An 84,829-nucleotide genomic window follows, 5' to 3' on the forward strand; every position below is an offset into this window, starting at 1 on the left:
TTTTCAAGCCATCATCCGGAACCAAGAGAGAGACACAGGTCCATTCAGAATTAGGTATACGTCGCGCCTGCCGGAGGCGCCTGTCAGCCCGCAAGTGAAGCTCCGCCAGTTCTTTTCTCCGCCAGCCGGAATCTTGCATTTGCCTGCGATTGGACCGTCCGGTCCATCCAACCGCACTTCAACCACAGCATCCTCCGTGGCGGCTGCCCGCAGCTCGACCGCGGAGATCCCTGCGCCGAGTTCCGCATCATGGTATGCTAGCCAGCCCTTATCGCCATTTACGGCTGCGGCGCTTCCGCCTTCGATGCATTCACCGAGATGAATGCCCTGATACGCATCGTAGTTTACGGCCCGCGTCACTCTCTGAAGATCACGCGGCGGAATCGTCTCCCCGGCGACTGTAAGGCGGCCTTCAAGCCGCAAATCGGCGGAAGAAGCGCCGAGCATGATTGTATACGTTCCGCTTTCCAGGCAGAATCGGTCGCGCGTTACATCCCAAATAGCCAGCGATTCGAGCTGCAGTTGGAACGTCACTTCCGCAGACTCTCCCGGAGACAAGGCGATGCGTTTGAAGTCCGCCAGTTGAAGGCGCGGGCGCTTGACTCGGGATTTATCTGCACGTGCATAGAGCTGCACGACCTCTTCCCCCTCACGTTCGCTTATGTTCGTCACACGGCAGGAAACCTGGACTGCCATGTCTGTCCCAGCCTCAGCGCTGCTGGGCGACAACTGCAAGGCTTCGTAACGGAAGTCGCTGTACGAAAGGCCGTGTCCGAACGGATACAGCGGTTCGCCTTCAAAATATTGATACGTTCGGCAGCCACGGATGATGTCGTAGTCCATGAATGGCGGAAGTTGATCGACGGACTTGTACCACGTCATGTTCACTCGGCCTGCGGGATTGACATCGCCGAACAGAACGTCCGCAACAGCACGGCCGAGTTCCTGACCCGCATGGGAGGTGTAGATGATCGCCTTCGCCTTCTCCTGTATAGCGTTCAAGGCGAACGGGTAACCGCCGACGACCACTACAATCGTGTTGGGGTTCTCCTCAATTACCGCAAGCGCCAGCTTTTCCTGCGATTCCGCCAGCGTGATATCGGGCCGATCCATCGTCTCCTTGCCGTTGATGAGCGGGTGATTGCCGACAAACACGATCGCCGCATCGGCGCCGCGAGCCGATTCGACAGCCGCGTCCAAGCCGCTCGACACGCATTCAAACTCGAACGTGTCGGCTTGCGTTCCAACAACTAAACCTCCAACCTCCGCAACGCCTCCGACGTTAATATCGTTCGCCATCTCAGCCGCTTGACCGTCACCGACGAGCAGGACACCTGACTCATCGTCAACCGTTACGGGCGTTCCGTTCCAGGTCGAGACTGTAATTAGCGAACTGTCCTCGTCTACAGGCCGGATCTGGAGCACTTCCTTCGTAAACCACTCCCAAATCCGATGAGCCGACGCTTGCAAATTCTTGTCGTCCGTTGTGACAAAGAGGCTATTGCGCAGCGCAATTAATGTATGGCTGCCCCAGCCCCAGTCCGATATTTCGAAAATGTCGCCTTCTTCGGGCCTCTCCGCGCGAGCAGCGAGAGATGCCTTTGAATCTTCGCTGAGCCGGACATACCGTCCGCTGCGTACAGCCTTCAGGCGCACGCGATCGGTGCCGGCGGTGTATGACGCTTCGGCGCCTTTCCCCTCCGCTGCCAGCCTCTCGCGGATTCCCTGAAGCGGGGTAACCGAATATGGCAAGGAACCGCTGTACCAGTCACTATAAACAACATCGGCAAGCGGGCCGATGACGGCAACCTTGCTTAGCTTGTCAGCCTGCAGCGGCAGCGTCTTCCCGTCGTTCTTGAGCAGTACAACGGCTTTCTGCACGGCCTCCCTCGCGAGCTCCGCGTGCTCTGGACGGAGGATCGCCGATTCGTCGATCGCCGCATACGGATTTCGATCCGACGGGTCGAACTCCCCGAGCCGGAAACGAACGCGAAACGTGTTCCGAAGAGCGGTATCCAGATCATTTTCCGTCAAAAGCCCGTCCTTTAACGCTTCGCGGATCGCCTCCGTTACTACTGCCGCTTCGTCCGTAATACTGTCGATTCCGCCTTCCCGGATCGACCGGGCCACCGCTTCCTTCAGCGTCTGTACGTAGTGATGATCCCGCATCGTGCCCGTTACGTCGAAAGCATCGCTAACGACAAAGCCGTTCATTCCCCATTCGCGCTTAACGATGCCGATCACGAGCTCGCTAAGATTTGCCGGCACTCCGTTGACCGCATTGTATGCCGTCATCATCGACTGGGCTCCGCCTTCTTTGAACGGGATCTCGAATACCTTCAAGTAATATTCGCGCAGGTTGCGTGGATCAAGGCTGACAGATGTATCGCCTCTTCCCGCTTCATTGTTGTTGCCGATAAAATGTTTTAGCGTGGCAACGGCCTTCAAGTAAAAAGGATGGTCTCCCTGAATGCCTTGCGTGAGCGCAGCGGCTAGTTTGCCGGCCAGAACCGGATCCTCGCCATACGCTTCTTCCGTCCGACCCCACCGAGGGTCCCGCTCCAAATCAACCGTCGGCGCCCACAGCGTCAAGCCGTTAAAATTCGGATTCTGCCGATAAAAGCCGCGAGCTTCGTCTCCAATCGCGCTGCCGATTCTCTTTAGCAACCCGCTATCCCATGTACAAGCGAGACCGATCGGCTGAGGATAACTCGTCGCTTCTCCGAGCCAAGCCATGCCGTGTGCGGCCTCCGTGCCATGCTTGTACGCTTGTATCCCTAGACGCTCTATTGCGATCTGGTACTGCGGCATAAGCTCAATCTTCTCATCCAGAGTCAGTTGGGCAATCAAGTCGTTCACGCGGTCCTCGAGAGGCGCATTGAAATCCCAATAAAGGTAGTTCTTTTCGATTGTCATTTTCTCACGCTCCTCGGAAATAATATAAATATCTCTCACATCACCATCAGCGACCCTTGGCTACAGCTTTAAAGGAGCAGTTGATGGCGGTTGATTGTCATCTAGCATTCTAGTTCAAAAATGACAAGCAAACCTCGATTTTTTGGTCTTTTACTAGCATAATATAGACATTGAACAGGCCTTAACGAACCAAGTCTGGATCACCCTACTTGCTCAAGCCGGTGAAGCTGGAATCGAAGGAAGAATTAAGCTTCCATATTAATAATTCCTGTTTAAATAGAAAGCAAGTTTTTCAAGAAAAAAAATAGTAACATTAGAAGGCGGATCCCTATTTTCAAGATAGCTAGACACCCTTTTGAAGGTAATTTTCAAATAAATACAGCCCCGGGGACTGAAATGTGACCCGTAAGATAGACACTTTGAAAAAAGTGTCCGTCTTACGGGTTTTTGTGTTTTAATCAGAGTAACAGCAAGGGAGCGAATAGTATCGATGTACTCACCATTGAGCCATTCTTGAACCCGAAACGGCTGCTCAGTAAAAGTCTATCGTGTACAGCGATGATCTGGAGTCAGGCGCTAACAAGCGGACAAGCGTAAAGCAAGCTTGACAGGCCGCTATGCGGACAAAAAACAGGATGGAATCAACCGATTCCACCCTGTTTTTCTTTAAGATAACTTATTCATAAATACGCATTTCAATCACTTCGGCACGTTCACTGCCGTTTGTTTCCTTTACGACCGTCCGTATGCGGTCTGTACGCACCGGCTTATCCAGGGTATGGATTTTTTTGCGAGTACGGTTCTCGTTATCTCTTGCGACCGTAATCCACTCGCCGTTTGCCCATGCCTGAACGTCATACGACTTTACCAGTTCAGGCATGACGAGGAACGGAGTCTCATGGTGATGGAGGTTGATGAGGTCCTCATTCACATCATCGTTAAACGTAAGATGTATTTCCTTCACGTTCGCAGGACGGTCTAAGGCAACCTCCACCCACTCCTCATGGCCATCCGTAAGCGGCTCGGATACCCAAAGATGAGGTCCGCCATATGGACGGGTATAACCGTCAATTATTTTTTCAGGCGCAAAAGCTTTTGTGCCGACTGCAAAGCAGAAAGGTCTGCGCACAAGCATCGACCATTCAATGACCGGTTGATCCGGCTGATGATCCTCCAGATCCGGGTTCACGATTGGTTTGGCTCGCCGTTGAAAGGCCAGTACGCCCGTCGCAGGAACAGCGGACGTATACAGGCTGGCTGCTTCATTCTTGCGAACAATGACAAATACATTGCACGGCTCGCTGCCAAAGAGCTCGCTGTCCGCAGGAATATCCAGCCATTGCTTCTCTCCGGCCTTAACCTGAATGCTCAAGGCTTGCTTAAGATTGGCAGGCACGTAATTCTCAGCCCTACCGGTATCCCACAGTTCAACGGTCAAGCTTGTTGCTTCGGAAGCAGACACCAGCAGCGTTAAACCTTCGATACTGCCTTCGTTCGGGAACAGTAAGCCGACATCGGAAGCAAGCCGGCATTGCGCTGCAGGTCGATCGAGCAGAATTTTTTTCCTTGTGCTTGAAGCCGTTACGGTTCCCTTTCTTGCAAGATCAGCCGGGTCTTCATTCCGAAGGCCAATAATGGACGCGTCGGTACGCAGCATGATTTGCTGAAGCTCGGTCAGATGCTGCTCACGGAGCTCTCGCGGGGTAACGCCCTTGATCACCGACAAGGCAGCGCCGACGCCGGCCGCTTCCCCCATTACGGCGCACGTAGCCATTACTCGGGTTGTTCCGAAGGCTACATGCGATGCGCTGATATTGCGTCCCGCAAACAGAAGATTGCTGACATTGCGGGAGTACAAGCTGCCGAAAGGAATATGGTAAATACCGTCGGCATGCAAATGCTTGGAACCGCTTTCGGACGCATACATGCCTTGTGGAGGATGCAGGTCAATCGACCAGCCGCCGAAGGCGATCCGGTCCTCAAACGGCCGCTGAGAAATTACGTCATTCTGCGTCAGAATCGTATCGCCGAGGAACCGCCGGTATTCGCGTTTTCCCGGAATCGAGCCCACCCATTCGAGCGTCATGTTGTCCGCTTCAAACTTGCCCGAGTTTTTAATATAATCCCAAATGCCGTAAATAACCGACCATAACTCGTCGCGGATCCGCTCGTTCTCGTGAACCGTATCGAGCTCGCCGCCCCACTCGATCCACCAGTAATGGCAGCCCGAATCGCCGCTGCGGATGACGCGCTTAAGCGGAATGGACGTTGTCGTAATATCCTTGGCAAAAGAAGGGGCAACAAAGCGCACAGGCTTGCCGGTATCCTTCGTGTAAAACAGCAGCGTACTGCCAAGCGTAATATCGTCGGCCACTTCCGGTGCCCAGTCTTCCCCGAATTCATGACGGGCTTCGCGTCCGATCCGATAGGCGGCTCCAGCCAGAAAGCCAACAAGACCATCCCCGGTGCAATCAAGAAACACCTCGCTCTCAAACGTAATCTCGCGCTCCGAGCCCATCATCCAGCCGGTCACGTTACGAATGATGCGGTCATCCAGCTCGCCGTCCGCTTCCACTTCCCGCACGTCGGTGTTCAGAAACAACGCAAGATTCGGCTCGGCCCTAACGGCCTCAAGCAGCGTTACATCCCACAGATAAGGATTGCCTTCCGGATTGCGGTACTGATTCTGAATAAAGAGTTCTCCCATGATGCCGGTCTCGCGGGCATAGCGGTGCACGCCATGGCCGGTTGCTCCGCATACCCATACCCGCACCTCGGAGCTGGAGTTTCCGCCAAGCACCGGCCGGTTATGAACCAGCGCTACCTTTTGCCCGAGTCTAGCGGCTGCAATCGCCGCGCAAAGGCCTGACAACCCTCCGCCAACAACGGTCACATCGGATCTTACTGTCTCGTGTCGCATGAAATGAGCCTCCTGTACTTGACTTCGTTTACAACTAATTTCATTATATATTTACCAGCCCGCTCATAAAATTCACTTATATTCAATCGAGCATATACTTTATTTCAGTGAAAAGGAGCTATAACATGTTTTCGCCTATCCGAGTGCTTTTCCACAAATATTGGCTGCGCAGAGATCGCTTTTTATTAAACTCGGATTCCTACCCTTTATGGACGATATTCGCTGTTGAGAGAGGGATATTTATATATCGAATCGGTGAATTTAAAGGCGAAGCGACTACCGGGGATTTAGTGATATGTCCTCCAAACACCACCTTTGAGAGAAAGATCATAGACGATTTGACCTTTCATTTCATTCAAATTGCTCCGTTCGAGGGAGATCAGAGCATGCTGGATCACTCCCATCCATTTATAAACGAAGCAAAATTAAGCGTCCCTCCCCATAACCGTGAACGGATGAGGAGCACCTTTCAACTCATGGAGCGCGCAGCCAGACTAAATTTTGATCAGGCGAACCTGGCGGTCCAGCAGCATCTGATCAATGATCTATGGCTTCTAGCCTCGGACTGGGATATCGATATTGAAAACGGGCTTCGCTCTCGTAAAGCCGTTCTGGATAAAACAATGAAAACAGCCAAAGAAGCCCTGTTGCAAAAAGCATTCGACAATATTCCTATCAGCCAATTGGCGGCGGAGCTAGGCTTGACCTCCGTTCAGCTCACTCGCCGTTTTCGCGCCGCTTTTGGGATAACGCCTATCGAGTACGTCACGCAGGCTCGTATGGAGAAAGCGTGCAAACTGTTGGAGGAAACGTCGCTTACATTGGACCAAATCGCTCCTGTCTGCGGTTATGAAAACGGATTTTATTTAAGCAGAACCTTCCACTCTAAAATAGGGGTAACTCCATCCGAATATCGATCGTCGCATCGAGTATAAGTAACCCCGCTTTACAACCGGATTCGATACGATCATCAGCTTACGCTAATTTGGTTTGGTCAAAGAAATAACCCCCATTGATCTGGGGGTTATTTCTTGCGGCGTTTTGCAGTGATTAATTCAAAAATTCGATTCAATTCAACGCCTCATCGTCTGTTACGCTTCTTTGTCCGCTTGCCACCGCAGGGGCAAGCAGAATTTCGGGCACAAGCTCCCCGGCCGCCACCATTCGCTTCAGCAGCCGGTTCCTCATTGCGTTAGCTACGCCTGCATGAGATTCATAACCAATCAGGTTTGTTAACTCGTACGGATCGGACTGCAAGTCATATAAATACGCCTCCTCATACCGATCCGAATGCGAGTCGGTATACGGATTTTTATCCCTTGCAACAACACCGTATTTCCAGCGTCTTGTCCGAACCGCTCTTCCTACCTCGGACTCGCTGATCTGAATAAATACCTCTTCCGGCCAAGCGGTATGATTTCCGTTGATCAAAGGCTTAATGGAACGGCCTTGCATATGCTCCGGCACCGGAATACCCGCGGCGTCCAGCAGCGTTGGCGGCAAATCGACCAGGCTGACCAGCTCCTGCACCTGCCGTCCCCCCATAAAGCCTGGTCCCGTAATGAGAGTAGGCACGCGAATCGAAGCATCGTGGACTGACCGCTTGTATTCGCCGTTCCGAGTCTTGAAGTGGCAGCCATGATCCGCCGTAAACAGGACAATGGTCTTTTCCTTAAGACCAAGCGACTTTAACGCATCCATCAGCCTGCCGAACGCTTCGTCCAGACGCTTCACCATTCCGTAGTAGCCCGGCAGGTGATAAGGCGCGCTGCCGCCAAGCGCAGCCAAGTCAGGCGGCGTCCATGCGCCCGTGTACTGCTCGCGGTAGCCGTCCGGCGCCGGGTAATTATCCTCGTGGTTCTGATGATGCGGCTCCAAATAGGACAGGAATAGGAAGAACGGATTATCCTGATGATCGTCGATATAGCGGATAGCGGCATCCGTAATCGCATCTACCCTGTAACCCGGCAGCTTGACCGCATTGTTGCCGTTATCGTACATAACGGCGTTATAAGCATCGGATGAGAACTCGAGCACGTTAGCGGCAAGCCAGTAGTCGTAGCCGCCTCGATAACGCTCGCTTACCGGCTCTTCCGGCGCCAAATGCCATTTTCCTATATATCCCGTATCGTAGCCCGACGCTTTGAATGATTTTGCGATCGTCGGCGCATCCTCCGGCATATGAATTCCGTTCACGAAGCAGCCGGTTTTTGTTGCGTATTGCCCCATTTGCAGGCAGGATCTTGCCGGACCGCATACCGGTTGGCAGGTGAAGGAATGCGTAAGATGCGTGCCCAGCAGTGCCTCACGGTCAAAGTTTGGCATAAGCCTCATCGGATTGCCATGCAGGCCGGACGTATCCCAGCGCTGCTGGTCGGTGAAAAAAACGATAACGTTAGGTTGTTTGGACATGAATGAGCCCCCCCTTATTCTTTCACTCCGCCTGCCGTCAGCCCTTCGACCATATACCGCTGCAGGAACAGGAAGCCGATCAAGAGCGGTACCGTAGCCGTTACCGCTGCCGCTGTAGCTCCGGACCAGTTGTACGAGAATTCGCCTAGGAACGTTAGCGACAGACCCGGACTAAGCGTCCTTTTGTCCAAATCGGTCACTAGCGTAAGCCCGAACAGGAAATCGTCCCAGGCAATCAGGAATGTATAGATGGCGATCGCCATGATTCCCGGCTTCGACAACGGCACGATAACTCCGAACAGAATACGGAATCTGCCTGCTCCATCGATTTCGGCCGCTTCCTCCAGCTCCCGCGAAATCCCGTTAAAGAAGGTGCGCATCAGCATGACGCTGAACGGCAGCGCCGTTGACGTAGCGGCAAGCACAAGCACAAAAAGCGTATTCAGCAGATGCATCTTCTGGTATTGCGAATACAAGCCGATAACAAGCGTGACCGTCGGGAACATCTGCGCCGACAGAAGCAGCAGCGTAATGAGGCTGCTCCCCTTGAACCGGAATCGGGACAGCGCGTACCCGGAGAGAATCGATACGAGAATACACAGGATCGTAGCCCCTAATGCTACAAGCAAGGTGTTTTTATAGAAAGTAAGGAACAGATCAGAGCTCAAGATGTCGGCATAGCTGCTGAAATCGAGACGAACGGGCAGCCATTTGGGAGGCAGCTTCATCAAATCGCTGTTATTTTGAATAGAGGTGACGAGCATCCAGTAGACGGGAAACAAAAATAAGATAAGCAAAATGCCAAGCAAAATATAGGTTAAGCCTTCTTTTCGAAAGAGAAACGATTGGATGGTTTTCATAAGGACCGCGCTCCTAATGGTCTGTATTTCGGTTCATGAAGCGTGTAAACAAGATGGAGAAGACAAACAGCAAGAGCAGCCAGATCACGCCGATTGCGGAGCCTTTCGCAAGCTCGTACTTCGAGAATGCCGTCTCATAGGTCAAAATGGCTAGCGACGTCGTCGATCCTGCAGGCCCTCCGCCTGTCAGCGTGAAAAACAGGGTGAACATCTGAAAGTTGTTTACGATCATGATCAGCGTAACGCTGGCAATGACTGGCTTGAGCAGCGGGAGCGTGACGTTATAGAACAGTCTCCAGCCGCTGGCTCCGTCGATCTTGGCAGCCTCGTACAAGCTGGCCGAAATATTTTGCAATCCCGCAAGCAGCATGACGCATACAAGCGGAGTCTGCCTAAACACCGCCACAACCGTAATCGCCGGCAAGGCCCAGTCCATGCTTTGCAGCCAGCTTACGTTCTCTTTCATCAAACCAAGCCTGGTCGCAATATAATTGAGCACTCCGTAATCCGGCTGATAGATCCACAAGAAAATCAGCGCGGTTACGATGGTGGGAATAGCCCAAGGGATCATAATGACGCTGCGCAGGAAACGGCGCATCCGGATATTCCGGTTAAGTAATACCGCTAATAATAAACCAAGCAATAAATCAATGATGACGGTGGCCGCTACGTAGGTAACGGTAATTCTAAGCGAATGATAGAAATCGGACGAGCCCAGAAGCTCTTTGTAGTTCGCGAAATTGTTCCATTCGTGAACTTGATTCATTAGGGAGTAATCGGTGAAGCTCAATGAGATGGCACTAACGAGCGGTGATATGATCGTAAGCACCATAATGATAACGACGGGCAGCAGCAGAATCGCGGCGAAGCAGATATTTTTTTGCGCTCTGCTTAATTGAAATGGCATTGGTATTCCCTCCATCCGGTCTAGACAAATTCGATAATGAAGGGGCAGCTTTCGCGGCCGCCCCCATTGCAACCATGGTGATTATTGACCGTACAGCTCTTTGATCTTCGGCATCACGACAGACATGGCTTCCTCGACGCTCTTATTGCCGTCGGTCGTCAAGACGATCATATCGGAAGATGTCTTCATGGCGTTATCGAATTTCGGATTGGAAGCCGGCAGCGGAGAAGCGGTTTTCATTTGCTCGTTGAACACTTTCGCATAATCGTCCTCGTTCATTTCCGGAAGCGAGGAAACTGATTTAAGCGAAGACATAACGCCGTTTGTCTGATGATAAATAAGCATCGCGTCCTTCGATACCAGGTACTCTACAAGCTTCGCTGCAGCTTCCTTGTGCTTGCTGCCTTCCGTAATAAGCAGCTGATGCTCGGTAAATACCGTTTCGCTCCTGCCGGTTACGCCTGCCGGAATGGTTGCTACGCCCCACTCTTTATCAAAGGCTTCGCCCTTGCCGCTCATTTGGCGGAAGTTCGTCCGGCCGAAGTCCCCGTCGATCAGCATGCCCAGCGTGCCGTTTGCGAACATGCCGCGAAGCGTCTTCATGTCCGAGCCTTTAGGTGAAATTTTGTTATTCACGATGTCCTTCATGTAACTAAGCGCATTCTTAAGCGCATCGCCCTGATCCCATACGATCTTGCCGCCGGCGTCGCTGAATTGGCCGCCGTAAACAAGCGTGCTTCTCAGAAGCATGTTGCCCGTATAAGAATCGGTTGCCCCGGATTCGCCGATGCCATAAATGGGGTTGCCGCTGTCATCCTTGCCAAGCGCCGCGATTTTCTTCGCGTCTTCAATCATTTCGTCCCATGTTGCCGGCGGCTTCTCCGGATCAAGTCCGGCTTTCTGGAATAGCGTCTTGTTCCAGAACAAAGCGTTTGGATGCGGCGCCCAAGGCATCGCCATCACTTTGCCGTCATACGTAACCCCGGATTTACTGCCATCAACGATATCGTTGATCAGATCCGCGCCTACCAGATCTTGCATGGGAGCAGCGATTTTAGCGCCGACAAACGCGGCGGTGAAATTCTGGTTCGCCATGGTCACGTCCGGCGGATTGCCGCCCGAGGAATTGACGAGCACCTGATCCTTGAATTGGGCGAACGGAATGCCCAGCGATTTGACCTTAATGTCCGGGTTTTTCGCTTCGAAATCGGCAATCAGCTTGTTGTACGCATCCTTCGTCGCCTCCTCCACCGAAATCCAGTTGGCAAACGTAATTTCCACCTGTTCCTTCTTGGGAGCGTTTGTTGCATCGCCGGCTGCTCCGGCATTCGTACCGGTATTGCTTCCCGCATTGTTCCCATTTGATCCGCATGCCGCCAGCATAGCCATAAGGCTGACAGCGGAGAGGCCTAAAGCAAGTTTTTTGATTTTCATGGGGCGACCACCTCTTAGTTTTTTATAAGGGACAGGTCATCTGTCTTGTTCTCAGTATAAAATCATCCTTTCTTCGGCAATTTTCTTTTCTTCGGGTCATTTGGCGCTATTTTCGTTTCTTGTATTCCACGGGGGTCATCCCCGTCATCTTCTTGAATACTTTCGTAAAGTAGCTGGCGTTCGGATAACCGACTTGCTCAGCCAGCGTTCCCATGCGGTTTTCTCCCGCTGCCATCAATTCCTTGGCTCTCTCGATTCGGATTTGCGTCAAATAATCGTTAATGCTTAAGCTTGTCTCCTTTTTGAATAATTCGCAGAGATAGGTTTTATTCAAATGGACGTATTCGGCAATTTGCTGCAGGGATATATCGTTAGGGTAATAAAGCTCCAGAAAGCGAAGGGCGCTGCGTACCGGTTCGCTGTAAGGCGGGCGCAGCCGGGCAACCTCTCCGAGCAAGCCGGAGACCGTGCGAAGCAGCCAGTCCTTCGTCTCCTCATAGGTTTTCAGTATGCCAAGCTGCTCATGCAAAGACTCCGAACGGTAACGGTCCAGCTGGTCCGTCGTCTGCTCGATCTTCCGCACGGTATGCAGGACGGCAAATATCAGCTCCAGGCAAAACGCTTTGAAATGGCTTTCCGGGAGAGCCTTCAGCCGATTATCTTCGGCCATAAATACGGTCAAAGCCTGAATAGCGCTCTTGTAAGCGCCCATCTCGATATGGCCGGATATTTCGCCGGCCACGTTCTGCATATTTTTTCGAATATCGCTTGTCAGCACCGGCATGGTATCGGAGGCCCACACGATGTTACGCTTTCCGTAAAAGCGTCTCTGCCGCAGCGCATCCAGCGCCTCTTTCAGCTGGCGGGGAAGAGCGCTTAAATCATAATGGGGCTCGCTTATACCGACCGAAGCCGATACATGCAGGTAGTCCCGCAGGTTGTCCGACAGCCGGAAGGCATCGCGAATCGCTTTCTCCCGGACGGTTTTTCCGCCGAAACCCTCCGCGTTGCACAGGATAACAAACAGATTCTCCTGGTAGGCGAAAGCGCAGCCCGTTCCGGTCTCTTTCGCTATCGTCTCGTCCAAAATATTAAGAATCGCTTTCTCCAGCAATCCCGGGTCAGCGATTTTTGGCGCGGCAGTCTCGGAACGGTCGTCCAGACTGACGGCCATCAGCATCACGTGCTTATCGGCAAGCTTGGTCCGGTACAAGTCCATGGTGCGGCGAAAATCGCGCCGCGCCGCTTGGTCGCCGCGAAGCAGATTATTGAAATAGCTGGCCCTCATCGCATATTGATTCTCGTTCAGCCTGCTCTTCAACTGATGGACCTCGTTTGTCCGTTGCTTCTCCGCGTCCATGCGGCTCTTAGCCTTATTGACGGTTTCGCGAAGCGACTCGGAGGTGACTTCCGCTTTAAGGATATAATCGTCCGCTCCTAATTTTAGAGCTTCTGATGCGTATTTGAATTCGTCGTAAGAGCTCAGAATCAATGTCCGCACGGGGCTATTCTCCTCCTTTAGGCTCCTGATCAGCTCCAATCCGTCCATGATCGGCATCCGGATATCCGTTATGACAAGTTCTACCGGGTGCACCCTGCAAAATTCGAGCGCCTCCGCCCCGTTGCCGCATGTGCCCAGCACCTGCAGCTCCAGTCCCGTTTTCGCAAGCAATGCCTCCATCCATCGGCGGATTTGCGCTTCATCGTCAACAATTAATACCTTCATGGCGTCTCCTCCGATCTGTCGGCTGCCGGCAAATGCAGCACTACTTCCATCCCGCCCGACCGACGCGAAATAATGCGCATGCCGGCATCCTTGCCGTAATGCAGCAGCAGCCGGTCCCGAATATTGCGAAGCCCCTTGCCCGAGCTTTCGCCAAGGACCGTTTCCGTCACATCCGCATCCTTTTCCCCGAATGCACGGTTTTTAAATCCGACTCCATCATCCTGAATCTGAAATATAATGGCGCCGTCCTCAGACCGGTAGCCCCGTATCAAGATGGTTCCCGGCTCTAATTTGGGTTCGATGCCGTGAAAAATGGCGTTTTCCACAATCGGCTGCAGCAGGAATTTCAGCATTTTCTCATGAACGATTTGCTCGTCGATGTTGAACAGGACGCGAAGATGATCAGCTTGGCGGGCTTGCTGGATCTTGACGTAGTTGCTTAGATTGTCCACTTCTTCCGCCACCGGAATATACTCGCCTTCTTCGGACAGGGTTCGCTTCAGCAGCTTAACGAGAGCCACGATGACCGAATCGACTTTTTCCGGCTTATCGATCATGAGCATAGAGCGGATAGAGGCAAGGGTGTTATACAGAAAATGCGTATTAATCTGCGACTGCAAAGCCCTGATCTCCGTCTTTCGCTTCATCTCTTCCTCCACGCGGACCCGGTCTCTCAGACGTTCGATCCTGGCAACCATGCTGTTAAACTTGCGGGCGAGCTCTCCGATCTCGTCTTTGCGGTCAATGGCCGAGCGCTCGCTTAAATCGCCCATTTCAACGATCTTCATGCTTCGGGCAAGCCGCTGGATCGGCACGGACAGCCTGCGGGCGATAAAATACGATACGATGATGGATACGGCCACTATCAGAATCAGAATGACAAGCGTCAGCCTTTCCAGCTTGGTAATGTCGGCATAGAGCGATTGAATAGGCGTATACGAGATAATTTTCCAGCCTGTTTTGCCGACGGAATTGTACGTCATCAGCACATCCTGCCCGCTGAGGCGCGCTGTAAAATTACCGCTGTCCGCCGACAGGCTTGTGTTCCCTTGTACATAATCATGAAAACTGCGGCCAATCTGGTTCTTGTCGGGAGCCGAGAGGATGATGCCGTCCTGATCGACAAGCAGCGCCTGTTCATCCCGTTGCAGCCTGTCGCGGTATTGATCGTACAAAAAGCTTTCGCCAACGCTGATGAACACCAAGCCCAGCATCTCGCCGGATTCGAAATCCTTCAGCTCGCGGATCGCCGATACATAGTAATCATCATCCACGGTGGACTTCAGCTTGCTCGATGGATTGGTTACCCAGACGATATTTCCGTTTGACGCTAGGACATCGTTGTACCAGGGCTCGCTTTCGACCGAATGGATGCCGATTTTCTTCCCTTCATAGAGCGTGTGGAGCTCAAAGCCGTTTATACCGAATATCGATGTATTGTAGTCCAGCCAGGTATAGGCGTATTTGTAATTAATCATCGTTTTAACGAAGAAGCTGCGTTTGGTGCTCTCCTCGTAGCCGCCGATTCCGCTTGGCGTCTTGAGCAAATCGGTCAGGCTGCTGTTGGAGAAATACAACGTGGAGATGGACGACAAGTCCGAAGCCATAATATTGAGCTTGTCCGCGATGAGACCAAGTCTCGCGAGACTTCCGGAAATCGCGCGCTCGCGTATCGTCTGTTTCGATATGGACAGGGAGGCATAACTGAACAAGCTGAGCGGAAAGAGAATAAAGCATAAAAAAGAAAGCACGATTTTCCGCTGTACGCTGCTTCTGCTGTTGAACAGGTTGGTCAGCATCATTACACCTCTTTTTATCGCTTCCTTATTTGGGGTTGCCTACGGAGGAATGCACTTGTAAAAGTTCAACAATCCAATAACTTCCGCAAAATTATATTAGCGAATTATTTTTATCTATTATGTTCATTAATTCGGCTTTTTTAGCAATTTCATAAGGATTTGCAAAGATGAAAAACCACTTTTCCCGTTGTATTGAAAATCAAAAAAATACCCTTGTCGAATTTTGGCTAGGAATACCGGCGATTGCACGATAAAGATAGTTTAAATTAGAACAAGAACTAATCAATGAACACATTTTTAGAAGTGTTGATCGCTTTTGGGGCGATGACAACCAACTTTCGGCTCAATCATGGCTGGCCCGTTTAAATCCGAAATGCTTTACGGTAATTAGACGGGGAGACGGCCATTTTCTGCTTGAATATACGGCTGAAATAGTATTCGTTCTCGTAACCGCAGCGGGAAGCGATTGCCGACATCGGCAGGGAAGTTTCCTTGAGCAGTTTTTGCGCTTGCTGCAAACGAAGCTCCGTGACGTAGTCCATCGGATTTTTTCCGAATTGCTTCGTGAACTTTTGCGTGAATTGAGAGGGGCTTAACCGCAGCTCGTCCGCGACCGTTTTCAAGCTGAACTTGCCCAAAGCTTGCTGCATGATACGCCGCAGGCTCTCATTCATAAGCGGATCGCGGCTGTTGGGCAGCATTTCGGATTCGCCGGACCAATAGGTCAGCCAGATGTCTTTAAACATATGGTTCCTTCTAGCGACCGACAGCGGATCCGGCTTCTCGGAGACCGCTCGGAGCTGCGCTAGCGTGGAATGGAGCCGCGAAGCATCATAAACCTGAAATTTTCCTCTCGGAATCCGGCTGAACGCTTCTTTCTCCTCCTCGGCCGAATTCAACCAATCGAAAATGAAGAAGTGGAAGGATAGCGGCGTCAATACTTTCCGGTAAATATTCGTTAGGCGAGGAAAAAGAACTAATTCGCCGGCTGCGGCCGTCCCCTTCGTTCCGTCAAATTCAAATTCGAAACTGCCATCCTCGACAATAAATAACACCCATTCTTCATAACGGGAATGCTCTAGCAAGAAGCGCTCGGCATGATCCTTGAAGAAATGATGATGAACCTGCGCGGCGAGCTCCCACGGCTCTATCATAACAATCACCACACTCATAAATTTTGTATAAGAAATCTTATAATATTGTGTATTTCAAGAAAAAAATAAATTCATATAATTAAATATTGTATAAATCATCTTGCAAGTCAATCAAAAATCAACTGTAGGAGGTATGTATGATCGTGAATCAGATGGATCTTACAGCGTATGCAAAGCAATTTGAACAGGACGGTTATTTACTGTTACGGGACGTTTTGCCGCAGGAGCGAGTGGAGCGTATAAACCGGGCGGTGGATGAGCTGCTGGCTAAGGAGCCTGACGCGCTGGCCTATAACCTGTATAACAGCGTCGAACGTCATGACGAGATTGCCGCGCTGATGGATGAGCCCTCGATACTCCCTCTAATCGTTCGATTGCTCGGCCACAATATTCAGCTGCATATCTCGCACTTAACGATCCGCAAACCGAATCCCTTGGATTTGGATACGGCGACGCAGAGCTTTATTAATTGGCATCAGGACGGACCTCACCCGCAGTTCCCTTCTTTAGGCGGAGTGACCGGGCTCTATTACGTGAAGGCTTGCTATATTCTAAGCGATATGTCGGAGCCTGACCGGGGCAACACAAAAGTAGTGCCGGGATCTCACAACCGGCCTTATCAGCCGGAGTTTCCGGATACCAGACAAAAGCTTGAGGGGGAAGTTCAGATTTGCGGCAAGCCGGGAGATGTTTTTATTTTCGCCCAGAACCTGTGGCATTCGGCTGCGCCTAACCATTCCCCGTATACAAGACGCCAGCTCTTCATGGGTTACAGCCCTATCTGGATGCGTCCGATCGATTATCATACGGCTTCTCCGCGTTTGCTTGAGAAGGCGACGCCGTATCAAAAACAGCTGCTTGGCGTTATTGATTCGAACCCCTTTAAATATTACGTGCCAGACATCTCCATGCTTCCTTTAAGCGAGTTAGTCCAGCGAAAAGGATAATATCTTTTCATAAGCTTGGACATATTTAGGAGGATAATATGAAATCTATTCAACAAGAGTTTGACGTTGTCGTTTGCGGCGGAGGTCTCGCTGGTTTTTGCGCCGCTGTGGCATCGGCAAGAAGCGGCGCTAAAACCTGCCTTATTCAAGACAGGCCTGTTTTTGGAGGCAACAGCTCCTCTGAAATACGAGTAACGCCGCACGGTGCTGCCAACTTTCATGCTTACGGAAGAGAAACGGGTATTATTTCGGAGCTTCTTATTGAAGAACGTGCCGTCAATCACGAGAAAATCCGCGAAAACGGTTGGACGAACAGCGTATGGGATATGGTGATGTACGACATGGCGGTAAAAACGCCAAATCTAAGCTTCCATTTGAATACGTCCGTAAACAGCGTTCAAGTGAAGGACGGTAAACTCGCTTCCATTAAGGCAACGATTGCTAACGCGGAAACCGAGCTTGAAATCACCGGACATATCTTCATCGACTGTACGGGCGACGGGGTAGTCGCTGACATGGCAGGCTGCGAATGGCGTTGGGGCTCCGAAGGGCGGGATGAGTTCAACGAGCCTCATGCTCCTCTCGCTGCCAGTTCCGATACGATGGGTAACTCCATCCATTTCCGCGCCAAAGACATGGGACGTCCGGTACCTTTCAAAGCACCTGACTGGGCTGTCCATCACGAGGATGCCGACTTCTTTTACAAGCAGGGACGCACATTCTACGATACCGAATCCGGTTATTGGTGGATTGAAATCGGCGTTCCTTACAACACGGTGTATGATAACGAAAACATTCGCCACGAGCTGACCCGACATACCCTCGGCATATGGGATTGGATGAAAAATCGCGATCCGCTGCTAAAAGAAAAAACGGCAAACCTTGCCCTTGATTGGATTGGTCAAGTGCCGGGCAAGCGGGAAAGCCGCCGTATTATCGGCCGCTACTTCATGAACGAGCACGACATTCAGAATCGTACCGTATTCGAGGACGAAATCGCCTATGGCGGTTGGTTCGTCGATCTTCACACCCCTGGAGGCCTTCTGGCTCCGACAGCGGAGCCTGCTAGTGCCGAAGGTTATAACGAAACTAGCGAATATGCGCAAAAAAGCTACTGCGGGCCTTACGGTATTCCATTCCGCATCATGGTCAGCAAAGATATCAGCAACTTGATGATGGCTGGTCGTAATGTGAGCGTTACCCACGCGGCTCTAGGAACTGTCCGCGTTATGTCAACTACGGCTCTGATGGGGCAAGCCGCAGGCACAGGCGCCGCTTATGCGTTGAAAAACCGGTTGGACCTGTCCGACATGTCTGGCGAGCATATCGTGAATTTGCAGCAAACGCTCCTTCGCGATGGATGCTTCCTTCCTAACTACAAGAATGAAGATGCGATGGATCTTGCCAAGCAAGCCGTGATCAGCGCCAGCAGTACGGCATCCATACATGGCGTCGGACCGGACAGCCGCGATTTCACATTCGGATTCCGTTCCAAAGCTGAACAGGAAGCCAGAAAGAAAAAGGCTGAACCGCTTACCTTCAAACGCGGTCAATGGATTGCAATCGAGAAAGGCAGCATTGAGACGATCTCTGTCTGCTTGAGCAATAACTCGGATCGTCCCCAGCAGATAGCAGCTAAAATAATTCCGGTAGATCACATTTGGGACTATCGCACGGACACGGGAGCCGTTTACGCCGAAACGACTTTGACCGTTCCCGTTGGAAAATACGTTTGGGTGGAATGGCCGCTGAATTGGTTCGATCCTACGGTTGGCAGCCATTTCATTCAGCTTCAGCTGGGCGTTAATCCGTTGGTAGAGTGGCATTCCGCTAATACGATCCTGCCAGGTCATGTTTCTGCTTACGATATGGGCAATGGAAAAATGCGCCGTTATCTAAATGACGGAGGCACGCTCAGTTACCGCATTGCGCCGGCTCAACAGTGTTATGGCGCAGCCAACGTCACAAGCGGGGTAACCCGCCCGCAACAATACACGAATATGTGGATGTCCGATCCAACTCACCCGCTGGAGCAATACGTGCAGCTGCAATGGGAACAACCGCAATCCATTCGGGAAATTCATGCGACTTTCCCCGGGCACTTGCTTCAGGAATATCACCGCTATGAGCCGTTTTATCGGGATCCGCAATGTCCTAAAAACTATACGATTGAGGCGTATACGGATGGTCAATGGATGACAATCATTAGCGTTGAAGGGAACTACCAGCGTCTCGTAAAGCATACATTGGATCAGGCCATTCAGACCGATCGCATTCGCTTGACGGTTTCTGCCACGAACGGAGATCAGTCAGCGGCTGTTTATGAAATCCGTTGTTATAGTTAAAAAGTAGAATGTAGACAAACCTATTGATCCTTTTCAAAAAGGCATAGGTTTGTCTTTTCTTTTTTCAAAATAAAAATGGAGGACGGCCATTTAAGGCCCCTCCATTTTTTTTGAACAAAATTACTAGTCCTTTTTCCGAGTCAACTCAACGATCTTTAATAGAAGCGTGAGCAAGGCAATAATCTCCAGGAAGCTCATGCTATCTCCTCCGATCCTGATACGATGACTCTTCATCCGGACCTCCCTCTCCCATGAGGAGTATTCTGTTCCAATTAGCTATTCGGGCTTATCTGATCTTAGAATAGCCCTTACGTCCCGATGCACGACGAAAGCGCAGCTTATAACGACTGCCTGTTTAACGATTGCGGAATTCCGTGTACTAACTAGCAAAAGCCAAAAAGGAGAGATGTACCATGTCCCGTAATTCGACAGCTAGACGCATTGAAGGAAAAGTAGCCCTCATTACCGGTGCCGGTTCCGGTATCGGACGGGCAGCCGCGATCCGGTTCGCGGAAGAAGGAGCGAATCTCGTGCTTCTAGACCGCAATCGGCAGACGCTTGCCGTTGTCTGCCGCGAGGCCGAAGCGTTTGGAGCCAAATCCATCGCCGTCGAAGCCGATATTTCCGACGACCATTCCATGGCGGAAGCTTACGAAAAGGCGATCTCCGCTTTTGGGCAGCTGGATATCGTTTTTGCCAACGCAGGCATTAACGGCACAATATCCCCCATCGAGCACATGAGCAAGGATGAATGGGAGGCTACGATCAACGTCAATCTGACCGGGACGTTCCTGACCGTCAAGCACGCGGTCCCGCTTCTGAAGGAAAAAGGCGGCAGCATCATTATAACGAGCTCCATCAACGGCAATCGCGTGTTCTCGAATTTCGGCTTCAGCGCCTACAGCAGCTCGAAGGCCGGCCAGACCGCTTTTACGCGTATGGCAGCTCTGGAGCTGGCGGAATACGGGATCCGCGTCAATGCTATTTGTCCGGGGGCCATCTCGACAAACATTGATCAATCCACCAAGCCCAAGCCGGAGCTCGAGGAAATTCGGATCCCGGTTGAATTCCCGGAAGGCGGCCAGCCGCTTGAGGATGGGCCCGGGCAGCCCGCGCAGGTTGCGAATCTCGTGCTGTTTCTCGCTTCCGACGAAGCAAGTCACATTACGGGGACTTCGGTCTATATCGACGGGGCAGAATCGCTGCTGCGCGGCTAAACCAGGTTGAATGGAGCTATAGAGAAAAGGAGATGACCCGTTTTGCAAAGAGAAAGCATCTATCATTCCCCCAGCCACAGATGGTCGTATGCCTACGATCCGGAAACGTTCCATCTGCGCATCAAAACCAAACGTAACGATGTCGAGCGGGTTGTCGCCATTGCGGGAGATAAATATGACTGGGACCATCATTGCCAGGAAGTCGAAATGGATCTCATCGCGGCGGATGGCCTTCATGATTATTGGGAGGCCGTTATCCGGCCTGAATTCAAACGATTCAGCTATGGCTTCCGGCTTCATAGCGGAGAGGAAACGATCTGGCTGACCGAGGACGGCTTCTCGGAGGAGGAGCCTGCGCCCGCAGGCGGTTATTTCGAAGCGCATTACATTCATCCCATCGATCTGTTTGAAGCTCCGGAATGGGCCAAGGAAGCGGTCTTTTATCAGATCCTGCCCGATCGCTTCGAGAATGGGGACACGACGAACGACCCGGAAGGTACAATCCCTTGGGGAGAACAGCCGGAAGGCCAATCCTTTTTCGGAGGGGATCTGCAGGGAATTATAAACCGCATCGGGCATTTGAACGAGCTGGGCGTTAACGCCGTTTATTTGACTCCGGTTTTCCGTTCGCCTTCCAATCATAAATACGATACCACCGATTACCGGCAGGTGGATCCCCACTTTGGGGACAAGGAGCTCCTGAAGAAGCTTGTTCAGGTTTGTCACGACCATGGCATTCGCGTGGTGCTGGACGCCGTGTTTAACCATGCGAGCGAACAGTTTCCGCCTTTCCAGGATGTGCTGGAGAAGGGAGAGCGTTCTGAATACAAAGACTGGTTTCATCTGAACGGCTTCCCCGTAGAGGTTCGGGACGGCATACCGAACTATGATACCTTCGGCTTCTACGGCAATATGCCAAAGCTGAATACGGCCAATCCGGATGTGAAAAGGTATCTGATCGAAACCGCCGTGCACTGGATGAAAGAAACGGAAATCGACGGGTGGCGGCTGGATGTGGCGAACGAAATCGACCATCACTTCTGGCGTGATTTCCGCGCAGCCATTAAGGAAGCTAATAAGGAAGCGTTTATTATCGGGGAAGTATGGAGCGATTCGCTGCGCTGGCTCCTGGGCGACCAGTTCGATTCCGTCATGAACTATCCGTTTACGGAGCTGGTGCTTAGCTTTTTCGCCGACCGTTCCATCTCGCCGGCCCGATTCGCGGAAAACATGAACCGGCTGCTCATGCGGTATCCGCAGCAGACGAACGAGACCTTGTTCAACCTGCTGTCGAGCCACGATATTCCGCGCGTTATGACGCGTTGCGGCGGTGATACGAGCCGGGTTAAGCAAGCGGTTGTTTATATGATGACCTCCATGGGTCTGCCCTGCGTCTATTACGGCGATGAATTTGGCATGGAGGGTGGAGAGGATCCGGATTGCCGCAGATGCATGGCGTGGAACGAAGAGGATCAGAACCGGGAGCTGTTTGATTTCTACAAGCTGCTCATCTCGCTTAGGAAGGAGCGCGCCGCCCTTCGCAGCGGCCGTTTCCGCGTTCTATTAGCCGATGAAGACAGCGGCTCGCTTATTTACGAGCGGCTGGACGGCAAGGAGCATTTTACGATTTGGATGAACCGGTCGGACGAGCCGGCCGAGCTGTCTCATCCGATGAACGAGGGCGGATGGCGCGATGCCTTAACCGATGAGCCGATTGACAACCCTGACGGCAAGCTTGTTATCGGGCTCGAGCCTAACGGCTACCGGATTGTTTGGCGTAAAATCGAATAAATGCAAAGGGGTGCCGGATTCGTCCGGCACCCCTTTTTAGTCATGGCAAAAGCGTTTCATACAGCTCCTTATATTGCTGCGCCGAACGGCTCCAGCTGTAATCGCCCCGCAAAGCGCGGGTCAGCAGCTTTTCGCGAATCTCCTGGTCCTTCCAGAGCCCTAAGGCCCTTCGCACCGTATAGAGCATGTCCCAGCTGTTATAGGGGGCAAAAGAAAAGCCGTTACCCTCCCCGGTGTATTCATTATAGCTGTGCACCGTATCGCGCAAGCCACCAGTCTCGCGGACAATAGGCAGGCTGCCGTAACGCAAAGCAAGCAGCTGGCTGATTCCGCAAGGCTCGAATTGCGACGGCATGAGAAACAAATCCGAACCGGCATAGATCCGGCGGGCGAGACCGTCGTCAAAGCCAATGTAGGAGACGACCCTTCCTTTGTGACGCAACTCGGCTTCGCGGAACAGATGCTCCATATGCGGATCGCCCGTTCCAAGCAGGGCAAGCTGGACGTTCTCGCTGTGCATCAGCTCGTCCAGCTGCTCCAGCACCAGCGGAAGCCCCTTCTGGTCCGTCAGCCGGCCCACCATGCCGATAAGCGGAACTTCAACATCCTCGCGCAGGCCAAGCTCCCACTGGAGAGCGGTTTTGCAGACCAGCTTGGCCTCCGGGGAATCCGCCGAATAACGGGCCTGCAGCTGCGAATCGGATGCCGGATTGTACAAAACGTCGTCAATTCCGTTTACGATGCCAACCAGGCTGTCCCCCCGGCTTCGCAGCGTGCCTTCCATGCCGCAGCCGTATTCCGGCGTCGTAATCTCCCAAGCGTATGACGGGCTTACGGTCGTAACCCGGTCGGACAGCTGAATGCCGGCCTTCATAAAGCTGACCGCTCCGTAAAACTCCACATGGTCATACGTCAAATAATGCGGCGGCAGACCAAACAAATCGCCCAATGCATGAGGCGGATAATTGCCCTGGTATTGCAGGTTATGAATGGTGAATACGGTCTTAATGCCCGCGTATTCCCGGCGCCAGCTGTAGTGATGGCGCAGCAGCGCCGGGATCATCCCGGTGTGCCAGTCATGGCCGTGGATGAGATCCGGCCAGTACCCGATTGCGGGAAGGGCCTCCAGCGCGGCCCGGCAAAGGAAGGCGAATCGCTCCCCGTCGTCGTCATGCCCGTAAGCGGAGCCTCTTTTGAAATACTGCTCATTGTCGAAAAAATAATAAATAATGCCGTCATGCTCCAGCTCTCTAATTCCGCAATACGCATACCGCCAGCCGACCGATACCCGAATCTCCGCAATGGTCTTCATCCGCGAGCGGTAACGCTCCGGAATGGAGGTATAAAGCGGCAGCATGACGCGCGCTTCCGCTCCTAACGGTTTAAGTGCGGCCGGCAGCGCGCCAAGCACATCGCCTAGCCCGCCAGTCTTCAGAAACGGGGCGCATTCCGCCCCCACGAACAATACCTTCAAGCTCCCTCTCCCCTTTGGCTCTTGACTCTTATACCTTTGCAATCCGTTCCCTCTGCCGGCTTCTGCGCTTGCTGCCCGGTACCGGGAGAGCAAGCTCCTTATGCAGGGTTTGCGGCTCATGCTCCATGCGCACGGCGGCCCGCGATTCCTTCTCGCGCTTCAATACGACGACTGAAAGCGGCGGAAGCGGAAGCTCGATGCTATGCTTGCGCCCATGCCAGACAATCGGCTCCGAGCGGACGACCGTTCCTTCGGCGGCGGCAAGCTCCATGAATGCGGAGCCGCCGTAAGCGGCGCTGTCGCTGTTCAGCAATATTTTATAGCCTCCTTGGCTCGGAACGCCTATCCGGTACCGCGCATGGGCATGCGAATGAAAGTTGCAGAGGATGATCAGCGACTCCCCGTTTGCCCTGCCTTTTCGCCTGTATACGATGACGCTTTGCCCCTCATCCTGAAAATCGATCCACTCGAAGCCTTTCGGCGAGGAATCCAGCTGCCACAATGAACGCTGCTCTATATACAAACGGTTTAATGTGCGGACAAAATCCTGCAGCTTGCGGTGCTGCTCATATTCGAGGAGCAGCCAGTCCAGCTCCGCCTCGTCGCGCCATTCGATAAACTGGCCGAATTCGCCGCCCATAAACAGCAGCTTCTTCCCGGGGTGGGTCATCATGTAACCAAGCAGCAGCCGCAGACCCGAGAACTTCTCCTCGTAGCTGCCCGGCATTTTATCCAGCAGGGACTTCTTCCCGTGCACCACCTCATCATGGGACAGCGGCAGCGTATATCTCTCGTCGAAGGCATACCAGATCGGGAACGTCAGCAGGCCATGATGTTTGCCTCTTTCTTCGGGCGGATGCGCAAAATACTTCAGCGTATCGTTCATCCAGCCCATATTCCATTTATGGGTAAAGCCAAGCCCGCCTTGCTCCGGAGGAACCGTTACGCCCGGATAAGCATGCGACTCCTCCGCCATCATAAGCGCATGAGGAAAATGCGCCCTCACCACCGTATTGAGCTTCCGCAAAAAGGCTGCCGCCTCCAAGTCCTCCTTGCCGCCATGCCGGTTGGGCCGCCAACGCCCGTCCGGACGATCGAAGTTACGGAGCAGCATGCTTGTAATCGCGTCTACCCGAAAACCGTCGATATGGTAAACGTCCAGCCAGAACAACGCGTTCGAGATCAGGAATCCGCATACCTCCGGCTTCTCGTAATCAAAGGCAAGGGTTCCCCACTGCTCCTTCTCGGCAATCAGCGGATCCGCATTCTCGAATAGCGGGCTGCCGTCAAAAAGACGCAGTCCATGCGCATCCTTCGCGAAATGCCCGGGTACCCAATCCAAAATAACGCCAAGCCCCAGGCTGTGGCACCGGTCTACGAAAGCCATCAGCTTCTGCGGTTCCCCGTACCGGCTTGTAGCGGCAAAATAGCCCGTGCCCTGGTATCCCCAGGAACGGTCGTACGGATGCTCGGCCAAGGGCATCAGCTCGATATGGGTGTATCCCATCTCCGCCGCATAGGCGGGCAGCTCCTCCGCCAGCTCTTCATACGTATACAGCCGGCCATCCTGATGCTGCCGCCATGTACCGGCATGCACCTCGTAAATATTTAACGGCTGGCCAAACAGCGGCTTGCGTCCGCGAAGCCAGCTCTTATCCTGCCATTCATAACCTTCCAATGAACAGATGACCGAGGCTGTGCGGGGCCTCACTTCAGCCTTGAACGCATACGGATCGGCCTTCAGCTGTCTGCCTCCCGCTTTCGTCTCTATATCGTATTTATACAAATTTCCATCGCCAAAGCCCTCGATAAACCCGCTCCATATACCGGAATCCCCGATTCTCTCCAGCTCATAGCCGGCTTCCCTGAACCCGTCCCAGCTATTTCGGTCCGAAGCGACGGCAAGACGATTTGCGTTTGGTGCCCATACCGTGAACCGAACGCCGCTGCGCCCTTTTTCCACCGTTAAGTGCGCGCCCATCTTCCGATAGCTGTTCAGCCATGTTCCTTCGTGAAATTGATAAATATCGTCTGCGCTTAGCTTGATGCTTCGTTTCAATATTTCCAACCTCCTAAAAAGAATTGACGCATGCTTCTGGCGGCAATTCTTGCTTCGTAAGGATTTGCTTAAAGAATTGACGCATGCTTCTGGCGGCAATTCTTGCTTCGTAAGCCAAAAAACACATTCCAGAAAGTTTAATACCCGCTAATAGCTTTATAGAAACAGCTGTTTCAAAGACGGAAGTTCCGGTGTAAGCAGATGTTACAAGGACACTTTCGATTATACCATCCTAATACGAGAAAGCTTGGAGGAATATAGAATGAAACAGATGAATTGTATGGCGATGTTATTGGCAGGCGGCGAAGGCAAACGGCTTGCACCACTTACAACGGCGCTGGCCAAGCCTGTTGTCCCCTTCGGGGATCAGTACCGGATGATTGATTTCCCGCTTAGCAATTGCATGAATTCGGGTATTCGGCGGATTGGCGTGCTGACCCAATTTTGCGCGGACACCGTTCACCGTCATATCGGAGGAGGAGAGGCATGGCTGAACGGCGTTCAGCCCAAGCATCTGGGCGAGATTGCGCTCTTGCCCGCTTCCGCTGCATCTCCGAACGGATGTTATACAGGGACAGCTGATGCCATCTATCGCAATCTAAGCTATATCGAGCAGCATGATCCGGAGCATGTTCTCATTCTCTCCGGCGACCATATCTATCAAATGGATTACCGGCCGATGCTGGAGGAGCATGTCAAAAGCGGAGCTGCCGCTACCATTGCGGTAAAACGCGTCCCTTGGCATGAAGCAAGCCGCTTTGGCATTTTGAACACGAACGAGGATTACGGCGTAGTTGAATTCGAGGAGAAGCCTTCCCGTCCAAGGAGCAACCTGGCATCCATGGGCATTTATATGTTCCGTACCGACAAGCTGAAGGAGGTGCTGCTGAAAGACGCCGGCAATCCTGCTTCCAGCCATGACTTCGGCAAAGATATTATTCCTATGCTGCTGCAGGACGGTGCGAGCCTGACGGCTTATCCTTACGAAGGCTACTGGCGGGATGTCGGCACGGTCGACAGCTTGTGGGAAGCGCATATGGAGCTGATCGACGGCACGCTGCGCCTTTCCGAGCCGCATTGGCCTCTCTATGGCAGCAGCCAAAAGCGCCCAAGCTCATTGCGTCCTCATCTCCGAAACCGGTCCGTGCAGCGGGACAGCATTGTTCATGACAATTGCCGGATGGAAGGTATTGCGCAGCGATCCGTTATCAGCGACGGTGCCGATGTTGGCAAAGGCAGCCTTATATACGAGAGCATCATTATGCCGGGTGCACGGATCGGTCGCAATGTCCGTATTCATAAGGCGATTATCGGGGAAAACGCCGTTATCGAGGACGGAGCGGTTATCGGTGCCCCTCAGGCGGAGCAAGTCGCCGTCGTTGGCCCGGGCGAACGGGTTGCCTCCGGACGCAAGACCGCCGCTTCCTCAAGCCGCGAGACTTTTGCCGCTTTGTTGGCCGGGCGCGAGCTATACAAAGATAATGCCCTTAGTTATTAATCCGAAGGATGTACAGCAACAAAAAGACCTTGGGAACGGAAATCCAATCCCCAAGGTCTTTTTGCTGTACGAAGGCTTATTGCCCTGCTGCCCACTCCGCTTCGCGTTTCGCGGCAGCGGCAAGCTGCTTCTTGTATACCGTTCCGGATAGCAGCACGCTTATCTCATAAAGAATGATGAGAGGGATCGCAACCAAGCTGTCGGATACGAAATCCGGCGGTGTCACGACTACCCCTATTAAGATCATTAAGAAATAGGCAATCCGTCTCATCTTGCGGAGCCTTACCGGATTAAGAATCCGGATTGCGGTCAGAAACATAATAACCAAGGGCAGCTCGAACAATAGTGAAATCGGTATCAAAATATTAAACATAAAGGAAAAATATTGCGTAATCCCAATCGTTTCTTCCAGATTAAGATTCGCCGAAATTTTTCGCGTGAAATGAAAGGCCAACGGGAACACGACAAAATACGAGAACGCCAGTCCCACCAGGAACATCAAAAGCGCAAACGGTATGTATTTAATCGTTGCCCGTTGTTCGTTTGGCTTAAGCGCGGGCTTCACGAAAGCCCAGAGCTGATAGGCGGTGAACGGAATAGCAAGCAATAGGGCGATAACAAAGGCAAATTTCATATAAATGCCGATGCCGTCCCACAAGGAGAACGCGTGCAGCTGCAAGCCTTTGGCCGGCTCCTGCTCCATGAGGAAGTTATAGGCCGGTTCAGCAATAACGAGTCCGATAATAAGGCCTGCAACGATGACGATCAGCGTATAAATAATCCGCTTCCGCAGCTCGCCAAGATGTTCAAACAGCGGCATCAAGCCCTCTTCGCGAATTCGGGCCCGGTCAAAGCTCTGTCCGGAAGCATTGTTTTGTGATGTACTCATCTTTTTAGCCCCCTTTCAGCAAAAAAGCGGGCCCGGTTAGTCCGGAAGCCGCTTATTATCCACTTCGATATTTTCCGTACGGTTCACTTCAACCCGTTTGTTATCCTTCTCATCGTCCATAATATCTCTTGCGCCCGCTTTAAACTCCTTCAGCGTGCGTCCAAATGCGCGTCCCAGCTCAGGCAGCTTGTTTGGTCCAAACAGCAGCAAAGCGACAATTGCAAGCAAAATAAATCCTGTTGCGCCAATTCCCGACATCCTCGATCTTCCTCCTCATCGTTATACGCTTATGTACTACACTAACCGTTGTTCAAACCGCCATATCCCATACGGACAATGTCTTCTCTCACGATAGTCTGACCAGCTAATATACGAGGCAGCAGTACATCGAAGGAAGTATACGGATCATGCATGACGCAGCCCGGCAATCCCAAAATCGGCACGCCGTTCAAATAACCCATAAGCAGCATCGAGCCCGGCAGCATCGGCGTGCCGTAGCTGACAATATCCGCCCCGGACGCTTTAATCGCGCCTGGTGTCCGGTCATCAGGATCAACCGACATTCCGCCGGTCACTAGTATCATATCATAACGTTGCTCTAGCAAATAGTGTATTTCCTTGACAATTATTTGTCGGTCGTCCGGAGCGAAACGCTGCTCGGCCACTTCCGAGCCAAACGCTTCCAGCTTGGAACGGACGGCCGGACCAAACTTATCCTGAATACGGCCGGAAAACACTTCTCCGCCGGTCGTCAGAAGTCCCGCGCGCAGCTTGCGGAAAGGAATAACCCGAAGAGGGGCCTCTCCTTGATTGGCGGCTGTATATTCCGCTGCCAGTCTTTCCACCTCTCGAACCTTTGCTTTAGGCACGGTAAGAGGAATCGCTCTGGTCGCAGCGAGAGCCCGCCCTTCCTGTACGACGCTATTGGTCTTCACGGTCGCCAAGGCGATCTCTCCGAGCTCATTAATCGCTTCCACAAGAGTCTGGTCTACTACCGCAAGACCTTGCGCGGAGGCCTTCAAGCTGACTTTGCCTTCATGAGGATCGGACAGCGCAATTCCTTCTCCGGCAAGCGCCTTCGCCATCCGCATGGCGGCGTCATCCTCATGAAGCTCGCTCTCGCCCAGCTCCATAATATAAATATGCTCCTTGCCGATGTCCAGCAGGCTTGGAATATCCGCTGCCGTGATGACATGGCCTTTCTTGAACAAACGTCCTTTGAACTGTCCGGGAATGATCTGCGTAAGATCATGGGCAAGCCTGAGGCCTACCGCATCCCGAACCGGAACTTCCTTCAGTATCGTTTCCGTTCCGCTCATTCGTGATCACCGTGAGTTCCGGAAATAATCTCAAGTGCATGGGGCAGCTGGTCCATAATGGCCATCAAGCTCTCGTGCACGCCTTTTGGACTGCCCGGCAGGTTGATAATAAGGGATTGTCCGCGAATACCGCATACTCCGCGGGACAGCATAGCCCGTCGGGTCTTTTGCAGCGCTCCAATCCGCATTGCTTCCGCAATACCCGGCACAAGACGGTCAACCACCTTAAGAGTTGCCTCCGGAGTGACATCCCTTGGGGCGAGCCCCGTTCCGCCAGTCGTTAACACCAGATCCGCCTGATAATATTCCGTCATCTCAATAATTGCCGCGATAATCTCGTCCTGCTCGTCAGGCACGATCCGGTAATCGACAATCTCTCCGCCCAATTCCTCTTCTACCAGCTCGCGGATCACCTGTGCGCTTGTATCTTCGCGTTCCCCGCGCGAGCCTTTGTCACTTGCCGTCAATATCGCTACTTTCCACCGCATCTATTATTCCTCCCATCCCTTATCCGTTCATGGGTTGTCAAATTCGATAGTCTCCGTTTTTGCCCCCGGTCTTCTCAAGCAGGTACGTGGGACCGATGACCATATCCTTCTGCAGCGCCTTGCACATATCATACACGGTAAGCGCGGCGGCAGAAACAGCTGTTAGAGCTTCCATCTCCACGCCTGTCTTACCGGTTGTCTTGACCGTTGCTTCAATGTACAGCTCATCTTGTCCGTTATCCCCGAAGGTAACGTTTACGCCTGTAAGAGGAAGCGGATGGCACATCGGAATCCAATCCGATGTTTTCTTCGCGGCCATAATCGCAGCTACCTGCGACACGGCCAGCACATCCCCTTTGCCGATGCTGCCTTCCTTAATGCGGGCCAGGGTACCCGGGTTCATCTTCACCTGCGTACGCGCGGTTGCCGTTCTCGCCGTTACTTCCTTATCGCTGACGTCAACCATCCGCGCCCGGCCTTGCTCGTTAAAATGCGTTAATTCCATTAACCGTCACCCCAAACTCTTGCTGAAAGCTCCGTTACAATTCCGTCCATTCGCCTGTCATGGGCCTGCATTGGAATATCGTCTACCAGCTGATCCTCGAACGCGATGCCAAGCCAAGCCACATCCGCCCGATCACGACCCAGTCGCTCCGCATAACGGTCGTAATATCCGCCACCGTAGCCGAGACGCCCGCCTTTTCGGTCAAAAGCGATTCCCGGCGCAGCGACGAGTCCGGGAACATAGGAATCCGGCAGAGCCGGACACCTATCCGGGTCAGGCTCCAGAATGCCGTAGGCTCCCGCCTTAAGACTGCTCCAACTGTCAAGTTTATGCAAAGTCATTGACCGGTTCGCCGGATCACATTTCGGAACAATAACCTCCGCTCCTGTCTTCCAGCCCCACTCAATCAACGAACGGGTATTCAGTTCGGAACGGAATGGCACATAACACATAAAGCTTGTCACTCCATGTTCCGTCATCCAAGCCGCTAAATGCCGGCATGCCGCCTCCGAACGGATGATACGCTCTTCAAGGGGAATCCCGTCACGCAGCATTGTGATTGCCTTTCGCAGCGCCGCTTTATCTAGCGGCATCCCGTTTGACTGTTCATTCATCGCTTCCCGATTCAGCCTTCCCACACATGCTGTTTGTTTAAATGTAGTTTACCATTGTTATGCAACTTTCGCCAATGGCGACTGGTAATATATAATGGAACGGAAAAGCCTGTCATTATTTGTTGGAGGTATTATTCATGCTGCTTCAATTATCCAATATCAGTAAAAATTATGGCATAGACGTCATCTTATCCGATATATCGATGCAAGTGCTGGAGCGCGAACGGGTAGGGCTTGTAGGCGTTAACGGCGCCGGCAAATCGACATTGCTCAAGATTATTGCCGGGGAGCTTTCTTACGACTCCGGCGCCATTCATAAAGCCAAGGAAACACGGATCGGCTATCTCGCCCAGAACAGCGGCCTTCAATCGAACCGCACGATTATAGAGGAAATGCGCGCCGTTTTCTCCCATCTGATCGAAGCCGAACAAGAGCTTCGCGAGCTGGAGCGGCAAATCGCCGATCCGGCTCTTCACGACGATTCGAAGCGTTACGAGGATGTCCTCAACCGTTATTCCCGCAAGTCCGACTGGTTCCGCGAGCAAGGCGGCTTCGAGATCAACACCCGCATTAACAGCGTCCTTCACGGAATGGGCTTCGGCAGCTTTCCGCCGGACACGCTGATCAGTACTTTAAGCGGCGGTCAGAAGACCCGTCTTGCGCTTGCCCGCATTCTGCTGCAGGCACCGGATCTTCTCATGCTCGACGAGCCCACCAACTATCTGGACATTCCTACGCTGACTTGGCTCGAGGGTTATCTCCGCAGCTATTCCGGCGCCATTCTGGTTGTCTCCCATGACCGTTACTTCCTTGATGCGCTTGTTACAACCATCGTCGAGATCGAACGGCATGCAGCCAGACGCTACACGGGCAACTACAGCCGGTACATAGAGCTGAAGGCTGCCGAATACGAGGCCGACATGAAGCAGTACGAGAAGCAGCAGGAAGAAATCGCCAAGATGGAGCAGTTCATTCAGCGCAATATCGTCCGTGCTTCCACAACCAAGCGGGCACAAAGCCGGCGTAAAGCGCTCGAGAAAATGGATGTGCTCGACAAGCCGCTTGGCGACTTGAAGAAAGCCCGCTTTACCTTCGAGATCGAGCGCCAGACGGGCAAGGACGTTCTGGACGTGGCCGACCTGTCCGTCAAGTTCCCGGAGAAGGACCGCCAGCTGTTCCAACATGTATCCTTTAAGCTGTCCCGCAGTGAAACGGTTGCCCTGATCGGACCAAACGGGATTGGCAAGTCAACGCTGTTAAAAGTTCTGGTTGGACAAAGACAGCCTCAGACAGGCACCGTCCGTTGGGGCTCCAACGTCAAGCTTGGGTACTATGACCAGGAGCAGACCGGGCTGACTCCGTCCAATACGGTGCTCGAAGAAGTATGGGGCACTTATCCGCATATGGAGGAAGCCCGCGTTCGTACCGTGCTTGGCAATTTCCTGTTTAGCGGCGAGGATGTCCTGAAGCGTATTTCCTCCCTCAGCGGCGGCGAAAAAGCGCGCGTCTCTCTTGCCAAATTGATGCTCGAGCAGGCAAACGTCCTTATCCTGGACGAACCTACCAACCATCTGGACCTGTTCAGCAAAGAGGTGCTTGAATCCGCGCTGCTCGATTACGAAGGGACCTTGCTCTTTATCTCCCATGACCGTTATTTCCTTAACAAAATGGCGGAACGCATTGTCGAACTGACTCCGACAGGAACCGAGCATTTCCTAGGAAATTATGATGACATGATCGAGAAGAAAGCCGAGCAAGAGGAAGCCCGACTTGAAGCAGCGGCAAAGCTGGCCAGCAAATCCAATCAGCCTGCTGCCGAAGCTCCGACTTCCTACGAGATGGATAAGCAAGCCAAACGGGAAGAACGGAGCCGCCTTCGCAAGCTGGAGCAGCTGGAGCAGGATATCGCCTCGCTGGAGGAACAAATTGCCGAGTTCGAGGTCCAACTGACCGATCCGGCTATCTTTAACGACTATATGGCCATTCAAGAGATTCAAGCTAAAACGGAAGAAAAACGCACGGCGCTTAATGCTGCTTATGAGCAGTGGGAGCAATTAAGCGAATAAGCGCCAAATTACCTCCCCGCGCATCCTTCGCGATGACGCCCGGGAGGTTTTATTTCTTTTTACTCCCCAAATACGTATCCGTTACCGCGTATACGAATCCTGCCAGCCCAAACAGAATAAGGGCGCTATTCACGTTAAGCCCATACCCCTTTACGTAGTACTCGTCGCCCAAATCATAAAATTGATCGAACACCCATATTCCGACTATCCCTCCGGCAATGGAATATAGGATGATTCTTGCCGGCAATAGCTTTACGAACCTCGTAAGCAGCAGCGTTAACGGCAGGAAAGTAACCACGTACAGGGCAATGCTGCTGAGCAAGCAGAACATCACGAAGATGCTGCCCATGTTACGCAGCCCGTAATATTCCGTGGTTGTTATCTTGTTTCCTTCCAGGATCTCCAGACCGATAGCAGCCGCCGTAAAAAGGAAAATATAGACCGCCCATAACCATATATATTTCATTTCTCTGCCTCCACCCCACGCTCGTCCGTATGCTGCAAACCTATAGATACCATTATACTTTGTTTTATTAGAATTGGGTTTTGCCAAAAAAAGATGCTTACGCCATATAGGCGTAAGCATTGAGAGGGAAACCAAAAGTTAGGGTGGTCTTACATAGACAAATCATTGGGGATACGATTCTGCGGCTTCCGCGGCAGCTATCCCATATAAGAAGACTTTCACGTTCACCGGCGGTGAACGCAAGAAGCCGGGGTAAGCGTCAATTAGGTTAAAAATTGCTCCATCCGAATAAGTCCAAGCCGCTTGGCTTCTACAATCGCTTCCGATCTTGAACGCACGCTCAGCTTTTCGAATATGCGGGTTAAGTTGTACTCTACCGTCCGCTGGCTCATATGAAGCTTGGCAGCGATATCCTTATTGCTGCTGCCGTTAGCAACTTCCTGCAAAATATCCTGGTCCCGTTCGTTAATCGAGACCTCTTCGATCGCTTTTTCCGCGCGGGTAATCTTCACTTCATTACGACGCAGCTGCTTCAGCAGGGTTATCGGAATAACCGCTTCCCCACGCATCGCGCAGCGGATGTTGTTATGAAGCTGCTCCCGGGACACCGTCTTGGAAATAAACCCGGAAACTCCGCATTCAATCAACAGGTTGTAATGGGTGCTGATCTCGTAGCCGGTATAGATAAGAACCCGGCGGTCGGGATCTTGCTGAATAAGCCGTTTCGTAAGCTCTAGACCGCTGATTCCCGGCATATTCAAATCGCACAATATAATATCAAAGGGGTCATGATTAACGGCATCGAGCGCTTCCATTGCGGATAGCACGACGGTTACCTTCATCTCAGGATCCTGTTCGATCATGGTTTTGGTTCCTTCGCCAACGGAAGGATGATCATCAACTAATAAGATACGAATCACGCAATAATCCCCTTTCCGAACGACCGGTCGTCATTGTCTCCGGCAAGTTGATTACAACCTCCAGCCCGCTGCCGCGCTTCGACCGGAACGTAATCTCTCCTTCAAGGCTCGCTACCCGCTCTTTAATGCCGGACAGCCCCATATGCTCAAAGGAGGCTTTCATATAGTCAACATCCATTCCGATGCCGTCATCCTTGTAGCGGAAGTAGATTCTTCCTTTCCGCTGCTCAAGCTCCAGGGTAACCCGGTTCGCCTGCGCATGCTTGGCAGCGTTCCTGAGCAATTCCTGCACGATCCGGTAAATGGCTGTAATTTGTTCTTCGTTAAGCGGATGGGCGAACGGCTTCGGCCTGAAATCAACCGCGAAATTATCGCGCATCTGCGAGTGCTCGACTATGGATTCAACGGCTTCGATAACGCCCATCTCTTTCAGGAGCGGCGGCCGCAGTTCATTGCAGGTCTCCCGGATCTGGTGAATGACATCCAGCAGTCCTTCCTTGATCTCGTTCAGCTCATCGCTAAGATTGTCCGAAATGGGGTAATCATTCATTAGCCCCTCGAGCTTGCGGTACCAGATCAACTGATCCTGCAGCGCGGAATCGTGAAGATCGGCCGCCAGCTTTCTTCGTTCATTCTCCGACAGACAGAACAACAACCGCAGAACCCAAGGCGCGGTAGTCTGCTCCTTGCGCACTTCCGATTCCAGGTCCTCAATCAGACCTTCGATCAGGTACAGATTCTCGAAGACTATGCTGGAATAATTCGCGAGCGTCTTTAACCAGCGCAGCTCGTCCGAGTTGAACCGGGTATGGTTCGTCTTCGAGCCGATCCAAACGACATGGTATTTGGATCGCTGGCGTCCGATGACAAGACCGATGCCATGCGGCAGCTCTACCATTTCGCCAACTTGCAGCGATTCCGCAACCTGAAGCAGGAACAAGGACGTGCCTTTCTCCTCGTCGGATTCGCCCAGCTTGTGCACGGAACCGTCGGCCTGATCGACAAGAACGAAATCGATCCGGTTAACCGGAAGCAGGTCGCTGATCTCTTGCTTCAGCACGGCCTCCAAATCCGCTCTTTTCATCACGGTTGCAACCTTGCGCGAGAATCGGTCCAAGCTGTCCTGATAGCTGTACATGGCTTTGAACAGCTTCGGACGGAACTTATGATCGATCTGCTCCTTCACATACAAGAAGAGAGTCATCACCACGTAAGAGGACAGGAAAATTTGAATGTAACCGATCCAGGATACGTCTGCCTTTCCTTTCAGCACTCCGATAATCGCAAGAGTCAGCAAGAGAGCCGGCAGGGCGGACAGAAGCGTGTAATATTTAAACCTTGTCAGGATGAAGTCGATGTCAAAGAGCTGATTGGATGTTAGCAGATAGAAATAAACGATCGGCAGCACAAACAAAAACAACGAAGTAAAGGCAGCCGGTAAAATCTGTCCTCCGCCGATAAAGAGCGGCAGCAGGTTCATCGCCGTAAACGGTGTAAACGCAACGATATGCGAAACCAGCGTAATCTTGAAAAGCGAATTGAACTTCGTCTTGCGGTACTGCAGAAACTTTCGGACAAGCTGATAGATGCAGATGAAATTCCCGATAATCAAGGTGCCGTAATACAACATCCGTACGTACACAAACGCGCCGTTCGACAGCAGATCCGTCCAGACATACAGCAGCATGCCGAGTTCGACTGCGCCAAACGTGCTCAGCATTCCGATTAATCCCGCTTTGCTGATGAAGACCACGTTATACCGCTTCATGTACTGATTCATAAACTGCAGGAAAATGATCGGCACTGACGGGAGCACTAAATAGATAATCGAGAATCCGACTGGATCGCTCCGATAGGAGGCCGCCGAAGAGTAGTAGCAGAGCCCGATCGTGGCAAAAAACAGCATAAGCATCAATGCTGCGCTGTCATTTTTCCTTTTCGAATACAGAAAAGAAGAAAACCCTGCGAACAGGATGAGCGAAATAAGCGGTATGTACAGCTGAATGAACAGTTCCCAACTGGAATGATCCCCGTACCAGCCCCGGTTAAACTCTATTAACTGTTGATCCTTATTACTGTGCTCGACCAGCACGGAATTTGATTTTTCAATGGAAAAAAATTTCTTTACGTTACTATATTGACCTGCCGGCGCGCCGTTCACGGAGAGGATTTTATCGCCAACCAAGATGCCTTTGCTAATCGCTTGTCCGGCAGGCTCGAGAGCTTTCACGAAATAATCTCCCTTTGAACCTTGCACTAGCTCGACGCCTATAAAAGGCTCCTTGATGATCGTAAGGGTCAAATAGAGCAAAATGACGAGAAATGTAATCAGGAAGAGAGGTGCTGAAATTCTTAGAGTTGGTTTAAACATCGTCTAATCTCCTCCTGCACTCGCATGAAGTCGTTTTATGACTATATTAGCCCCAAACCGCCAGCGTGTAATTGCCTTTTTTCTCGTCTTGATTCTTCAGCGCATCTTGGAGTGCTTTGTGCTCGGCTGCGGATACGCCAGCGAGTTGCAGCTGTCCACCCATCACCATCGACATTTTCTCTTTGCTTGCAGCAAGCGAACGAATAGCATCTTTCAACATTTAAAATTCCTCCTCTGCTATAGTAGAATCAGATTCTGATTCTACTATAGCAGGAAATCTTTCGACAGCAAACGCCAACATGCCCCGTATTTCCCGCAATCCTCATTGCGGTCTATGAAGAAAGGCTCTAGCCGGAGAAAATCTCTAGGAGCTTGTCCTTAGCCGAAGCAGCCTCCGGCACCTGGTCGAGCAGTTCCTGGAACCGATTAAAATGCATCCTCATGCGCACCGAGCCGTATAATGCCGCTCCCGTCCGGTCGCATGCTTCTTCCAGCATTTGCTGCCTGTCCGCGACATCTTCCGACTGCAGCCTGCCTTCGAAATAGTCCAAAATCCACCGGTCTTCCTCCGGTAATTCCTCCAAAAGGAACAAAGTAAGAAGGGTCTTTTTGCGCAAAATAAAATCGTTCTTGTCATCCCAGCGGAGCAGGTCTTTAATATCATTTTTAATTTGGGCCGCCATTCCTACCTCTTCGGCATATTCCGCTACGACCGGATGCCATTCCCGGCCCGCAAGCATGACTCCGGCCATGCAGGCGAATACGATAAGCGCCGCGGATTTAAGCTGAACCATGGCGAGATAGGATTCCTCGTCTATCACCGCGTTCATCAAATCCAGCATCTGCCCGTTTGCCGCCTTCAGCAATTGGCCGTTCATCATCCGGACCACCCGGAGCAGCAAGCCCTGATCGAACTCCAGCTCCAGCAGCGCCTGCTGCGAAAGCACCATGAAGGAGGCAGCCGTCTGCATCGCGGCCGCCGGCGGTACCCGGGACCAAGCCTGATGAGGGGCGTCCCCGTCCTGCAAATCATCCAGAATATCGGATGCCAGAATAAACAATTCAACGGCCGCGGCCGCTTGAAGGATCTGCCCGGACTCTCCTCCGAACATCCGGTAATGAAGCACGGTCAAAAGGCCGAATCTCATCGATTCGGCCTGCTTTTCCCGTATAAAAGCACGGGCGTATCCGCGAAGCGGCTCCGTAGTGAAATACTTATCGGAAACCCGCAGCATTTCCCGCCCGATCATAGGCACTAGTTCTTCCATCCTCTGACCTCCGTCATGGTAGTGTCATCCTTATCTTATACGATGGAAGAATATGCCGCCAACTATTTGCATCAGCTTGTCGTTATTTCGCCCCTTCCGCTTTTGAGATTGTGGTTTGGTTTTGGATTGTTGGACGATCTCCTCCCCATTTAATTTATCGAGCAGCACGGCAATCATCTCCATGCGCTTCTCTATCACCTGGCTTCGATGAACGGACGGACTTTCGTTGGTGTCGTTTCTGGGATTCATATGTACAAAAGTCCTCCTTCAAACTAGGCCGGATCGCTAAGCAAGGTTACATCTCCGCGTAAGCGAAATGAACGTATACGCCCTCCATAGAAAAACAGCCCTCTGGAATTTGGGAGATGAGCTGCTGCGGAGAATCGCATCTGACGATATCCCCTTTGCGCAGCACCGCAATGCGATCGCAATTTCTCTGCATTTCCCCCATGTCGTGGGATGCCATAACGATCGTTTTGCCCCGGCTCTTCAGCTTCATAAGCAGAGCCCAGTAATCCGCCCTCGCCTGCTTATCGAGCCCGGTTGTCGGCTCATCCAAGAATATAATTTCAGGATCGTTCACCAGCGCGAAAGCAAGCGCGATGCGTTGCTGCCAACCGCCGGACAGCCGTTTCACCGGCTTGTTCACGTACGGCTCCAGCTCCAGATCCGCAATAATCCGATCGATATCGTTTTGTTTGATGTAAAACGACTGGAACAGTTCCAGCGCTTCACGGACCGTTAGATTGTCAACGAGCGAGTTGCTGTACATATGCATGCCGATATATTCCTTCAGCTGCTTGGCTTCCATAATGGCATCCATGCCAAGTACTTCTATCGTTCCCTGATCAGGCCTGCGAAGTCCCATAAGCATCTCCAGCAGGGTTGTCTTGCCTGCCCCGCTTGTCCCGATAATGCCGAACAACTCGCCTCTGTTTACTTCAAAAGAGACTTCGTTTAACGCGTTGTACGGACCATAGCATTTGCATATCGAGCTTACTTGAATGACCGTCTCTAAGTTCACTGCAGCTCTCCTCCATTCAGGCCGGAATACCTACTCGCCGGAACGTGATCTAGTAATTTAACCTTACCTGAATCTGAAAGTGTTTTCACCGAAAACCGTGCTGCAGTTTCACGCAATTTTTTTGCGGAGTGGTTTGCGGGGCGCAACCGCAAAAAAAGCCCCGAAAGCACAAAAGTCGTGCTTTCGGGGTAAATGTCCACCTTTTCCACAGGTTTATCCACAATAATAGGTGAATTGTTAGTTAATTCTGTCGATAACAAAGCGTGATTTGTAAAGGTTAATGTCACTAATTACTTACAAAAGCTTCCTTGACCAAATCTTTATCCACGTTATGCACATTATCCACAGGCAGGCTGTGCAAAAACTATCCACGACTTGCACGCATTTTTATACACAGGGAAAAGGCTGACATTATCCGTTTTTTTTCGCTTATGCACAACGTCTGCGGTTTTGTGGATAACTATTCCAGTTAACCGACATTTTCTTCAATGGCCTGTTTTCTGCTTGTCATAACCGCCTGGTTGCAAGCCGCGACGTACGCTTGTGCAGCCGCGTAAATGATATCCTTATGGATCGAAGTCCCGCGGAAGCGCTCGCCTTCGATAATAATGCTCACTACCGCTTCGCCATGGGCATCCTCGCCCGTCGACAACGAATGCAGCTCCAAATCCTCGAATTGAGCGGCTACGGGAATCGCTTGCTGGATACAGTGGATAACGGCCTCCAATGGTCCTTCACCCATTCCGGAGTAGGAACGTTCTCTTCCATCCTCGCCGTCCCGGATAGTAACCGAAGCGATGCGGGACTTCTGGCTGCCGGCCAATACCTGCAGATCAATCAGCTTGTATGGATCCGGCTGTGTCTCGGTCGCTTCGCCTGCGATGCGGATCAGCTCGTCATCGGTGACGATCTTTTTCTCGTCGGCCACTTGTTTGAATTTGATATACACGTCGTTCAATTCGTTGTCCGCCACCGCAATGCCGTATTCCGACAAACGGTGCTTGATGGCATGGCGTCCGGAATGGCGGCCCAGAATAATCATGCTGCGGGAAATCCCCATTGCTTCCGGATCCATGATTTCATAGGTGCTGCGGTCCTTCAGCAGGCCGTCCTGGTGAATGCCGGATTCATGCTGGAAGGCGTTGCGGCCAACAATCGGTTTGTTGTAGGCGATCGGATAATGCATCGCGCGGCTGACCATGTGCGAGGTTGTGTAAATCTCCCCTTGCTCGATATTGGTCTCGATCTGCAGAGCCGATTTGCGCGTCTCGATCAGCATCGCCAGCTCCTCCAGCGAGCAGTTGCCCGCCCGTTCGCCAACCCCGTTTACGGTAACCTCGACTTGCGTTGCCCCCGCTTGCACAGCCGCCAGGCTGTTCGCGACCGCCATGCCGAGATCGTTATGGTTATGCGTGCTGTAGCGAACCTTGTCTCCGCCCCGTGCCTGACGGCGTACCGACGTGAACAGATCGACCATTTCGTTAGGCAGGGCATAGCCCAAGGTGTCCGGCAGATTAATGATGGTTGCCCCGGATTCAATTGCCGCTTCTACCAGCTCGATGACAAAATCACGGTCCGAACGGGTGGAGTCCATTGCGGCAAACTGAATCTCGTCAACGAATTGCTTCGCATAAGAAATCATATCCTTCGCAATCTGAATGACTTCCGACCGCGTCTTGCGGATCTGGTGGCTCAGATGAATATCCGAGGAAGAGATGAACAGATGCAGGCGCCGCTTGGCCGCATCCTGCGTCGCTTTGACGGCGGCATCGATGTCGACCTTCACCGCGCGCGCAAAGCCGCAGATTTCAACGTTTTGCAGCTCGCGGGAGATTTGCTGGATAGCCGCGAATTCGCCTGGGCTCGAGATCGCAAAGCCCGGCTCGATGATATCGACGCCCAGCTTCGCCAGCTGGCGGGCGATAATGATTTTGCGTTCAGGCTCAATCGATGCTCCGGGCGATTGCTCGCCATCGCGTAAAGTTGTATCGAAGATTTGAATTTTTTTCATGAGAAAACCCTCCGTTATGTTTTTTGGGATGCAAAAAAGCCTGCCGTCTCTGTGTAAGAGACGACAGGCTGCCGTGGTACCACTCTCATTGGCCGGAACCTTCGTGAAGCAGCCAGCCATGCCGGCTAAGCCTTAAGCTTCATGCGGTTCCGACCCGCTTGAACACCCGATGACGGAGGTTTACCGTAACGATGTACTCGCCATAGCTTAACTGCAGTTTTAAGCAGCCGGCCGGCCTCCATCATTCCGCTCCCAGGCGAGTTCAAGCTTAAGCTTCGACTGCGTCGCACCACCCCGCAGCTCTCTGCAGCAACGATTTTTCCGTTCAGGCTCCGCCTGACTGTTCAATCGCGCCGTGTACCCGCTCAATTGCTTTACTAATCCTGTTCCCAGCGTTTTGTATATGAATTTGCGTATGTTCATTGGTCTTCCGCGAATGCGTGAATCTTGCCAAACCTAGTTCAAAAAACACCAAAAAGCCTGTCGCCTCTTGAAATCAAGAGACGACAGGCTATCCTAAACCTGCGCGGTACCACCCTTGTTGACATCAACCGCCGCAAAGTTAAACGGCTTCGAATGTCCACCTTAGGCGCATTGCCAACTCCGGATGTTGACGAATGCGCACCCTGTTACGGGGGTTATCCGTAGCAACGTACTTGCGGGCTATCCATGGCCAACCTCGCTATCCGTTGCTCCGCTCCCAGGCGAGTTTCTGGCATCCTTCGACTGCGTTGCACCTTCCCGCAGCTCTCTAAACCCGGATTAGCCTTACTACTCCTGTTCTCAGCGTTTGCACAGTATGATGTTTGAACTATTGGTACCCATTATATTCCCCAAGAAATATTCTGTCAATTCAAATAAAAAATATTTGCTAAGAGACGGACGGCTTGGCCCAGCCCTCCAGCGAGAAATTAGGCTCCGCCTTCATCTCCAGCGAAGTGAATTCGCCCTTCTGCCATTTCAAAAAGGCCGCGGCGCCAATCATGGCCGCATTGTCCGTGCACAGCTTGTGCGGCGGGACCAGAAGCGGCACGCCTTCTTTGTCGCAGCGCGATGCAAGCGCCTCGCGCAAGCCTTTATTCGCCGCTACGCCGCCGCATAAGAGAAGCTGCTTGGCGCCAAAGGCGCGGACGGCGCGAAGCGCTTTTTCGACGAGCACCTCGATGACCGACTCCTGGAATCCGCGGGCGAGAGCACCGGCATCCAGCGTTTCGCCCTTCATATTCGTCTGATTGATAACGGCAAGGACGGCAGACTTCAACCCGCTGAAGCTGAAATCGTAAGAATCAGGCTCCAGCCATGCGCGCGGCAGCTCAATGACAGCCTCCGCCTCCGAAGCAAGCCGGTCGATATGAGGCCCTCCGGGATACGGGAACTTCAAAGCTCTTGCTACTTTGTCGTAAGCCTCCCCGACCGCATCGTCGCGGGTACGCCCAATCATGCGGAAGCTGCCTTCGCTTTCGAGCAGCACAAGCTCCGTATGCCCGCCGGAAACGACAAGCGCCATGCACGGGTATTCCAGTTCGTGAACAAGCTGATTGGCATAAATATGACCCGCGATGTGATGCGTCCCAATAAAAGGCACATCCAGCGCCATCGCGAGGCTTTTGGCAGCAACGATTCCAACCAGCAAAGCCCCTACAAGCCCCGGACCCTGCGTGACGGCTACCGCTGAAATATCCTGCAGCGTAAGACCGGACTCCTCTATTGCCTGCTCAATCATAAGCGTAATGACTTCGACGTGCTTGCGCGATGCGATCTCCGGGACGACACCGCCGAATTGTTTATGAATCTCGATCTGGCTCGAGATGACATTGGATAATATATGTTTACCGCCGCGTACGACGGCGACCGAGGTTTCGTCACAGCTTGTTTCGATCGCCAGAATTACGGCATCCTGATTCGATGTATTCACCATTCTTGCTCCTCTGCCGCAGGCTGATAGAAGTTCAGGTCCGCCCACATGATTAACGCGTCCTCGTTATTGTCGGAATAATAAGCCGGACGGATGCCGGAAGGCTTGAAGCCCAGCTTCCGGTATAAGCCTTGCGCAACCTCGTTGGAGACGCGAACCTCCAGCGTCATTTTGTTCGCGCCGAAAAAAGCCGCCGTCCGTTGCAGCTCGGTTAACAGCCGTTCGCCAAGCCCTTGGCCTCTATGATCCGCGCGTACGGCAATGTTCGTGACATGAGCCTCGTCTACAATGACCCACATCCCGCCGTAGCCAATAATTTGGCCGTCATGCTCCATCACCATGTAACGCGCAAACATGTTGCTCGTCAGCTCGTTTTTGAACGCTTCCGGCGTCCACGGCGTCGCAAACGCCTCATGCTCAATCGCAACGATAAACGGAATATCCGCTATCGTCATGGAACGAAAAACAAGATCGGAAGGCATCAGGACTTCGCCTCCCCCTGCTGCTTGGCGCGAAGATTTACTTCCGCCTCTGCCAGCTGGGTATAGTTAGGCGTCAATCCGTGCGTGTCCGCGATCTCGCCTCTAAGCAGACGCTCGCGGCCAAGCCAGGCTACCGCGCGGCCTTCCAGCTCATAGGGCAGCAGATGCACTTCCGCTACGGACTCATTGTCCCCGCATATTGCCTGAAGCCTTTCCGCTTGTTCACGGTGCTGCGCCAGATCGCCGACAACCCAAATGCGTTTTAAATGTCCACGCTCCCGTGCCGCGTCTCCCGCAATCCGGTCCACCCAGTCCTGCATGAGTCTTACGCCGTCTGTCGCAAAGCAACTCCACTCGCCGCCTGCCGACATCGCATAGCCGCCCGTATAGACTTGTCCGCGCCGGGCATCCATAATCGGGAGAACCCAGTCCTCGCCTTCGCCGGCCCGGGAATAGGGATCCGCGCCAAGCTCGACGCCAGCTGCATGATGCCAGCCACCGTAGGCGATCGCCTCAAGACTGGAGACGCCGACCAGAGGCTTGCCCCACACCCAGGCAAGCGTCTTTGCTGCCGCCACCGCAATCCGCATTCCCGTATAGGACCCCGGACCGCTGCCAACCGCAATGGCGCCCACGTCCTTGGACGTTACGCCGCATTGCTCCATCAGCTGCTTGATATGGGTAATGACGTGCACGGAATGGTTTCTTTCCGCCATCGACTGCATGTCCCCGAGAATACGGCCTTTATCCAAGATCGCTGCCGCAAAAGCAGCGGTAGAAGTATCAAACGCTAACACCGGTCCTACATTACGTTCAGTCATCGTTATTCCCTGCTCCCATCTCATTCAACAAAACCTCGCACCAAGCGGCATAAGGTTCGCCGATTCCGGAGATCCGGAACCGGCGCTCCTCGCCGCCTTCATGCGCAATATACATTTCCAGGCGTTCCGGCGGCAGCAGCTCTTCAATCAGGCTTGCCCATTCCACAATCGTAACCCCTTCGCCGAAGAAATAATCGTCCAGCCCCAGCTCGTCGGCTTCTTCCAGGGACAGGCGGTACACGTCCATATGATAAAAGGGCATGGAGGCCCCCTCGTATTCTTTGATAATCGTAAAGGTCGGACTGTTTACAATATCCGTCACGCCAATGGCTTTCGCGAATTTTTGCGAAAAGGTTGTCTTGCCGGCTCCAAGATCTCCGTCTAGTGCAAGCACGGTGCCCGGCTTGACTAGCCCGGCAATCCGCAGCGCAAGCAAGGCCGTTTCCCGCTCGCTGCGGACGTTAAGGACTACTTGTCCTTCAATGGTCATCTTCTTCACCTGCTTATTACTCAAAATGATTATAACCCCGTTTAGCCAAGGGCTGCCGCAGCTCGCCTCTGTCCGTCATACGGATTAATTCGACCGTCGGCGTTCCTGCCGACGTTTCCCCAATGATATAAAAGGGCAGCCCTTCCGCGTGGAAAGCCGCCTGCATGGCTGCCGCGTCGCCGTGCTCCATCGTCCCGAGCAGCACATAATCCTCGCCGCCGTACAGCATCCACTCTAGAGGATCGATGCCAGCCGCACCCGCATAAGCGGCCATGCTGCCGCTGCGAGGCAGCTGCCGGTCGAATAAAGAGACGGCGAGCCCCGACGCTTCAGCGATCTCCCAGGCCTCGCTGGCAAGACCGTCGCTAACGTCGTTAAGCGAATGGCAGGTTCCCCGCGCAAGCAGAAGGCGTCCCGCCCGTACCGAAGGCGACGGGCGGCGGTGCGCCTGCACAAGCTGCGCGGCCGCGCGTTCCCCCGCCAGCGCATCGGCGCCGCGTTCCCGCTGCGCGAGCAGTGAATGCAGCCCGGCCGCCGACTTGCCGACGGGGCCGGTCAATACAACCGCGTCGCCGGGCTTCGCCCCGGACCGGCGCAGCGCCTTGCCCGCTTCGACGGCACCTGTCACCGTCACCGCGACAACAAGATGCTGCGGCGACGAGGTGGTATCGCCGCCAATCACCGCTACGCCGTATTGCTCGGCGCAGGCGTACAGTCCATCATAGAGCCGGCGCATGGGCTCCGGCCCCAGCTGCCTCGGCACGCTTACCGAAACAAGCGCCTGCAGCGGCACGCCGCCCATGGCGGCTATGTCGCTCACGTTGGCCGCGAGCGCCTTATAGCCGATATCCTCGTAGGTCATCGTCACTTCGTTGAAATGCACCGTCTCTACCATCGTATCCATCGCCATGATGAATTCATACGGCGAAGCTACTCCGGCAATCGGAGCGGCAGGGTCAACAAGCGCCGCATCGTCGCCTATGCCAAGCCGGACCCCGCGTTCCCGCTGCCAGCTTTCGCTTTGCCGCCCCGAAGTCCAATGGCGGATGCTTGCAAATTCGTCCACTGCCTTTTTCTCCTAACTATGCTATTAGTGAATATCCCGCTTTTTGAATCTGCCGCCCTTTACATCGTGAATGTTGCCAACCGCAAGAAAAGCCGAAGGATCCAGCTCTTGCACGATGGATTTCATCTTCGCTTCCTCCAGACGGGTTATGACGCAGAAGATAATCCGTTTCTGCCCGCCGGAAAAACCGCCTTCCCCGTGCAGATACGTCACGCCGCGCCCAAGCCGGTCCATGATAGCCAAGCCAATTTCTTTGGCCTCATCGCTGATGATCCAGACCGATTTCGATTCTTCGAAGCCCTCCATCGTAATATCAATCATCTTGTAGGCAATGTAGTAGGCGACGAGCGAATACATCGCACGGTCCCAGCCGAACACAAAGCCCGCGCTTCCGAGAATAAACAAATTGAAAAACATCACAATCTCGCCAACCGAGAAAGGCAGACGCTTGTTAAACAAAATGGCGATAATCTCCGTACCGTCCAAAGATCCGCCGAACCGGATAACGATACCGACACCAATGCCCAGAATCACGCCGCCAAATATGGAAGCCAGAAAATACTCTTCCGTCAATGGCGGAACGGGATGAAGCAGGAAGGTGCCAAGCGACATCACGCTTACCCCGTACAGGGTCGACATCGCGAAGGTTTTGCCGATCTGCTTGTAGCCAAGCACCAGAAACGGCAGGTTAAGAAGGAAAAGGAATATACCCAGGGGCAGTCCCGTCAGATGGGATACGATAATCGATATCCCGACGATTCCGCCGTCAATGATGTGATTGGGGACCAAAAAAATCTCCAATCCTACTGAAACCAGGGCCGCTCCCAGCGTAATAAATAATATCCTGCGAAGCAGTTCCAGCTTAGGCAGCTTTAAGTGCTGTGCATGTCCCGTCATATGTAGCTTGTTCCTCCCCCCGAACTCGCTAATTACGATTATTTTACCTTAATAAAGAAGATATTCAAAGACCAGGCTGCGCAGAATATAGCAATCCGCCGCGAAACTTGTCCCATAGGATGTCAGGTTAATGAGCAAACTACGCATTTGAACGTTCTTCCGATCGCCATTGCTCGGGGATTCCTTTGAATGAATATGTTAAAAGTAGGAATCCCCTCTCGAAAGCGACCGCTAACGCTTCTCCAGAATCATTCAAAATGCTCCGTTTGTCATTAACCTAGTAAAAATAAAAAAAGTGGCTGTGCACGTTAGAATTAGCACAGTCACTTTGAATCTAGTTTTTTAAATCAGCCAATAACGGCAAACGTCTCTACGCCGGATGGAATCGTTCTTGTCCGGAACAACGCTCCGTCGGCGCTCCGGAAGATTCGAAGCGTAAACGTTGCTGTCGTAAGTGTCGTAATATTATTGAAGCGAACTACGCCGAAACGGTCGAAATTCGCCGTGGAAACAATCGTGTTCCCTCTTGATAATCTAGCAAAAAAACCGGTTGTGTTAAACGGGATGCCTTCCTCGTTTACCCAAACGATCGTCAATCTGCTAAAAATCGGCCCTGATTGCTGCGGTGCTAATTGGGCAGCTCTTTTAATCGCCTTGCCTTTGCCTTTGGAAGGACTTTTCAAAGTCGGTCTTATTCTGGCAGCCATATGGTCACCCTCCCTCCTAATTCGTTATTAGGATATTCAGAGAGTGATAGCTTGGTATGGATAGAGTCCTATGCCCGTCCGTCCAAAGTTACAATTCCTTGACGATTGTCAGATGCAGCTCGTCCTTCAATTCCAGGTCGTACGGCGAAGCCGGTTCCCGGCCGTCCGCTTCCCGGATAATCCGAACCCTTGGCCGATGCAGGGCTAGTTCGCTGTTAAGGGATACTACCCCAACCTGGCCGGAACTCAGCAAAACGGTGGTCGAAACCGGATATATCGAAATATGCTTGCAGAACAGTTTAATTAAATCGAAATCGAAGTAGGTATTGCCTGCGGCAAACAGAAACTCGATCGCCTCGGATGGCGTATACCGCTTGCGGTGCGGCCTCGGAGAGGTAAGCGCGTCGTAGACATCGGCAATCCCTACAATCTGCGCGTACATATGAATCTCGTCCCGCTTCAGCCTCCGCGGATAACCGGAGCCGTCATAGCGTTCATGATGCTGAAGCGCGCAATGCGCCGATACGACGGAAATATCGTGATATTTGCGCAAAATATCGAAACCTTCCTTCGTATGGCTCTCCATAATAACCCGCTCTTCGGCCGTCAAAGGCCCTACCTTCTCAATCAGCTTCTGCGGGATCTTGGTCATTCCGATATCGAACAGAAGGGCGCCGATGCCAAGCTCCTCCAGCTGGTTGCGGTTATAACCCTTGGCAATGCCCATCACTCCGGCAAGCATCGCCACGTTTACCGAATGATGAAACAAATAAGCGTCAGCGACATGAATATTCGTCAAGTTCACCATCATGTTTGGTCTTGACGTCAAATCCGTCATAATCTGCCCAAACACATTGCGAAAGGTCCGTCCCAGATCCGGAGCGATAGCCCGGCCCTTCATAACCACCGACTGGTCCTTAAAGGTATTCATCGTTTTGTAGATCGCTTCTACCGCCTGCCGGCGAGTCTCGTCCCGGAGCGTATCCTCGGGAATGAGATCCTCTGTCATGCCGTCTTCAATGTAAACAATATCAACGCCTAAATTTTGAAGCCGATTTATATAACGATCATTTAGCTCTACACCCTCACCAAGCAGAACCCGTCCATTATCTTGAAATATCGGTTTTGCAAGCTTGTCCCCAGGTTTGACCGATCCAATTTGCACTTTTCTCATCGCCCATACCTCTTTCGATCCATACTCAATCAACAGTACGAAGCTATTTTATCAGATATATGTTGGGCTGACTATCATGGAAGGATATCTATCATTTATTCATAAAAAAACTCGGCATACCAGGTTAGTTTCCCTTAGTTTGCCGAGTCTGTCATCAAGCCAGCTTACGCTTGACGATACGGTTGCGACCGCTGTATTTCGCTTCGTATAATGCTGCGTCAGCCTGGGCAAGCAATTCTCTCAGGAAAGCCTTCGGATCGTCCAAAGCCCGCTCGTCGAACTGCTCTACCGAAACCACGCCCATGCTGATCGTTACTCGAACCGATTGACTGCCAAGGCCGGTTCTTACGACATTGTGCTCTACCGTTTCCTTAACCATGTCGGCAATAATATCCGCTTGGTCCCGGGTCGTATGAGGCAGATAGACCGTAAATTCCTCACCGCCGTACCTGGCGAGAATATCGGCGGAACGCAGCGTGTTTTTCACGGCTTCGACCGTCGAACAGATTACTTCGTCTCCTACGAGATGGCCATATTGATCGTTAATCGCCTTGAACAAATCGATATCGAAGAGGAAGATCGAAAAAGGAATGCCGTACTGCACATTTACCGCAAGCTCATGCTCCAGCTGCTGCAGCAAATACCTCCTGTTATAGCAGCCGGTTAATCCGTCCGTGATCGCCATATGCTCCAGCTTCTTGTTGGCCTGGAACAGCTCGTCCTGCATGACCAGCAGCTCGCGGTTCCGGTCCTGAAGCAGCTCGTTCTGCGTATTTGTCTCATCCACCAGAAGGCGCAGCTCCGTTACGTCGTGGAAGGTCAGAAGCCGCCCGAGCAGCTCCTTCTTCTTCTGGCTCAGGATGGGCGCGGACTGCACGACGATATAACGGTAATGGCCGTTATTATGCAGCGAAATCTCCAGCTCCTGCCGTTCCGTCGGCCGAAGCTTCTGCTCCTCCAGGAACTGGTTGAACTGCTTGCGGATCGGCTTCGGAAGACGAACCGCAAGCGCCTCGGGAGAAAACCGCTCGCCGATCTTCAGCTTTAAGATCGGCTTCATCGCCTTGTTAAACTCAAGCACGCCCCCGCTCTCATCCAAGACGATAATGCCTGTCGAGATCGTGTTCATCACGTCGCGCTGTACGATTTGAATGATGTCGAAAACCCGGTGTCTCGTAATCGCGTGCACGAGATACACCGCGGACAAGGTAATCCCTACCGAGAAGATCGAGAAGTAGGAGGAAAAATAGTTAATAAGGAGAATATTGACCAGGAAATCGCCTAATCCAAACAGGACAAGCACGAATACCCCGTTCATGGCCGTACGGACAAGCATTTGCTGCCGGACGGACACGCCTCGGCGGATCGTATAGCCCATGACGATCAGGGAAACGAGAATATACGAGAACAGCTGAACGATCATATACCAGTATAACGGTCCGCTTTGAAGCTGCTTGTCCGCCAACTGTTCGTTAATAGAGAGAAACAGCTGGTCCGGATTTACGACGACTAACCCAACGGAGATCAGCGCGGGGATTGACAGCATGATAAGCCTTCGCGTGCGTATCAATTGGGCTTGTCCCGTCATAAAGACTACAAAGATAAACCAACCTACGCCTACCAAGGACAAGCCGGCGTAAGAAGCCAAAAGATAAAAAAGCCTGTATGGAGAACCAGGCATCGTTTGAGCAATAAATTGAGTAAGCGGCCAAACCATCAACACCAGATGCAGCGCGAAATAAATTTTGTGCAGCACGGTAATGGTACCAACAGCAAACACGTAGAAAAACAAACCGAGCAGTACGAGGAACATGCTAAAATCCAGCCACATCATCGATTCCAATACGGTTCACCCATCCATTGTCTATCCATCTATTACCATTGTAGCAAATGTTATTTCAGTCGACAATTCTTTCCATAGGTCTTCCTGCGTATTATTTTTTCGAACGGGTAGGCCAAAGGTCCGCAAGCATATGTTCCAAAGAAGGGGAAATATGCAGGAAGCTGCGGAATTGCTCGTACTGCTCCCACTTTTCCGCCGACCCTTTCTGTCCGCTGCGGACAGCGCGAATCAACAGGTTTTTAGGCGTATGCTCCGGATCGACAAACTCCAGCATCTGTACTTTGTAGCCAAGCACCTCCAGCAAGGTGCCCCTCGCTGCGTCCGTGGCAAGAGCGGAGAAGCGCTCCTTCAGAAGCCCCTGCGACAAAATCGGCGACAACACGTCGCTCTCAACCTGCCTGAACAACTCATGCTGGCAGCAAGGCACGGACATGATGACCGAAGCCCCCCATTTGACGGCTTTGGCAAGCGCGGCATCCGTTGCCGTATCGCAGGCATGCAGGGTTACGACCATGTCGGCCTCGTTTAACTCTTCGTAATCCGCGATGTCCCCCACCAGGAACTTCAGCTTGTCGTAACGGAGCTTGTCCGCCAGCTCTTGGCAAAAAGCGATCACGTCCGCCTTCAAGTCCAGGCCGATAATCGAAATCTCCCGCTTCTGCTCAACAGCCAGCAGGTGGTACAAGGCAAAGGTCAAATACGATTTGCCGCAGCCGAAATCAACAATCGTAAGCGGCTTGTCCGCCGGAAGGCTGGGCAGCACATCCGTCACCATCTCCAGGAAACGGTTGATCTGTCTGTACTTGTCCTGTTTCTTTGCGTGCACGGCTCCGTCCTTCGACATAATGCCCAGCTCCACCAGAAAAGGCGCGGCGGTTCCTTCCGCCAATATCCGGTTTTTCTGGCGGTTATGCTGCAGCTCTGACGAAGCCTTTGCGGTTGCGGTCGGGGGCTTGCTAAGAATCGTTGCCTTTCCCTTCTTGCTGAATAGCAGCTGTAGATCCTCCGTTGGCGTCTTGAACAGCGCCTGCTTGTAATCGCCCTCGAGCAGCTCGACAATTCTTGCGCCGGCCAGCTCAGGCTTTACGTTATCATGGGTCACTTTATTGCTGTAATGGTATTCGAATTGCAGATGAAGCCCGTTCTTCAGTTGAACCGGCCGCACCACTGTTTTGGGGGCAGCCGCTCCATCCTTGCGGCGCAGCTGGCTTAACGTTCCCTGCAGCAGTTCTCCTTCATCAACGATTCCTTGTATTAACTGCTGCCAATCCTGTGTCATATCGAAAAGTCACTCCCATAGATCTTTGCTTTTATTTATTCGATGCTAACGATTCAAGTCCGTATTGGACCTCCTCGCGCGGCAGCCCGCCGGCTTCCAGCTTCTCGTCATCGTAATACAACAAGCGGCGGTAGAAGGCTTCGACCTCTTCGCCAGTGACCGCTCCATCCTCCATAAGCTCGTAAAGGACATTTTCCGCTCCTGCGAATTGGCCTTCGCCTTCCAGCCATTCCGCTTGCAGCTGTTTGGTATGGTTAGGCAGCTCGTAAGCTTTGAACTGCTCCAGCAGCTGCCCGGCCTCCTTCGAAGGGTTCGCAAGCGTAGGCTCGGCGTCAACGAGCGACAGCCTCATAAAGAGCTGCAGCGCCTTCAAGCCGGACGCAAAGCTGGCATCTTCGTTGCCAAGCTCGGCATGCAGCTCCGACTCCTGCTTCAGGGTTACGGCGATCGCCTGTATTTTGTCCGTCTCCATAACGCCGTTTGTCGTGAGCACCGCCATCAAATCCTTATCGGACAACGAACGGATCAGCTTGCCGCTAAGCCCAAACCGTTTATCCAGCAGCTCGTCGATAACGAGAAGGGCCTCCTGATGCTTAAGCTCCCGCTTCAGCTGCAGAATTTGCCCGACGGCTTCCGTCATCTGTTCGATCATGTTCATTAAGTAGTCGCGACGAAACAACCCGATCCCTCCCCTAATAGCTAATTAAGCTTGTTTATGAACCGCAGCACGGCTTCCGCAAAAGCCTCAGGCTGCTCCACCATGCCCATATGGCCGGCATCCGCAAGCAGTTCGCGGGTAACGTTAGACCCGTCGACAACAAACGTGCGTTCCGCCGGAATAATTTGATCCTGCTCGCCCGCAAGGAGCAGGACCGGCAGCATAGTCCGCTTCAGCGCCTCCGTACGGTCGGGCCGCTCCTTCATCCCTTTGGCTGCGCCAATCGCGCCGGCCGCGCTTGTCCCTCTGCCAATGGCAATGGAACGCTCTACCTGATCTTGCATCGCCGATTTATTGTCCGGGGAATAAAGCTTCGGCACAAGTCCCTCTACAAAAGCGCCTACACCGTCCTTCTTGATCGCGGCTACGGCATTATCCCGGTTTTCCTTCGCCGCGTCGCTGTCGGGCAATGGCGTTGAATGAACCAGCCCAAACGCAGACAGCTTCGCTTCAAAGCGCTCGGCAAACGCCAGCGTAATATATCCTCCCAGCGAATGGCCAAGCACGCATGCCTTGGGAACGTTCAATTGATCCAGCATGGCGGCCAGATCATCCGCATACAATTCCATTGCATTCGTCTCCTCCGGTCCGGTTTCCCCGGAAGAGCTTCCATGTCCGCGCAGATCGGGCGCTATAATGCGGGCATGGCGGGCAAGCGGCTCTGCGACCCGCTCCCAATAGGCGGAGCTCCCGCAATAGCCGTGCAGCAGCACTACAACCGGTTTGTGATCCGTCTCGGAATCGTAATAAGCTAACGAGTTTCCGCTTGGCAGCGTAATCGCGTGATTGGCTATGGTAAGTTGAGTCATTCGTTTACTCCCTCTCAAATAGAATTGTCGCAAGCGCTAACTTTGTTATTTATCCGTCAACCCGGAGACTTGCTTCCAGACCTGGTCCACCAGCTCCGCAACCGTCTCGGCCATTTGCATGACGGTATACAGCGAGGTCGTTTGAAGCGTCATATAAGGCTTATGACTGGCGGCATTCACAACTCCCGCGATGCTGTAATCGCCGACGGCCGGCAGCCTGGCCCCCGTTGCTTGACCGGGCGTAAGCGGTCCCTGCGTGGCAATATACGTTCCGACGGACGATGGTTTGCCGAGGCAGGCGTCAACCGCAATGAACACGGCATGCTCCAGCCCGGCCGATTGCTCCAGCGCTTCTGCGAACCGCTTTGCGTCACAGGGCTGCTTTAGGGTTCCGAAGACATGCGGCCATCCCCGTTCTTCCAGCTTGGTGCCTACCAGCGGGCCAAAGCTGTCTCCGGTGGAGCGGTCCGTGCCGATACATAGGAATACGACCCGGCTCCGGTCAGGATGCCTCCCTGCGATTTGGGCCAGAAATGTCCGAAGACTCGCCACCCCGTTATCCGCCTGATCAGCTTGATCGATTGTCTTCCCTGACATGAAATACACCTGCTTTGTGTGTTCGTACAAATGGTAGTTTCTTTCATTGTACCCGAATTACACGGCATGGTTCAATTTGCGGGCATGGGATGCGTGAAATATGGTACAATGGCGAGAATAATGACAAGTAGCATGGAGAGGGGACTAATCATGGTGAATCTGGAAGAACAAACCCAGCAAAACGTCGAGTTTATGATCGAGGCCATCAAAACAAAGCTAAGAATGGCGACGGCAGCAGCAATGCAGGCTTCCCACTTCAGCATTGATCAATACGAGGATATCCGCGAATTGTATGAAGTTGTTGCTTCAAAGGAGAAATTCAGCATCAGCGAGGTTGAAGCTCTTGTATCGGAGCTTGGCAAGCTGCGCGGAAAATAGCGTCAATCAAGAAAGCACCGGCAGCGTTGGAACCTGCCGGTGCTATTTTGTACCTCCGCCGGACTTCGGGACGAAGCCTTCCGTCCTAGCTTTATGTTAGCCGTACTCAGAAAGTAACATTTTTTATTACAATCTTTACCACTAACAGCCATTAACTAGAATTTTTTAGACAGATGTTCAATAACGGCGGACGCATGAAAAAAAGGGGAGCTCCTATCCCAATCAGAGCTCCCCTTCCGCTGTCTTATTCGTTTGTTTCTTCGGCTTCCATGGAAGCCCCTGCCTCAGCCGATTCGATGGTCAAGCTGATTTGGACCGGCTTCTGCTCCCCCTTCAGGAAGAACGCCAGACGTTCCAGCTTTTCCGCCAGCTCCGAGCCTGTAAGCGTTGTATTCAACTGATAATTGAAATGGTCTGCCGGCTGTTCATCCTGCTGGCCATAAGTGCTGCGGCCTCTCCAGGCGCGTTCCTTGGATCCGCCCTGTTGAACCAGCAGCTGGTCCTGCATCGGGTAAAACTTATCGGATTTATTCACCACACGCTCGTAAATCCGCAGCTTCTTAAGCAGCATATAATATTGCGCCGAATGTTTGAAATTCCAAGCTTCCCGAATATCCTTAAGCGTATAGTCCATCTTCCAGCGCTTCAGCTTCTCGATCTGCTCCTCGGCATTCAGCTGCAAGAAATCATCTAAAGGCATAATTGCTTCCGGCATCTTGACCCCTCCGTTAACCTGAAATAAAAGCTCCAGATAAGCGTTGACTTTCCCCTTTATCAAAAAAAGAACACGTATCTTTCATTCCCGCAACAGAAAGCATAAGCTTTTCAACTGTCGAAAACTTATTTTCTGATTGGTGATAAAAATTGCCGCTGAAACGCGGCCGCTCATCTTCGAAGAGCTTCGATAAAAGTTTTTCTCAAAAATATAACAATGCGAATAGTTTATATTTTCATATAAAAAATACCATAATTTTTTTCGATTTACAAATTAATTTCTTTACAGATTTTAATTATTGCACATTCCTCATATGAAAAAACCGTCGTATATGCCTCAAAGGCAATACGACGGCTTTAGACCTATGCGATTAAGCTTGCTTCAGGCCGAATGCAGCCAGGAAACGCTGGAATGCGGCAAGGCCTTCTTCGGTTTGCTTGAACACGCCCGCATCCTTCAATACCTCGGAGAACTGGGCGCCTGTCTCGCCTTCCACAATAGCTTGCGCCTGTTCGTCCGTATTGGAAGCGCCATAGCGGGCTACCAGCGATTCAATCCATTCCGCGTGAAGACGAAGCGGATGATCCGGACTATGCAGCTCGTTATGGAGCGCTTCCGTCTTGCCGGTCAGGTAACCGGCAATCTGCTCAAGCTCAGCCTTCAAGCGGCCGGGAAGCACGGCTAGTCCCATAACCTCAATCAGACCGATATTTTCTTTCTTGATATGATGCAAATGCTGATGCGGGTGGAAAATCCCCATCGGATGCTCTTCGCTGGTCCGGTTGTTGCGAAGCACGAGATCAATCTCGTAAGCCCCGTCATCAAGCAGTCTTGCAATCGGGGTAATCGTGTTATGCGGCGTAAGCGAACCGTCGCCGTTTGCCGTGAAAGCATGCACGTCAACCGATTCGTCGCTGTAGCCGCGCCACGTGTCGAGCATCCGGCAGGCTGCCTGCAGGACATCGTCCTTCGATGCGCCATTAACGCGGACAACCGACATCGGCCAGTTCACGATGCTGAAACGAACGCCCGGCAAGGAAGGATCCGTAAACGAAGCCACCGGCTTAGCCTTCTCCATCGGGAAGGTGTGGCGTCCTGCCTGGAAGTGGTCATGGCTTAGGATCGAGCCGCCAACGATCGGCAGATCGGCATTGGAGCCGATGAAATAATGCGGGAACTGCTCCACGAAGTCCAGCAGGCGCTTGAAGGTGCCGTGCGAGATCACCATAGGCTCATGGGCGCCTTTGAATACGATGCTATGCTCGTTATAGTACACGTACGGCGAGTATTGGAAGTACCACTGCTGGTTATCCAGCGTCAGGGGCAATACGCGCAGGTTTTGGCGCGCCGGATGATCCGCGCGGCCGGCGTAGCCTACGTTCTGCTCGCAGAGCAGGCATTTCGGGTAATGAGCCTGCGGCAGGGTTTTGAGCAGCGCAATTTCCTTGGGATCCTTCTCGGGCTTCGACAAGTTGATCGTAATTTCCAGCTCGCCGTACTCGGTTTCGTGCAGCCAATATTTATTTTTCCGGATGCGATCCATCCGGATGTAGTTGGAATCGATGCTCAGCTTGTAAAAAGCGTCCGTTGCCGCCTTGATGCCGGCTTCGGCCGTTGTCTTGCGGAACGCAGCCGCAGCTTCGGATGGACGCGGCATAAGCAGCCCCATGATGCGGGCATCCAGCAAATCGCGGTATGTCAGAATGTTGTCTTCGATCAGGCCGATGGAATAACCGTAATCGAGCAAGGGCTCCAGCAGCGATACCGGGCTGTCCAGCTCTTCCTCCGGAATCTCGCCTTCATGCGGCTCCGTGAACTTGAACAGATCCAGCAGCGCATTACGCGAATAATTAACGTCAAGCGGCTCAATCATCCCTTGGCGAAGGGCAAATTGGACAAGCCTGTCGATCAGGACAAGCGCTTCCGCTGCGGTAACGGTCGTATTTTCTTTGACTGTCATGATGTAAAAAGCTCCTTTCCGTTCCTAGGCGGCTGCTTAGTTGCTGTAGCCGTTAGGGTGATTGACGTGCCAGTTCCAGGCGCTGCGAATAATGTCCTCAAGATTTGCTCGGGATGGGTTCCAGCCCAGCTCCTTGCGGGCGCGTGCCGATGATGCAACCAGCGTAGCCGGGTCGCCTGCGCGGCGAGGCTCGATAACCGCTTTGATCTCGCGTTCCGTTACCTTGCGGGCAATCTCGATCACTTCTTTGACGGAGAAGCCTTGGCCGTTGCCGAGGTTGTAAATCGCGCTGTCCGAGCCTTTACGAAGCTTATCTACGGCAAGGACATGGGCATCAGCCAGATCGCTGACATGGATGTAGTCGCGGATGCAAGTGCCGTCCGGCGTTGCGTAATCATCGCCGAATACCGAGATATGCGGGCGTTGGCCAAGCGCTGCCTGGAGCACGATCGGAATCAGATGGGTTTCAGGGCTGTGATCTTCGCCGATTTTGCCGCTTGCGTGAGCGCCTGCTGCGTTAAAGTAACGAAGCGATACGTATTTGAGGCCATGAGCGACATCGAACCACTTCATCATTTTCTCCATCGCCAGCTTCGTTTCGCCGTAAGTGTTCGTTGGAAGCGTACGGTCGAATTCGTCGATAGGCACGTTCTCGGGCTCGCCGTAAGTGGCCGCCGTCGAAGAGAAGACGATCTTCTTTACGTCATGTTCGATCATTTTTTCCAGCAGGCAGAGCGTGCCGTACACATTGTTATGATAATATTTCGCAGGGTTTGTCATGCTCTCGCCAACCAGCGAGTTTGCTGCGAAGTGAATAACTGCGTCAATCTTGTTTTCTTTAAATACCGTATCCATAAATGCTGCATCGCGAAGGTCGCCTACGTACAGCTTGCCTCCAACAACCGCCTCGCGGTGACCTTGCTGCAGATTATCGACTACTACGATTTCTTCTCCGCGTTCTGCAAGAGCAGCCACGGCGTGCGAACCGATATAGCCCGCTCCTCCGGTTACCAATACTGCCATACTCCTCATCCCACTTTCTATATGTTTTATATGATTAAAGCTGTTCTACACCATTGCCGATGCTGCAAACGTAGAAGTCGGGAGCAAGTCCCGTTGCTTCCGTATATTTGCGTCCTACTTCTTCCTTGAAGCGTTCGATGCTGTCTTCGTGAACAAGCGATACGGTACAGCCGCCAAAGCCTGCGCCCGTCATACGAGAGCCAAGCACACCCGGAACCTGGCGTGCGGCAGCAACCATCGCGTCGAGCTCAGGACCCGTTACTTCATAAAAATCGCGGAGCGAGTCGTGCGAGCCGTTCATGTATTGGCCAAACGCTTCGAGATCATTTGCTTTCAGGGCATCCATCGAACGAAGAACGCGGTCGATCTCTTCGACTACGTGCTGCGCGCGGTTGCGGACAACTTCATCCTTGATCAGATGTTTGTTTGCGTTGAACTGCTCCAGGTTGATCTGGCCCAAAAGCTTCAGCTCGGGGAATGCCGCCTGCAGGTCAACAACGGCCTGCTCGCATTGTGAGCGGCGTTCGTTGTACGCGGAGTCTACAAGGCCGCGGCGTTTGTTCGTGTTGCCGATGACAAGCTTGTAAGCGCCGGATTGGAACGGAACAAGCTCGTATTCAAGCGTATCGCACATCAGCAGAATCGCGTGGTCCTTCTTGCCGTTAGCCACCGCGAACTGGTCCATGATGCCGCATTGCACGCCGTTGAATTCGTTCTCCGATTTCTGGGACAGTAGCGCAATTTGAACCGTGTCCGTAGGCTGGCCTTCCATCGTAAGCAAAGCGTAAGCCGTTACGACTTCAATCGATGCGGAAGAGGACAAGCCCGCGCCGTTCGGAATTTCACCGTGGAAGAGCAGATCGTAACCGTTGCTGAATTTGATACCCTTTTGCTCCAGTTCGTAAACGATGCCTTTCGGGTAGTTCATCCAGTCATCCGCTTCGTCGTACGCGATGTTGTCGATATCAAGCGATTTGGAGGAAGGAAAATTGGTTGTCGCGAGGCCAAGCTGGCGGTCATCGCGCTTGCGGATAAGCAAAGTTGTGCCGAACGTAAGTGCTGCCGGAAATACGTAACCGCCGTTATAGTCGGTATGCTCGCCGATCAGATTGACGCGTCCGGGTGCGTGAAAAGCTTTGATTCCCTCGGCTTCTCCGCCGAATTGCTGTATAAATTGTTGTGTAAGCTGTTGGATAGATGCCATATGCTTGCAACAGTCCTTTTTTGTATAATTTTTGAAGCCTTTGTTCTTTTTCAGTATAACGCAAGCCATTGTCCGAGCAAAATGGCGCAAAGTGCTTTTCACATGGATTTATGTGACTTTTAGCAAGGTGCTTGGCGTGATAATATGGGATTATTATAAATTCCATACCAGAAGGCAGGTGCCGTCAACTATGAGGCAAGATACTTATAAGGTAGCTTCCAATCCCGTCATTACGTACAACGAACACATGAATGTATTGTTTGCAGGCGAGAGCCAAACCAAACCGTCTCATCAGCGGGGACCTAAAGTATATGATTTTTATCTCATGCATACGGTGCTTGAAGGGAAAGGGGAATTCACCTGCGGGGGAAAAAGCTATACTCTGCAAGCAGGGGATACCTTCCTGATCGAGCCGGAGGCGCTTGTCAGCTACGTATCCGACGCGGACGAGCCTTGGTTGTACCGCTGGGTAGCGTTTAACGGCCCGCAGGCAGCCGAGCTTGCGCTGGCAGCGGGCTTCTCGGTGGCCAATCCCGTTGTCGAGACGTCGCGCATCAGGCGCGTTGGCGTTCTCTACAACCATATATTCGGCGTTTTCCGCAAGAACGACCCCGCTGCCCATCTGAAGGCGGCCGGTTATTTACAGCTGCTGCTGGCCGAATTTTGCGCGGTTCGTCAGCTTTCGGAAGATAATGCCGCTATGACCGCCATGGACGACACCGATAAACTGATTCAGCAGATGATTCATTATTTATCAACCCAATACGCCCAGCCCGTGTCTATCGAGCAAATGGCCGAATCCTTCGGCTACAATCGGGCTTACCTTTCCCGGGTATTCAAACGTTATACAGGCGAATCGCCGATTACGTTCCTCCTCAAGCTTCGGATCGACAAAGCCCGCCAAATGATCCGGGAACGCGAAGGTCTTACGATCGAACAGATTGCGGCCTCTGTCGGGCTCCAGGACTCCTTGTACTTCTCCAAGCAGTTCCGCCGCTTTTATGGCTTATCCCCTTCCGCCTACCGCGAATCCATGCGTCAATTGAAGACGTAGCGGGTATTCAAGATTAACCCATAATTGGGCATATTAACGGGCGAGGTGATCTTTATGAAGGAGCTGCACAGCGGCCGGCTGTTCTGGCCGACTACCGAGGAGCAATATAAGGAATACTCCGCTCTATCGGAAGACATACAAGTGCAGGTGGCCATTATCGGGGGCGGAATGTCGGGATCCATGTGTGCCTATGCGTTGCAACATATCGGTATCAACGTCGCAATTTTGGAGAGAGAAACGATTGCGGGCGGAAGTACCTCCGCCAATACGGGATTATTGCAGTTTTCCAATGATATTATGCTAAGCGAATTGATCGGGCAGATCGGAAGGCGGGCTGCCGTAAGCTTCTATGCTGCCTGCAAGGACGCCGTTGCGCAAATTGGCAAGGTATCAGGCAAGCTGGCAGCCAATTCCCACTTTGTGCCGCGAAGCAGCCTTTATTACGCCAGCTCGGAGCAGGATCTTCCGAAGCTTCGGAAGGAATACGAAACCTTGAAGCAGAACGGCTTTGACGTCGGCTTTTGGGAAGCGGACGCCATCTCCAAGCATTTCCCTTTCCGCCGCTCGGGGGCTATTATAACGAACGGCGATGCCCAAATTAACCCGTTCCGGTTCGTTCACGGAATGGCTGAAGCCGCAACGGCAAACGGCGCGCGCATATTCGAGCACACGGATGTGGTATCTCATGAGAGTACCGCAGACGGCAAGCATCAACTTGCAACCGCCAGCGGGCATGCCGTATTAGCGGACAAGGTCATATACGCCGTCGGTTATGAACCCGAAGAGCTTCGGGGACAGTTAATCAAGCCGGTGATGAACCGTTCCTTTGCCGCTGTAACCGCCGTACAAGACAAGAACAAGCTGCTTCATTGGCATAAACAGATGCTGATCTGGGAAACGGACCGACCTTACTTATATATGAGAACGACTATGGACGGACGCGTGATCATAGGAGGGCTCGATGAACCAACCGAGCATCCCATTGACGGCGAGAAAGAACGCAGCAAACGAATAGACAGACTCTATGACAAGCTGACCGCGCATTTTCCGATGCTTGACGCCCCGTTCGAGTACGAATGGAGCGCGACCTTTGGAGAATCCGTCGACAATCTGCCTTTTATCGGAGAGGATCCGGGTATGCCCGGCGTTTATTATTGCCTGGGATACGGCGGCAACGGCACGGTGTACAGCATGATGGCCTCCAATATACTCCTTGGTCTCATCAAAGAAGGGCATCATCCGCTCGTCGATATCGTTGGGCTGAAGCGGCCAACCCTTCAAGCGTAAGATTGGCTCCCGATGCAGCCGCATACAAAAAGGGATTCAGCCTATAGCCGAATCCCTTCTTCTATTTCCGGCGAACTCAGGAGCCGTGGAAAATCCGCTTCGCTCCATGCTGCCTGAAGATGCCCTCCGCAATGCCAAGTCGCGACAGGTCCGGACCGCCATCCTTGTCCAGCAAGGATTTGCTCTCTTCGGACTCAATAATCACTAAGGTTGCGCCTTCCCGGATGGAGTCACGGCAGGATGCCGCTTCCTGCTCCTCCAGTCCAAGGGCCATCATAGCCCCTTCAATATGATCTTCATCGCCGAAAATATAATCGCCGGTTAACGTATTTCCCATGGCTGTCAGCCCCGCGGCCGCAAATCCCGGGTTCCATGAGCCGCCTCCCGTCAGACCGATGGCCGGGATAAAAGCGGCTCCCGTCCAAGCCCTTCCTCGGCTTTCGTCCCTCTCCGCTTCGTTTGCTGTCTGCGCCAGCTCCGTCAGCTCGTCGACATGGATGTCGCTTTCGGCTTCGATGCGACGGGAATGCTCGCTGTCCTTCGCGAGGATCTTCATTTCCCCTTGGACGAATCCGGCTTGCTCAAGGGAATGAATGGTATCGATTACCTGCTGCTGTGTAGCAAATGATCCAATTATTTTAGCCATTGTCTCATCATCCTCCTCTTCTTCCTTCAAGGTAGTTATACCCTGTTTCATCCGCAATCAATCTCGGTTATCTCGGTTATAGGAAGGTTGTGCAAGAAGACCGTTCAGGTTATGATGAAGAGTAAGCGACATGGAATCCGGAATTTAGACAGGCACAAACGGGAGGTAAACAATGATTCACAGGATGCTTCGCTATCCCGCGGACTGGGAATGGCATGTGCTTCAGCTGGAACGGCCTCCGATGGAGACAACGGAGGAGCTGCCCAAGCGCAAGGACAATCGAAAAAAACCTGAACCGTCTAAGGCATCGATGACATTTACCACACCTCCTGTAACAGACGATGATATCGAAGAGCAGTTGAAATGCAAGCGCCTCCTTCCCGAATGCTCAAGCTGGCTGGACGAATGCTGGGGCAGACAGGTCAATAAGGTTACCGTAAAGCATTATGCGAATCAGGGAACAATCGTGTCGGGCACCTTGATGCTGCAGGCCTCCGAGGAAATGACCGATGTGCAGCCTTTTCACTTCTGGCTTACGGTCGATAAGCTTGTTACCCTTCACACGGACCTGCGCCTCATGATTCGCCTGCAGGATGATTCCGTTACTTCCCGGCTCAAGGATTGCGCATCCGCTCCCGAAGCCTTCTTTATTATGCTGGGGCAGCTGCTTGGCCCGTTTCATACGGGACTCGACGGCTTTGAAAAAAGGCTGGGCGAGCTAGAGCAGGCTATGCGGATCTCGAACCGAACGGGGCTGCTCGACGTTATCTTCGAACGCCGGTATGACTTATTGCACTGGAGCCATCTTTTTATCCCCATCCGGGAGCTGTACGGTGCGGCTCAGGAAGCTTTTATGGACACGCTGACCGAGACGGAGGTATTCAAGAGAACGACCTACAAGCTGGACCGGATTGATTCTCTGCTGAAGCATTACGCGCTCGAGATCGATACGCTGATTTCGATGGATGATGCGCTCTCCAGCTTCCGCGGCAACGATATTATGAAGACGCTGACGATTTTCACCGTCATCTTTACGCCCGCAACGGTTATCGGCGCCCTGTGGGGAACAAACTTCAAACCGCTTCCTTGGGACAATCATCAGCTGGGCTTTGCGGGAATGTGCGTCGTTATCCTGTTTATTACCATCCTGATTTATGTCTGGTTATGGCAAAAAGGCTGGACCGGCGATCTGCTCACGGGACGGGAATCGGGCAAGAATAAGAAAAATCAAAAGCAGGCCGTGAATCTCGAAGAACAGTTAACCGATAGAGAGGACCAGGGCATGAGGACGGAGCCGGATCTGTCCAAGCTGTCACGAAAAAGGCGCTCCAAGACGATTTAACATCGTCAGGAAGCGCCTTTTTCCATTTCCTATCTCCTTCTATGGAGCTCCTCGGCAATCGTTTCCGCGAACTCTTCCAGCTGCTGCACGGCTCCTTCCGCCTCGCCGCGTTTGCGGACCGACACGCTGCCGCTTAGACGCTCGTTCTTTCCTGCCACAAGCATATAAGGAACCTTTTCGAGCTGGGCTTTCCGGATTTTATTGCCGAGCTTTTCGCAGCGCGCATCGATTTCTACCCGTATTCCCGCCTGAATAAGCCGGGCTTTGACCTGAAGCGCGTAATCCAGCTCATGCTCCGATACCGGAATGATCTTCGCTTGCACCGGGGCCAGCCAGATCGGAAAAGCTCCGCTGTAATGCTCGGTCAGAATACCAATGAACCGGTCAAGAGAACCGTAAACCGCGCGGTGGATGACAACCGGCCGCTGCTTCTTGTTGTCCTCGCCGATATAGGACAGATCAAACTTCTCCGGCATCTGAAAATCGAGCTGGATGGTTCCGCATTGCCAGCTTCTCTTCAGGGCATCAACGATATGGAAGTCGATTTTCGGCCCGTAAAAGGCGCCGTCTCCTTCATTAACGCGGTAATTCACCCCGTGTGCATCCAGCACATTCTTAAGAGACTGCTCGGCTTCATCCCACAGCTCATCCGAACCCATATAATCGGCAGGCCGGGTCGACAGCTCTACGGTATAGGCAAAGCCGAATACCTTGTACACCTCGCCGATTAAACTCATTACCTTGCCGATCTCCTCTTCGATCTGATCCGGACGGACAAAGAGATGGGCGTCATCCTGACAGAAGGTACGTACCCTCATCATGCCGCCTAGTGCCCCCGACAGCTCGTGACGGTGCACCTGGCCGAACTCTGCCAGACGTACCGGGAGCTCCCGGTAAGAGCGCAGGCTGTTCTTGAAGATCAGCATATGCCCCGGGCAGTTCATCGGCTTTAAGGCAAATTCGGCCTCGTCAACCTTGCTGAAATACATATTGTCCTTGTAATGCTCCCAATGTCCCGACTGCTCCCACATGCGCTTGTTCATCATAAACGGCGTGCGAACCTCTTCATAATCGTGAAGATGAAGAAGCTCCCGGGAGAAGCTTTCCAGCGCAGTCCTTATCGCCATTCCTTTGGGCAAATAGAACGGCATCCCCGGAGCTTCCTCCGAGAACATAAACAGCTCCAGCTCTTTGCCCAGCTTGCGGTGATCCCGCTTCTTTGCCTCTTCCAACTGGTACAAATGGTCGGCTAGCTCAGTCTTGCTGAGGAACGCTGTACCATAGATGCGCTGCAGCATCTTATTGTCGGAATTGCCCCGCCAATAAGCACCTGCCACGTGAAGCAGCTTGAAGGCTTTGATCCGGCCGGTGGAAGGCAAGTGCGGTCCCCGGCACAGATCCGCGAATTCTCCTTGCTCGTAAATGCGGATCACTTCTCCTTCGGGCAAATCCCGGATCAGCTCCAGCTTGAGGGGCTCCTCTCTCTGCTCGAAAAGAGCCAGCGCTTCCTCCCGCGATACAACCCTCCGCCTGATCGGCAAGTTCTCCTTAACGATGCTCCGCATTTCCTTCTCAATGGCTTCCAGATCCTTTGTCGAAAGCGTATGAGCAAGGTCTACATCGTAATAAAAGCCATCTTCAATCACCGGTCCGATGCCCAGCTTTACCGCTTCGCCTCCGTACAACCGTTTAATTGCCTGCGCAAGCACATGTGCGGTACTATGCCGGTAAATATAAAGCCCTTCCGGACTGTCAAGAGCAAACAGGTCGATTCGGCTGCCGTCGCCAAACGGCTCATTAAGATCGGCCAACGTGCCGTTGATTGCCCCCGCTATTATTGTTTTCTTCCAATCGGCATCCATTGATTCCGCTACCTGCGCAATGGTCGTGCCTTGCAATACCCTCCTTAGGCTTCCGTCTGGCCAAACAGCTTGAATCTCCATCTTTGCTCCTCCATTTCTTCGCAAGTTTTTGCGAACGCAAAAAAACGCAGCTCTCCCTGCAAGGGACGAGTGCGTTCTGCTCGTGGTTCCACCCTAATTCCATCCCGTGCTTTGCCGGCGCGGCGATGCTCATTGGAATCCGTTAACGGGGATCGGACGGTTACGTGTACTGCCGCAATTCGCGTGCGGGTTCCAGGTCACAGCTGCAAAGCGGTAATCCCGATCTTTCACCGAAGAAGCTTTCAGCCGGGGCTTCTTTCTCTGGACGGATATAGGGAAGGAGATCATGTCTTTGGTCATAGCCTTCGTATGAAATTGTTATTATGTTACAATGCTTTATTTCAAAAAGTCAAGAGGAATCAGTTCCCCATACAAGCGCCCAGACATAGTATACATAACCAGCCCAAGATAAGAGCGGAGGGATCCGTATATGGCAAAAACAACGAGAAGGTCCAATACCAATGCGACAACGGCGTTGCCAAGGCCTATGAGACAAGGTCAGCCGCAGCAATTCGATCTCCGCATCGCCCTGTTTCTTGCCGGTATCGCTGGACAGACTTACTCCCAATTCGAGAATAAGGACGGCCTTTTCCTTGTCCCCCGAGGGTACGAATTCGTGGGAGCTTTCTCTGCCAAAGCTTATGACGATACAGAGGAGCGCTTTGGCTTTGTTTTGCAATCGGACCGTTCTTCCGTGCTAGCCTTCCGGGGCTCCGGTTCAGCCGTGGACTGGGTATCGGACTTTATTGCCCAGCAGACGACCTACCGTCCCGTTAAAAATGCCGGCCAAACCCACAAAGGCTTTACCGACATTTATACATCAACCCGCTCGCAGGTGCTTGATTTGATCGGGCAGCTGCCGGTCGAAAAACCGTTATTCATTACCGGCCATAGTCTCGGTGGAGCGCTAGCAACCCTGGCTGCGCTCGATATCGCCGTCAACACGCCGTTTACCGCGCCTATCGTTTATACCTTTGGCGCCCCGAGGGTCGGGGATACGCGCTTCGTCAAGCTGTACAACAACACGGTAGAGACGCATTGGCGCCTCCAGAACGAATACGATATCGTTCCCCATCTGCCGCCGCTCGTGTACCAATCTCCGGATACGAAGAAAACGTATTTCTATATGCATGTCAAAGGCGAGGTAAAACGTTCCTTCCGGATGGGCTCGGTATCCGGCAATCATATCCTGAGCAGCTATTTTGCCGATTTGTGCGGCGAGGAGCCGCAATTCGCCGAGGCGGTATGCTCGGAGCCGCCCGGCTGGTGCCCGCTGACTTAAGCAAAAAAAACTCCGCGCCATGGCGGAGTTTTTTGCTTTTTCAAAACCAGGATTGAAGGAGCCAGTCCCGTACCCGGTTAATGGTCTTATCCAGATTGCATACCGAGTTCTGATCCACATATGGCGTCTGATGACAGAAATAATGAGCATGTCCGCCGATTAACGGAATCCCTTCCACAATAGACGGAGAATATTTGAAGCGATTCCAGCGGGGAACGGATGCCCCTTCCGCTGACCACCCTCCCCAGGTTCCAATCCGGCTGATCGGGTCGCTTAGCTTCCCTTCCTTGTCAACGGAATGGAGAAAACATACTTTATCCCTCAGCTCCGGATGAATCGGAATACGAGGCGAGCCCACCTGAACAATCCGGAAATTTCGGTTCAGACGCTGCTGATGCAGCATTTTCCCCGCCTGGTAGGCTGCTGCCCCTCCTCCGCTGTGTCCGATAAAAAGAATCGGCTCCTCCGAGCTCTTCATCGTTTCCTTTACTTGCTGGAATGCCGCGCGCCCGCCAATCCGGCCAATGGACAAGCGGTTGGTCAGATCCGTGCCGACTTCAACAATTTGCCTGTACAGATTACGGCTGACATCTCCATACGGGTGCAAAATATGAATGATTGGCTCGCGGCCATCGGCCCGGAATATCCGGTCAAGCTGATTTCGGCATTCGTCAAAGTAGCCTTTTGTAGTAGCAACGCCAGCCAGCAGGTAAATCCGTATAGGGGAGCCGCTGATCGCTGTCATGATTCATCCCTCCGTTCATGCTGTGTTAATGGAATTGTGTACTTTCATTATGCGGGGGGATAAGCGGTTTCATTCCTCCATGTAGATGTGAATTCCATTCCAGCTGATCCGGTAGCCAAGCTCCTTGGCTGCCAGAATAAGGGGCAGGGCCTGTATGTCCCTCCATAAAGGGGTGATCCCGTTCAATTTGTATCCGCTCCATATTTTATGCGAAACGACCGGAACCCGCGCCACTCTTGGTATTCCGTCGTCCCACCGGATCAGCTGGACCGTTCCGTCGTTTATCTTCTCCACTTCCGCCTGCAGGATCCGTCTGAAGAAATCTTCGTCCACGTAAAGCTCCCCGTCAAGTTCGAATACGTGACCGCGGTAAGTGAACGGCTGATTCACGATTGAGGGAGTTTCGCTTCCTTCATGGTCCGCCAAACGGCTCAAATAATATGGGCTGGCTATTGCCTGTCTATAAGCTTCGAGGATTCGGGGTTCACCCGTAATCGAATAATCATTAATGCGTCGCACCTCATTATATTCCGCAAGATTGTTCACATCGAAATAATATACAGCCTTTACCCTCGGATATAGCACGGGAAGGCTGGCATACAGCCGATTGATTTTCGCAATGGCAAACCCGTTATCCTTCACCCCGTCGGTCACCGTATAATGGGTAGCGCCGTATTCCGACAGCTGAATCGGCTTGGTCCTGCTGAACCGGTTGTACACGTAATCAATCATCTGAAGCGGATCCTCGAAATCCGACGGCTGCTTGATATCCCCGTTATGATATCTTACGTTATAAACGTTGATCCCTACCCAATCCACGTAAGAATCACCCGGATAATAGCTGTCGATCGGACGCTCCGGCACATTCAGGACGGTCCAGACCATGGCCGTTTTTGGGGCGATTTTCTCGAACACGTCATGAACCATTCTCCAGGTCTTTATATAGAGCTCCGGGTCTCCGCTGTAATTCGTCCAGGTTCCGTTCATTTCGGATGCGAAACGCAGAAAAATCGGCACATCGGCCTTGCGGGCCGCCTCGGCAAATCTCCTCAGGTAAGCATCATCCTTCACCTTGGCCAGCCCGTCGTTAGGCTCCCAGGCAATATGAGGGAAAGCGCCCGCTTCCTTCACTTCCGCTACCCACTCGGCCGGAAACGCCTCTCCGTAACCGACATATTTGAAAAAGCTGGCATGCTGCTTCCCTGCTAATGTATTGAACTCCGCCATGCTGTAATGGACGGTTGAGTTCTGAAGCACATAGGCACCTAAATAGGCGCCGGACTCCGGCTCGGCTTTGCCTAGCTTGTAATTCGGATGCGAGGATGAGACATGGATCGTCCACTCCGAATAATGCGCCTCTTCCCCTTGAACGGCGGCCGCAGTTGAATTAACGGGCGAATTCTGTTTTCTAGCAGCGCTTTCTGCCCCTTCCAGCATGACGATGAGAGCGCAAACGAGCATAAGGCCGGGCAGCTTACGGCAATGCGTTAACCAATAGCTCAGCAGGGGAACCTCCTCCTCTTCTCTATTCCAAGGATGAGGCAAAGAGGCGGCATTTATACGTATTTGGCGGGGTTCGGACGATGCTATTGAAAAGGGCTGCCTCTACCTAGTCCCGAATTGACTAGTTAAAGACAGCCCCTGCATGATTGTATTAAACACCCATTTTTTTGCGCTGGTTGTTTACTTTTTTCGTATTCTGGCTCTTCATAGCCTGCGTAGCAGTCGTTTGATGCTTCTGACCTGCTGCTCCGTTTTGCCCTTGCTTCTTCTGAGCAAGAAGCTGCTTCGCTCGTTCAGCCTGTGTAAGCGGCTTAGCTTGCACTGGCGCCTCGGCTTGAACCTCGTTCTGTTCATTGGCGGACATATGATCACCTCACTTTAATGTACTCAGCATATCAAGTGAAACGTCAATCGGCAAGCCCCCTGGCCGGGACTTTGCGAAGTTGTACAATTCCGATTCTTGTTAATATAACCGCAAGGACGAACAGCTGCGGAATCGTTGTCTCCCATGTCGGGTATACGCCCAGGAAACCAATCGCGGCAAGCGAATCCGAGGAATGCGCCGGAAGCCACGAGGCTACCTGAAGGGAATGAATGCTTTCCCCGAGGAAACGGACTACCAGGTAATAGATTAGAGCCGATGCCGTTAGGAAAAAAGGCCGAATCGGCAGCTTCGCGCTAAATCGGATAATCGCAAAGCCGATGATCAAGAGCAGGAGGAACGTAACTCCGATTCCGAGGATCATCTGAACGGGGTCGATGGAGCCTGCCATTCCGATATAAAAGATTGTCGTCTCCGCGCCTTCCCGCAAAATCGCGAGCCCCGAGACGATAAATAGGGACCACAAGCTTCCCTTCGCAAGCGCATTGCCCATCCGGTCGTCGATGAATTTGTTCCAGGCCTGCAGATTCGATTTCTTATGCAGCCAATTGCCTACGGAAAGCATCAGAAGCACGGATACAAGCCCCGTAATCCCTTCCATGGCTTCCCGCGCGCTGCCCGCGGTTGCTTCCGCAATGACCGTTGTCAGGAGGACGGCAAGCGCGATGCTTAACAGCAGTCCCGTCCATACGCCCGACCATACCCATACATTTTTGGACTGATTGTCCGTGCGTTTCAAATAAGCAAGCAATGCCGCCAGAACGAGAATCGCTTCAAGTCCTTCCCTCAGCAGGATCATTCCCGCATCCCATGCCGTATATTTCGCCTCCGCCGTCATCGGCTCGAGCTGGCCGCGGATGTCGTCGATAACCGCTTCCGCCTTATCCGGCGACGGAGTTGCAGTCAGCAGGTATTTGGACACGTCGGTCATCTTGATCTCAATGTTCTGATAAGCCGCGGCGGACCGGATTTGCACCTGGCCCTCAACGGCTGGCCAGCTGCTGATGAACGATTGCATCTGACCGTCCGCTTCGGCGTAATGGTTTGCTGCAATATCTTTCGAAGCTTGATTCAATATCGCGATTAAATCCGCAATGGTAAGCCCTTCGGACTCCACGCTTGCCGCCGCGATCTTCCCGTCTTTATAGTCGTTGATAAGAGTGATCAGGTTTGCCGTATAAGTCTTGGCATCTTCGGCACGAGGCGGTTCGGCCTGCAGGGCAATCCGAATCATGCTCATGCTCGTCTCCAGCTTGCCGTACACGGTAAAGTTCTCGCTCCGAATCGATTGCTCAATCGGCGGCCAGCCGTCATTGATCTGCTTGTAAGCGGCATTCGCCTGCTCCCATTGTCCGCCTTCAATGCTGCTTAGCAGCTTCTCCGCCAGCGGCAGAAGGCTTGCGGCAGCGTCTTTCCCGGAAAGCGCCGGCACCTCGGCTGCTTTCTCGCTTTTCACAAACGTATTAATCGCTTTCGCCAGCGCCGATAGAGACGCCTTCGCTTCATCCGGCTTATCCGCCGCCTGATCCAGTGCTTTCGCGGCGTGAGCAATGGCTGAGGATACATCGGCGGAATCCGCCTTCGCCGCAGTCTTCAGCTGCTCCCAGCTCTCACCCGCCTGCCGGATATGATCCTTGGCATCCTGCCAATCTCCTTCTCCGGCCGCGGCAAGAGCGCCGCCAACGAGCGGCAGCAGCTTGTCGAGCTGTTCGGACGGCGATGATGCCGCCGCCAAAGCCGTGCTGTCGAAGTTAATCGCGGAAGCCGCGGCAACCGTCCCAATCCAAATCGCGATAAAGAGCAGCATTACCCGGGAGATTAAAGCTTTAGGTTGATGTTGTCGAGCCATATCAAGTCATTCTCCCTTCTACAATAACGTATCGCCGATATAGCCGCCTTCGCGTACGCCAGGGAAGCAGGCAAATACGGCGCTGCCGTTGTGAACGATATATTCATTCAAGGCATCCATCTGTCCAAGCTTCTGCTGCATCGGAATAAACTGCTTTCTCGTATCGCGGTTATAACAAATAAATAAGAGTCCGGCGTCAAACTGACCTGTCCGGTTATCCATCCCGCTGGAATAGGAATAGGAGCGGCGCAAAATCTTGACCGAGCCGTTCCCCCGCGCAAGCGCAACATGGGAATTTACCGGGATAAGCGGCTTTCCTTTCTCATCCTTCTTCGCGAGGTCCACCGGATCAAATTCGTTCTTGGAGCCGATCGGCGCACCGCTGCCGCGATGACGGCCAAATGTCGCTTCCTGATCGCCAAGGGTTGAACGGTCCCATACTTCGACCCGGATCCGGATGCGGCGGACAACCATGTAGCTGCCGCCGGCCATCCACGGCGTGCCGTCTCCGCTCTGCGCCCATACAACGTCGTTCATCAACGCTTCGTCCTTCGTATCCGGATTCCCGGTACCGTCCTTGAAGCCCATCAGGTTGCGGGGAGTCGCCCCCTTCGGATCGGAGCCGCCGGTACGCTGGAAGCCTTCCTGCGTCCAGCGCAGCACAGCCTTGCCCCTTGCAATGCGGGCCAGATTGCGGACCGCATGGAAGGCGGTCTGCATGTCGTTCGCATTCACTTGAACGCCAATATCGCCCCCGCACCATTCCTCGCGCAGCTCATCGCCGCCAAAGGCCGGCAAATCCACAAGCGCAGCCGGCCGTTTGGAGGCAAGACCAAACCTCGAGTCAAAGAAGGAAGGCCCCACTCCGAACGTAATCGTTGTTTTCGATGGGTTCAGCCCCGCGGCTTCGCCCGTGTCCGCAGGGGGAAGATTCAAATTATCATTTACTTCACCGATCATTTCGCCTCTTGCCATGGATGCGGAGGCTTCCGTCCAGGCCTTAAAAAGCTTTCGCACGTCATCGACCGATTCGGTCGTCAGATCAAAGGCGGCAAACATCAAAAAGTCCTGCGCAGGTGTCGTTATGCCGGCCTGATGCTTCCCGTAAAATTCAATCCGGTCCTCGCTGCTTAGCTTGGCAGCGCCCGAGACGGCATGGCCCTTCGCTCCGAATATCGCACCAACGCCTGAAGCGCCAAGCAATAGCCCGGCGCCTCCAACCCCGGCCAGCCGCAATATATCCCGGCGGCTGATCGGCTTCTCCAATATGCTGTCTCCAGCTTGGTTATTCTTGCTGTTGTCTGTTGTCATGGCTTTATGCTCCTAAGATCGTTCCCATTTGCGACAGCGGTTCAGCCAAGGCATCAAGCAGTTGGCTCAGCTTCTTGGTATCTTCCTCTTTCAGGTCGGTATAAGAAACGTATCCGTCTCCGCTCTTATAAGCTGCGAGTGCCTGCTCCAGGTTGTCAAAGCTTGTGCCGATTTGTCCTTCCAATTCCGCATCCTGTTTGTTCAGCTCGGCCTTCAGCAGCTCGTAGATTTTTTTCGCGCCTTCCACGTTTGCCGCAAAATCATACAGATCCGTATGCGAGTAACGCTCTTCCTCGCCCGTTACCTTCGAAGAGGAGACTTCGTTCAGCAGCTCTACCGCTCCCGTTACGAGCAGGCTTGGTTCTACGTCTACCGTTTCGATCAAGGCACGAAGCGTCTTCGTATCATCAAGCAGCAGGGAAGCGTAGTCCTCCGCTCCGGCAGTCGAGTTGTTCACCCACAGCGACTGCTCGATGCGGTGGAAGCCGCGCCAGTCCTTCTCGTCTACATCATTCTCACGGGCATCGATGTTAGGATCCAGATCGCCAAGCGCTTCCGCGATCGGCTCGATTCTCTCGTAATACATCCGGGTTGGCGCATACAGCGACTTTGCCGTATCTACATCGCCGTTTTTCACCGCTTGAACGAATTTATCCGTTTCGGCAACCAGCTTATCGGTTTGTTCGAGAGCATACTCTCGGTATTGGCCGGTAATCTCATCCCAGTTCTCAACCTTCGGAGCCGATTGCTCCGTATTAGCCGTATTCGCGGCAGTCTCTTTAGCATTATCCGCTTCGTTATTGTTCGAGCCGCATCCCGCAAATACGACCGCGCTTGCCAGCATTACAGCAGCTAACTTGGTTTTCATGAATCCTTAACCCCTCATCCAATTAATATATAACTCCGTTATGAACTACCAATGAGTATATTCACAATGATAATCATTGTCAATTAGCATTTTTAGCACATTGCATTTAATAGACACCTGTCTTCTATAGACAGGCTTTCGCCTATTCCTCCGCCTCCGCTCCTGCATAGTGTATAGCAGGCCTTCGAACATCCCACACTAATAGACATGAACGGATATCCAGAAAAGGAGGCTTTACCCTGTGACACAATCATCAAGCAATAAGACTGCGGTTTTTCCGCCCCAGCATCAGAATCAGCAGCCAGGTATAGAATCCGAAATGAACCCGCTTCCGGTCTATAAAAACGATCAGTACAAAGCGGCAAACAAGCTGGAGAATAAAGCGGCCCTAATTACCGGCGGAGACAGCGGTATCGGCCGTGCGGTAGCGGTAGCGTTCGCTCTGGAAGGCTGCGACGTAAGCATCGTGTATTATAATGAGCATGAGGATGCCAAGCTTGTTCAACAGGAGATCGAGCAAGCCGGAAGACGCTGCCTGTTAATTCCCGGAGATATCGGGGATGAAGCATTTTGCCGTAATGCCGTTGAGCAAACGGTGATGACCTTTGGAAAGCTGGATATTCTCGTTAATAATGCCGCCGAGCAGCATGTGCAGCAGCGGCTTGAAGATATTACGGCAAAGCAGCTTGAGAAGACGTTCCGGACTAACGTATTTGGCATGTTCTTTCTGACAAGAGCCGCCCTTCCTCATCTGAAGCAAGGCGCTTCCGTCATTAATACAGCCTCGATCACCGCCTACAAAGGCAATCCGACCTTAATTGATTATTCCGCAACCAAAGGCGCCATCGTCTCGTTTACAAGAGCGCTTGCAACTAACCTGGCCGGACGCGGCATAAGGGTCAACGGCGTTGCCCCGGGTCCAATCTGGACACCGCTTATCCCGTCCACCTTCGATGAGCAGTCCGTATCCACCTTTGGCTCCGACACGCCAATGAAACGGGCCGGACAGCCGTATGAGCTTGCCCCTGCTTACGTATATCTGGCTTCCCAGGATTCCGGCTATGTAACCGGCCAATTCATCCACATTAACGGCGGCGAAGTTGTAAACGGTTAAGAAAAGCAAAAACGCCTTGCGGCGATTACGCAAGGCGTTTTCCAACTTCCTCGTTTATGCATTTATTTAATAAGTCCTGAAGCCTGCCCTCGTACACAAGCTCCAGCTTTGGCGTATTTTCTAGATCCCCGGGAGTCACGAGAAAAGAAGATTTATTAACCAGATGGACACCGCTCTTCTCAAATACCGAAGCCACGAATTCCGAACAGAAGTAGGCGTAATCTCTTTTTATGAGCCTTGTGTTGAACAGCAGGCCGATAACTCCGATCAGGTTATATCGGTACAGTTCCCTATTCCGTTCCATCTCCGCGATAACCCCTCGCATCTTGGCGTAAGCGGCAGGGTGTATTCGGCAGCGGTACAAGGCACAACGGGCTTCGGCAAATAACTGCCCGCGCATGTTCTCCCTGACGAAGCCGGCGAAGAACGGATTCTGCGGGTTTTTCCGGCCAAAGCTGTACACCTCGTTTAATCCGCTGTCAAACGCGATCGACGCATGGTTAAGCGGATCCTTCGTAAACCACTTAATCGTTTTCGTAAATAATGTTCCCGTGTCTGTTAAGACAACATAAACCTCCAACTCTCTTGTCATGCCCGACAACCTCCACATTAAAGAAGTAACGCTTCTCATCTAACTTTAATGCAGGAGCCATGGCTTCATTAACCTGCTGAGGTACAGTCCTATCCACGACCTTGGTCCTGTTCTGGAAAATTTACCTAGACTTCTTCCTATCTTAATGGAATTATTAGTATTTCTCAATCAAAACTTAACAAAATAAAAGGAATGTGTAAATTAGTTTGACGCTAGTTCTTTTGAATGATGATGTGAGGCATTGGGACTAGACTCGTTTCTATTAATCTTCTTTCATATGGTATAATAAGCCACATTACAGCTGGGATACAAAGGAGATTTCGATACGAATGGAATTCAAAAAGGTGAATACGCCCCTCCGTCTCGTAGGTATTCAAAAGTACAAAAGCAAGGACGGCAGAGCCTGGATCAAGTATCCCGGCGGCTCCAGAAAGCCATTAAAGAAAAGCACGGTTATTTGGACAAGACTGCTGACCGTCATCGTAATCGTTGGTTTCGTCGGATTTGCCGGCTACAAGATCGGACTCCACTACCTATCCAATAAAATGATGAATGAGATGGCCGATCAAATCCTGACCACCGACGAAATCGATGCGTTCAAGAAGGATCCCGCCGTTCAGCAGATCATTGCCGATAACTCCAAATATTTTGATAAAAAGGCCGTTGAGGCTCTCCAAGGCTCCATCGCAGCGGATGCCGGCACCGGCGGCAAAGCCGAAGATACAAGTCCCGCAAAGCCGGATAAATCGGGCTCTGCCTCCGGCAGCACGGCTACCGGTGCTAAGGATGACGCAAAGCCGTCGGACAAGCCCTTAACAGGCGGCCAGCTTGTTGTGAAGAACAAGGATGAAGCGGCCGAGCTGCTGCTCGGCAAGTTCTCCATGAAGGAACTGACGGGACTTGCCGATAAAGCGAAGGATGGCCTGACGCCGGAGGAAAAGCAGTCTATTAAAGAAACTCTTCTCTCGCGGCTTACTCCCGAGGAATTCAACTCCGTCAAGATTGTTGCTCTGATGGAGGTTATAAAGCGCGATGAATAGAGTCCGCGATTGGGGAACAGGAAGATGAATTATTTCGATCCGTATCGTACAGAGCTGCAGCTGGTATTCTCGGAAGCCAAGCGGCGAATCGCTCATTTCCCCGAGCCGTTTAACGAGTCCGGACTAGCGTATCTTCGCAAGTTTGATGTCTTTGAGAGGGAGAGCTCAAAGAACTATATTTGTTATCTGCTGCCTTATTGGATTAACGAGACCTCTTCGATTCCCATCGATCAGTGCCGTATGCTCTCACTATCCAATGTATTCAGCATGCTGTATTACTTCCTGCAAGACGACGTAATGGACGAGACGCCAGCTGCCTGGAAGGAACAGCTTGCACTCGCCCATTTATGCCATTTCGAGATGGAGGCCATCCTTCGGGAGCTGTTTGCCGCCAGTTCTCCCTTCTGGGGCTATCGTCAGCGCTATATGAACGAATGGGCTTCAGCCGTTGTGCAGGAAGACAAACATGATTATTTCATGACAGACATTGTGCAAGTCGCGAAAAAAGCTTCGCCCCTCAAACTTGCCAGCACCGGTGTTCTGCTGCTCGCCAATCGTCCCGAGAAGATTGCCTCTGTGGAAGAACTGGTTGACTACAGCCTTGTACTTCTTCAAATGGCGGATGATTTGACCGATTGGGAGGATGACTTGACCGAGGGGAATTATAACTGCCTAATATCCTTGATTCGCGCCAAACGCCAGTCTATTCACCCGCTGCAGGCCAGTGAGGCAGAATCGTATATCTATGACCGCAGTCTCATGACGGAGTATTGCAACCGCGGAAAAGAAGTTTTCGGCATTCTAAACAACGCTGAAATAGGCATTGCGCCGCTGCTCTCTTTCAGCTATTTCATCTATGAGGGTATAGCAGGCTTCACGAATCGAGTGGAGAATACAAGGAGGACTTTATTATCAGGCGGATTTGATTACGTTTTGTCGAATTTTCAGTATAAATAGTATAATATAACCAAAAGTTATGCTATAATCCTATTACTGGAGTACTATTTTATTAGCATAATTGGAGGGGTTAGTTTGTCGAATCAGATTACTAGGGATCAAATTATTCAAAAGGCTTGGGAAGACGATGCATTCAAGCAACAATTATTGAATGACCCTAAAGCGGCTATCAAAGATGCGTTTGGCGTAGAGATTCCAGATGATATCGAAGTAACAGCCGTAGAAGAAACGCCAGATCACGCCTACCTGGTGATCCCGCCGAAACCCTCCGCATTAAAGTCCGCATCTTCGGAAGAATTTCCATCTTGGTAATCGCATAAAAAACCACTCCTTAACGGGAGTGGTTTTACTGTTTTACGCCGTAGGAAAGGTAATTGTAACTTCTGTACCAATCCCTTTTTGGCTCTTAAATGTAATATCGCCCTGCATCACCTCAATGATGCTGAAGGTAACCATAAGCCCGAGACCTGTACCTTTAGACTTATTGGAGTAATAAGGTTCCCCTAGCTTTGCGAGTTCCGATTCCGTCATGCCTTCTCCATTGTCCTTTATGCAAATAACAACCCTATTCCCTTCCATATATCCGCTTATATCAATTCGGCCCTCATTTTTCAAAGCCTCGATACTATTCTTAATCATATTAATAAAGGCTTGCTTAAATTTCGAAGAGTTACCATGAATTTGTAAATGATCAGGTATATTCAATCTGATTTGCCCGCCCTGCATGTTTGCCAGAGGTATCAGAATAGTCCCAATGTGTTTAAACTCATTAGCTATATTTAATACGGAAACATGCTCAAGCTGCGGCTTGGCAAAGGTTAGGAAGTCGGTAATAATTTCGGAAGCCCGGTCCAACTCATTGATCGCAAGAAGCATATAATTTTTTTCCTTGTTGCTGCCGCTTTTCTCTTCCAGGAGCTGTAAAAACCCCCGTGTAACCTGCAACGGATTTCGCACTTCATGGGCAACTGAAGCAGCAAGTTGACTGATCATATCCATCTTCTCTGAGCGTTGAAGTTCATTGTTAAAAATCTCAAGCTGACGAGAATAAGTGACAACCTTTTCGAAGCCGATCACAATCTGCCTGCCAAGCATAACGACTAAAGTGAACACGAAGCACACGGTTCCCCATTTCCAATATACAAACTCATAATTTTTCGACAAGGAATAATATTGAATAATATCTGCTACCGCGAACAATATAAAAAAGCTCAGGCCCGCGGACAGAATAATGGCATCTCTATTCTTCTTGAAGCAATGAACAACTAGAACACCAATTACAATGCTGCATCCGCCCAAGACTCCCAGCACAAACAGTATTGTCGCGACCGAATAATAAAGAGAGTAGAAAGCATTATTCGTCATTATATTTAAAATTAAACCAATCGTAGATAATATCATTGAACCTAAAGCATATATCTTGAAGATACGAATGATTCCAAACTTCCCTTTACCAAAGAATGTCTCCAAGAAGAAAAATAGAGCAGGCAGAAAGAGGTTAGAGGATAGATCAAAGCCTGTAGCGTAAAGCCATCCGCACTTTTCATTCACCATGTACAAAAACGGAGAGTAGAAAATTAACATGCAACCTATTGAAAAAATAATTAAACTAAGTGACTTCCAACCGGATACATGGATTCTTTTCAGAAAGATCATGCAGATAAACATGAGAGCGGCTATGAAAATAAACGCTGTTCCAAGAATAATATTATCAACATCACTCATAAGCATCGTTCTGTAGAGCTTAGAATATTCTCCGATAACAAGGCCGGCAATTCCAATGTTGCCCGTATGATTCACCAAATGTATGTAAAGGGTTTCATTAGTAGAAGTGCGTTCAATCGGTATTACAAAGCGATTCACATCGTAAGAATGGTTTCTGTTCGTCTCGTATACAATTTCTCCATTTAAATAGGCGAATACATTTTGCGCGTAAGCTTTGGAAACCAGAAGCCCTGCATGTGACTGAGTGATAAGAGGCAATTCAATCCTAACCCACAACGAGCTTGTCCCTTTCGGCAGCACCGGCTCCTTCTCGTTTTCTTTCACGGTCATCCAGCCGTCGGCCGGCGGACTCTTACTATCCTCATCATTCCCCGGATGGAGCTGCCACTCTGTAATCCTTATTTTCGACGCCGATTCATCTGTATTCGCAAAGGTGCTTGTGGGGCTTATTGAAGTGATGACTACTATGGAAAATAGAATGAAAATCGAATACTTCAGAATGGCCTTCATCTTTACACCTCAAATACTGGAAAATAGTTCTTATTACTCATTAGTTCGACATTTTTCGATCATATCCTTCACCTTTCTCTTATATAATAAAAATCTTAAAAATAAAAAAGAGCGGAATATCCGCTCCCCGTTTAATCTATGATATCGCCGCTCTTCTTGCCGGTACCGAAACCGAATGCACCTCTTCGCCGATAATCTCCAGCGCGTTTAGCTGCAGGCCGCTTGCGCAGCCGCCGTCGATCCCGATCTTGCCTTTGCCGTACCAGACATCCGCTCTGCCATGCAGATCAACGGTTTTGGTATGGCCAAACACGACGATTTTGTTAACGACCGTATCCGCGTTGTGAAACGAATCCTTGATATACAAGAAATCTCTCTTCGGCTGCTCCTTCCAGTTCGGGTATTTGGGATTCAGCCCCGCATGCACATAAATAAAATGCTTATCCTCGTAATAGTACGGCAGCTGCTCCAGGAAGTCGGCGTGATAAGGATACCGCTCGAGAACCGTCTCTCTGAGCCTATTCAGCAGATCCTCTTCGCTTCCCGTCATATCGCTTCCCTTCAGATAGCTGTACACCGTCTGACGGCCGCCATGACGGAAGAATTTCTCCCTTGCCTCTTTGGTTCTGTTACGGACAATATCAACGAATCGCTCGTCGTGATTGCCTTGAACCGCAATGGCTCCATGCTCTTGAACCAGGCTTACGGATTGCTCAACAACCATTTTGCTGTCCGGTCCCTTGCTGACGAAATCGCCAAGCAAAATCAGCTGATCTTTAACCGGCTCATAATTTACCCGCTCGAGCAGCCGGTTGAAAGCATCATAACAACCGTGAATATCGCTAATGACTAACGTCCTTTCCTTTCCCATGACATCCCATCCTTCCCCTATACGTATTTCATTCTACAGCTATCGAAAAAAAACCTTCCGAAACGCAAAAAAGCCACAGGTCGTAAGGCCTGCGGCGAATTATGCATATGAACTTGTCCCGCGTCGGTTCGTCTGCTTACACAAGACCCTGACGCTTTTTGAAACGGACAGGCTTCTTCGTATGACGGTTGGCATAAGCCGATGCCGCGTAAGAGTCTGGCTTCACCCTTGCCAGATAGGTTCCCATTCCTTTTACCCGGTCGATCATCTCTTCTACGTAAAGCGACGTCTTATTAATCGTTGGCTCTGTACCCGCGTCGATGTCGATAAACAAATCAAGCGAAGCTCCCTGATAAACAAAGGGCAGCAGCATATCCTCCATCCGCTGGATGGCGCCATCCACGAAATAATAGGCAACCTCCTGGGACAAAGCCGTCTCCATCGTCAGCTTCTCCTTCAAGGAGGTTAGCTCGCGCGGGACAACAACCTGCCTATAGCAGGCCCATGCGCCTTTCCCCATCCGCCGGATAATGATGCCTGTTACGAACTTCGTATATCCGTTAAACCCCTGACTGTCTGTCCCAATGACAAAATGATATGCCGCCCTTGGATCGCTTGCCATAAAATTCAATATGCGGTCATACACCTCATGAATCGTAAGCCTGCTCTCCGTCACGTTCTGGAACCGCAGCTCTTCCGGTAGCCTGCCCCATTGATTTTTTCTCATCATCGTCACCTGTACAATGTACATTTCAGCCCTTTCTCTCAGCAATCGCCTAAATCCCGTTCTTCTATACCATGCCTATGCGAAAGGAGTTGTATATTATTATTAATAGTTATATGATGACAAGCACGATTCTGCCTCACCAAAAAAAAGAAAAGGCCTCTAAACCGCGTTGTCTCGCGGCCTAGAGGCCCTTCTCCTGCTCTTATTTGTATTTCCGCCAATCCAGCTTGCTGTTCTCCAGCAGATAGCTCATATCGCTCTCCAAGCGCTTCTGTTCCTTCTTCCGGGCCTCCTCGGCCTCCGTCCGCGCTTTCAACTTCCGCTGCTCCTCAGCCGCCTTCATCTCGTCAGATTGGGCTTTAAGCTTCTGCAGGACATCCGCGCTAAGCATATCCTTTAACGTTGTCCCCTGCTCCTGCTGAGGGCTTGCGTTCGCCCTGTGATTCGCAGCAGGCGCCGTTTTTTTCTTCTTCGCCATTTCAACCTCACCTACCGTTCTTAAAATGCCCAATTCCCTTTGCGGAAGATTGGCACAATGGTTCCATCGGCTTTGATGCCGTCAATATCCATCTCCGCGGAGCCAATCATGAAATCAACATGCGTGATGCTGGCATTAACGCCGTTCTCAGCCAGCTCTTCCGGAGACATTTGTTTCCCGCCGTCGATATTAAACGCATAACCGCTTCCAATTGCCAGATGGTTCGATGCATTCTCGTCAAACAAAGTATTATAGAACAAAATATTCGATTGCGAAATCGGCGATTCATGCGGCACAAGCGCAACTTCGCCTAAGTAATGCGAGCCTTCGTCCGTATCAACAAGCTTTTGAAGAGTCTCCTGGCCTTGCTCTGCTTCTACCTTCACGATCCGGCCGTCTTCAAACGTAATCTTAAAGTTATCAATAATATTGCCGCCGTAGCTGAGTGGCTTCGTGCTGGACACATAACCGTTAACCCCGGTTTTTTGCGGTACCGTAAATACTTCCTCTGTCGGCATGTTAGCCATGAAAGAAACGTGGTTCTGGTTTTCGCTTCCTGCGGCAACCCAAATGTGCTTATCCGCAAGCTCGATAGTCAGATCCGTACCAGGAGCCGTATAATGCAGCTTCACAAAATGATTCTCATTGAGCGCTTGCGCTTTGGAATGAAGCGTAGCGTCATGCTCTTCCCATGCTTTCACCGGGTCTTCCGAGTGGAGACGAACCGCCTTGAAAATCGCTTCCCAAAGCTGTTTGACGGCTTCTTCTTCGTTAACGTTCGGAAATACTTTGGAAGCCCATGCTTTACCGGCCGCGGCTACTACGGTCCAGCTCACTTTATCGGATTGAACCGCTCTGCGGAATGCTTGCAGGCCTTGGCCTGCAGCCTTTTGGAAGTTGGCAATTCGCTGCGAGTCAATGCCGGACAATAGATCCGGGCTGGAGGAAACGATGGAGATAAATACGGCGTTACGCTCAACGAAGGAATTCCGTTTGGCGGTCTCCCATTCCGGGAAACGGGTAAATACCTCATCTGCAGCCTTCTCGTATTTGAGGCGGGACAAGCTGTCATCCGTCCAATCGACGTGGACATTGCTTGCCCCAGCCAAATAGGCCTGCTCGGCAACAAGTCGCACAAGGTCTGCTTGATCGACAGCTCCTGTAATAAATACCTCCTGGTTCTCCTGTACATTAACGCCTACCCGAACGATTAGTTCAGCGTACTTGGTCAAATTGCTTACGAATGCAACGTTTGTCATCGCTCATTCACACCTTTCGGAATATGTATAATGACTATTGTTTGCTTCTTGTCCGGGGCCTATGAAAAGAATGTCCCTCAGACGAAGGAATGGAAAATGAAGGATTTTCGTTTTTCCAACCCTCTTTTTATGTTATTATATAGGAATGTACTCTTGCATAAAAGATTTTCGCACGAAGGAGCTCATATGTCTAAACTAGGTAGAAATGAACAATGTCACTGCGGCAGCGGCTTGAAATACAAAAAGTGCTGCATGTCGAAGGACGAACAATCGGCTCGAGCAAGCAAAGCCTCCCCCGCAATTCGTCATTTTACAGAAGCTGAACTGGTTCACTTGGTTGACCACGAATCCACGTGGGCTAATCCGCAATATGCAGAACTGGCGCATGAACTTATTGCTTCCATGAAACAGGATTACAAGCCTAACCATATCGCAATGGCGATTATGATCTGGCATGATTTCACGAATATGACGAAACCATCGTATCGCAAATCCGGCGCATTCTGTGCCGCGTTGGAATATATGGTCTGTGAGGTTACCGAGTCCGGTAAGAGCAAAAACGATCTTGCCGAGAAATATGAAGTATCCGCTGCTACGATTACCAAGCGTTATCAGGAGCTTTCCGGCTTCCTTATGCAGCAGCTGGAGCAAAACGAGCAAACCCCTGAAGCGGTTGCTCAATAATCGAACAGGCTGTTCCGGAATTTATCCATCCGGAACAGCCTGCTTTTTTATAGCTTACTTCCTGTCCGCAGGGTACACAAGCCCGATCTGGCGGCGCGCCTCATCCATAATCTCCATAACGGCCAGAGAATTGGCGTAGGAGTTAACCGGCGATTCAAGCTCTCCGCGCTCAATGATCTCGGCAAAAGCCTGAATTTCGTATACCATGGAATTATCGGCTTGCGGTCTGCCGATGTTTTCTTCAGGACGACCGTCACGGTATTGAATCCGAACGCTGGCCGGCTGGCTAATCCTTTCGATAATCATATTGCCTTCTTCGCCTTGAATTTCAGCAGGCATATTCGAATTGGAGATCTTCGAGTGCAGCAATATAGCTTCCATATCCCCGTAATTCAAGATCAGACTGCCTTTGCCGTCCACGCCGGACTCCAGCATAACCGCACTTGCTTTAACGCTGTCCGGCTTGCCAAACAGCACGACAAGCGGATAGATGCAGTATGTGCCGATATCCATAAGCGATCCGTTCGACAACTCCGGCAGAAAAGCATTCAAAACTTCGCCCGCTTTGTATTTGTCATATCGGGAAGAGTATTGGCAGAACGAAGCAAAGAAAGTACGGACTTTGCCAATCTTGTGCAGGTTCTCTCGAACCGCGTCAAAGTTGGGCATCATCGTCGATTTCATGGCTTCCATCAGCAGTACCTTATTCGCCCGCGCCGCTTCAAACATCGCTTGTACTTCAGCGGCATTCGATGCCAGCGGCTTCTCGCATAGCACATGCTTCCCATGCTTCATGAACGTTATCGCGTACTCCGCATGCAGCGAATTCGGACTTGCTATGTAAATCGCGTCAATCAAATCGCTTTTCGCCATCGTTTCGAGATCCGTGAAGGTATGAGGAATGCCCTGTGCTTCCGCATAAGCCTTTGCACGCTCCTCCGTACGCGAGTATAGCGCAGTCACTTCAACCTTGTGTACCTGACGTGCCGCATTCATAAACGTTTCCGTAATAAAGTTAGAACCAATAATACCAATACGCAGCATAAGAATTCACCTCTTCACTCTTAGGTTGTCCCAAATTGTCCATAAACTAAAAAAAGCCCGCCCTACGTATCAAGTACGTCTGCTGACTTCCAATGAATTGAAATGGTCGGGATGACACGATTTGAACATGCGACCCCC

75 protein-coding genes and 1 tRNA gene (1 of these 76 running past the window's edge) are annotated in these 84,829 nt (G+C 52.0%); 17 read left to right on the forward strand and 59 right to left on the reverse strand.

All coding sequences use genetic code 11. The annotated features are described in order from the left end of the window. Nucleotides 1-3: 3 nt before the first annotated feature. Nucleotides 4-2,916: a glycoside hydrolase family 3 protein gene (locus tag FHT67_RS26855; RefSeq protein WP_167201917.1), complete on the reverse strand. Its 2,913-nt coding sequence runs from the start codon at nucleotides 2,914-2,916 to the stop codon at nucleotides 4-6. Nucleotides 2,917-3,592: 676 nt separating this feature from the next. Continuing rightward, nucleotides 3,593-5,875 carry an FAD-dependent oxidoreductase gene (locus FHT67_RS26860; RefSeq protein WP_347880135.1) on the reverse strand — a complete coding sequence of 761 codons (2,283 nt, stop codon included), beginning with the start codon at nucleotides 5,873-5,875 and terminating at the stop codon, nucleotides 3,593-3,595. A gap of 86 nt (nucleotides 5,876-5,961) precedes the next feature. On the opposite strand from FHT67_RS26860, the gene FHT67_RS26865 reads away from it, so the two are divergent. Further along, complete coding sequence (locus tag FHT67_RS26865; protein WP_167201919.1) at nucleotides 5,962-6,771, forward strand: AraC family transcriptional regulator; 810 nt, start codon at nucleotides 5,962-5,964, stop codon at nucleotides 6,769-6,771. A 133-nt stretch (nucleotides 6,772-6,904) separates the two neighbouring features. Here the strand turns inward: FHT67_RS26865 and FHT67_RS26870 are convergent, their stop codons facing one another. From FHT67_RS26870 to FHT67_RS26900, 7 genes are all read right to left on the reverse strand, one after another. After that, complete coding sequence (locus FHT67_RS26870; RefSeq protein ID WP_167201920.1) at nucleotides 6,905-8,248, reverse strand: sulfatase family protein; 1,344 nt, start codon at nucleotides 8,246-8,248, stop codon at nucleotides 6,905-6,907. Nucleotides 8,249-8,262: 14 nt separating this feature from the next. After that, a complete protein-coding gene (locus FHT67_RS26875; protein WP_167201921.1) occupies nucleotides 8,263-9,108 on the reverse strand; it encodes a carbohydrate ABC transporter permease in 846 nt (281 codons plus the stop codon). 13 nt (nucleotides 9,109-9,121) lie between these two features. Next, complete coding sequence (locus FHT67_RS26880; protein ID WP_165930812.1) at nucleotides 9,122-10,015, reverse strand: carbohydrate ABC transporter permease; 894 nt, start codon at nucleotides 10,013-10,015, stop codon at nucleotides 9,122-9,124. A gap of 81 nt (nucleotides 10,016-10,096) precedes the next feature. Beyond that, a complete protein-coding gene (locus FHT67_RS26885) occupies nucleotides 10,097-11,449 on the reverse strand; it encodes an ABC transporter substrate-binding protein (protein WP_167201922.1) in 1,353 nt (450 codons plus the stop codon). Between the two features lie 106 nt (nucleotides 11,450-11,555). After that, nucleotides 11,556-13,175: a response regulator transcription factor gene (locus FHT67_RS26890; RefSeq protein WP_167201923.1), complete on the reverse strand. Its 1,620-nt coding sequence runs from the start codon at nucleotides 13,173-13,175 to the stop codon at nucleotides 11,556-11,558. After that, nucleotides 13,172-14,974, reverse strand: coding sequence for a sensor histidine kinase (locus FHT67_RS26895; RefSeq protein ID WP_208403610.1), 1,803 nt, complete (start codon nucleotides 14,972-14,974; stop codon nucleotides 13,172-13,174). Before FHT67_RS26895 ends, FHT67_RS26890 begins: the two co-directional genes overlap by 4 nt. Before the next feature lie 362 nt (nucleotides 14,975-15,336). Continuing rightward, nucleotides 15,337-16,146, reverse strand: a complete 810-nt coding sequence (locus tag FHT67_RS26900; protein WP_208403612.1) for an AraC family transcriptional regulator — start codon at nucleotides 16,144-16,146, stop codon at nucleotides 15,337-15,339. Nucleotides 16,147-16,265: 119 nt separating this feature from the next. Here FHT67_RS26900 and FHT67_RS26905 point away from each other — a divergent pair, with 119 nt between their 5' ends. The 4 genes from FHT67_RS26905 to FHT67_RS26920 all read left to right on the forward strand — a co-directional run bounded on the left by FHT67_RS26905 (nucleotide 16,266) and on the right by FHT67_RS26920 (nucleotide 22,428). Next, a complete protein-coding gene (locus tag FHT67_RS26905; RefSeq protein WP_132312250.1) occupies nucleotides 16,266-17,075 on the forward strand; it encodes a phytanoyl-CoA dioxygenase family protein in 810 nt (269 codons plus the stop codon). Nucleotides 17,076-17,113: 38 nt separating this feature from the next. After that, nucleotides 17,114-19,420 carry an FAD-dependent oxidoreductase gene (locus FHT67_RS26910; RefSeq protein ID WP_167201926.1) on the forward strand — a complete coding sequence of 769 codons (2,307 nt, stop codon included), beginning with the start codon at nucleotides 17,114-17,116 and terminating at the stop codon, nucleotides 19,418-19,420. A gap of 413 nt (nucleotides 19,421-19,833) precedes the next feature. Continuing rightward, a complete protein-coding gene (locus tag FHT67_RS26915) occupies nucleotides 19,834-20,637 on the forward strand; it encodes an SDR family oxidoreductase (RefSeq protein ID WP_167201927.1) in 804 nt (267 codons plus the stop codon). A gap of 42 nt (nucleotides 20,638-20,679) precedes the next feature. Next, nucleotides 20,680-22,428 (forward strand): alpha-glycosidase, encoded by a 1,749-nt coding sequence (locus tag FHT67_RS26920; RefSeq protein ID WP_167201928.1) that lies wholly within the window; start codon nucleotides 20,680-20,682, stop codon nucleotides 22,426-22,428. A 40-nt stretch (nucleotides 22,429-22,468) separates the two neighbouring features. On the opposite strand, the gene glgA is transcribed toward FHT67_RS26920, so the two are convergent. Both glgA and glgB read right to left on the reverse strand, forming a co-directional pair. Beyond that, nucleotides 22,469-23,902, reverse strand: a complete 1,434-nt coding sequence (gene glgA / locus FHT67_RS26925; protein ID WP_167201929.1) for a glycogen synthase GlgA — start codon at nucleotides 23,900-23,902, stop codon at nucleotides 22,469-22,471. Nucleotides 23,903-23,930: 28 nt separating this feature from the next. Further along, on the reverse strand, nucleotides 23,931-25,961 hold the full coding sequence (glgB, locus tag FHT67_RS26930; RefSeq protein ID WP_208403614.1) for a 1,4-alpha-glucan branching protein GlgB: 2,031 nt from the start codon (nucleotides 25,959-25,961) through the stop codon (nucleotides 23,931-23,933). 262 nt (nucleotides 25,962-26,223) lie between these two features. Here glgB and FHT67_RS26935 point away from each other — a divergent pair, with 262 nt between their 5' ends. Next, nucleotides 26,224-27,459 carry a sugar phosphate nucleotidyltransferase gene (locus FHT67_RS26935; protein WP_167201930.1) on the forward strand — a complete coding sequence of 412 codons (1,236 nt, stop codon included), beginning with the start codon at nucleotides 26,224-26,226 and terminating at the stop codon, nucleotides 27,457-27,459. 76 nt (nucleotides 27,460-27,535) lie between these two features. Here FHT67_RS26935 and tatC read toward each other — a convergent pair whose 3' ends face one another. Genes tatC through FHT67_RS26965 form a run of 6 tightly spaced genes read right to left on the reverse strand, consistent with a single transcriptional unit; the run spans nucleotide 27,536 to nucleotide 31,274 of the window. Beyond that, complete coding sequence (gene tatC / locus FHT67_RS26940) at nucleotides 27,536-28,348, reverse strand: twin-arginine translocase subunit TatC (protein WP_243867510.1); 813 nt, start codon at nucleotides 28,346-28,348, stop codon at nucleotides 27,536-27,538. Nucleotides 28,349-28,384: 36 nt separating this feature from the next. Then, nucleotides 28,385-28,606, reverse strand: a complete 222-nt coding sequence (locus tag FHT67_RS26945; protein ID WP_132312264.1) for a twin-arginine translocase TatA/TatE family subunit — start codon at nucleotides 28,604-28,606, stop codon at nucleotides 28,385-28,387. 41 nt (nucleotides 28,607-28,647) lie between these two features. Next, complete coding sequence (locus tag FHT67_RS26950) at nucleotides 28,648-29,667, reverse strand: molybdopterin-binding protein (RefSeq protein ID WP_167201931.1); 1,020 nt, start codon at nucleotides 29,665-29,667, stop codon at nucleotides 28,648-28,650. After that, entirely contained in the window at nucleotides 29,664-30,155 is a 492-nt protein-coding gene (locus tag FHT67_RS26955) for a MogA/MoaB family molybdenum cofactor biosynthesis protein (RefSeq protein WP_132312268.1), read from the reverse strand. Before FHT67_RS26955 ends, FHT67_RS26950 begins: the two co-directional genes overlap by 4 nt. Nucleotides 30,156-30,192: 37 nt before the next feature. Beyond that, the gene (moaC, locus tag FHT67_RS26960) at nucleotides 30,193-30,660 is read right to left on the reverse strand and encodes a cyclic pyranopterin monophosphate synthase MoaC (RefSeq protein ID WP_132312270.1); all 468 of its coding nucleotides are present in this window, start codon (nucleotides 30,658-30,660) and stop codon (nucleotides 30,193-30,195) included. Next, on the reverse strand, nucleotides 30,660-31,274 hold the full coding sequence (locus FHT67_RS26965; RefSeq protein ID WP_167201932.1) for a 5-formyltetrahydrofolate cyclo-ligase: 615 nt from the start codon (nucleotides 31,272-31,274) through the stop codon (nucleotides 30,660-30,662). The genes moaC and FHT67_RS26965 overlap by 1 nt, the downstream gene beginning before the upstream one ends. Before the next feature lie 137 nt (nucleotides 31,275-31,411). On the opposite strand from FHT67_RS26965, the gene FHT67_RS26970 reads away from it, so the two are divergent. After that, nucleotides 31,412-33,340, forward strand: coding sequence for an ABC-F family ATP-binding cassette domain-containing protein (locus FHT67_RS26970; protein WP_167201933.1), 1,929 nt, complete (start codon nucleotides 31,412-31,414; stop codon nucleotides 33,338-33,340). A gap of 49 nt (nucleotides 33,341-33,389) precedes the next feature. Here the strand turns inward: FHT67_RS26970 and FHT67_RS26975 are convergent, their stop codons facing one another. The 22 genes from FHT67_RS26975 to yyaC all read right to left on the reverse strand — a co-directional run bounded on the left by FHT67_RS26975 (nucleotide 33,390) and on the right by yyaC (nucleotide 54,198). Next, nucleotides 33,390-33,806, reverse strand: coding sequence for a hypothetical protein (locus FHT67_RS26975; protein WP_132312276.1), 417 nt, complete (start codon nucleotides 33,804-33,806; stop codon nucleotides 33,390-33,392). Nucleotides 33,807-34,069: 263 nt separating this feature from the next. Continuing rightward, the gene (locus FHT67_RS26980) at nucleotides 34,070-34,726 is read right to left on the reverse strand and encodes a response regulator (protein WP_127495713.1); all 657 of its coding nucleotides are present in this window, start codon (nucleotides 34,724-34,726) and stop codon (nucleotides 34,070-34,072) included. Next, entirely contained in the window at nucleotides 34,704-37,097 is a 2,394-nt protein-coding gene (locus FHT67_RS26985) for an ATP-binding protein (RefSeq protein WP_167201934.1), read from the reverse strand. Before FHT67_RS26985 ends, FHT67_RS26980 begins: the two co-directional genes overlap by 23 nt. Nucleotides 37,098-37,143: 46 nt before the next feature. Continuing rightward, nucleotides 37,144-37,317, reverse strand: a complete 174-nt coding sequence (gene comX, locus FHT67_RS26990; protein ID WP_015842656.1) for a competence pheromone ComX — start codon at nucleotides 37,315-37,317, stop codon at nucleotides 37,144-37,146. 127 nt (nucleotides 37,318-37,444) lie between these two features. Continuing rightward, entirely contained in the window at nucleotides 37,445-38,365 is a 921-nt protein-coding gene (locus FHT67_RS26995) for a polyprenyl synthetase family protein (protein ID WP_167201935.1), read from the reverse strand. Between the two features lie 30 nt (nucleotides 38,366-38,395). Next, a complete protein-coding gene (locus FHT67_RS27000; RefSeq protein WP_167201936.1) occupies nucleotides 38,396-38,614 on the reverse strand; it encodes a hypothetical protein in 219 nt (72 codons plus the stop codon). A gap of 46 nt (nucleotides 38,615-38,660) precedes the next feature. Beyond that, nucleotides 38,661-39,389 (reverse strand): ATP-binding cassette domain-containing protein, encoded by a 729-nt coding sequence (locus FHT67_RS27005; RefSeq protein ID WP_167201937.1) that lies wholly within the window; start codon nucleotides 39,387-39,389, stop codon nucleotides 38,661-38,663. Beyond that, a complete protein-coding gene (locus FHT67_RS29805; protein WP_208403616.1) occupies nucleotides 39,386-39,676 on the reverse strand; it encodes a hypothetical protein in 291 nt (96 codons plus the stop codon). The genes FHT67_RS27005 and FHT67_RS29805 overlap by 4 nt, the downstream gene beginning before the upstream one ends. A 182-nt stretch (nucleotides 39,677-39,858) precedes the next feature. Then, on the reverse strand, nucleotides 39,859-41,400 hold the full coding sequence (locus FHT67_RS27010; protein WP_167201938.1) for a 2-isopropylmalate synthase: 1,542 nt from the start codon (nucleotides 41,398-41,400) through the stop codon (nucleotides 39,859-39,861). A gap of 871 nt (nucleotides 41,401-42,271) precedes the next feature. Next, nucleotides 42,272-43,318, reverse strand: coding sequence for a tRNA (adenosine(37)-N6)-threonylcarbamoyltransferase complex transferase subunit TsaD (tsaD, locus tag FHT67_RS27015; RefSeq protein ID WP_132312288.1), 1,047 nt, complete (start codon nucleotides 43,316-43,318; stop codon nucleotides 42,272-42,274). Next, a complete protein-coding gene (gene rimI / locus FHT67_RS27020) occupies nucleotides 43,312-43,797 on the reverse strand; it encodes a ribosomal protein S18-alanine N-acetyltransferase (RefSeq protein WP_132312293.1) in 486 nt (161 codons plus the stop codon). The genes tsaD and rimI overlap by 7 nt, the downstream gene beginning before the upstream one ends. Next, a complete protein-coding gene (gene tsaB / locus FHT67_RS27025; protein WP_167201939.1) occupies nucleotides 43,797-44,618 on the reverse strand; it encodes a tRNA (adenosine(37)-N6)-threonylcarbamoyltransferase complex dimerization subunit type 1 TsaB in 822 nt (273 codons plus the stop codon). Before tsaB ends, rimI begins: the two co-directional genes overlap by 1 nt. Further along, on the reverse strand, nucleotides 44,611-45,108 hold the full coding sequence (tsaE, locus tag FHT67_RS27030; RefSeq protein WP_132312410.1) for a tRNA (adenosine(37)-N6)-threonylcarbamoyltransferase complex ATPase subunit type 1 TsaE: 498 nt from the start codon (nucleotides 45,106-45,108) through the stop codon (nucleotides 44,611-44,613). Before tsaE ends, tsaB begins: the two co-directional genes overlap by 8 nt. Before the next feature lie 16 nt (nucleotides 45,109-45,124). After that, complete coding sequence (gene thiL / locus FHT67_RS27035) at nucleotides 45,125-46,174, reverse strand: thiamine-phosphate kinase (RefSeq protein WP_167201940.1); 1,050 nt, start codon at nucleotides 46,172-46,174, stop codon at nucleotides 45,125-45,127. A 24-nt stretch (nucleotides 46,175-46,198) separates the two neighbouring features. Beyond that, the gene (locus FHT67_RS27040) at nucleotides 46,199-47,071 is read right to left on the reverse strand and encodes a YitT family protein (RefSeq protein WP_167201941.1); all 873 of its coding nucleotides are present in this window, start codon (nucleotides 47,069-47,071) and stop codon (nucleotides 46,199-46,201) included. 347 nt (nucleotides 47,072-47,418) lie between these two features. Further along, nucleotides 47,419-47,778: a hypothetical protein gene (locus FHT67_RS27045; RefSeq protein ID WP_167201942.1), complete on the reverse strand. Its 360-nt coding sequence runs from the start codon at nucleotides 47,776-47,778 to the stop codon at nucleotides 47,419-47,421. 88 nt (nucleotides 47,779-47,866) lie between these two features. Further along, nucleotides 47,867-48,952, reverse strand: coding sequence for an HD-GYP domain-containing protein (locus FHT67_RS27050; protein ID WP_132312304.1), 1,086 nt, complete (start codon nucleotides 48,950-48,952; stop codon nucleotides 47,867-47,869). A 154-nt stretch (nucleotides 48,953-49,106) separates the two neighbouring features. Beyond that, nucleotides 49,107-50,786 (reverse strand): histidine kinase N-terminal 7TM domain-containing diguanylate cyclase, encoded by a 1,680-nt coding sequence (locus FHT67_RS27055; protein ID WP_243711808.1) that lies wholly within the window; start codon nucleotides 50,784-50,786, stop codon nucleotides 49,107-49,109. Nucleotides 50,787-50,886: 100 nt separating this feature from the next. Further along, nucleotides 50,887-52,074: a class I SAM-dependent methyltransferase gene (locus FHT67_RS27060; protein WP_167201943.1), complete on the reverse strand. Its 1,188-nt coding sequence runs from the start codon at nucleotides 52,072-52,074 to the stop codon at nucleotides 50,887-50,889. Between the two features lie 31 nt (nucleotides 52,075-52,105). After that, nucleotides 52,106-52,753 carry a DUF6483 family protein gene (locus FHT67_RS27065; RefSeq protein WP_167201944.1) on the reverse strand — a complete coding sequence of 216 codons (648 nt, stop codon included), beginning with the start codon at nucleotides 52,751-52,753 and terminating at the stop codon, nucleotides 52,106-52,108. A gap of 20 nt (nucleotides 52,754-52,773) precedes the next feature. Further along, a complete protein-coding gene (locus tag FHT67_RS27070) occupies nucleotides 52,774-53,601 on the reverse strand; it encodes an alpha/beta fold hydrolase (protein WP_132312315.1) in 828 nt (275 codons plus the stop codon). 45 nt (nucleotides 53,602-53,646) lie between these two features. Beyond that, entirely contained in the window at nucleotides 53,647-54,198 is a 552-nt protein-coding gene (yyaC, locus tag FHT67_RS27075) for a spore protease YyaC (protein ID WP_167201945.1), read from the reverse strand. Between the two features lie 150 nt (nucleotides 54,199-54,348). Between yyaC and FHT67_RS27080 the strand changes: the two genes are divergently transcribed. Beyond that, nucleotides 54,349-54,576: a DUF1128 domain-containing protein gene (locus FHT67_RS27080; protein ID WP_208403618.1), complete on the forward strand. Its 228-nt coding sequence runs from the start codon at nucleotides 54,349-54,351 to the stop codon at nucleotides 54,574-54,576. A gap of 244 nt (nucleotides 54,577-54,820) precedes the next feature. Here FHT67_RS27080 and FHT67_RS27085 read toward each other — a convergent pair whose 3' ends face one another. The 4 genes from FHT67_RS27085 to FHT67_RS27100 form a co-directional block, all read right to left on the reverse strand. After that, nucleotides 54,821-55,291, reverse strand: a complete 471-nt coding sequence (locus tag FHT67_RS27085) for a hypothetical protein (protein ID WP_167201946.1) — start codon at nucleotides 55,289-55,291, stop codon at nucleotides 54,821-54,823. A 370-nt stretch (nucleotides 55,292-55,661) separates the two neighbouring features. Next, entirely contained in the window at nucleotides 55,662-57,251 is a 1,590-nt protein-coding gene (locus tag FHT67_RS27090) for a UDP-glucose--hexose-1-phosphate uridylyltransferase (protein WP_167201947.1), read from the reverse strand. A 36-nt stretch (nucleotides 57,252-57,287) separates the two neighbouring features. Further along, on the reverse strand, nucleotides 57,288-58,274 hold the full coding sequence (gene galE, locus FHT67_RS27095) for a UDP-glucose 4-epimerase GalE (protein ID WP_132312326.1): 987 nt from the start codon (nucleotides 58,272-58,274) through the stop codon (nucleotides 57,288-57,290). A gap of 34 nt (nucleotides 58,275-58,308) precedes the next feature. Continuing rightward, nucleotides 58,309-59,478, reverse strand: a complete 1,170-nt coding sequence (locus FHT67_RS27100) for a galactokinase (protein ID WP_167201948.1) — start codon at nucleotides 59,476-59,478, stop codon at nucleotides 58,309-58,311. A 190-nt stretch (nucleotides 59,479-59,668) separates the two neighbouring features. Between FHT67_RS27100 and FHT67_RS27105 the strand changes: the two genes are divergently transcribed. Continuing rightward, nucleotides 59,669-60,532 carry an AraC family transcriptional regulator gene (locus FHT67_RS27105; protein WP_132312333.1) on the forward strand — a complete coding sequence of 288 codons (864 nt, stop codon included), beginning with the start codon at nucleotides 59,669-59,671 and terminating at the stop codon, nucleotides 60,530-60,532. A 24-nt stretch (nucleotides 60,533-60,556) separates the two neighbouring features. Further along, entirely contained in the window at nucleotides 60,557-61,819 is a 1,263-nt protein-coding gene (locus FHT67_RS27110; protein ID WP_243867512.1) for an NAD(P)/FAD-dependent oxidoreductase, read from the forward strand. A 76-nt stretch (nucleotides 61,820-61,895) separates the two neighbouring features. On the opposite strand, the gene FHT67_RS27115 is transcribed toward FHT67_RS27110, so the two are convergent. After that, nucleotides 61,896-62,465 carry a general stress protein gene (locus FHT67_RS27115; protein WP_165930815.1) on the reverse strand — a complete coding sequence of 190 codons (570 nt, stop codon included), beginning with the start codon at nucleotides 62,463-62,465 and terminating at the stop codon, nucleotides 61,896-61,898. Nucleotides 62,466-62,637: 172 nt separating this feature from the next. On the opposite strand from FHT67_RS27115, the gene FHT67_RS27120 reads away from it, so the two are divergent. Then, the gene (locus FHT67_RS27120) at nucleotides 62,638-63,807 is read left to right on the forward strand and encodes a magnesium transporter CorA family protein (RefSeq protein WP_167201950.1); all 1,170 of its coding nucleotides are present in this window, start codon (nucleotides 62,638-62,640) and stop codon (nucleotides 63,805-63,807) included. 29 nt (nucleotides 63,808-63,836) lie between these two features. Here the strand turns inward: FHT67_RS27120 and thrS are convergent, their stop codons facing one another. Continuing rightward, on the reverse strand, nucleotides 63,837-65,750 hold the full coding sequence (thrS, locus tag FHT67_RS27125; protein WP_167201951.1) for a threonine--tRNA ligase: 1,914 nt from the start codon (nucleotides 65,748-65,750) through the stop codon (nucleotides 63,837-63,839). A gap of 430 nt (nucleotides 65,751-66,180) precedes the next feature. Between thrS and FHT67_RS27130 the strand changes: the two genes are divergently transcribed. Beyond that, nucleotides 66,181-67,032 (forward strand): lipase family protein, encoded by an 852-nt coding sequence (locus FHT67_RS27130; RefSeq protein WP_243711805.1) that lies wholly within the window; start codon nucleotides 66,181-66,183, stop codon nucleotides 67,030-67,032. Nucleotides 67,033-67,072: 40 nt separating this feature from the next. Here FHT67_RS27130 and FHT67_RS27135 read toward each other — a convergent pair whose 3' ends face one another. The 6 genes from FHT67_RS27135 to efeO all read right to left on the reverse strand — a co-directional run bounded on the left by FHT67_RS27135 (nucleotide 67,073) and on the right by efeO (nucleotide 73,690). Further along, entirely contained in the window at nucleotides 67,073-67,777 is a 705-nt protein-coding gene (locus FHT67_RS27135) for a hypothetical protein (RefSeq protein ID WP_132312343.1), read from the reverse strand. 69 nt (nucleotides 67,778-67,846) lie between these two features. After that, the gene (locus FHT67_RS27140; RefSeq protein ID WP_167201952.1) at nucleotides 67,847-69,238 is read right to left on the reverse strand and encodes a glycoside hydrolase family 26 protein; all 1,392 of its coding nucleotides are present in this window, start codon (nucleotides 69,236-69,238) and stop codon (nucleotides 67,847-67,849) included. Between the two features lie 193 nt (nucleotides 69,239-69,431). Then, a complete protein-coding gene (locus tag FHT67_RS27145; RefSeq protein ID WP_167201953.1) occupies nucleotides 69,432-69,644 on the reverse strand; it encodes a hypothetical protein in 213 nt (70 codons plus the stop codon). A gap of 43 nt (nucleotides 69,645-69,687) precedes the next feature. Beyond that, on the reverse strand, nucleotides 69,688-71,511 hold the full coding sequence (locus tag FHT67_RS27150) for an FTR1 family iron permease (RefSeq protein ID WP_167201954.1): 1,824 nt from the start codon (nucleotides 71,509-71,511) through the stop codon (nucleotides 69,688-69,690). Nucleotides 71,512-71,529: 18 nt separating this feature from the next. After that, the gene (efeB, locus tag FHT67_RS27155; RefSeq protein WP_167201955.1) at nucleotides 71,530-72,822 is read right to left on the reverse strand and encodes an iron uptake transporter deferrochelatase/peroxidase subunit; all 1,293 of its coding nucleotides are present in this window, start codon (nucleotides 72,820-72,822) and stop codon (nucleotides 71,530-71,532) included. A 4-nt stretch (nucleotides 72,823-72,826) separates the two neighbouring features. Next, entirely contained in the window at nucleotides 72,827-73,690 is an 864-nt protein-coding gene (gene efeO, locus FHT67_RS27160; protein ID WP_167201956.1) for an iron uptake system protein EfeO, read from the reverse strand. Between the two features lie 241 nt (nucleotides 73,691-73,931). On the opposite strand from efeO, the gene FHT67_RS27165 reads away from it, so the two are divergent. Beyond that, entirely contained in the window at nucleotides 73,932-74,804 is an 873-nt protein-coding gene (locus FHT67_RS27165; RefSeq protein WP_132312359.1) for an SDR family oxidoreductase, read from the forward strand. A gap of 25 nt (nucleotides 74,805-74,829) precedes the next feature. On the opposite strand, the gene FHT67_RS27170 is transcribed toward FHT67_RS27165, so the two are convergent. Then, nucleotides 74,830-75,396 (reverse strand): hypothetical protein, encoded by a 567-nt coding sequence (locus FHT67_RS27170; RefSeq protein ID WP_132312362.1) that lies wholly within the window; start codon nucleotides 75,394-75,396, stop codon nucleotides 74,830-74,832. A 329-nt stretch (nucleotides 75,397-75,725) separates the two neighbouring features. Here FHT67_RS27170 and FHT67_RS27175 point away from each other — a divergent pair, with 329 nt between their 5' ends. The 3 genes from FHT67_RS27175 (at nucleotide 75,726) to FHT67_RS27185 (ending at nucleotide 77,705) form a co-directional block, all read left to right on the forward strand. Continuing rightward, nucleotides 75,726-76,436, forward strand: coding sequence for a hypothetical protein (locus FHT67_RS27175; RefSeq protein ID WP_167201957.1), 711 nt, complete (start codon nucleotides 75,726-75,728; stop codon nucleotides 76,434-76,436). A 24-nt stretch (nucleotides 76,437-76,460) separates the two neighbouring features. After that, entirely contained in the window at nucleotides 76,461-77,393 is a 933-nt protein-coding gene (locus tag FHT67_RS27180; protein ID WP_167201958.1) for a hypothetical protein, read from the forward strand. A 75-nt stretch (nucleotides 77,394-77,468) separates the two neighbouring features. Continuing rightward, nucleotides 77,469-77,705, forward strand: coding sequence for an NHLP leader peptide family RiPP precursor (locus FHT67_RS27185; RefSeq protein WP_132312370.1), 237 nt, complete (start codon nucleotides 77,469-77,471; stop codon nucleotides 77,703-77,705). 42 nt (nucleotides 77,706-77,747) lie between these two features. On the opposite strand, the gene FHT67_RS27190 is transcribed toward FHT67_RS27185, so the two are convergent. From FHT67_RS27190 to FHT67_RS27210, 5 genes are all read right to left on the reverse strand, one after another. Continuing rightward, complete coding sequence (locus FHT67_RS27190; RefSeq protein ID WP_167201959.1) at nucleotides 77,748-79,628, reverse strand: sensor histidine kinase; 1,881 nt, start codon at nucleotides 79,626-79,628, stop codon at nucleotides 77,748-77,750. A 136-nt stretch (nucleotides 79,629-79,764) separates the two neighbouring features. After that, nucleotides 79,765-80,499: a metallophosphoesterase gene (locus tag FHT67_RS27195; protein ID WP_132312375.1), complete on the reverse strand. Its 735-nt coding sequence runs from the start codon at nucleotides 80,497-80,499 to the stop codon at nucleotides 79,765-79,767. Between the two features lie 136 nt (nucleotides 80,500-80,635). Then, nucleotides 80,636-81,250, reverse strand: a complete 615-nt coding sequence (locus FHT67_RS27200) for a ribonuclease H-like YkuK family protein (RefSeq protein WP_132312378.1) — start codon at nucleotides 81,248-81,250, stop codon at nucleotides 80,636-80,638. Between the two features lie 178 nt (nucleotides 81,251-81,428). Beyond that, complete coding sequence (locus FHT67_RS27205) at nucleotides 81,429-81,704, reverse strand: YqkE family protein (protein ID WP_167201960.1); 276 nt, start codon at nucleotides 81,702-81,704, stop codon at nucleotides 81,429-81,431. Nucleotides 81,705-81,724: 20 nt separating this feature from the next. After that, nucleotides 81,725-82,963 (reverse strand): aminopeptidase, encoded by a 1,239-nt coding sequence (locus FHT67_RS27210; protein WP_132312384.1) that lies wholly within the window; start codon nucleotides 82,961-82,963, stop codon nucleotides 81,725-81,727. A gap of 186 nt (nucleotides 82,964-83,149) precedes the next feature. Between FHT67_RS27210 and FHT67_RS27215 the strand changes: the two genes are divergently transcribed. Continuing rightward, nucleotides 83,150-83,647, forward strand: coding sequence for an SEC-C metal-binding domain-containing protein (locus FHT67_RS27215; RefSeq protein WP_132312386.1), 498 nt, complete (start codon nucleotides 83,150-83,152; stop codon nucleotides 83,645-83,647). A 54-nt stretch (nucleotides 83,648-83,701) separates the two neighbouring features. Here the strand turns inward: FHT67_RS27215 and FHT67_RS27220 are convergent, their stop codons facing one another. Both FHT67_RS27220 and FHT67_RS27225 read right to left on the reverse strand, forming a co-directional pair. Then, a complete protein-coding gene (locus FHT67_RS27220) occupies nucleotides 83,702-84,691 on the reverse strand; it encodes a Gfo/Idh/MocA family protein (protein ID WP_167201961.1) in 990 nt (329 codons plus the stop codon). Nucleotides 84,692-84,794: 103 nt separating this feature from the next. Beyond that, nucleotides 84,795-84,829 (reverse strand) — tRNA-Pro (locus FHT67_RS27225) (it continues 42 nt past the right edge of the window).

This window comes from Paenibacillus sp. BK720 (assembly GCF_011761545.1).
Lineage (GTDB): Bacteria > Bacillota > Bacilli > Paenibacillales > Paenibacillaceae > Pristimantibacillus.

Coding starts and splice junctions, on each gene's coding strand:
- FHT67_RS26855 (WP_167201917.1), bottom strand. CDS start 2,916: ATGACAATCGAAAAGAACTACCTTTATTGGGATTTCAATGCGCCTCTC.
- FHT67_RS26865 (WP_167201919.1), top strand. CDS start 5,962: ATGTTTTCGCCTATCCGAGTGCTTTTCCACAAATATTGGCTGCGCAGA.
- FHT67_RS26870 (WP_167201920.1), bottom strand. CDS start 8,248: ATGTCCAAACAACCTAACGTTATCGTTTTTTTCACCGACCAGCAGCGC.
- FHT67_RS26875 (WP_167201921.1), bottom strand. CDS start 9,108: ATGAAAACCATCCAATCGTTTCTCTTTCGAAAAGAAGGCTTAACCTAT.
- FHT67_RS26880 (WP_165930812.1), bottom strand. CDS start 10,015: ATGCCATTTCAATTAAGCAGAGCGCAAAAAAATATCTGCTTCGCCGCG.
- FHT67_RS26885 (WP_167201922.1), bottom strand. CDS start 11,449: ATGAAAATCAAAAAACTTGCTTTAGGCCTCTCCGCTGTCAGCCTTATG.
- FHT67_RS26890 (WP_167201923.1), bottom strand. CDS start 13,175: ATGAAGGTATTAATTGTTGACGATGAAGCGCAAATCCGCCGATGGATG.
- FHT67_RS26895 (WP_208403610.1), bottom strand. CDS start 14,974: ATGCTGACCAACCTGTTCAACAGCAGAAGCAGCGTACAGCGGAAAATC.
- FHT67_RS26900 (WP_208403612.1), bottom strand. CDS start 16,146: ATGAGTGTGGTGATTGTTATGATAGAGCCGTGGGAGCTCGCCGCGCAG.
- FHT67_RS26905 (WP_132312250.1), top strand. CDS start 16,266: ATGATCGTGAATCAGATGGATCTTACAGCGTATGCAAAGCAATTTGAA.
- FHT67_RS26910 (WP_167201926.1), top strand. CDS start 17,114: ATGAAATCTATTCAACAAGAGTTTGACGTTGTCGTTTGCGGCGGAGGT.
- FHT67_RS26915 (WP_167201927.1), top strand. CDS start 19,834: ATGTCCCGTAATTCGACAGCTAGACGCATTGAAGGAAAAGTAGCCCTC.
- FHT67_RS26935 (WP_167201930.1), top strand. CDS start 26,224: ATGAAACAGATGAATTGTATGGCGATGTTATTGGCAGGCGGCGAAGGC.
- tatC (WP_243867510.1), bottom strand. CDS start 28,348: ATGAGTACATCACAAAACAATGCTTCCGGACAGAGCTTTGACCGGGCC.
- FHT67_RS26945 (WP_132312264.1), bottom strand. CDS start 28,606: ATGTCGGGAATTGGCGCAACAGGATTTATTTTGCTTGCAATTGTCGCT.
- FHT67_RS26950 (WP_167201931.1), bottom strand. CDS start 29,667: ATGAGCGGAACGGAAACGATACTGAAGGAAGTTCCGGTTCGGGATGCG.
- FHT67_RS26955 (WP_132312268.1), bottom strand. CDS start 30,155: ATGCGGTGGAAAGTAGCGATATTGACGGCAAGTGACAAAGGCTCGCGC.
- moaC (WP_132312270.1), bottom strand. CDS start 30,660: ATGGAATTAACGCATTTTAACGAGCAAGGCCGGGCGCGGATGGTTGAC.
- FHT67_RS26965 (WP_167201932.1), bottom strand. CDS start 31,274: ATGAATGAACAGTCAAACGGGATGCCGCTAGATAAAGCGGCGCTGCGA.
- FHT67_RS26970 (WP_167201933.1), top strand. CDS start 31,412: ATGCTGCTTCAATTATCCAATATCAGTAAAAATTATGGCATAGACGTC.
- FHT67_RS26975 (WP_132312276.1), bottom strand. CDS start 33,806: ATGAAATATATATGGTTATGGGCGGTCTATATTTTCCTTTTTACGGCG.
- FHT67_RS26985 (WP_167201934.1), bottom strand. CDS start 37,097: ATGTTTAAACCAACTCTAAGAATTTCAGCACCTCTCTTCCTGATTACA.
- comX (WP_015842656.1), bottom strand. CDS start 37,317: ATGTTGAAAGATGCTATTCGTTCGCTTGCTGCAAGCAAAGAGAAAATG.
- FHT67_RS26995 (WP_167201935.1), bottom strand. CDS start 38,365: ATGGAAGAACTAGTGCCTATGATCGGGCGGGAAATGCTGCGGGTTTCC.
- FHT67_RS27000 (WP_167201936.1), bottom strand. CDS start 38,614: ATGAATCCCAGAAACGACACCAACGAAAGTCCGTCCGTTCATCGAAGC.
- FHT67_RS27010 (WP_167201938.1), bottom strand. CDS start 41,400: ATGAAAAAAATTCAAATCTTCGATACAACTTTACGCGATGGCGAGCAA.
- tsaD (WP_132312288.1), bottom strand. CDS start 43,318: ATGGTGAATACATCGAATCAGGATGCCGTAATTCTGGCGATCGAAACA.
- rimI (WP_132312293.1), bottom strand. CDS start 43,797: ATGCCTTCCGATCTTGTTTTTCGTTCCATGACGATAGCGGATATTCCG.
- tsaB (WP_167201939.1), bottom strand. CDS start 44,618: ATGACTGAACGTAATGTAGGACCGGTGTTAGCGTTTGATACTTCTACC.
- tsaE (WP_132312410.1), bottom strand. CDS start 45,108: ATGACCATTGAAGGACAAGTAGTCCTTAACGTCCGCAGCGAGCGGGAA.
- FHT67_RS27040 (WP_167201941.1), bottom strand. CDS start 47,071: ATGACGGGACATGCACAGCACTTAAAGCTGCCTAAGCTGGAACTGCTT.
- FHT67_RS27045 (WP_167201942.1), bottom strand. CDS start 47,778: ATGGCTGCCAGAATAAGACCGACTTTGAAAAGTCCTTCCAAAGGCAAA.
- FHT67_RS27050 (WP_132312304.1), bottom strand. CDS start 48,952: ATGAGAAAAGTGCAAATTGGATCGGTCAAACCTGGGGACAAGCTTGCA.
- FHT67_RS27055 (WP_243711808.1), bottom strand. CDS start 50,786: ATGATGTGGCTGGATTTTAGCATGTTCCTCGTACTGCTCGGTTTGTTT.
- FHT67_RS27060 (WP_167201943.1), bottom strand. CDS start 52,074: ATGACACAGGATTGGCAGCAGTTAATACAAGGAATCGTTGATGAAGGA.
- FHT67_RS27070 (WP_132312315.1), bottom strand. CDS start 53,601: ATGACTCAACTTACCATAGCCAATCACGCGATTACGCTGCCAAGCGGA.
- yyaC (WP_167201945.1), bottom strand. CDS start 54,198: ATGTCAGGGAAGACAATCGATCAAGCTGATCAGGCGGATAACGGGGTG.
- FHT67_RS27080 (WP_208403618.1), top strand. CDS start 54,349: ATGGTGAATCTGGAAGAACAAACCCAGCAAAACGTCGAGTTTATGATC.
- FHT67_RS27085 (WP_167201946.1), bottom strand. CDS start 55,291: ATGCCGGAAGCAATTATGCCTTTAGATGATTTCTTGCAGCTGAATGCC.
- FHT67_RS27090 (WP_167201947.1), bottom strand. CDS start 57,251: ATGACAGTCAAAGAAAATACGACCGTTACCGCAGCGGAAGCGCTTGTC.
- galE (WP_132312326.1), bottom strand. CDS start 58,274: ATGGCAGTATTGGTAACCGGAGGAGCGGGCTATATCGGTTCGCACGCC.
- FHT67_RS27100 (WP_167201948.1), bottom strand. CDS start 59,478: ATGGCATCTATCCAACAGCTTACACAACAATTTATACAGCAATTCGGC.
- FHT67_RS27105 (WP_132312333.1), top strand. CDS start 59,669: ATGAGGCAAGATACTTATAAGGTAGCTTCCAATCCCGTCATTACGTAC.
- FHT67_RS27115 (WP_165930815.1), bottom strand. CDS start 62,465: ATGGCTAAAATAATTGGATCATTTGCTACACAGCAGCAGGTAATCGAT.
- FHT67_RS27120 (WP_167201950.1), top strand. CDS start 62,638: ATGATTCACAGGATGCTTCGCTATCCCGCGGACTGGGAATGGCATGTG.
- thrS (WP_167201951.1), bottom strand. CDS start 65,750: ATGGAGATTCAAGCTGTTTGGCCAGACGGAAGCCTAAGGAGGGTATTG.
- FHT67_RS27130 (WP_243711805.1), top strand. CDS start 66,181: ATGGCAAAAACAACGAGAAGGTCCAATACCAATGCGACAACGGCGTTG.
- FHT67_RS27135 (WP_132312343.1), bottom strand. CDS start 67,777: ATGACAGCGATCAGCGGCTCCCCTATACGGATTTACCTGCTGGCTGGC.
- FHT67_RS27140 (WP_167201952.1), bottom strand. CDS start 69,238: ATGCTCGTTTGCGCTCTCATCGTCATGCTGGAAGGGGCAGAAAGCGCT.
- FHT67_RS27145 (WP_167201953.1), bottom strand. CDS start 69,644: ATGTCCGCCAATGAACAGAACGAGGTTCAAGCCGAGGCGCCAGTGCAA.
- FHT67_RS27150 (WP_167201954.1), bottom strand. CDS start 71,511: ATGGCTCGACAACATCAACCTAAAGCTTTAATCTCCCGGGTAATGCTG.
- efeB (WP_167201955.1), bottom strand. CDS start 72,822: ATGACAACAGACAACAGCAAGAATAACCAAGCTGGAGACAGCATATTG.
- efeO (WP_167201956.1), bottom strand. CDS start 73,690: ATGAAAACCAAGTTAGCTGCTGTAATGCTGGCAAGCGCGGTCGTATTT.
- FHT67_RS27170 (WP_132312362.1), bottom strand. CDS start 75,396: ATGACAAGAGAGTTGGAGGTTTATGTTGTCTTAACAGACACGGGAACA.
- FHT67_RS27175 (WP_167201957.1), top strand. CDS start 75,726: ATGGAATTCAAAAAGGTGAATACGCCCCTCCGTCTCGTAGGTATTCAA.
- FHT67_RS27180 (WP_167201958.1), top strand. CDS start 76,461: ATGAATTATTTCGATCCGTATCGTACAGAGCTGCAGCTGGTATTCTCG.
- FHT67_RS27190 (WP_167201959.1), bottom strand. CDS start 79,628: ATGAAGGCCATTCTGAAGTATTCGATTTTCATTCTATTTTCCATAGTA.
- FHT67_RS27195 (WP_132312375.1), bottom strand. CDS start 80,499: ATGGGAAAGGAAAGGACGTTAGTCATTAGCGATATTCACGGTTGTTAT.
- FHT67_RS27200 (WP_132312378.1), bottom strand. CDS start 81,250: ATGTACATTGTACAGGTGACGATGATGAGAAAAAATCAATGGGGCAGG.
- FHT67_RS27205 (WP_167201960.1), bottom strand. CDS start 81,704: ATGGCGAAGAAGAAAAAAACGGCGCCTGCTGCGAATCACAGGGCGAAC.
- FHT67_RS27210 (WP_132312384.1), bottom strand. CDS start 82,963: ATGACAAACGTTGCATTCGTAAGCAATTTGACCAAGTACGCTGAACTA.
- FHT67_RS27215 (WP_132312386.1), top strand. CDS start 83,150: ATGTCTAAACTAGGTAGAAATGAACAATGTCACTGCGGCAGCGGCTTG.
- FHT67_RS27220 (WP_167201961.1), bottom strand. CDS start 84,691: ATGCTGCGTATTGGTATTATTGGTTCTAACTTTATTACGGAAACGTTT.